The organism is Streptomyces sp. NBC_00322 (assembly GCF_036147535.1).
Lineage (GTDB): Bacteria > Actinomycetota > Actinomycetes > Streptomycetales > Streptomycetaceae > Streptomyces.
The window spans coordinates 2,649,521-2,764,863 of record NZ_CP108019.1 but is presented as its reverse complement, the minus strand read 5'-3'; the positions used below and the strand labels follow the sequence as shown (position 1 = coordinate 2,764,863).

The following is a 115,343-nucleotide window of genomic DNA, read 5'->3' as shown; positions in this document are numbered from 1 at the left end:
CCGCCGGGGCGGCGACGTCCAGGATGTCGAAGGCGCGGCCGACCGGCAGCAGCAGCGCCGCGCCCGGTACCTGGGCCCATGCCCTGGTGACCTCGTCCAGCGTGGCGCCTGCGGGGACCTCGGGGGCGAAGCGGAGTGGATGAGCCCCCGGGGACGCGCAGTCGCCCGCCCCGCAGGAACACTCGCCCGAAGCCGCTCGCGCCCCCGGCGCCACGTCCCAGCCCCAAAGCCCCGTGTACTCCGCCACCACGGTGCACTCCGCGGTGCGCGCACGGCGCCGTGAGCCGGGCCTGATCTGACTGATCCCCCGGCTGCCGCCGATTGTGAAGCCCATGCCCCCTCCAACGGGTCGAATCGCCGGTGGTTACGACCCGAAGTCCGCTCGTGACACTGCGTCGCAATCGGTGAAGGTCCGGCGGCGCACAGTGGCGAGAGGGGTGGTGCGGCCCGGGTCGCGCGCCTGCGCGTGCACCGCTCCGCTGACTCCTGATCGTCGTGTGTCAAGTGAATCGTGCCTGACGGCAGGGGAGTTCATTCGAAGGGGTGGCGAATGGTGGCGTTTCTGGAATCGCCCTCGCTGGAGGGGTGATCGTGGGACTACTTTCAGTACACGAGCCCTGGAGTTCTGCGCATCCGCGGGTATGCCGGAGGCAACTCGGTTTCCTGTTCGATGGGGCGCAACCTCCCTACGGAGAGCTTCAGTTCACGGCATTCTGGTAAGGGTTCGGGCGACAGAGCTTTTCGGCGGATGGGGGCAATCCAGTGGGCGGCACCGGCGCAGGCGGTACGAATACCGGCAAGCGCCCGAACGAGCAGTTGGGCTCGTGGTTCGTGCGCAGCGGTTGGTCGAAGGGCGAGCTGGCGCGCCAAGTGAACCGCAGGGCGCGCCAGATGGGCGCACACCACATCAGCACCGACACCTCGCGGGTGCGCCGCTGGCTCGACGGCGAGCAGCCGCGCGAGCCGATCCCGCGCATCCTCTCCGAGCTGTTCTCCGAGCGCTTCGGGTGTGTTGTCGCCATCGAGGACATCGGTCTGCGCTCGGCGCACCAGTCACCGTCGGTGTCCGGGGTCGACCTGCCGTGGGCCGGCTCGCAGACCGTCACCCTCCTTAGCGAGTTCTCGCGCAGCGATCTGATGCTGGCGCGGCGCGGCTTCCTCGGCACCTCGCTCGCCCTGGCCGCGGGCCCCGCGCTCGTCGAGCCGATGCAGCGCTGGCTGGTGCCCTCCCCGGTCGGCGAGCCGGGAGCGCCGCCGGCCGCCGCGCGCAGGTCCTCGCGGCTCTCCAGGCCCGAGCTCGATCTGCTGGAGTCCACCACCGCGATGTTCCGCCAGTGGGACGCCCAGTGCGGCGGCGGACTGCGCCGCAAGGCCGTGGTGGGCCAACTGCACGAGGTCACCGACCTGTTGCAGGAGCCGCAGCCCGAAGCCACCGCGCAGCGGCTGTTCAAGTGCGCGGCCGAGCTCGCCGAGCTCGCCGGCTGGATGAGTTACGACGTCGGCCTGCAGCCCACCGCGCAGAAGTACTTCGTGCTCGCGCTGCACGCCGCCAAGGAGGCGGCCGACAAGCCTCTCGGCTCGTACATCCTGTCCTCCATGAGCCGCCAGATGATCCACCTGGGGCGGCCGGACGACGCCCTGGAGCTCGTCCATCTCGCGCAGTACGGCAGCCGCGACTGTGCGACCCCGCGCACCCAGGCGATGCTGTATGCGATGGAGGCCCGGTCGTACGCCAATATGGGCCAGCCCAGCAAGTGCAAGCGAGCCGTCCGGATGGCCGAGGACACCTTCGCCGACGCCGGTCTCGACGGCGAGCCGGAGCCCGACTGGATCCGCTTCTTCTCCGAGGCCGAGCTCAATGCCGAGAACGCGCACTCCTACCGCGATCTGGCCTATGTGGCGGGCCGCAGCCCCACGTATGCCTCGCTCGCCGAGCCGATAATGCAGCGCGCCGTGGAGCTTTTCGGCAAGGACGAGGAGCACCAGCGGTCGTACGCACTGAATCTGATCGGCATGGCCACCGTTCATCTGCTCAAGAGGGAGCCCGAACAGTCGACGGCCCTGGCCGGGCAGGCGCTGAAGGTCGCCAAGCGGGTCCGCTCCGAGCGGGTCAACACCCGGCTGCGCAAGACCGTCGACACCGCGGCCCGCGACTTCGGTGACGTGGCCGAGGTCGCCCACTTCACCGACCAGCTCACATCCCAGCTGCCCGAGACCGCAGAAGCGGTCTGAGAGGGCTGCGCCCAGCAGGCCCCGGCCGCGACGTTCACCTCGAAACAGCCCGACTCGGCTCCCCCATCGCCAGGTCAGCCGGGTGACGTCGCGGCCGGTTCTGCGGGGCGGATGACGGGGCACTTTTTCCGGGGCCCCGTGACGTGCGGAGAGGGTACTCCCGTTACGTACTCGTGACCCCGCTGTTCATGGCGGTGTAACACGCCGGACCTCTTCGTCACTGCGGCGAAACATCGTGCGGCATCGACGGAAACGGCATTGGGCCAATCTCAGGGCGCATAACCGGCCCGCCCTTCCGCTCAGGCTTCGCCCGCACGCGGCCGCACCGACGACGAGGAGACGCCGATGCCAACAGGCATCTCGACGCTTGCAGCAGACACCCCGACGCTGTCAGCAGCCAACACCGGCTTCATGCTCATCTGTTCCGCCCTGGTGATGATCATGACACCGGGCCTGGCCTTCTTCTACGGAGGCATGGTCCGGGTCAAGTCCACCCTGAACATGCTGATGATGAGCTTCATCAGCCTCGGGATCGTCACGATCCTGTGGGTGCTGTACGGATTCAGCGCCGCCTTCGGCACCGACAAGGGTGGCCTCATCGGCTGGACCTCCGACTACGTCGGACTGAGCGGCCTCGGCCTCACCCAGCTGTGGGACGGCTACACCATCCCGGTGTACGTCTTCGCCGTCTTCCAGCTCATGTTCGCGATCATCACGCCCGCGCTGATAAGCGGTGCGCTCGCCGACCGCGTCAAGTTCACCGCCTGGGCGCTGTTCATCACGCTGTGGGTCACCGTCGTGTACTTCCCGGTCGCGCACTGGGTGTGGGGCGCGGGAGGCTGGCTCTTCGAGCTCGGTGTCATCGACTTCGCCGGTGGTACCGCCGTCCACATCAACGCCGGAGCCGCGGCCCTCGGCGTGATCCTGGTCATCGGAAAGCGTGTCGGCTTCAAGAAGGACCCGATGCGGCCGCACAGCCTGCCGCTGGTGATGCTCGGCGCCGGTCTGCTGTGGTTCGGCTGGTTCGGCTTCAACGCCGGATCGTGGCTGGGCAACGACGACGGCGTCGGTGCGGTGATGTTCGTCAACACGCAGGTCGCCACGGCCGCCGCGATGCTCGCCTGGCTCGCCTACGAGAAGATCCGCCACGGTGCGTTCACCACGCTCGGTGCCGCCTCCGGCGCGGTGGCCGGTCTGGTCGCCATCACCCCGTCCGGCGGCTCCTGCTCGCCGCTCGGCGCGATCGCGATCGGTGTCATCGCCGGTGTGCTGTGCGCCATGGCAGTCGGCCTGAAGTTCAAGCTCGGCTACGACGACTCCCTGGACGTCGTCGGCGTCCACCTCGTCGGCGGTGTCGTCGGCTCCCTGCTCATCGGCTTCTTCGCCACCGGTGGCGTCCAGTCCGACGCCAAGGGCCTCTTCTACGGCGGCGGCCTCGACCAGCTCGGCAAGCAGGCCGTCGGTGTCGGAGCGGTGCTGGCCTACTCTCTGGTGGCATCGGCGATCCTCGCCTTCATCCTCGACAAGACCATCGGTATGCGGGTGGACGAGGACGTCGAGGTCTCCGGAATCGACCAGGACGAGCACGCCGAGACGGCGTACGACTTCAGCGGTGCGGGCGGCGGCGCCGGTTCCCGCAAGGCCGTGCCCACGCCGGCCGACTCCGTGGCAGCTGCAGAGAACAAGAAGGTGGACGCATGAAGCTCATCACCGCAGTCGTGAAGCCACACCGGCTGGACGAGATCAAGGAGGCCCTGCAGGCCTTCGGCGTCCAGGGCCTCACGGTCACGGAGGCCAGTGGATATGGCCGCCAGCGTGGTCACACCGAGGTCTACCGGGGCGCGGAGTACACCGTCGACCTGGTGCCGAAGATCCGTATCGAGGTACTGGTCGAGGACGACGACGCCGAACAGCTCATCGATGTGGTCGTCAAGGCGGCCCGCACCGGCAAGATCGGCGACGGCAAGGTCTGGAGCGTCCCGGTCGACACGGCCGTACGGGTGCGGACCGGCGAGCGCGGCCCCGACGCGCTCTGAGTCGCGGACCGCTCTACAGAACAGGAGCTACTGGGTGACGAGCCTCGAAGTGACCACCGAAGCGGAAGACTCGGGACCCAGCGGCTATGCGGCGGCCCGGCTGCGCCTTCTCAACGAGAAGGAGCAGTCCGGGCCGCCGCGCCGTGCGGCCCTTGCCAGGCTGACCGACGAGTGGCTGTCCGCGCTCTTCACCACCGCCTGTCTGGAGGCGAAGGTGCGCGGCGCTGCGCTCGTCGCCGTCGGCGGCTACGGACGCGGGGAGCTGTCCCCGCGCAGCGACCTCGATCTGCTCCTGCTGCACGACGGGAGCGCCGGAGCGGGCGCGCTCGCCGCACTCGCGGACCGGATCTGGTACCCGGTGTGGGACCTGGGGCTCGCCCTCGACCACTCCGTACGCACCCCGGGCGAGGCCCGCAAGACCGCGGGCGAGGACCTGAAGGTGCAGCTGGGGCTGCTGGACGCGCGCCCGGTCGCGGGCGATCTGGGCCTGGTCGCCGGGCTGCGCACCGCTGTACTGGCCGACTGGCGCAACCAGGCCCCCAAGCGGCTGCCCCAGCTCGACGAGCTCTGCCGCGAACGGGCCGAGCGCCAGGGCGAGCTGCAGTTCCTTCTGGAGCCCGACCTGAAAGAGGCGCGCGGCGGCCTGCGCGACGCCACCGCACTGCGCGCCGTCGCCGCCTCCTGGCTCGCCGACGCGCCGCGCGAAGGGCTCGCCGAGGCGCGCCGGACGCTGCTGGACACCCGCGACGCGCTGCATCTGACGACCGGGCGGGCCACCGACCGCCTCGCCCTCCAGGAGCAGGACCAGGTCGCCGCCGAGCTGGGCCTGCTGGACGCCGACGCGCTGCTGCGCCAGGTCTACGAGGCGGCGCGCACCGTCTCGTACGCCACCGATGTCACCTGGCGCGAGGTGAACCGGGTGCTCAGGTCACGGGCCGTACGGCCCCGGCTGCGCGCCATGCTCGGCGGTGGCCGTGGACAGCAGCCCGAGCGCAGTCCGCTCGCCGAAGGCGTTGTCGAGCAGGACGGCGAGGTGGTGCTCGCCCGCACCGCCAAGCCCGAGCGCGACCCCGTGCTCCCGCTGCGAGCCGCTGCCGCGGCCGCCCAGTCGGGTCTGCCGATCTCCCTTCACGCGGTAAGGCGACTCGCCGCGACCACCCGGCCGCTGCCCGTGCCCTGGCCCGCCGAGGCGCGCGAGGAGCTCGTCACCCTGCTCGGCGCGGGGGAGTCGACGATCGGTGTGTGGGAGGCGCTGGAGGCCGAGGGCCTGATCACCCGGCTGCTGCCCGACTGGGAGCGCGTACGGTGCCGCCCGCAGCGCAATGCCGTGCACACCTGGACCGTCGACCGGCATCTCGTCGAGGCCGCGGTCAAGGCCTCGGCGCTGACCCGCCGTGTCGGCCGCCCCGACCTGCTGCTGATCGCCGCCCTGCTGCACGACATCGGCAAGGGCTGGCCCGGCGACCACTCGGTGGCCGGCGAGACCATCGCGCGGGACGTCGCCACCCGGATCGGATTCGACCGCGCCGACGTGGCCGTCATCGCCACCCTCGTACGCCACCATCTGCTGCTGATCGAAACAGCCACCCGGCGCGATCTGGACGATCCGGCGACGGTCGCCTCCGTCGCCGAGGTCGTGGGATCGGTGAGCACCCTGGAGCTGCTGCACGCCCTCACCGAGGCCGACGCACTCGCCACCGGGCCCGCGGCCTGGTCGTCCTGGCGCGGCTCGCTCGTGACCGACCTGGTCAAACGCGTCGCGGCCGTTCTCGCGGGCAACGCCCCGGCCGAGCCGGAGCTCGCGGCGCCCAGCGCCGAACAGGAACGGCTCGCCATCGAGGCGCTGCGGACCGGCGAACCCGTACTCGCGCTGCACGCCCAGACCGAGGCGCCCGCGGGGGAGGAACCCGAACCGGTCGGCGTCGAGCTGCTGATCGCGCTGCCCGACCAGCCGGGCGTACTGCCCGCCGCGGCCGGAGTGCTCGCCCTGCACCGGCTGACCGTACGCGCCGCCGATCTGCGCACCATCGACCTGCCCAGCGAACTGGGCGGACCCTCCGGCGTACTGCTGCTGAGCTGGCGCGTCGCCGCCGAGTACGGTTCCCTCCCGCAGGCCGCCCGCCTGCGCAGCGATCTCGTCCGGGCCCTGGACGGCTCGCTCGACATCCCGGCCAGACTCGCCGAGCGGGAGTCCGCCTACCCGCGCCGCCGCGGGGTGCAGGCCCCGCCACCGCGGGTCACGGTCGCCGCTGCGGGTTCGAGCCTGGCCACGGTCATCGAGGTCCGCGCCCAGGACGCGCCGGGCCTGCTGCACCGGATCGGCCGGGCACTGGAGGACGAGGCGGTACGGGTGCGCAGCGCCCATGTCTCCACTCTCGGCTCGAATGCCGTCGACGCCTTCTATGTGACCGATCCCGAGGGCGCGCCACTGCCCGCCGAGGAGGCGGCCAGGACCGCCCGTGCCCTGGAGGCCGTACTGCGCGGCTGATGTGAGACCCCCCACGGGGCAGACCCCACCTCGCGCGGCCGGATACCCTGGGGGACACTGTCCGCCCGCTCCCGACATCTGAGGATCCGCGACCACCGTGTTCGACACCCTCTCCGACCGCCTTGCCGCGACATTCAAGAACCTCCGGGGCAAGGGCCGCCTGTCCGAGGCGGACATCGACGCCACGGCGCGCGAGATCCGTATCGCGCTGCTCGAGGCGGACGTGGCGCTGCCCGTCGTCCGCGCCTTCATCAAGCAGATCAAGGAACGCGCGACCGGCGCCGAGGTCTCCCAGGCACTGAACCCGGCCCAGCAGGTCATCAAGATCGTCAACGAGGAGCTCATCGGCATCCTCGGTGGCGAGACGCGCCGCCTGCGCTTCGCCAAGCAGCCGCCGACCGTGATCATGCTCGCGGGCCTCCAGGGTGCCGGTAAGACCACGCTCGCCGGAAAGCTGGGCCTCTGGCTCAAGGGCCAGGGTCATGCGCCGCTGCTCGTCGCCTGTGACCTGCAGCGCCCCAACGCGGTCAACCAGCTCGCCGTCGTCGCCGAGCGCGCGGGCGTCGCGGTGTACGCGCCGGAGCCGGGCAACGGAGTCGGCGACCCGGTCAAGGTCGCCAAGGACTCCATCGAGCACGCCCGGGCCAAGCAGTACGACGTCGTCATCGTCGACACCGCCGGCCGCCTCGGCATCGACCAGGAGCTGATGCAGCAGGCCGCGGACATCCGCGACGCCGTCAGCCCCGACGAGGTCCTCTTCGTCGTCGACGCGATGATCGGTCAGGACGCGGTCAACACCGCGGAGGCCTTCCGTGACGGCGTCGGCTTCGACGGCGTGGTGCTCTCCAAGCTCGACGGCGACGCCCGCGGTGGTGCGGCGCTCTCCATCGCGCACGTCACCGGCCGCCAGATCATGTTCGCCTCCAACGGCGAGAAGCTGGACGACTTCGACGCGTTCCACCCGGACCGCATGGCGTCCCGCATCCTCGGCATGGGCGACATGCTCAGCCTGATCGAGAAGGCCGAGCAGACCTTCAGCCAGGAAGAGGCCGCCAAGATGGCCTCCAAGCTGGCGAGCAGCAAGGGCAAGGACTTCACGCTCGACGACTTCCTGGCCCAGATGGAGCAGGTCAGGAAGATGGGCTCCATCTCCAAGCTGCTCGGGATGCTGCCCGGTATGGGGCAGATCAAGGACCAGATCAACAACATCGACGAGCGCGACGTGGACCGTATGGCCGCGATCATCAAGTCGATGACCCCGGCTGAGCGCCATGACCCGACGATCATCAACGGCTCGCGCCGGGCCCGTGTCGCCAAGGGCTCGGGTGTCGAGGTCAGCGCGGTGAAGGGCCTGGTGGAGCGGTTCTTCGAGGCTCGCAAGATGATGTCGAGGATGGCGCAGGGCGGCGGGATGCCGGGAATGCCAGGGATGCCGGGCATGGGCGGCGGCCCCGGCCGGCAGAAGAAGCAGATCAAGCAGGCCAAGGGCAAGCGCAAGAGCGGCAACCCGATGAAGCGCAAGGCCGAGGAGCAGGCGGCAGCGGCGCGCCGCGAGCAGGCGGCGCAGGGCGGGGCGTTCGGACTGCCGGCGGGTGAGCCGGGCAAGGACTTCGAACTGCCCGACGAGTTCAAGAAGTTCATGGGCTGACAGCAGTTCTGAAGGGCCCGCGGCCGGAGCGGCCGCGGGCCCTTTTGCCGTCCTGCCCCGGGTAGGTGCCCCCGGATACGTCTTCGGCTGGCGATGCCAAGGGATCCATGCGGTCATGGGCACAGGGGCCGAGGCAGGGCGGAGGAGAACAGGCGTGGCCAACCCCGTACCCCCACGCGACCGGACGGACCAGCCGTGGCGCTCGGAAGGCGCGCCCCCACCGCCTCCGCCAAGGAAGAGGATGCCCGGCGGCTGGATCGGACTGATCCTCGCCGCGCTCGTCGTCTATCTGATCGCCAACCTTCTGCTGTCCTTCTTCAACGGCGTCGGCGAGCCCACCATCCCGTACACGGAGTTCAGCAAGCAGGTCGCGGCCGGCAATGTCTCGAAGATCCACTCCGAGGGCGACGCGATCCAGGGCCGGCTCAAGCAGAAGGCCCCGGCCCCCGACGGCGAGGGCGACTACACCGCGTTCAAGACCCAGCGTCCGGCCTTCGCCGACGACAAGCTGTGGGACGAGCTGAGCAGGCGGCAGGTCACCGTGACGGCCGAGCCGGTCGTCCAGGAGCGCAGCATTCCGGCCAATCTGCTGATCTCCCTCGCACCGATGGCGCTTCTCGTACTGCTGTGGGTGTTCATCGCCCGTCGCATGGGCGCCGCGCCGGGCGGCGGCGTGCTCGCCCCCAAGCCGCCGGCCGGACCGGTCGAACTCGAGCCGGGCAAACGCACCACGTTCGAGGACATCGCCGGGATCGACGAGGTCGAGGCAGAGCTCAACGACGTCGTCGACTTCCTCAAGAACCCGCAGGCGTACCGGAAGATGGGCGCCAGGATGCCCGGCGGCGTGCTGCTCGCGGGGCCGCCCGGGACCGGGAAGACGCTGCTCGCGCGGGCGGTGGCGGGGGAGGCGGGCGTGCCGTTCTTCTCGGCCTCGGCGTCGGAGTTCATCGAGATGATCGTCGGCGTCGGCGCGAGCCGGGTCCGTGAATTCTTCGCCGAGGCCCGCAAGGCGGCTCCCTCCGTCGTCTTCATCGACGAGATCGACACCATCGGGCGGACGCGCGGCGGCGGGGCGGGCCTGGGCGGTCACGACGAGCGCGAGCAGACGCTCAACCAGATCCTCAACGAAATGGACGGCTTCACCGGCTCGGAGGGCGTGGTCGTCATCGCCGCCACCAACCGGCCGGACGTGCTCGATCCCGCGTTGACCCGGCCAGGCCGCTTCGACCGGGTCGTCCAGGTCTCACCGCCGGACAGGGGCGGCCGGGAGGCGATCCTGGGGATCCACACGCGGGAGATCCCGCTCGCCGATGACGTCGACCTGGGCCGGATCGCCGGTGCGACACCGGGGATGACGGGCGCGGAACTCGCCAACCTCGCCAACGAGGCGGCGCTCCTCGCGGTCAAGCGCCAGGAGCCCGCGATTACCCAGTCCGACCTCTTCGCCGCACTGGAGAAGGTCCAGCTCGGCGCGGAACGCGCACTGGTGATGCCGGAGGAGGAACGCCGTCGCACCGCCTACCACGAGAGCGGCCACGCCCTGCTCGGCATGCTCCAGCCGGGCGCCGACCCGGTCCGCAAGGTGACCATCGTGCCGCGCGGCCAGGCGCTTGGCGTGACGATCTCCACCCCGGACGCCGACAGGTACGCGTACACGGAGGAGTATCTGCGCGGCCGCATCGTCGGCTCGCTGGGCGGCATGGCGGCCGAGCATGTCGTCTTCGACGTGATCACGACGGGCTCGGAAAGCGACCTCGAACAGGTCACCCAGCTGGCCCGGGGCATGGTCGGCCGCTGGGGCATGAGCCAGCGCGTCGGCAGGCTGACCGCGATCCCCGGGGATGCCCAGCAGCCGTACGGCCTCACGGCGGCGCCCGCGACGCTGGACGCGGTGGATCACGAGATGCGCCGCATCGTCGACGAGTGCTACGAGAGCGCCTGCCGCCAACTCCGTGAGAACCGCGACCGCCTGGACGCCCTGGCCGAGGCGGTCCTGACCCACGAGACACTCGACGAGGAATCGGCCTACCGCGCGGCGGGCATCGCACGCCTCACCAAGGACGCGTAGGCGGGCCGACGATCGGCCGTGGCGGCGCGAACTGCGCCGCGCGCTGTGCTGCCCTGCGAATGAGCCCCCGCCCCAAGCCGCGAACGGGTGTCACCGGGCGGCGCCTGCGCCGCGAAGCTGCCACCCTCGTGGGGCCGGGGCCAGCCCCCGATGGTCGGCTCTGCACCGCACATCCGCCCGCAGAGTGCCGGGCGAAGCTGCCGCCCGTGGGATTCCGGGGGCCTGCCCGGGTAGTGGGCCGTGTTGGCGCGAACCGGCCTGCAAGCTGCGCTACGCACGCGCCCGCACAGTGCGGTGCGACGCTGCCACCCGCCGGGCTCCGGGCCTACCCCCGACGGTCGGCCGTAGCGGCGCGAACCGGCGCGCGCCCAGCGGTGCGAAGCAACCGCTCCGTGGGGAGCAGGGGCCTGGCCCGGGCGTCGGGCCCGGGGCCGCACCGTGCGTCGCGCACGGGCCCCGCACCCCGCGGCGCGAAGCTGCCGCCCCCGTGGGGTCCGGGGCCTGCCCCGGTTGTGGGAAGGGGCGGGTAGGGGAAAGCCCCGCACAGCGGCCCACCCCACCCCGGCCACCCGAATCGCACCACCCCCGTCAGCGCGTCCGCGCAATCAGGTACCGGAACACATTCGGCATCCACACCGTCCCGTCCCGCCGCCGATGCGGATGCAGCGCCTCCGTAATCTCCTTCTCCACCTGCGACACATCCGTCGCCCGAACCGCCGCCCCGTAAAGCCCCGTCGACAGCAGCCCCCGCACCGCGCTCTCCATGTCCGCGTAGCCGAAGGGGCATGCCACCCGCCCCGAGCCGTCGGGCTTCAGGCCGGCCCGGGACGCGACGTCCTCCAGGTCGTCCCGACGGGCCGTGCGCCAGCCGCCCGTGCGCAGGGGGTCCGTCAGCCGTCCCGCCACCCGCAGGACGCCCGACGTGGCGCACCGCTCCGGCGGGCCCCAGCCGCTCAGGACAACCGCGCTGCCGCGTTCGGCAAGTTCCACGGCCGCCGTCAGCGCCGGAACGAGACCCTCAGAGTCACCCGCCATACAGCCGATCGGCTGAAACGCGGTGATCAGGTTGTACGCAGGCCGCGCCGGATCCGCCGCCGCTTCGCCTTCCACGAGTTCGACATCACGGCGCACACCCGGGTCCGGAGCCATCCGTTCCCGCGCCAGCGCCAGCCGTTCGCGGTCCGTGTCGCAGCCGGTCACGCTCGCACCGCGCGCTGATGCGATCAGCAGTGCCAGACCGGACCCGCAGCCGAGACCGAGCAGCCGCGTCCCCGGACCGACCTCCAGGCGCTCGTACACCGCCTCGTAGAGCGGCACCAGCATCCGTTCCTGGATCTCGGCCCAGTCCCGGGCCCGCGCGCACGCCTCCGCCGGGGACGGAGCCGCGGACGCCGCATGGGGTCGGTGCTGGACGAGAGTCGGTGTCATCAGAAAGCGCCCCAATCCGCCAAGAGGTCAGCCGAGCCCTGAAGGACAGCCCCCCGTGTGCGTACGCCTGCGCTCCCCCGTATGCCAGAGAACTCCGCATGCGTCCGCAAGTCCAGGGGTTGAATGGCAATGCTTGCGTGCCACCGGCGTGCGCCCCCAGGACGCAGGCCGATTCACGTTCGGCACCGGTGTCGCCGTACGATGCGCGCCATGGCAAAGGCACCCGTTCTCACGCCCCAGTCGGAAGACTTCCCACGCTGGTACCAGGACCTGATCAACAAGGCCGAGCTGGCGGACAACGGCCCGGTGCGCGGCACCATGGTCATCCGACCGTACGGATACGGCCTGTGGGAGCGGATGCAGCAGGAGATGGACGCCCGCATCAAGGACGCGGGCGCCCAGAACGCCTACTTCCCGCTCTTCATCCCACAGTCTTACCTGACTCGGGAAGCTGAGCACGTCGAGGGCTTCGCGCCAGAGCTCGCGGTCGTCACCCACGGGGGCGGCAAGGAGCTCGAGGAGCCCGTCGTCGTACGCCCCACCTCCGAGACGATCATCAACGACTACTTCTCGAAGTGGATCCAGAGCTACCGCGACCTGCCGCTCCTGATCAACCAGTGGGCCAACGTGGTCCGTTGGGAGATGCGTCCGCGCGTCTTCCTCCGTACGACGGAATTCCTCTGGCAGGAGGGCCACACCGCCCACGCCACCTACGAGGACGCCCGCGATTACGCCGCGTACATCCACAAGGAGGTCTACGCGGACTTCATGGTCAACGTCCTCGGCATCGACGTGGTGCTCGGCCGCAAGACGCCCAGGGAGCGCTTCGCCGGCGCCATCAACACCCTCACGCTCGAAGCCATGATGGGCGACGGCAAGGCCCTGCAGATGGGTACGAGCCATGAGCTCGGCACCAACTTCTCCAAGGCCTTCAACACCACGTATCTGTCGAAGGACGGCAAGCAGGAGCTCGCCTGGCAGACCTCCTGGGGCAGCTCCACCCGGATGGTCGGCGGCCTGATCATGTCGCACGGCGACGACAACGGGCTGCGCGTCCCGCCCCGACTCGCCGCCGTCCAGGTCGTCGTCATGGCCATCAAGGGCGACGAGGCGGTCGCCAAGGTCCGCGAGATCGGCGACCGGCTCAAGGCCGCGGGCCTGCGTGTACAGGTCGACGACCGCACCGACACCCCCTTCGGCCGCCGCGCGGTCGACTGGGAGCTCAAGGGCGTGCCGGTACGGATCGAGATCGGACCGCGGGACCTGGAGGCGGGCACCGCGATGCTGGCCCGCCGTATCCCGGGAGGCAAGGAGCCGGTGCGCCTCGACGCCCTGGCCGAGCTGCTGCCCGCGGTACTGGAGGAGGACCAGGCGCAGTTGCTGCGGGAGTCGCGGGAGCGCCGTGAGTCCCGTACGACCGAGGTGCGGACGATCGACGAGGCCGCCGAGGCCGCGGTCGCGGGCGGCTGGGCGCGAATCGCGTGGTCGACGCTGGGCCAGGACGGCGAGGCCCGGCTCGCCGAACAGGCGGTGTCGGTACGGTGTCTGGTAGCCGAGGACGGGTCGGTGCCGGAGGCCGACGACGCCCCCGGTACTGTCGCGATCGTGGCCCGCGCCTACTGAGGCTTGAGCTACCCGCAAGCGGGTAGCCGCCCCGGCGCGCGGAGCTTGCCTACGCGCTGGGGCGTACGCGTCGCTACGTACCACCTTGTTGTGAGCTGCGAGGCTTCTCCGCAGATCAGCGCACCCGCCCTCGTCAGGACGCATCAACGGCAACTGACGGGTACGTGCAAAATATTTGGGATGCCCCGGAATGGAACCCGCAAGGGCTTCGGCTCGTTATCACGACGTGAGCACGACACCACCTGTTCTCGCCGCAGAGCTGGCACAGGCGTGGGCCGATATTCAGCGGCACCACCCCGAGCTGCCGGATCTTGCCGCGCCAGAGTCCCTGATCGGAGAGTCCTCGTCCGCCTGTGGCGCCGAGCTCTCCTTCGAGCGACTGCTCCATGAGGCAGTCCATGGCATCGCCGCCGCCCGAGGTGTCCGCGACACCTCACGCGCCGGCCGCTATCACAACCGCCGATTCCTGGCGATCGCCGAGGAGATGGGCCTGGACCATGTCGACGAGCCGCATCCGAGCAGCGGCTTCTCTCTGGTCATGCTCAATCCCGAGGCGAAGAGGCGGTACCGACCCACGATCGAGAGACTTCAGCGCGCTCTCAAGGCGCACACGGTCGCGACGGCCTCCGACACCAAGCGCTCCTTCCGCGGGCCGGCCGCCCGGCACGGCTCGTCCGGCGGCGGTGTGCGCGTGAAGGCGGTCTGCGACTGCGGGCGCAATGTCCGGGTCGTTCCGTCCGTTCTCGCCCAGGCGCCCATTGTCTGCGGCGGCTGCGGCAAGCCCTTCCGGATCCCGGAAGTGGCCGCCGCGGCGAGCTGACCGCCACGCCCGCCGGGTCGGGCCGCCCGACGGGGGCGGTGCGACTCCGGTCGGGTGCGAGGCTGCCGCAGGTGTGTGGCACAATGGCTAGCTGTACTCGACAGCCGCACAGGAACCCTCTCGCCTCCGGCTGACGCGTCCATCGGGCACCCGAGTACCGCAACCCCACGTGGCATCTCGTTGTGCCCAACCACGTCAAGACCAGGAGACACCACTTCCGTGGCAGTCAAGATCAAGCTGAAGCGTCTGGGCAAGATCCGTTCGCCTCACTACCGCATCGTCGTTGCCGACTCCCGTACCCGCCGTGACGGCCGGGCCATCGAGGAGATCGGCCTGTACCACCCGGTGCAGAACCCCTCGCGCATCGAGGTCGACTCCGAGCGCGCGCAGTACTGGCTGTCCGTCGGCGCCCAGCCGACCGAGCCGGTCCTCGCCATCCTGAAGCTCACCGGTGACTGGCAGAAGCACAAGGGCCTGCCGGCCCCGGCGCCCCTGCTCGTCGCGGAGCCGAAGGACAAGCGCGCCGCGTTCGAGGCCTTCACCAAGGGCCTCGAGGGCGACGAGCCGAAGGGTGAGGCCATCACCCCGAAGGCGAAGAAGGCCGACAAGAAGGCGGACGAGGCCGAGGCTGCCTCGTCGGCGTCCGCCGCTGAGTCGACCGAGGCCTGAGCATGCTCGAGGAGGCTCTCGAGCACCTCGTGAAGGGCATCGTCGACAACCCGGACGACGTGCAGGTCGCCTCGCGCAACCTGCGCCGCGGGCGTGTGCTCGAGGTCCGGGTCCACCCCGACGACCTCGGTAAGGTGATCGGCCGCAACGGCCGCACCGCACGCGCCCTGCGCACCGTCGTGGGCGCCATCGGCGGCCGTGGCATCCGCGTCGACCTCGTCGACGTGGACCAGGTTCGCTGACACGTTGTTGAACACCGGCTCGGGCCGGGGAGGGCTTACGAGCCCGCCCCGGCCCGTAGTCGTATCGAAGGAGAAGCATGTGCAGCTGGTAGTCGCGCGGATCGGCCGCGCCCACGGCATCAAGGGCGAGGTCACCGTCGAGGTGCGTACGGACGAGCCGGAACTGCGGCTCGCCCCCGGCGCCGTGCTGGCCACCGACCCGGCCTCGGTGGGGCCGCTGACGATCGAGACCGGCCGGGTGCACAGCGGCAGGCTGCTGCTGCGCTTCGAGGGCGTACGGGACCGAAACGCGGCCGAGGCTCTGCGCAACACCCTGCTGATCGCGGACGTGGACCCACAAGAGCTGCCCGAGGAACCGGACGAGTACTACGACCACCAGCTGATGGACCTCGATGTCGTCCTCGCCGACGGCACCGAGATCGGCCGGATCACCGAGATCAGCCATCTGCCCTCGCAGGACCTTTTCATCGTCGAGCGGCCGGACGGCAGCGAGGTGATGATCCCCTTCGTCGGCGACATTGTGAGCGAGATCGACCTGGAGAAGCAGCGGGCCGTCATCACACCGCCGCCCGGGCTGATCGACGACAGTGAGGCCGAGATCGCGTCGTCGAGGGACGAGAACTGATGCGGCTCGACGTCGTCACGATCTTCCCCGAGTACCTCGAACCGCTGAACGTCTCGCTCGTCGGCAAGGCACGCGCGCGTGGACAGCTCGATGTCCATGTGCACGACCTGCGCCGGTGGACGTACGACCGGCACAACACCGTCGACGACACTCCGTACGGTGGCGGTCCCGGCATGGTCATGAAGACCGAGCCCTGGGGCGACGCCCTCGACGACGCGCTCGCGAGCGGCTACGAGGCGGGCGCGCACGGCCCGGTGATGGTCGTGCCCACCCCCAGCGGCCGCCCCTTCACCCAGGAACTCGCCGTCGAGTTCTCCGAGCGGCCGTGGCTGATCTTCACCCCCGCCCGCTACGAGGGCATCGACCGCCGGGTCATCGACGAGTACGCGACCCGGATACCGGTCTACGAGGTGTCCATCGGGGACTACGTCCTGGCCGGCGGCGAGGCTGCCGTCCTGGTGATCACCGAGGCCGTGGCCCGGCTGCTGCCGGGCGTCCTGGGCAATGCCGAGTCGCACCGGGACGACTCCTTCGCACCCGGCGCGATGGCCAATCTGCTCGAAGGCCCCGTGTACACCAAGCCGCCCGAGTGGCGAGGTCGCGCCATTCCGGACGTGCTGGTCAGCGGGCACCACGGGAAGATCGCACGCTGGCGGCGGGACGAGGCGCTACGGCGCACGGCCGCCAACAGGCCCGATCTGATTGAGCGTTGCGATCCCTCCGTCTTCGACAAGAAGGACCGCGAGATCCTGTCCATCCTGGGCTGGGCGCCGGAGCCCGGCGGCCGATTTTGGCGCAGGCCCGAGGCCGTGGAAGAATAGGCCGCTGCTGTGCGTCCGGTCGGCGCCCCTGCCACAGGGGGAACGACGCCCGCCCGACGTGGCCAGCACCCTGATTCTCATCTCGATCGTTCCGCTGATGACCTGTGGCATCGGCGAGGAAGCAGACCAACATGGCTCACCTGCTCGACAACGTCAACGCGGCTTCGCTGCGCAGCGACGTCCCCGCCTTCCGTCCCGGCGACACCGTGAACGTCCACGTGCGCGTCATCGAGGGCAACCGCTCGCGTATTCAGCAGTTCAAGGGCGTTGTCATCCGCCGCCAGGGCTCGGGCGTCAGCGAGACCTTCACGGTCCGCAAGGTCTCCTTCTCCGTCGGCGTCGAGCGCACCTTCCCGGTGCACAGCCCGATCTTCGAGAAGATCGAGCTCGTCACCCGCGGTGACGTCCGTCGCGCGAAGCTGTACTACCTCCGCGACCTGCGCGGCAAGGCCGCCAAGATCAAGGAGAAGCGCGACAACTGAGCCCCGGCTCGCCTCTCGCGCCTGAGCTTCGGCTCACACTCACGCCGGGTTCACATAGGGGCCGGATAGGCTCTGGCCCCGATGGACACCGAAGCGAAGCACACGGAGCGCGACCGCTCTTCCGCCCCCGACACCGGGGAAGAGGGAGAGGGGTCGCGCTCTGTGCGTTCATCGCGCTCCTCCGGGCACCTGGGTAAACGTCTCTCCGGGATGTCCTGGCGCAGGGCCGGGCTGCTCGGCCTCGCCTGCACCGTCGTTGTGCTGCTGTTCAGTCATTTCGTGGTGCAGCCGTTCCAGATCCCCAGCAGCTCGATGGAACCCACCCTTCAGGTCGGGGACCGGGTTCTGGTGAACAAGCTGGCGTACCGTTTCGGTTCGGGGCCCGAGCGCGGGGACGTCGTCGTCTTCGACGGCACCGGATCCTTCGTACAGGAGGGTCTGCAGGAGAACCCGGTCAGCGCGGCGACGCGGGGCGTGCTCGCGGCACTGGGGCTGGCCGAGCCCGCCGAGACCGACTTCGTGAAGCGCGTGGTCGGTGTGGGCGGTGACCGCGTGGTGTGTTGCGACAAGGGGGGAAGACTCGAGGTGAACGGCGTACCTGTCGACGAGGGGTATCTGTACCCCGGTGACGTCCCGTCAGAGCTCCCCTTCGACATCGTCGTCCCGCAGGGCACTCTGTGGGTCATGGGGGACCACCGGAGCAATTCGCGCGACTCCCGCGACCATTTGGGGGAGCCGGGCGGTGGCATGGTGCCCGTCGACAAGGTGATCGGACGGGCGGACTGGATCGGCTGGCCGGTCGGCCGCTGGACCTCGCTGGAGCCGTCGGGTGCCTTTGCGCGCGTCGGGGAGGCGGAACGAATGCCGGGCGGCGCCCATGGGTAACCGCGGGCGTCGAGCGAGCCACCGGGCCGACACCAGGCTGCCCACCGGGACCCGGCCGACGAACGGTTCCCGGACGCTGCCCGGCCGTGCGGAACGGCGCAGGCTCGCTCAGAAAGTGAAGCGCAAGCGCCGCCGTTCGGCCGTGAAGGAGATACCCCTCCTGATCACCGTGGCGCTGATGATCGCGCTGGTTCTCAAGACGTTCCTGGTGCAGGCCTTTGTGATCCCGTCGGGCTCGATGGAGCAGACGATACGGATCCAGGACCGCGTGCTCGTGGACAAGCTCACCCCCTGGTTCGGCTCGAAGCCCCAGCGCGGCGACGTCGTCGTCTTCAGGGACCCGGGTGGCTGGCTCCGGCAGGAGCAGAAGCCGAGGAAGGACGACCCGATCGTCGTCAAGCAGGTCAAACAGGGCCTGACCTTCATCGGACTGTTGCCCTCGGACGACGAGCAGGATCTGATCAAGCGCGTGGTCGCGGTCGGCGGGGACACCGTCAAGTGCTGCGACAAGGACGGGCGGGTCACCGTCAACGGCGTACCGCTCATCGAGCCGTACCTGAACCCCGGAAACGTTCCCTCGACACTGAAGTTCGAGGTCAAGGTGCCGGCCGGGCGGATCTTCGTCATGGGCGACCACCGGGCCAACTCGGCGGACTCGCGCTTCCATCTCGACGAGAAGGACCGCGGCACGGTCTCGGAGGACCAGGTCGTCGGACGTGCCGTGGTCATCGCCTGGCCGCTCGGGCACTGGCGGAAGCTGGAGGAGCCCGAGACGTACGCATCCGTGCCGAACGCGCGTGCCGGGTCGACATCTGCACTCGCCCCGTCGAATAGGGTGTCACCTCAGGATCTGAACGGAATGGTCCTGCTCCCGAGCCCTGCGGAACTCCCGCTCGTTATGGGAGTAGTGGGCCTGCTCCGGATCCGGGGCAGGCGGTTCGCACGGACTGAGGAGTGGATGTGGGGGACGTGGCGGTCGGCGCACGATCCGGGCACGAGGGGCCGGAGGAGAGGCCGGGGAAACCCGCCGAGTCACCCGCAGCCGTGACGGACGAATCGGCGGCGCGTACGCCGGGGACGGCGGGCGGCGTGGAAGACGAGAGCGTCCAGGACGCTGAGGGCGGATCCTCCGAGGGCAGTGGTACGGGACAGAAGAAGCAGCGATCCTTCTGGAAGGAACTGCCGCTCCTGATCGGTATCGCGCTGCTTCTCGCCCTGCTCATCAAGACCTTCCTGGTACAGGCGTTCTCGATCCCCTCGGACTCGATGCAGAACACCCTCCAGCGGGGCGACCGGGTGCTGGTCGACAAGCTCACCCCGTGGTTCGGCTCGGAGCCGGAGCGCGGCGAGGTCGTTGTCTTCCACGACCCGGGCGGCTGGCTGGACGGTGAGCCCACCCCCAAGGCGAACGCCGTGCAGAACTTCCTCAGCTTCATCGGCCTGATGCCGTCGTCCGAGGAGAAGGACCTGATCAAGCGGACGATCGCGGTCGCCGGCGACACCGTGGAGTGCAAGAAGGGCGGCCCGGTCAAGGTCAACGGCAAGGCGCTCGACGAGCCGTACATCTTCCCGGGCAGCACCGCCTGCGACGACCAGCCCTTCGGCCCCTTCAAGGTGCCGAAGGACCGGATCTGGGTGATGGGCGACAACCGCCAGAACTCCCGTGACTCCCGCTACCACATGGAAGACGTGAACGGCGGCTTCGTGCCGGTCGACAAGGTCGTGGGACGTGCCGTGGTGGTGGCCTGGCCGCTGGACCGCTGGGCGACGCTGCCGGTGCCCGAGACCTTCGACCAGCCGGGGATCAACTCCGCTGCCGCGGCTGCCGCCTCGGCCGCGCCCCTGGCGCTCGGCACGATCGGCGCCCTGCCGATCGTGCTCCTGCGCCGGAGGAGGCTGCCCTCCGGGCGTACCGCCGGGTAGGGTGCCGTCCCAGATCGCCGATCCCCGGGGCACGATGTCCGGGGACCGAATCTCCGAAGTGGGAGCGCTGGGATGAGCGGAACAGTACGTACGGACGACGGCCGCGGCCGGCTCGGCAATGCACTGTCGGGCCTGGCCGTGGCCGTCGGCTCTGTGCTCTTCCTCGGAGGCTTCATCTGGGGGGCCGTGGTCTACCAGCCGTACACCGTGCCGACCGATTCGATGACGCCGACCGTGCACGCCGGAGACCGGGTGCTTGCGGAGCGGATAGACGGCGACCAGGTGCGGCGCGGGGACATCGTGGTCTTCCGCGACAAGCAGTGGGGCGACATGCCGATGGTGAAGCGGGTGGTCGGCGTGGGCGGCGACACGATCGCCTGCTGCGGCGACGGCGGCAAGCTGACCGTCAACGGCAAGGCCATCGAGGAACCGTATCTGCGCACCAAGGGCCCCGCGTCGAACAAATTCACGGCTACCGTGCCCAAGGGGCAGCTGTTCCTGCTGGGAGACGAGCGCATGGGCTCGCTGGACTCCCGCGTACACCTTCAGGACCCTGGCCAGGGGTCGGTGCCGCGCTCGGCCGTGGAGGCACGGTTGGACGCCGTGGCATGGCCCCTGGACGGCGGCCTGCTGGAGCGGCCCGAGGGCTTCGCCGCGCTGCCGGGCGGGGTGTCCCGGCCGGGACCGGTGAAGCTGGTGGTCGGATCGGTGGCGATCGGGGCCGCGCTGATCGTGGCCGGGGGTCTGTACGGTCCCATCGCGCGCAGGCTGTCGGGGAGGCGGCGCGGCGCCGATCGCGGCGCCGGGCGCAGGAAGGCGACTGCCGGTGTCTGAGGAACCGGCGCACAGCGAGCCGGTGTCGGATGAGGAGCCGGCGCTCGGCGAGCTGCGGAAGGTGGCCCGGGTCGTCCTGCTCGATCCCGATGACCGCATTCTGCTGATGCAGGGGTACGAGCCGCACGATCCGGCCGACCGCTGGTGGTTCACGCCGGGCGGCGGTCTGGAGGGCGAGGAGACCCGGGAGGAGGCCGCGCTGCGCGAGCTGGCCGAGGAGACGGGGATCACAGAGGTCGAGCTGGGGCCGGTGCTGTGGCGGCGGACCTGCTCATTTCCGTTCGACGGACGCCGCTGGGACCAGGACGAGTGGTACTTCCTGGCGCGTACGGCACAGACGGCGACGGCCCCGGGCGGACTGACGGAGCTTGAGCGGCGCAGTGTCGGGGGTCTGAGGTGGTGGACCTCCGCCGAACTGTCGGCGGCCCGTGAGACGGTGTACCCGACCAGGCTCGCCGAGCTGCTGCGAACGCTGCTCGACGAGGGTCCTCCGAGTGCGCCGATTGTCCTGGCCCCCGAAATCGTCTAGGGGCCCGTGGGGCTGGCGCACAATAGGGGGACGCACGGCTGAAGGGGAACATGCCATGAGCGCCGAGGACCTCGAGAAGTACGAGACCGAGATGGAGCTGAAGCTCTACCGGGAGTACCGAGACGTCGTCGGGCTGTTCAAATATGTGATCGAGACCGAGCGTCGCTTCTACCTCACCAATGACTACGAGATGCAGGTGCACTCGGTACAGGGCGAGGTCTTCTTCGAAGTCTCGATGGCGGACGCGTGGGTCTGGGACATGTACCGACCGGCCAGGTTCGTCAAGCAGGTGCGGGTGCTCACGTTCAAGGACGTGAATATCGAAGAGCTCAACAAGAGCGATCTGGAACTGCCGAGCAGCTGAACTCCCGGTGAGTCCACTCCTACGTGAGTGCACTCCTGGGTGACTGAGTTATCCACAATCGACGGGCTGTCCACCAAGATCCACCAGTGGAAGCCCGACGCGTCACAGTCGGTGCCGGAGGTGGTGCCGATATGAACGCGACGGGGGCACTGGGGCGGTACGGCGAGGACCTGGCGGCGCGGCTGCTGGCCGAGGCCGGAATGACGGTTCTGGCGAGGAACTGGCGCTGCGGGCGGGCCGGTGAGATCGACATCGTGGCCCGGGACGGCGACACGGTGGTCGTCTGCGAGGTCAAGACCCGCAGGGCGGGCCCGTTCGAGCATCCGATGGCGGCGGTCACGCCGACGAAGGCGGAGCGGCTGAGACGGCTCGCCGAGTGCTGGCTGGAGCGCACCGGGGGGCCGCCGCCCGGTGGCGTGCGCATCGACCTGGTGGGTGTGGTGCTGCCCAGGCGCGGCGCGCCCACCATCGAGCACGCGCGGGGGGTGGCCTGATGGGGTTCGCACGTGCGTGTTCCGTGGCGCTGGTCGGCGTCGAGGGCGTGGTGGTCGAGGTCCAGGCGGACCTGGAGCCGGGCGTGGCCGCCTTCACGCTGGTGGGGCTGCCCGACAAGAGCCTGTCGGAGAGCCGGGACCGGGTGAGGGCAGCGGTGGTGAACTCCGGCGCGGAGTGGCCGCAGAAGAAGCTGACCGTAGGGCTCAGCCCGGCTTCCGTCCCCAAAGGTGGCAGCGGATTCGATCTGGCGGTGGCCTGCGCGGTGCTCGGTGCGGCGGAACGCATCGACGCCAAGGACATCGCCGATCTGGTCATGATCGGCGAACTCGGCCTGGACGGCAGGGTGAGACCGGTACGCGGAGTGCTGCCGGCCGTCCTCGCGGCTGCCGAGGCGGGCTACCGGCAGGTGGTCGTCCCGGAGCAGACCGCGGGGGAAGCCTCGCTGGTGCCGGGGGTTTCGGTGCTGGGCGTCCGCAGTCTGCGCCAGCTCATCGCCGTACTGACCAATGAACCGGTGCCCGAGGAGGAACCGGTCCCGGAAGGCAGCCCGGATCCCATGCTGGCCGGGCTAATGGTGCCGGGCACGGGGGTTGGCACGGGGCTGGCGAGGGAGCCCGGCGAAGGGCCGGACCTGGCCGATGTCGCCGGGCAGCGCGCGGCACGGACGGCGCTGGAGGTCGCGGCGGCCGGTATTGGTAGGGACGGATATCAGAACCTGCGCAATGGCGCCGCTTGGTGTTCCCGGGCCAGGAGATCTTCAGCCGATCTCGCCCAAGCAAACGGCGGGCCGTAGCCCGCCGTAGCTCTCTTCCTGTGGGAGCTAGGTGATCGCTCCGAAGCCGCTGGAGACCAGCTCAAGGACCTCTGCAGCGACCTTGATGCCGTAGTAGACCATGGCCGAGATCGCCGCCCCGGTGGGGGCATGACCGCGAATCCAGACACGCCATCCGCTGCGATGCGGCTCGGCCGGTCTCGGGCAGTGACATGACCCATGCGGGCACTTGCGCCCAGTGATACGTTCGAACATTGGGGACCCCTCTTGACAGGCGGGACTCCATTACTGGGGCAGGTGGCTTAGCCGAGCGACCTGCCCCTCTTGATTGCCCAATCGGGCGACCGATGCGTGCCCCTCACGCGGGGACTCACTCTTGACTCTACGAACTTGGACCGCTTTCGAACCGGTCAAAAACTGAAAATCACAGCTGCCTGCGAATGCTAGGTATGCAGGTAATTTGATCTAGCTTCCACTGGCGAGTGAGGTCGTGTTTCCGTGCAGTGGAAGGGTTTCAGTCTTGAGGGTAAACGGTAGTTCGGGGAGGTGTCCGATCAACGGCGCGCGACATTCGCCGCGTAGGCGCCGTACTGCCCTCCGGCTCGCCAGCGGTCCACGGACGTGATGCTGATGCCGAGGAGCCGGTTGATGACTGCTTCTGGCAGGTCTGAGCTGAGCTCGCGCATCGCTGAGTGCTGGTTCGGCCGCGCGTAGATGCCCAGGTCCTTGAGCCGGTCGAGGAGAGACGCGGAATTTCGGTGCTGGGCGGGAAAGCGACCGGGGAAGAGCCAGGGGCTCGGGTTGCCGCGACCAATGTGGGCGGAGGGACGGCGGGACTCGGCGAGTCGTCCCACGAGGATTCCCAGCTCTCCCGGAAGACAGACAGGCTCTCGGCCCAGGGCGAGATGGACCCCGGTGTCTGTGCGGATGACTTGATGACTGCGGATCTGGACGATGTTCGCGGCTGCCTGGGCGAAGAGCACGATCAACAAGCCTGCGACGCGGAGATCGAGCGCGATGGTGGTGTCGCCCATCAACCTATTCGCGATCTCGATGCGCTTCTCGTTGTCCAGGGGCGGGGTGGGGTTCATGCGTGCGGGCGGGGGGATCTCCAGGCCCGAGGCGTGATGGTGCTTGACCGCCCACTTCACGAAGGCGCGTGCGTGAACATGGACAGACCGGCCGTCCGAAAGCCACAGATCGATTTCGTGCTGGGTGCAGTTGCTCAGGTCCGTGCCGAGCGCACGGAGCCATGTGATCAGCCGAGCGGCCTCCTTGACCTGGACCCGAACGGTGTCGACCTGGTTGTAAGTGGCCATCTGACCTGCAAGCCGGTGCCGGAGCCGACTGAGCTGATCCCACTGGGTGAAGGCCTGGAGCAACTTGCGGTCGTCAGCATGTTCGACGCTGCTGCAGATCTCTTCGAGGGACCGGGTGAGACCGGTCATCTGTTCATCCCGCCGAGGCAGGGCGCCGGCCATCACCAGCACGTTCCGCAGGTGGTCCACCGCCGGACTCCTGCCGTGCTGGTCGAGCGTTGTGTGTTCGACGGGGAAGCCGTCGGTTCCGAGTTGAGCCAAGATCGCGGTGGCCTTCCTCCTCGGCGTCAGCCAGGTCAAGACGGCCTTCGGGTCATCAACGGTGGTCAGGGTGTCGAAGACCGTCTCAAGTCCGGGGCGGATGGTGTCGTCGGGGCCGTGGAGGAGTTCTTCAACTCGGCGGTGGACGGCGCAACGGGAGCAAAGTCCGCGGTGCCAAAGCACCGTGACTTCCTCGCAGTTCGAGCAGGTGCGCAAGGCGACAGGGCTCTTGCGGAAACAGGTCTGGCAGAGGTAGCCCTCGGGGATGCGGGCCCGCGGTCGGTGTGTCTTCCCGCAGTGGTGGCACTGATGTTTTTGCTGGTAGCAGCTTTCGCAGCGGGGTGTCGGCGTGCTGGCTCCGAGGCAGGGGCGACGTCGACCGCAGAGGGAACAGAGATCGACAGGGAGGCGGTAGCAGGCCTTGCAGAGGGTGCCGCCCGAAGTTCGTCGCCCGACGGCTCGGACGTTGTGGCAGCGGACGCACTCCTCGAAGTTCTTTGGATCGCGGGCGGTGCAGGAGCCGCAGCGTGCAGCCCCGCCTTCCGTGCGGGAGACCACGGTCCGGGTCTTTCCGCAGGTGGTGCAGGGTTCGGTCCGTTGTTCGGAGTCGTAGCAGCGGCGGCAGATCCGGATGCCGTTCTTTGCACGAAACAGCAGCGGCCGCGTGTGGGAGCACGATGGGCAGTCAGGGACCACGATGCCGCTGGCGCCGATCTTCTGGAGCTCGACGAGGAGTCGCATCAGGTGAGGTGTGCCATGGGCGCCTTCACCGGTGAGGAGGGCGGGCCGGTCCTCGATCTCCCAGGAGACCTTGAGCAGGGCATAGGACTGCTTGTTGGAGGCCCCGATCGCGGTTTGGAGTTGCTCGGCCGTCAGGCCGGGGGCAAGCGGTTGGACCTGGTCGACCAGGCGGCCCACGGGATCCTCTCCGTCGCCGGGGCGGCAACTGCGGCAGACGGGCCGCCCCTGCCGGTCCCGGCAGTTGACGTTGAGGGCGGAGCCGCAGCTGGAACAGGGCCGGGTGTTCGCCCGGAAGGACGTCTTGCAGGTCTGGCAGATGCGCTTGCCGTCCAGCCTCTCCGTGAGCATGGCCTCCTGGTTGCCGCAGATGGGGCACTGCGGGGCAACCAGCCGACGGGCGCCTGCGGCGATCAGGGCATGGATCAGCTGGTCGACGGCGACCGGCCCTTCAGCGCGGCCGCAGGTCAGTAGGCCGGGGTCGGATTCGAGGGCGCGGGCGAGACGTCGGCGTTTGGCCCGGGAGACGCAGGAGGTGGCCAGGGCATTGCGGATCACCGACTCCTGTAACCGTGGCTCGACTCCGCGGACGATGACCACGATGGCGTCCGCATCCTCCTGGCTGGAGGGCAACGGTGCGGGCGAAGTCATCAGGAATCCGCCCCTCGGATCCGGGCCCGCTTCGGACGGAAGCTGCCGACCCCTGCTTCGCTGACGGACTCGGCGCCGGCCGCCTTGCGCGGCCGTGCGGCCGCGCTGACCGGCTCGATGAGCTCATCCATCGTGCAGCCGAGGATGTCGAGCAGGGCCATGAGGACCTTCAGGCTCAGCCTCTCCGGCTTCTCGGTGACCAGCCGATAGACCTGGCTTGTGGACAGGTTGACCCCGCGTTCTGCGAGGTGAGGCTGAAGGGCAGTAGTGGAGAACATGCCCTGCGTGGCCATGAGCTCGCGCAGGTGCCACCGGTAGTCGAGTTTCGCGGGCATCGTCATCCCATCGGGGCGAGTGTCTGGTCCAGGTGCTGACGCATCATCGTGTTCATGAAGTCACCGCTGACCGATGTGTAGATCGCCAGCGTGGACTTGTAGCGGTGCCCGACCTGCTGCTGGACGAATGTCTCGTCGGCGCCGTCTTCGATCAGGTGGGTCACGTAGCTATGGCGGAGGCAGTGGGGGACGAGCGCTTCGTCGAGCCCGAGCTCGTTGCGGTAGTCGGCGAACCGGTCGTCGATCTCGCGCGGCCGGACGCGTCCGCCCCGCTCGGTCACCCAGAGAGCTGGGTGACCAGGGAAGCCAAAGCGTGGACGAATGTTGGTGACGTAGTCCTCGACGGCCTCGACTGCCCAGTCCATCAGCGACAGGACCTCCCGACGGCGGTAAGCCGAACCGCGGGAGCGCTTGCCGTAGCGGACCTGAAGACCGCCGTAGCGGCCGAACTCCGGGGCCTTCGGGTTGCGGTGCAAGTCCGACAGGTCCAGGCGTGATGCTTCTGTGCGGCGCAGACCCCAGGCGTAGATCACCTTGAAGAGGGTGGCGTCGCGGTAGGCGTGCAGTGCACCCTTGCGTCCCTTGCGGATGGCCTGGTCAACACGATCGTCGCAGTAGTCGAAGAAGGTCTGCAATTCGGTGCGGGTGAAGGGCCTCCGTTCCTCGTCTCCCTCGTAGTCCACCAGGTGGGCCAGCGTGTTCCACTCGTGGCAGATCTGCACTGGGTGTGTGCCGAAGCGGCGTTCGCACTCCTCCGCCCACCGATAGTGGGGGTTGATCAGGAAGTCGCAGAACAGCCTGATCGAGCCCTGGTAGTTGCGGACGGTCGAGGGCCTCCGGCGCAGCTCAGAGACCAAGTGGCTGGACCAGTCGTCCATGTGCGCGGCGTTCCAGTGCCACGGATATTCGCCTGCGAACTCCATGAAGTTCCGTACGCGGGCCTGACGGTCGGTCACGGTCTTGTGCTCAAGGTGCCGGCCGCCGCGCTGCTGTCGGTACCAGCCGTCCAGCATCGCCTCGAAGACCGCGTCTTCCGGATGCAGGAGCGTCACATCCGAAACGAGCTGTAGCCGGGCGGATCCCTCCGGCTCGAACTGGTCGGCCACACAGCCTCCTTACCGCGGACTGACCGAATCGTGCAGTCATTGCATGATCGTCGGCAAAGCGGCTGGTGACGGCCTTGGCGGTTTGTTCCTCGGTGCCCTAGCATCACCGCAGATCACGCAGGTGAGCCGCACGGCGCTCGTGCATCAGATGCAATTCCGCCCGGTTCGGCCACCATCTGCTGCTGCACGGACCGCCCGGCGCGGGCAAGACCATGCTGGCCGAGCGGCTGCCCGGGTTGCTGCCGCCGCTGACCAGACGGGAGTCCTTGGAGGTCACCGCCGTTCACTCGGTGGCGGGCATCCTGCAGCCGGGCGAGCCTTTGGTACGAACGGCTCCGTACTGCGCGCCGCACCATTCGGCGACGATGCAGTCGCTCGTCGGGGGAGGAAACGGCGTGCCGAGACCGGGAGCGGTCTCCCTCGCCCACAGGGGCGTGCTGTTCCTCGATGAGACGCCCGAGTTCTCGGGCAAGGCGCTCGATGCTTTGAGGCAGCCGCTGGAATCCGGGCATGTGGTGGTGGCGCGGAGCGCGGGAGTGGTGCGGTTGCCGGCCCGCTTCCTGATGGTCCTGGCGGCCAATCCATGCCCGTGTGGGCGGCACACCCTGCAGGGGGCGGGATGTGAGTGCCCGCCGTCGGTGATCCGGCGGTATCAGGCGCGGCTGTCCGGGCCCTTGCTCGACCGGGTCGATCTGCGGGTCGGGGTCGAGCCCGTCAACCGCGGAGACCTGATGTGCCAGGGCGGCCGGGGCGAGCCGTCGTCGGTCGTCGCGGTCCGGGTGCGGGAGGCCAGGGAGCGTGCCGCGGCCCGGCTGCAGGGCACGCCGTGGGCGGTCAACAGCGAGGTGCCGGGGCATGAGTTGCGTACGCGCTGGCTCGTCGCGCCCGGGGCGCTGGCCGCGGCCGAGCGGGACATGGAACGGGGACTGCTCACGGCGCGGGGCATCGACCGGGTGCTGCGGGTGGCGTGGACAATCGCGGACCTCGCGGGACGGGACCGGCCGCAGGCCTGCGACGTCGACCTTGCTCTGGAGCTGCGTACGGGCATCGCGCGCGGTGCGCCCATGCCCGTCGGCGCGGGAGGGCGGTGATGCCGGACGCGGGGGGAGAGCTCCGGGCGGTCGCCGGGGAGCGTGAGCGCTTCGCGCGGGCCGCGCTGACGCGGGTGATCGAGCCGGGGGACGAGCATGGCGGGCGATGGCTGCGCGAGTTCGGCGCCCAAGGGCTCATCGCGCGGCTGACCGCAGCTGAGCACGAGGAGGCAGGGCTGACCGGAGCCACGGCCAGGCGGCTCGCGGGCTACCGGATACGGGCTGCGGGGGCCGACCCCGACCGCGACCTGGCGGCGGTCGCCGCGGTCGGTGGCCGCTTCATCTGCCCGGGCGACCAGGAATGGCCGACCCAGCTCGACGACCTCGGTGACGCCAGACCGATCGGACTCTGGGTGCGGGGACGGGCCGACCTGCGGAAATGGGCACTGCGCTCGGTCGCCGTCGTCGGAGCCCGGGCCTGCACCCCGTACGGGGCGCACATGGCGGCCACCCTCGGCTCGGGGCTTGCCGAACGCGGCTGGGTCGTGGTGTCGGGGGCGGCCTACGGGGTCGACGGCTCGGCGCACCGGGGTGCACTCGCCGCGGGCGGGGCAACCGTCGCCGTACTCGCCTGCGGGGTCGATGTCGTCTATCCGCGCGGACATGCCGAATTGATCGGACGCATCGCCGAACAGGGGCTGGTCATCGGAGAGTTGCCGCCCGGCGACCATCCCACGCCCAGCAGATTCGTCCTGCGCAACCGGGTCATCGCAGCCCTCACCAGGGGCACCGTGGTCGTCGAGGCCGAATACCGCAGCGGTTCGCTGGTCACCGCGCGCAGCGCACAGAAGCTCGGTCGCTACACGATGGGAGTCCCGGGGCCGGCCACCAGCGGGCTCTCCGCGGGCGTGCACGAACTCCTGCGCGGGGAGGGTGTGCTGGTCACCGATGCCGCCGAAGTGGCCGAGCTGGTCGGGGACATCGGTGATCTTGCCCCTGACCGGCGGGGGCCGGTGCTCCCGAGGGATCTGCTGGATCCCGTCAGCGCGCGGGTTCTTGAGGCCATGCCGGCGCGCGGCGCGGTCGACGGCGGCCGGCTGGCGCGGGCTGCCGGGACGACGACCGACGAGACGCTCGGCAGGCTGTACGAACTGCACTCGCTGGGGTTCGTCGAACGGCACGGAGACGGCTGGCACTTGACGCGCAGCGCGATCCGCGGTTCGAACGCGCGGCGAGGCGGTCCTTGACCTGGAGCATTCGGGTGAAAAGGTGATGCCGATGAGCTTTGCAGGCCTGTCGGCGAGATCTGAGAGCCCGGCGCGCGCGGTGGCCGCCCCGGTTCGAAGGTGTGGGCGACAGCAGATACCCGCACAGGTTCGTTCCCTCCTCCTTCGCCCACCGCAACGCCGCAGTCACGCTACGCTCACCAAGGTTCCGGCCCAGACGCTCGTCCCCCTCCCCCTCCCCCCTCACAGCAGAACGGCTCAAGGCAACGCATGCCCCAGCACACCTCCGGGTCTGACCGCGCGGCAGTGCCCCCCGCTGCCCGTGGCACCGTGCGGCCCCCCGCTCCTTCGTCGCTCGACGAGTTGTGGCGGTCGTACAAGGCCACGGGTGACGAGCGGCTGCGCGAGCAGTTGATCCTGCACTACTCACCTCTGGTGAAGTACGTCGCGGGACGGGTGAGCGTGGGGCTGCCGTCCAATGTTGAACAAGCGGATTTCGTCTCCTCCGGAGTCTTCGGACTCATCGATGCCATCGAGAAGTTCGACATCGACCGGTCGATCAAGTTCGAGACGTACGCGATCACCCGGATCCGTGGCGCGATGATCGACGAGCTGCGGGCCCTGGACTGGATTCCGCGCTCCGTACGGCAGAAGGCCAGGGCCGTGGAGCGGGCCTACGGCACGCTTGAGGCGCAGCTGCGGCGTACGCCGACGGAGTGCGAGGTCGCTGCCGAGATGGGGATCGCGGTGGACGAACTGCACGCGGTTTTCAGCCAGTTGTCGCTCGCGAACGTCGTGGCGCTGGAGGAGCTGCTGCATGTGGGCGGCGAGGGCGGCGACCGGCTCAGCCTGATGGACACCCTTGAGGACACGGCCGCCGACAACCCGGTCGAGGTGGCCGAGGACCGGGAGTTGCGCCGGCTGCTCGCCCGCGCGATCAACACCCTGCCCGAGCGCGAGAAGACCGTCGTCACCCTCTACTACTACGAGGGCCTCACCCTCGCCGAGATCGGCAATGTCCTCGGTGTCACCGAGAGCCGGGTCAGCCAGATCCACACGAAGTCGGTCCTGCAACTGCGCGCGAAGCTGGCCGACGTCGGGCGCTGACGCCGAATCGTCCCTGCCTCATCCGTCGGCATCCGTACAGTGGAGGCGTGCCCAGGATTCGAGCGGCCTCCGTGGCCGAGCACCGGACCATGCAGCGCGGCGCCCTGCTGGACGCCGCGCGCTCCTTGCTGTCCGAGGGCGGCACGGAGGCGCTGACCTTCCCCGCCCTCGCCGAGCGCACGGGCCTGGCCAGGTCCTCCGTCTATGAGTACTTCCGCTCTCGGGCCGCGGTCGTCGAAGAGCTGTGCGCGGTCGACTTCCCCGTCTGGGCGGCGGAGGTCGAGACCGCGATGCAGCAGGCGGACACGGCGGATGGCAAGGTCGAGGCGTACGTACGCAAGCAGCTGGACCTCGTGGGCGACCGGCGTCACCGGGCGGTTGTCGCGATCTCCGCGAGCGAGTTGGACGCCGGGGCACGGGAGAAGATCCGTGCCGCGCACGGCGGGCTGATCGCGATGATCGTCGAGGCGCTGGGCGAGCTGGGGCAGGAGCAGCCCCGGCTGGCGGCGATGCTGCTGCAGGGTGTCGTGGACGCAGCGGTGCGCCGTATCGAGGTCGGTGCGGCTGAGGACCCGGAGGCGATCGCCGACGCGGCCGTGGCGATGGCCCTGCGAGGCGTACGGGGCTGAGCCGGCGCGGGCCTGTTTCCGGCCACGGGCCTCGCGCACCCGGCCCGCACGGACCTGTCGCCCGGCCATGCCGCAGCACCCACCGGGACACCGCGGCCGTGACCGCGAGCATCACAGCGTGCAGCGCCCCGCCGGCCCCTGCCAGAACCGGCGCTGGCACCGGCGCGCGCACCGGAGGGACATCCGCAGCAGCGGTCGACTCCAGAGCAGGGACGCCGAACACCGGCAGCAGCCGGGACGGGGGACGGCGCAGCAGCCAGGGCGGCAGCAGGGACAGCGGATCCAGATACTCCCTCCCGCGCAGCAGCCCCCAGTGCAGGCACCCCGAAGCGCAGTGCGACGGCCCCGCCTCCATGGTCGCCACCACCTGGCCGGCGCTCACCTCCGCGCCCTCGGGCAGCAGCGGGCGCACCGGTTCATAGGTCGTGCGCAGCGGCGGGTCACCCGTACCGGTGAGGGTCACGGACAGCACGCCGCGGCCCGCGACCCGGCCCGCGAACGAGACCCGGCCGGGCGCGGCCGCCCGCACCTCTGTGCCGGGCGGCGCGGCCAGATCCACCCCGCGGTGCCCAGCCCCGTACGCCGAGGCCGGCGGTTCCCACCCGCGCACGACGATGGGGCGTGGCGGACCCAGCGGCCAGCTCCGGCCGCCGGAATCGTCGGCCCGAGCCGGGCCGGTGCCCGCCCAGGCCAGGGAAAGCACCTGAACGAGCAGGACGAGCAGACTGCGAAACAGGGCGCGGTTCATGGCACAGACCGTCCCGCGAATCCCGCCACCGAGTGGATCATGGTCCCGATCTGTGGAGTACCGACCGGTTGTGGACAGCGCCGTCACCCGGCACTGCGCGGGTCCCGTACACTTCTTCTGGCGATCCGGGTCACCGGGTCGACTTCGCACGCCCCGCCACCACACCTCTTCAGGTCGGTGGCCGCGCTCCTCGGTCCCTTGTGGCACGGCGCGTCGGGGCGTCAGGACATAACCGAGAACCCAAGGAGATACGGCCATGGCCGTCGTCACGATGCGGGAGCTGCTGGAAAGCGGCGTCCACTTCGGTCACCAGACCCGTCGTTGGAACCCGAAGATGAAGCGATTCATCTTCACGGAGCGCAACGGCATCTACATCATCGACCTGCTCCAGTCGCTGTCGTACATCGACCGCGCCTACGAGTTCGTCAAGGAGACCGTCGCCCACGGCGGCTCCATCATGTTCGTCGGCACCAAGAAGCAGGCCCAGGAGGCCATCGCCGAGCAGGCGACGCGCGTTGGCATGCCGTACGTCAACCAGCGTTGGCTGGGCGGCATGCTCACCAACTTCTCCACCGTCTACAAGCGCCTTCAGCGTCTGAAGGAGCTCGAGCAGATCGACTTCGAGGATGTGGCCGCGTCCGGCCTCACCAAGAAGGAGCTCCTGGTCCTCTCCCGCGAGAAGGCCAAGCTGGAGAAGACCCTTGGTGGTATCCGCGAGATGCAGAAGGTGCCCAGCGCCGTCTGGATCGTCGACACCAAGAAGGAGCACATCGCCGTCGGTGAGGCGCGCAAGCTCCACATCCCGGTCGTCGCGATCCTGGACACCAACTGCGACCCGGACGAGGTCGACTACAAGATCCCGGGCAACGACGACGCCATCCGCTCCGTCACCCTGCTCACCCGCGTGATCGCCGACGCCGTCGCCGAGGGCCTCATCGCCCGTTCCGGCGTGGCCACCGGTGACTCCAAGCCGGGCGAGAAGGCCGCCGGTGAGCCGCTGGCCGAGTGGGAGCGCGACCTCCTCGAGGGCGAGAAGAAGGCAGACGACGCCGAGGCTCCGGCCGCCGCCGAGGCCGAGAAGCCGGCCGAGGCCGCTGCTGAGGCTCCTGCTGCTGAGGCTCCTGCTGCTGAGGCTCCGGCCGCCGAGGCTGAGAAGCCGGCCGCGGACGCCGAGCAGGCCTGACCACACAGGTTCGGTAGTTGACGGCGGGGGACGGTGCCACAAGCGCCGGCCCCCGCCGCTCACCCGTAGATCTTCGACTTTCGACTTTCGAGAGAGAATTCAAGGACATGGCGAACTACACCGCCGCTGACGTCAAGAAGCTCCGCGAGCTCACCGGCGCCGGCATGATGGACTGCAAGAAGGCCCTGGACGAGGCCGAGGGCAACGTCGACAAGGCCGTCGAGGCACTGCGCATCAAGGGCCAGAAGGGCGTCGCCAAGCGCGAGGGCCGCTCCGCCGAGAACGGTGCCGTCGTCTCCCTGATCGCCGACGACAACACCTCCGGTGTCCTCGTCGAGCTGAAGTGCGAGACGGACTTCGTCGCCAAGGGTGAGAAGTTCCAGGCCGTCGCCAACGCCCTGGCCGTCCACGTCGCCGCGACCTCTCCGGCCGACCTCGACGCGCTGCTCGCCTCCGAGATCGAGGCCGGCAAGACCGTCCAGGCGTTCGTCGACGAGGCCAACGCCAACCTCGGCGAGAAGATCGTCCTCGACCGCTTCGCGCAGTTCTCCGGTGCCTACGTCACGGCGTACATGCACCGCACCATGCCCGACCTCCCGCCGCAGATCGGTGTCCTTGTCGAGCTCGACAAGGAGAACGCCGAGGTCGCCAAGGGTGTCGCGCAGCACATCGCCGCCTTCGCGCCGAAGTACCTCTCCCGCGAGGACGTCCCGGCGGAGGTCGTCGAGACCGAGCGCCGCGTCGCCGAGGAGACCACCCGCGCCGAGGGCAAGCCCGAGGCTGCCCTCCCGAAGATCGTCGAGGGTCGCGTCAACGGCTTCTTCAAGGAGGCCACTCTCCTTGGTCAGCCCTACGCGCTCGACAACAAGAAGTCCGTCCAGAAGGTCCTGGACGAGGCCGGTGTCACGCTGAAGCGCTTCTCGCGCATCAAGGTCGGCATCTGACCCGTTAAGCGATCGACACGGGAGCCCGCTAGGGTTTCTTACGCAGTCGCCGGTCGCGCTCGCGCCGGACGACCGCAGATCTGACGAGGAGGCCATTGCCGACAGGGACACCAGCACCCCAAGGCAATGGCCTTCTTCGTATGTGCACGAGGAGATCTCCATGAACAAGGGCGCGGACGCCAATCAGGCAGCCGACGACAAGAGCGACCACGAAGTCAACAAGGCCGGGCGCTTCATGCTGAAGCTGTCCGGTGAGGCCTTCGCCGGCGGCGGCGGACTCGGCGTCGACCCCGACGTCGTACACGCCATCGCGCGTGAGATCGCCGCGGTCGTCCGCGACGGTGCGCAGATCGCGGTCGTCCTCGGTGGCGGCAACTTCTTCCGCGGGGCCGAGCTGCAGCAGCGCGGCATGGACCGGGCCCGCTCCGACTACATGGGCATGCTCGGCACGGTGATGAACTGCCTCGCCCTCCAGGACTTCCTGGAGAAGGAGGGCATCGACTCCCGTGTCCAGACCGCCATCACCATGGGGCAGGTCGCGGAGCCGTACATCCCGCTGCGCGCGGTGCGCCACCTGGAGAAGGGGCGCGTCGTCATCTTCGGCGCCGGTATGGGCATGCCGTATTTCTCCACCGACACCACCGCCGCGCAGCGCGCCCTGGAGATCGACGCCGAAGCCCTGCTGATGGGCAAGAACGGTGTCGACGGGGTCTACGACTCCGACCCCAAGACCAACCCCGACGCGGTGAAGTTCGACGCGCTGGAGTACGGCGAGGTGCTCTCCCGCAACCTCAAGGTCGCCGACGCCACAGCCATCACTCTCTGCCGCGACAACGCCCTTCCGATCCTTGTCTTCGAACTGCTCGCAGAAGGCAATATCGCTCGGGCCGTCAAGGGTGAGAAGATCGGCACGCTCGTGAGCGACCAGGGCACCAGGGCCTGACCCGGGGGCTTCCCTCGAGGGATGGACAAAGTCCTGCCGGTCGGACACCGTGCAGGGAAAAGACGCGACGCAGGTTCCGCCGGCCCAGTCGAACGCCGGGCCCACTCAAGACACGCAGGAGCAAGTGGTGATCGAAGAGACCCTCCTCGAGGCCGAGGAGAAGATGGAGAAGGCCGTCCTGGTCGCCAAGGATGACTTCGCCGCGATCCGCACCGGACGTGCGCACCCGGCGATGTTCAACAAGATCGTGGCGGACTACTACGGTGCGCTGACCCCGATCAACCAGCTGGCCTCGTTCTCGGTTCCCGAGGCGCGGATGGCCGTGGTGACCCCGTTCGACAAGAGCGCGCTGCGCAATATCGAGCAGGCCATCCGCGACTCCGACCTCGGCGTCAACCCGAGCAACGACGGCAATATCATCCGGGTGGTGTTCCCGGAGCTGACGCAGGACCGCCGCAAGGAGTACATCAAGGTCGCCAAGACCAAGGCCGAGGACTCCAAGATCTCGATCCGTTCCGTGCGCCGCAAGGCCAAGGAGACCATCGACAAGTTCATCAAGGACGGCGAGGTCGGCGAGGACGAGGGCCGCCGTGCGGAGAAGGAGCTCGACGACACCACCGCGAAGTACGTCTCGCAGGTGGACGAGCTGCTCAAGCACAAGGAAGCCGAGCTGCTCGAGGTCTGATGAACGACTCTTCCTGGGGGGGCCCGCCGAGAGCCGGTTTCTGGGGACCGCCCGACCAGGGGCCTGCCCCGGCGGGTCCCGCATACGATGAGCATGACGCACAGCAGACTCGGCCCATGCCCATCGTGCCGGACTTTCCCGACGCAGGTAGAGACGCCGAAGACCGTAACGACCGCGACCAGAACGACGACCGCGACCGGGGTGCCGCTCGGCTGAGCGGCCCTCTGTTCCGGGACGAGATTCCGCAGGAGCCCATGCCCATCCCTCCGCCTGCGTCCGAGCCGCCGCAGAAGAAGCGGGCCGGCCGTGATCTGCGGGCGGCCATAGGGGTCGGTATCGGGCTCGGCGCTGTGATCGTGGCATCGCTCTTCATCGTCAAGGCCGTGTTCGTCGGCGTGATAGCGGTCGCCGTCGTCGTCGGGCTGTGGGAGCTCACCTCGCGTCTCGAGGAGCGCAAGCAGATCAAGGCGCCGCTGGTACCGCTCGCGGTGGGCGGCGCGGCGATGGTCGTGGCCGGTTATGTCCGCGGTGCGGAGGGCGCCTGGGTCGCGATGGCGCTCACGGCGCTCGCGGTCCTGGTCTGGCGGATGACAGAGCCGCCCGAGGGTTATCTGAAGGACGTCACGGCGGGTGTCTTCGCCGCGTTCTACGTGCCGTTCCTGGCGACGTTCGTCGCGATGATGCTCACGGCGGACGACGGGCCGCAGCGGGTGCTCACCTTCCTGGTGCTGACCGTGGTCAGCGACACGGGTGCGTACGCCGTCGGCTGGCGCTTCGGCAAGCACAAGCTCGCGCCGCGCATCAGCCCCGGGAAGACCCGCGAGGGCCTGGTGGGCGCGGTGACGTTCGCGATGGTGGCGGGCGCGCTGCTCATGGAGTTCGTGATCGACGACGGCACCTGGTGGCAGGGCCTGCTGCTCGGCTTCGCGGTCGCGGCCAGTGCCACGCTCGGTGACCTGGGCGAGTCGATGATCAAGCGGGACCTCGGCATCAAGGACATGGGCACGCTGCTGCCTGGACACGGCGGCATCATGGACCGGCTCGACTCGCTGCTGCCGACAGCTCCCGTGGTGTGGCTGCTGATGGTGATCTTCGTCGGATCCGGCTGACGGGCTGACCTGCACGTTTGGGTCGAGGGGTTCGTTGTCCACACGACGGCGAACCCCTCTTGGTATCTCTGCGACACTGGTGGGACCATGCCCAAGCCCGGAGAACTCACTTTCGTCGCGCCCCGCGGAGCCAAGAAGCCCCCGCGGCATCTCGCCGACCTCACGCCCGCCGAGCGCAAGGACGCCGTCGCCGCGATCGGCGAGAAGCCGTTTCGTGCCAAGCAGCTCTCGCAGCACTACTTCGCGCGGTACGCCCACGACCCCGCCCAGTGGACCGACATCCCCGCGTCCGCGCGCGAGAAGCTCGCCGCCGAGCTGCTGCCGGATCTGATGTCCGTCGTACGGCACATCTCGTGCGACGACGACACCACCCGTAAGACTCTGTGGCGGCTTCACGACGGCACGCTCGTCGAGTCCGTGCTCATGCGCTACCCGGACCGGGTGACCATGTGCATCTCGTCGCAGGCCGGCTGCGGAATGAACTGCCCCTTCTGCGCCACCGGGCAGGCGGGACTCGACCGCAATCTGTCGACCGCCGAGATCGTGCACCAGATCGTCGACGGCATGCGCGCCCTGCGCGACGGCGAGGTGCCCGGGGGCCCGGCGCGGCTGTCCAACATCGTCTTCATGGGCATGGGCGAGCCGCTCGCCAACTACAAGCGGGTCGTCGGCTCCATCCGCCGTCTCACCGACCCCGAGCCGGACGGTCTCGGTCTCTCGCAGCGCGGGATCACCGTCTCCACCGTCGGTCTGGTCCCCGCGATGCTGCGCTTCGCCGACGAGGGCTTCAAGTGCCGTCTCGCCGTCTCGCTGCACGCCCCGGACGACGAGCTGCGCGACACCCTGGTCCCGGTCAACACGCGATGGAAGGTCCGCGAGGTCCTGGACGCGGCATGGGAGTACGCGGAGAAGTCCGGCCGCCGTATCTCCATCGAGTACGCGCTGATCAGGGACATCAATGACCAGGCGTGGCGGGGCGATCTGCTGGGCCGCCTGCTCAAGGGCAAGCGCGTTCACGTGAATCTGATCCCGCTCAACCCGACGCCGGGCTCGAAGTGGACGGCATCGCGTCCCGAGGACGAGAAGGCCTTCGTGGAGGCGATCGCGGCCCACGGTGTGCCCGTGACCGTACGGGACACCCGTGGCCAGGAGATCGACGGAGCGTGCGGACAGCTCGCGGCGACCGAGCGGTAGTCTGGGCTTCGAACATTTGCATATTCCGACAGGGGAGCGCCACAGCGCTGAGAGTGCGGCACATGCTTGGAAACAAGCACGTGGTCGCAGACCCTCTGAACCTTGCCCAGGTCATTCTGGGTAGGAAGTTCGGTCATCACTCAAGCTGTTGCGCCCTGCTCACGCCATGTGAGCAGGGCCGCGTCTCTTCCTGGTCACTCCAGGAGGAATTCAGTGAGCACTACCAAGAAGGTGGCGGTTTCCGCCATCGCCGTCGCGCTCGGCATCTCGACGCTCGCCGCGTGCGGGGAGTCCAAGGACTCCGCCACGGACAGCGGTCCGAAGTCCAAGACCGTGACGCTCGTCAGCCATGACTCGTTCGTCGCCTCGCCCGCCGTACTGAAGCAGTTCACCAAGGAGACCGGCTACACGGTCAAGGTGCTCCAGAGCGGCGACGCGGGCGCTGCCCTCAACAAGGAGATCCTCACCAAGGGCTCCCCGCAGGGCGATGTCTTCTTCGGCGTCGACAACACCCTCCTCTCGCGCGCCCTGGACAACGATCTGTTCACGCCGTACGAGGCCAAGGGCCTGGACCAGGTGCCCGACGAGGTGCAGCTGGACAAGGACAAGCACCGCGTCACGCCCGTCGACACCGGCGACATCTGCATCAACTACGACAAGAAGTACTTCGCGGACAAAAAGCTGGCTCCGCCGCAGTCCTTCGACGACCTGATCAAGCCCGAGTACAAGAACCTGCTGGTCACGGAGAACGCGGCGACCTCGTCGCCCGGCCTCGGCTTCCTCCTCGGCAGCATAGGCAAGTACGGCGAGGACGGCTGGCAGGACTACTGGAAGAAGCTGAAGAGCAACGGCGTCAAGATCGTCGACGGCTGGGAGCAGGCGTACAACAACGAGTTCTCCGGTTCCGCCGGTGGCAAGAAGGCCAAGGCGGACCGCCCGCTGGTCGTCTCGTACGCCTCCAGCCCGCCGGCCGAGGTGGTCTTCGCCAAGCCGCAGCCGACCGAGGCGCCCACCGGCGTCGCGACCGGAACCTGCTTCCGTCAGACGGAGTTCGCGGGACTCCTGAGCGGCGCGAAGAACGAGGAGGGCGGCAAGGCCCTGCTGGACTTCCTGATCTCCAAGCAGTTCCAGGAGGACATGCCGCTCAACATGTTCGTCTACCCGGTGGTCAAGGGCGCGAAGCTGCCCGAGGCGTTCACCAAGTTCGGCGCTGTCGTCGCCAAGCCGGAGACCGTCGCTCCCGACAAGATCGCCAAGAACCGTGAGCAGTGGGTCCAGTCATGGTCCTCGCTCGTACTGAAGTAACGAAGTCCGTCCGGGGTTCCGTCCGCGGTTCCGTCAGGGGGAATGCGGCGCGGCTCGGGCTGATGGCCGGGCCCGCCGTGTTCTTCGCGGTCTTCTTCGCCTACCCCGTCGTCTCGATCGTCGGCCGCGGCCTCCAGGTCGACGGGGTATGGCAGTTCGGGCGGTTCGGCGAGGTGCTGAGCCGCGCCGACATCCAGCGCGTGCTGTGGTTCACCGCCTGGCAGGCGCTCGCCTCCACCGCGCTCACGCTGCTGATCGCGCTGCCCGCCGCGTATGTCTTCGCCCGCTTCGACTTCCCGGGCAAGCAGCTGCTGCGGGCCGTGGTGACCGTTCCGTTCGTGCTGCCGACCGTTGTCGTCGGGACCGCGTTCCTGGCCCTCCTCGGCCGTGGCGGACTGCTCGACGAGCTGTGGGGCGTCCGGTTGGACACCACCGTGTGGGCGATTCTGCTCGCGCATGTCTTCTTCAACTACGCCGTGGTCGTACGGACCGTGGGCGGCCTGTGGTCCCAGCTCGACCCGCGTCAGGAGGAGGCGGCCCGGGTGCTGGGTGCCGGGCGGTTCGCGGCCTGGCGGCGGGTGACGCTGCCTGCGCTCGGGCCCGCCGTGGCCGCCGCCGCCCTGATGGTCTTCCTCTTCACCTTCACCTCGTTCGGCGTCGTACAGATCCTCGGCGGACCGACCTTCTCGACGCTCGAAGTGGAGATCTACCGGCAGACCGCCCAGCTGCTCGATCTGCCCACGGCCGCCGTACTCACGCTGATTCAGTTCGCCGCGGTCGGCGCGATCCTGGCGGTGCACGCGTCGACGGTCCGGCGGCGGGAGACCGCGCTCAAGCTGGTCGACCCGGCTCAGACCGCGCGCCGGCCGCGCGGCCTCCGGCAGTGGGCGCTGCTCGGCGGGGTCCTGCTCACCGTGCTGCTGCTGATCCTGGTGCCGCTCGGAGTGCTCGTCGAACGCTCGCTGGACGGGCCGGGCGGTTACGGCTTCGACTTCTACCGGGCCCTGCAGTCGACCGGCGACGCAGGCAGCAGCTTCCTCGTCCCGCCGATCGAGGCGATCTGGAACTCGATGCGGTACGCGCTGGCGGCGACCGGCATCGCACTGCTCATCGGCGGGCTCGCGGCCGCCGCGCTCACCCGGCGCGCGGGACGGCTCGTGCGCGGTTTCGACGCGCTGCTGATGCTTCCGCTCGGGGTCTCCGCGGTGACCGTCGGCTTCGGTTTTCTGATCACCCTCGACAAGCCGCCGCTGGATCTGCGTACCTCGTGGATTCTCGTACCACTGGCGCAGGCACTGGTCGGTGTCCCCTTCGTCGTACGGACCATGCTGCCCGTCCTCCGAGCGGTCGACGACCGGCTGCGCGAGGCCGCGGCCGTGCTCGGGGCCTCGCCGGTGCGAGTCTGGCGTGAGGTCGATCTGCCGATCGTGCGGCGTGCGGTGCTGATCGCGGCGGGGTTCGCCTTCGCCGTGTCGCTCGGTGAGTTCGGGGCGACCGTCTTCATCGCCAGGCCCGACCGGCCGACCCTGCCGGTCGCCGTGGCACGCCTGCTCGGGAGGCCCGGCGAGCTCAACTACGGCCAGGCGATGGCTCTTTCGACGATCCTGATGATGGTGTGCGCGGCGGCGCTGCTGCTCCTCGAACGCATCCGTACCGACAAAACCTCGGGGGAGTTCTGATGGCCTTGCTGCGACTGGAGGATGTGACCGTACGGTTCGGGGCGCGCGCGGCGCTCGACGCGGTGGACCTGGAGGTCGCCGAGCACGAGATCGTCTGCGTGCTCGGGCCGAGCGGCAGCGGCAAGTCCACCCTGCTGAGGATCGTCGCCGGCCTCCAGTCCGCGGACACCGGGCGGGTGCTGCTGTCCGGCGCCGACCAGGCAGGGGTGCCGGTGCACCGGCGCGGAGTCGGGCTGATGTTCCAGGACCACCAGCTCTTCCCGCAGCGCGACGTGGGCGGCAATGTCGCCTTCGGGCTGCGGATGCGCGGTGTCGGCCGGGCCGAACAGGCCCGCCGCGTCGATGAGTTGCTGACGCTCGTCGGGCTGCCCGCCGCACAGCGCCGGGCGGTGGCCTCGCTGTCCGGCGGCGAGCAGCAGCGGGTGGCGCTGGCCCGGGCGCTCGCGCCGGAGCCCCGGCTGCTGATGCTGGACGAGCCGCTCGGCCAGCTGGACCGGGGGCTGCGCGAGCGGCTTGTCGTCGAACTGCGGGAGCTGTTCGGACGGTTGGGCACCACCGTGCTCGCGGTCACTCACGACCAGGGCGAGGCCTTCTCGCTCGCCGACCGTGTCGTGGTCATGCGGGAGGGCCGGATCGCCCAGGTGGGCACTCCGCCGGAGGTCTGGCAGCGGCCCGCGTCCGAGTTCGTCGCACGCTTCCTCGGCTTCGACAACGTGGTGGCGGCGACGGTGAGCGGGACGGCCGCCGACACGGTGTGGGGCAAGATCCCGGTGCCGGACGGCTCGCCGCAGGGCGAGTGCAAGGTCCTGGTCCGGCCCGCGGGCGTACGGCTGGACGATGCATCGTCCGGGCTGCCGTGCAGGGTCGAGGGGCTTACGTTCCGGGGCAACCATGTCGCCGTACGGCTGAGGCCCGCCGACGCGCCGCCGCTGGAGGCGGAGTGCTCCCTGCGGGACGCGCCGGAGGAAGGGGCCGAAGTGGGTGTGGTCTTCGGCGCCGAGGATGTAGTCGTGCTCAGCGAACGGTGACGACGTCTTCCGGACGCAGCGCGCCGGCGCCGGGCTCCTGCGGCTGTGGCTCCGTGCCATGAGCCTCCGGCGCGCCGAACCAGGCGACCGCGACGGCGCCCGCCACCGCCAGTACGAACCCGAGGATCGCCATCCAGGCGAAGCCCTGGCGCGAGGAGTCACCCAGCCACAGCACGCCGATCATGCCCGGCAGTACGGTCTCGCCCACCACCAGAGCCGCCGTCGCACCGTTCACCGAGCCGATCTGAAGGGCAATCGTGTGCAGATACATGCCACCGATCCCGGCCACGAGGATCGCGTACAGCGCCGGGTCCGCGAGCAGAGCACCCAGGTCGAAGGGGTCGATGCCGTTCAGTACGCGTACGCCGACACCCAGCGCGCCGAAGCCGAGCCCCGACAGCAGACCGGCCAGGATCGCGGCGCGGGCGCCGAGGAGGCGTACGACGACGGTGCCACCGGCCATCAGCAGCAGCGAGATCGCCAGCAGCCACCAGTGCGTCGCGATCGGGGTGTCTCCGCTGCCCTCCGGGCCCGCGGCCGAGGCCAGCAGCACCAGCGCCGAGCAGACGACGGCGATCGAGGTCCACTCGGCGCGGTTCAGGCGGATGCCCAGCAGCTTGACGCTCAGCACGGCCGTGATCACCAGGTTCGCGCTGATCACGGTCTGCGAGAGGAACAGCGGGAGCAGCCGGGCCGCCAGCGCGCCCAGGCCGAAGCCGACGAAGTCCAGGACGGTGCCGACGATGAACTCCCAGGTCATCGCGGCCTTCGCGGTGGACGAAAGGCTTGGCCCGCCGTGCTGCGTGACGCCCGACGCGGCCGCCTCACGGCGCGCGGACCTGCGCGATCCCACGGCCTGGAGCACCGACCCCGTGCCGTAACAGGTCGAGGCCGCGACCGCGGTCAGTAGGCCAATCAGCACCAGGGGCTCCGTTCACGTGGGGTCAGTCCAACTCCGGCTGGACTGCCAGACGTGTCTTCGGCCTCCGAAGTTGCTTTTCGGTGACTAATCGCCGCTGGTCAGGCTGATCAGCGCGGCCGGAGCCTCGTCGACCGAGTCGACGAGTGCGATACGGGACGCCATCGGGCGGCCCGCCGCGAGGGACTGGAGCAGCGGCCAGGTGGGGAGCGTCCGCGTCCAGTGCACGCGGTTGACGAGGACCATGGGGGTCGGTTCGCCGCGGGACTCGTAGTAGTTCGGGGTCGCGTTGTCGAAGATCTCCTGGACCGTGCCGGCGGCGCCGGGCAGGAAGATCACGCCCGCGCTGGAGCGGGCGAGGAGGCCGTCCTCGCGGGTGGCGTTGGCGAAGTACTTGGCGATGTGGCCCGCGAAGGCGTTCGGCGGCTCGTGGCCGTAGAACCAGGTGGGGATGCCGATCGAGTCGCCGCCGCCCGGCCAGCGGTCGCGCACCTCGAAGGCGGCGCCGGCCCAGTCGGAGACGGACGGGGTGAACGAGGGGGTCTTGGCGAGGAGTTCGAGCGCCTCGTCCAGCATCTCGTCGGGGTGCGGCGCGGCGTACGCGCCGAGGTTGGCGGCCTCCATCGCGCCGGGGCCGCCGCCGGTCGCGACGGTGAGCCCGCTCCGGGCGAGGACCCGGCCGAGGCGGGCGGCGCCTGCGTAGGCGTCCGTGCCGCGAGCCATGGCGTGCCCGCCCATCACGCCGACGACGCGCGCGCCGACGAGGTGTTCGTCCAGGGCGTCGGAGATGGCGTCGTCGTGGATCGAGCGGAGCATGGAGGCGAATATGTCGCCGTCGGCCTTGGTCTCCTGGAACCAGGCGTAGGCCCGGGCGTCGGGAGTGGTCTCGTAGCCGTTGGTGGCCAAGCCCTCGAACAGCTCGTCGGGGGAGTAGAGAAGCCCGCGGTACGGATCGAAATGCAGATCGGGAACCGGCGGGAAGACGAGCGCGCCGTCGGCCCGGACCTTGGCGGCGGCGTCGGGCTGCATGGGGCAGCCGAGGAAGACGGCGCCGGTGGTGTCGGCGGTGAGCAGCGCGAAGGTTCGGTCGGTGAGGTCGACGGACTGGACGCGGTGTCCGGCGAGGGTGCCTTGAGCGACGACGAGATCGAACTCTTCGAGGGATTCGATCTCGCGGTCGGGGTGGGGTTCGGGGCGAGGCGGCATGCGGCCACGATAGGGGTGGGGGTGGGTTGTCCCCCACCCCGCCCCTTCCCTGAACTGGTTGCGGGCCCCCGGGCGTTGGGTGGGGGTCCGTGGTCGGGCGGGCGGTTCTTTCCCCTACCCCGCCCCTTCCCGAATACCGGGGGTGACTCCCGGGCCCCTGCGCCGGTTGCGCGGCGCCTTGCACGGACCCGGCGCCGGGCGCCGGGCCAGGATGCGTGGAGGCTGAGGCCCCCCGGCCCCCGAGCGCCGGCTTCGCCGCGCCCTCCAGGGTCCGGCACCGCCCGTGCCGGGCAGGGAAATGCGGGGGCCGACGCCCCCGTTGGCCCCGTGGGCCAGCTTCGCGACGTCCTGCGGGACTGGCCCTGGGGCCTTGTCCGGCACCCCCGTGCCGGGGCGATGCGGGGCGGGCGCCCCCGGCCCAGAACGTCGGCTACGCAGCCCTTTGCGGACCCCGGGACCCGCGCCGGCTCCGCCGCGCCTTGCAGGGATCTGGCACCCGCCGGGGCCGGGGGGAAAAGCGGGGGCTGGCGACAGGGCCCCGCGCCGGCTCCGCGGCGCTTGACGGGACCGGCCACCCGCGAGACCGACGTCCGCGGCCCGAGCGGCGGCTTCGCGGCCTGCACGAACCGCGCACCTCCGGCCGAGGGACGCGGGGGCGCGGCGCCTTGCGCGACCGTCGGCCAAGTGCCCGGGTGCCGGTCTCGCGGCGCTCGTGGTACCTGTGCACCCCGCACCCCGGCGCCCGGCCTCAGCCCGTGAGGGGGAACGCCGCCAGCGCGCCCACCCCGTACGTCAGGGGGGCGAAGACCAGCAGGAGCGCTACCGCTCGCAGGGCCGCCGCCTGGCGGAGGAGGGGGGCCGGAGCGCCCAGGCGGCGGAGGGATTCCGTCGTTGTGGCGCGGGCGTGTTTGGCCTCCAGGGCCGAGACCAGGAGCGTCGCCGTCGTGCAGGTGATCACCAGGGTCGCGCCCAGGCTGGTGAGGGGGCCGACGGGGCGGGGGGCCGAGTCGTCGTAGAGCATGGCGGCGGCGAGCGCCGCCGCGGCGACCGCGCAGACCACGCCCAGCGGGCGGCCGATGCGGCTCGACTCCTCCATGAGGGTGCGGCCCGCCAGCAGGCGGGTCGGGCCCGGGCGGAGGGACTGGAGGAGGCGGCCGCAGAAACGGGTGATGCCCGGGCCCGCCAGGGCGAGGCCGAGGGCTGCGAGGGTCCAGCCCACGAGGACTCCGGCCGGGTTGCCCTCGAAGTGGCCGTCGAATTCGCCCGGCAGAGGCAGAGGTGAACCCGACCCGCCGCGGCTCGCGTACGTCTCGACGGCCAGGCCCGCCGCCATCAGCGCGACCCCCCACGGCAGCCCGCTCGGAGCGGGAGAAGGTACCGGGGAGGATGAAGACACCGCGGACGGCGGCGGAGACTGGCGCGGGCGCAGCGTCAGCGCGGCCGCCACCGAGGACAGCAGCGGCACCAGTGTGAGCAGCGTCAGCGCCGCTCCCAGCGGCAATGGCCGGTCCGCCGCGAGCAGTTCGGCCGCAGCCCCGTCGAACGGCAGCCCCGTCAGATCGCCCCGCAGGTGGAGGAAGAACAGCAGGGCGACCATGCTGCCGAGCGTGCCGGAGACGGCCGTCGACACCGCGGCCAGCGCGCTGAGCCGTGCGGGCCCGAGGCCGATCGCCGAGAGCCCGGACCTCGGACGCGTACTCGGATCCGTACGCGCCACCGCCACCGCGAAGTGCACGGTCGCCGCGAGGGGGATCAGGCACCACAGAAGCCGTACCGCGGACGTGCCGGAGTCGGTGGGGTGGGACAGCGCGTACGTCAGCGTGCACAGCAGCATGAATCCGACGCCCGCGGACGCCGCCGCCACCATCAGGCGGCGCAGCAGGACCAGTGGGTGCGCGCCTCGGGCTAGACGGAGAGCGAGCACTCGGCTCGGCCTTCCGCGTCCGCGGTCGCGAGGGAGTTGACGCGCCGGCCGTCGACGAGTGCGATCGAACGGTCGGCGAGCGCCGCCACCTCCGCGTCGTGCGTGGCGAGCACGACGGTGATGCGGTGCGAACGGGCCGCGGCCGTGACCATACGCAGCAGGTGCGCCCGGTCCGCCCGGTGCAGGGTCGCCGTCGGCTCGTCCGCGAACAGCACCGACGGCGTGGCTGCCAGGGCCCGCGCGGTGGCGACCCGTTGCCGCTGTGCCTGCAGCAGCGCATGGGGCCGCTTGCGCGCGCATGCGTCGATGTCGAGCCGCTCCAGCCACTCCATCGCCGCGGTCTTCGCCGCGCGGTGCGAGATGCCGCGCAGCAGCAGCGGCAGGGCGGCGTTCTCCCACGCCGTCAGCTCCGGGACCAGCGTCGGCTCGGAGTCGATCCACCCGAAGCGGTCCCTGCGCAGCCGCTCGCGCTGCGGCGGGCTCAGCGTGTGCACGGGGGAGCTGTTGAACCAGACCTCGCCCTCCTGCGCGACCAGTTGACCGGAGAGGCATCGCAGGAGCGTGGTCTTGCCGCTGCCGCGGGGCCCGCACACGGCGAGGATCTCGCCCTCCCGTACGCCCAGCGATACGCCCACGAGCGCGGGCGAGCCGTTGTGGGATTGGTGCAGGGAACGCGCCCAGAGCACATCGTTGTCCGGCGGAGCCACCATGGCGTACACCTCGGTTCTGATCAGATTTCCTCTCCCCCGTCCGGGGGAACGAAGGCAGGGCCGATCGGTCACTCGGCACGCTAAGGATTCAGAACCGGGGTGGCGGGAAGCACACGGCCCGGGTGCACCCCATCTCACTCGGATGGCCGAATGAGTGAGGGGTGCCCCGGGCCGATAGCCGTAAGCAGCCAGCCGTGAGAGGTGGGGCTAGAGCTTCGTCCAGGCCTCCGCGAGAACGCTGCGCAGGATGCCCTCGATCTCGTCGAAGGTCTCCTGCGTGGAGATCAGCGGCGGTGCGAGCTGCACGACCGGGTCGCCACGGTCGTCGGCGCGGCAGTACAGGCCGGCGTCGTAGAGCGCCTTCGAGAGGAAGCCGTAGAGCACACGCTCGGTCTCCTCGTCGGTGAAGGTCTCCTTGGTGGCCTTGTCCTTCACCAGCTCGATGCCGTAGAAGAAGCCGTTTCCGCGGACGTCGCCGACGATCGGCAGGTCGTGCAGCTTCTGCAGTGTGGAGAGGAACGCGCCCTCGTTGTCGAGGACGTGCTGGTTGAGGCCTTCCTTCTCGAAGATGTCGAGGTTGGCCAGGCCCACCGCGGCGGAAACCGGGTGGCCGCCGAAGGTGTAGCCGTGCAGGAAGGTGTTGTCGCCCTTGTAGAACGGCTCGGCGAGGCGGTCGGAGATGATGCACGCGCCGATCGGGGAGTAGCCCGAGGTCATGCCCTTGGCACAGGTGATCATGTCCGGCACGTAGCCGAACTTGTCGCAGGCGAACATTGTGCCGAGGCGGCCGAAGGCACAGATGACCTCGTCCGAGACGAGCAGCACGTCGTACTGGTCGCAGATCTCGCGGACCCGCTGGAAGTACCCGGGCGGCGGCGGGAAGCAGCCACCGGCGTTCTGCACCGGCTCCAGGAACACGGCCGCGACCGTGTCCGCGCCCTCGAAGAGGATCTGCTGCTCGATCTGGTCGGCGGCCCAGCGGCCGAAGGCCTCGGGGTCGTCGCCGTAGATCGGAGCACGGTAGATGTTGGTGTTCGGCACCTTGTGCGCGCCGGGGACCAGCGGCTCGAAGGGGGCCTTGAGGGCGGGGAGGCCGGTGATGGACAGGGCGCCCTGCGGGGTGCCGTGGTAGGCGACCGCACGCGAGATGACCTTGTACTTGGTCGGCTTGCCCTTGAGCTTGAAGTACTGCTTGGCCAGCTTCCAGGCGGTCTCGACCGCCTCACCGCCACCAGTGGTGAAGAAGACCTTGTTCAGGTCGCCCGGGGCGTGCTGCGCCAGCCGCTCGGCCAGCTCGACGGCCTTGGGGTGGGCGTAGGACCATACGGGGAAGAAGGCGAGCTCCTGAGCCTGCTTGTACGCGGTCTCGGCGAGCTCGTGACGGCCGTGGCCGGCGTTGACCACGAACAGGCCGGAGAGGCCGTCGAGGTAGCGCTTGCCCTTGTCGTCGTAGATGTAGGTGCCCTCGCCACGCACGATGGTGGGCACGGGTGCGTTCTCGTACGACGACATCCGGGTGAAGTGCATCCACAGGTGGTCGTACGCGGTCTTGGAGAGGTCCTTGCTCACGGCTATCGGGTTCCCCACATGTAGGTCTGCTTCTTGAGCTTGAGGTAGACGAAGCTCTCGGTGGAGCGCACGCCGGGGAGCGCGCGGATCCGCTTGTTGATCACTTCGAGCATGTGGTCGTCGTCCTCGCAGACGATCTCCACCATGAGGTCGAAGGAGCCCGCGGTCATGACCACGTACTCGCACTCGGCCATGGCGGTGAGCGCGTCGGCCACCGGGTCGAGGTCTCCCTCCACCTTGATGCCGACCATCGCCTGGCGTCGCAGGCCCACGGTGAGTGGGTCGGTGACGGCGACGATCTGCATCACGCCCTGGTCGAGCAGCTTTTGGACGCGCTGGCGTACGGCCGCTTCGGAGAGGCCGACGGCCTTGCCGATCGCGGCGTACGGGCGGCGCCCGTCTTCCTGGAGCTGTTCGATGATCGCGAGGGAGACGGCGTCGATCGTCGGGGACGATCCGTTGCTGTTCCTGGAGTCTGCGTTACGACTGGCCACGGGCTCACTTTGCACTGCGACTCGTCTGTGCCGCAACCCCTGAGCGATGAAATTCGTTGTTCGAGAGGTCGAATATCACTGAATCCGAAGTTGTGGAGGGTCGGGGCTGTCGAAAGCGTTACCCGAGAGATTAGGGTGGGTGTCTCACCCATCGGACATCTGACAGGAGGGGTGGCAACAGTGACCACCGAGCTGCGTCGTCTGCGCAACTACATCAACGGGGAGTTCCGGGACGCCGCCGACGGGCGGACCATCGAGGTCGTCAATCCGGCCACGGCTGAGGTGTACGCCACGTCGCCGCTCTCCGGACAGGCTGACGTCGATGCCGCGATGGACGCCGCCGCGGCCGCCTTCCCCGCCTGGCGCGACAGCACGCCGGCCGAGCGCCAGAAGGTGCTGCTGAAGATCGCGGACGCCTTCGAGGAGCGGGCCGAGGACCTGATCGCCGCCGAGTCGGAGAACACGGGCAAGCCGCTGGGCCTGACCCGCACCGAAGAGATCCCGCCGATGGTGGACCAGATCCGCTTCTTCGCGGGTGCGGCGCGGATGCTGGAGGGCCGCTCGGCCGGCGAGTACATGGAGGGCATGACCTCCATCGTCCGGCGTGAGCCGGTCGGCGTCTGCGCGCAGGTCGCGCCGTGGAACTACCCGATGATGATGGCCGTCTGGAAGTTCGCGCCCGCGCTGGCGGCGGGCAACACGGTCGTCATCAAGCCCTCGGACACCACCCCCGCGTCGACCGTGCTGATCGCCGAGATCATCGGCGCGATCGTGCCGAAGGGTGTCTTCAACGTCCTGTGCGGCGACCGGGACACCGGCCGCGCGATGGTCGAGCACCCGATTCCGGCGATGGCGTCGATCACCGGTTCCGTACGGGCGGGCATGCAGGTCGCCGAGTCGGCGGCCAAGGACGTCAAGCGCGTACACCTGGAGCTGGGCGGCAAGGCGCCGGTCGTCGTCTTCGAGGACACGGACATCCCCAAGGCCGTCGAGGACATCGCGGTGGCGGGCTACTTCAACGCGGGCCAGGACTGTACGGCCGCGACGCGCGTGCTCGTGCACGAGTCGATCCACGACGAGTTCGTCGCGGCGCTGGCCAAGGCGGCGACCGACACGAAGACGGGCGCGGCGGACGACGAGGACGTGCTCTACGGCCCGCTCAACAACGCCAACCAGCTCAAGCAGGTCAGCGGCTTCATCGAGCGGCTCCCGGCACACGCCAAGGTCGAGGCCGGTGGCCACCAGGTCGGCGAGAAGGGCTACTTCTACGCCGCCACCGTCGTCTCCGGACTCAAGCAGGACGACGAGATCATCCAGAAAGAGGTCTTCGGACCGGTCATCACCGTTCAGTCCTTCCGCGACGAGGCGCAGGCCCTGGAGTGGGCGAACGGCGTCGAGTACGCCCTTGCCTCGTCCGTGTGGACCAAGGACCACGCGCGCGCGATGCGCATGTCCAAGAACCTCGACTTCGGCTGTGTGTGGATCAACACGCACATTCCGCTGGTCGCTGAGATGCCGCACGGTGGCTTCAAGAAGTCCGGTTACGGCAAGGACCTTTCGTCGTACGGCTTCGACGACTACACGCGCATCAAGCACGTGATGACGTCGCTCGACGCGTAAGCCTTGCTGACGGGGCGCGGGGACGGTTTCCCGCGCCCCGTTCTCATGCCGTCTGTGCCACCGGCGTGCGGTGCAACGCCAGCAGCAGGCGCCAGATCTGAGCCGCCATCAGCTCGGGCGTCGCCTCGATCGCCCCGTGCAGCCAGTCCGCCAGCACGCCCGCGAAGGTCGCCGCCACCGCCGAGGCGATCAGGGGCGCGGACGGGGCTCCGGCCAGCTCGCGCTCCCTGCGGCTGCGCTCGCGCAGTTCGCGGTGGAGCAGATCGCCCAGGGGGCCGCTGCCGCCCTCATGGAGCAGGGTGCGGTAGAGCGCGGCGTGCGGGGCCAGGTCCCTGAAGAAGTCCGTCAGCGCCGGCGGGGGAGCGGCCGGATCCGGGGTGCCTCGCCAGGCGTGGAGGGCGTCCACCGCGTCCCGTACGACCTCGGCGCAGGCGTCGACCGCCAGGGCGTCGAGGTCCGGGTAGTGCAGGTAGAACGTGGCCCGGCCCAGGCCTGCCCTTCGGACGAGCGCCGCGACGCTGGCCTCCGCGAGCGGACGCTCGGCGCACTCCTCCAGCAGGGCCTCGCGCAGCCTGGCCCGGGTGCGTTCGGCGCGCGGGTCTCCCGCGGGGGCACTCATCCCGCCACCAGCACGGCCGCCAGCGCGAGCGCGCCCGGCAGCGCCTGCGCCACCAGGATGCGCCGGTTCGCGGTGAAGCCGCCGTACAGGCCCGCGACGAGCACACAACTGAGGAAGAAGACCTGGACGCGGTATCCCGTCGGGTCGGCGGCTATCAGGCCCCAGATCAGGCCCGCGGCGAGGAAGCCGTTGTAGAGCCCCTGGTTCGCGGCGAGCGGGGCGGTCGCGCGGGCCATGTCCGCGTCGAAGCCGGAGAGTTCGCGGCCGGGCCTGCGCTCCCAGAGGAACATCTCCAGGACCAGGATGTAGATGTGCAGCGCGGCCACCAGGCCGACCAGGACGTTTGCCGTTGTGTTCATCGGGGATCCTCAGTTCATGGACAGGTGTCCAGTAAGTATAGACAGATGTCCATTGGGCGCAGAGGTCGACTGCGACGCAGGGAGCGCTCGACCCCGCATGGGCCCGTGGCGCGGCAACAGGCCTGGTGCTGGCCGCAGGCGCCGCGGTCGTCTCGCACGCGATGGCGTGCCGGATCACGGGACCCCCCGTTTTTGAACGCGTTCACAATGGGCGTACGCTGCGGTCATGAGCGAGCGAGCCCTGTTGCGGCGCATACGCGTGTGGTTGATCGTCTTCATCGTCTGCCTGCTGCTGAGCGGGCTGACGGCCTTCCCCTTGGTGCACGAACTGCACTGGCTGGAAGACCTGTTGAACTCGCTGGGGACCGGCGGCCGGTTCCCGGCGCTGATGGAGTGGATCGAGCGGGTACGGGCCGGGCTGGACGCCACCGACGAGAAGTACCCCTTCGTGCTGTACGGAACGGACTGGCTCGCTTTCGCACACCTGGTGATCGCGGTCGCCTTCTACGGCCCGTACCGCGATCCCGTACGGAACATCTGGGTCGTCGAGTTCGGGATGATCGCCTGCGCCGGGATCATCCCGCTCGCCCTGATCTGCGGTCCGATCCGCGGGATTCCCGTCTGGTGGTCGGTCGTCGACATGTCGTTCGGGGTGTTCGGAGTGATCCCGCTGTACGTCCTGCGCCGGAAGATCAAGCAGTTGGAGGCCTTGACGGGACAGGCGCCCGGTCCCGAACCGGCCGCCGTCGCGGCCTGGTTCAGGCCTACGGCTTGCGGTCCACCGCGCCGAACTGGGCCACAAGAGAGTTCGGCCGCGGGGTGACAACGCCGTGCAGCGCATCGACGCGGTTGGTGGTGATCGAGTCGACGCCGTACCGCACCAGCCGTCGCATGCTTCGCCGGGTGTCCGCCACCCAGGCCGAGACCAGCATGCCGTCCCGATGGATACGGTCCGTCAGCTCCTGGCCGATCAGGCTGAACCGGTAGTTGAGCCAGCGCGGACCCACAGCGGCCAGCAGCGCGGGCCGCGGCGGGGCCAGGGACGTCCACGTCATCGCGATCTCGGCCGACGGGTCGGCCGCGCGCACCGCGAGCATGGTGACCGGGCCCGCGCAGTAGTACACCCGCTCGCCCGCGCCGCAATCGCGGACCGTGCCCACCACGGTCCGCACCGACTCCTTCGAGGCGCCGGGCAGATCGATCATCACGCGGTGCGTTCCGAGGGCGTTCAGAGCCTCGCTCAGCGTGGGCACCCCGCCGCCGGTGAGCTCGTGCAGCTCGTCCCGGGTGAGTCCGGCGAGGGGCCGGTCGTGGCCCCACAGCCGTTTCAGGGACTCGTCGTGCAGCAGCACCGGCACGTCGTCACGGGTGAGGCGTACGTCGATCTCCACCGCGTCCGCGCCCTGTTCGAGAGCGGAGCGGAGCGAGGGAAGGGTGTTCTCACGGACGCGGTACGGATCGCCGCGATGGCCCACAACACTGACTCTGCGCATGGGCCCCATTGTCAGGTTCGCTCAGCGCGCGAGCCAGGCGGTGGTGTACACGTCGATCTCGGCCGCGATCCGCGCCTTGCCCGCCGGGTCGAGGAAGGACGCCTCCACGGCGTTCTTGGCGAGGCCGGCGAGTCCGCGCTCGTCCAGCCCCAGCAGCCGGGCGGCGACCGCGTACTCGTTGTTCAGGTCGCTGCCGAACATCGGCGGGTCGTCGCTGTTGATCGTCACCAGCACACCGGCGGCGACCATCTCCTTGATGGGGTGCTGGTCGAGGTCGACGACGGCGCGGGTGGCGATGTTCGAGGTCGGGCAGACCTCCAGCGCGATCCGGTTCTCCGCCAGGTGGGCGAGCAGCTTCGGGTCCTGGGTCGCGCTGGTGCCGTGGCCGATGCGCTCGGCGCGCAGGTCGTTCAGCGCGTCCCAGATGGTCCCCGGTCCCGTCGTCTCCCCGGCGTGCGGCACGGAGTGCAGTCCCGCCGCGATCGCTCGGTCGAAGTACGGCTTGAACTGGGGCCGCGGCACACCGATCTCCGGGCCGCCGAGTCCGAAGGAGACCAGGCCCTCGGGTCGCAGGTCCACAGCGAGCCGTGCGGTCTCCTCGGCCGCTTCGAGCCCGGCCTCGCCGGGGATGTCGAAGCACCAGCGCAGTACGACACCGAGCTCGGCCTCGGCCGCCCGGCGGGCGTCCTCGATCGCCGCCATGAAGGCCTTCTCGTCGATGCCGCGGCGGGTCGAGCTGAAGGGCGTGATGGTCAGCTCGGCGTAGCGGATGTTCTGGCGGGCCATGTCACGGGCCACCTCGAAGGTCAGCAGCCGTACGTCCTCGGGGGTGCGGATCAGGTCCACGACCGAGAGATAGACCTCGATGAAGTGCGCGAAGTCGGTGAACGTGAAGTAGTCCGCGAGCGCCTCGGGGTCGGTGGGGACCTTCGAGTCGGGGTGGCGGGCGGCCAGTTCGGCGACGATGCGCGGCGAAGCCGAGCCGACGTGGTGCACATGCAGTTCGGCCTTGGGGAGCCCCGCGATGAAGGGGTGCAGATCGGTCATCGGGGTCCTCCGTGTTCAATGCGCCGCTCGGGTCAGGGATCATCGTAGGGGGCCCGGCCGAGGACAGGGTGAGGGGCCGTAGCATGACGGCGAACCACGATGGGGGAGAACCATGTCAGACAACCAGGCCCAGCCGGCGGGCGGGTCCGAGCCCCGCGACCGCGATCCGTGGGCTCCGCCACAGGGCAGTGCGGCACAGAACAGGGTGCCGCTGGACAAGCCCGCCGCGCAGCGCCCGCCGACGTCGCCGGTGCACGACCAGCTGACCGTCACGTCGATGCCGGGTGTCGGTCCGGTTCCCGACGCGGGTGCCGTGCCGCCGCCCCCGATAGCCCCGGGAGGACCTGCCCAGCCCGCCGCGGGTCCCTACGGCTACCCCGCAGCCCCGAGCCTCCCGCAGCTCGGCGTCGGCGCCGGTGATCCGTACGGCGGCTACCCCGGATACCCGGGCTACCAGAGCTACAGCCAGCCGGGCTGGCAGGCCCAGCCGGCGAACGGCATGGGCATCACCGCGATGGTGCTCGGCATCCTGTCCGTCTGCCTGTTCTGTCTGTACGGAGTCGTGTCGATCGTCCTCGGCGTGCTCGGCCTGATCTTCGGCATCCTGGGCCGCAAGCGCGCCCAGCGGGGCGAGGCGACCAACGGCGGCATGGCGCTCGCGGGTATCATCACAGGCTCCATCGGCATCGTGCTCGGCCTGGTCGTCGTGGGCCTGATGATCTGGGGCATCACCAAGGCGGTCAACGACGACCGGAACAGGGACGACGGCTACGACGACTACTCGAACACGCTCGTGCTCGAGGACGTCGCCCGCTAGGGCGTGTTTTAGAAGTCGCGCCTGCCCCGCGACGCCTGGCACGCGCACTCGCGGTGTTGTCGGAGTCGCCCAAGTACGTCCAGTACGAGGACGATCCTCCGCCTTGCGATTGCACGCACCAGACGCCGCAGGGCCCGCCCTTCGGGCGGACGGCGCTACTTCTAAAACACGCCCTAGCCGATCGCACATCGCGGAGCGGGATGCCGGGGCGCGGCCCCGGTCACCCTGTCACCCGCGCTTCCGCAGCTCCTCCCGCGCCTCCATCAGCGCGAACCCCAGCAGATTGAGCCCGCGCCAGCGCGCGGGATCCTGCGCCAGCTCGTCGTCCGCGGCCAGCCCGATGCCCCACACCCGGTCGAGCGGGCTGGCCTCGACAAGCACCCGGTCCCCCGTGCCCAGCAGATAGTCGCGCAGCTCGGCATGCTGTCCGAACTTGTGCACACTGCCCGAGCGCACGATCGCGAACCGCTCGCGCTCCCATATCGCGTCGTCGAAACCGCGCACCAGCCGCCCGGCCCGCTTGGCCGCGGCAGGGCTGGTCGCCGCGAGCGCCTGCCGCTCGGCCTCCGCGTCGCTGAAGAGCCGTGCCTTGCCCGCCATCATCCAGTGCTCCGCCGTGGCGTACCGCACGCCGTCGACCACGAACGGTGACGGCCACCACTGGCTGAGACAGCTCGGGCCGATACTCCCGTCCCGGCGCGGCGCGTGCCCCCAGAAGTGCAGAAACTTGACTCGCTTGTCGCTGCTGACCTGCTGGATCAGCTCTTCCATCCCCATGCACGCGAGTCTGGCATCCAGCACTGACACTCCGTACGCCTTTAGTCGCCCTGCCCCGACACATGGTCGACCGATTCCGTCGCGTAATCAAAAGGCAACAACGGAATCCCTTGTTGGAGACGGGTTGCTCTGTCAGGATCGGCACTCAATTCGAGCTGGAACAACGGAGAGCTTCATGAGCAACCGCTTCCAGGCGCGGGACCGCTACGCGGACGGCGCGCAGTACATCGGCGGGCGGCTGCGGCCCGGCACTTCAGGACGTACGCAGGACATCGTCAACCCGGCCACCGGGGAGACGGTCCACAGCTACGAACTGGCAGCCACCGCCGATGTCGACGCGGCCGTCGCCGCTGCCCGCGATGCCTTCCCCGGCTGGGCGGGCGCCACCCCGGGCGAGCGCTCCGACGCCCTGCACCGCTTCGCCTCCGTCCTCGCGGAGCAGTCCGCCGACTTCGCGTACGCCGAGTCCCTCCAGTGCGGCAAGCCGATCCGGCTCACCACCGAGTTCGACGTCCCGGGCACCGTCGACAACACGGCCTTCTTCGCGGGCGCCGCGCGCCATCTCCAGGGACAGTCGGCCGGTGAGTACAGCGGTGACCACACCTCGTACGTCCGCCGGGAGCCGATCGGAGTCGTCGGCTCCATCGCCCCCTGGAACTACCCGCTCCAGATGGCTGCCTGGAAGGTCCTCCCGGCCATCGCCGCGGGCAACACCATCGTCCTCAAGCCCGCCGAGATCACCCCGCTGACCTCGCTGATGTTCGCCGAGGCCGCCAAGGCGGCCGGGATCCCCGACGGCGTGGTCAACATCGTCAACGGCGCGGGCAAGGAGGCGGGCGAGCAGCTCGTCGGGCACCCCGATGTCGCCATGACCTCCTTCACCGGTTCCACCCCCGTCGGCAAGCGCGTCGCCGAGATCGCGACCGCCACCGTCAAGCGCCTGCACCTGGAGCTCGGCGGCAAGGCCCCCTTCGTGGTCTTCGACGACGCCGACCTGGAGGCCGCGATCCACGGCGCCGTCGCCGGCTCGCTGATCAACTCCGGCCAGGACTGCACGGCCGCCACCCGCGCCTATGTACAGCGGCCGCTGTACGACGCCTTCGTCAGCGGTGTCGCCGATCTGATGGCGGACGTCCGCCTCGGTGACCCCCTCGACCCCGCCACCGACCTCGGCCCGCTCGTCTCGCACCTCCAGCGCGACCGCGTCGCGGGCTTCGTCGACCGGGCCCGCGCCTACGCCAGGGTCGTCACCGGCGGCGAAGCCCCGGGCGGTGACCTGGAGAAGGGCGCCTACTACCGGCCCACACTCGTCGCCGGGGCCGCCCAGGACAGTGAGATCGTCCAGTCCGAGATCTTCGGTCCGGTCCTCGTCGTCCTCCCCTTCGACTCCGACGACGAAGGCATCGCGCTGGCCAACGACACCCCCTACGGCCTCGCCGCCTCCGCCTGGAGCCGCGACGTGTTCCGCGCGAACCGCGCCACCCGCGAGATCAAGGCGGGGTGCGTCTGGGTCAACGACCACATTCCGATCATCAGCGAGATGCCTCATGGCGGATACAAGGCCTCTGGCTTCGGAAAGGACATGTCGGTCTACTCCTTCGAGGAGTACACGCAGGTCAAGCACGTGATGTACGACAACACCGCGGTAGCCCGGAAGGACTGGCACCGCACCATCTTCGGGGACCGTTAGCCAGCCCACCCCAGCCCAGCGCCGCTCGACCCGCGGCACCATCCCGAAAGGGCACAGCGCATGGATCAGCACGAGCCGGACGTCCTGTCCGCAGCCCAACTGGCGGCGATGCGACGCAGCATCACCAGCGGCCGGGGCGCCCTCACCCGCCGTTCGATGCTGCGCGCCGGCGGTATAGGCGCGCTCACCGTCGGCGGCCTCGCCTCCCTGAGCGCCTGCGGCATCCCGCCCGCGAAGCGTGAAGGAGAGGCAGCGGCCTCGGACGACCACTCCACTGCGGAGAAGCGGATCAGCTTCTCCAACTGGACCGAGTACATGGACGTCAGCGAGGACGAGAAGCACCGTCCCACGCTGGAGCAGTTCACCAAGCGGACCGGGATCAAGGTCAAGTACACCGAGGACATCAACGACAACGTCGAGTTCTTCGGGAAGATCCAGCCGCAGCTCGCCGCCGGCCAGGACACCGGCCGCGACCTGATATGCGTCACCGACTGGCTGGCCGCGCGGATGATCCGGCTCGGCTGGGTGCAGAAGCTCGACTCCTCGCTGCTGCCGCACGCGTACGCCAATCTCTCCGCCCAGTTCCGCAGCCCCGACTGGGACCCGGGTCGCGCCTACTCCTACCCGTGGACCGGCATTTCGACCGTCATCGCCTACAACGTCAAGGCGACCGGCGGCAAGAAGGTCGACTCCGTCACGCAGCTCCTCGACGACCCCACGCTCAAGGGCCGGGTGGGCTTCCTCACCGAGATGCGTGACTCGGTCGGCATGACCCTGCTCGACATGGGCAAGGACCCGGCCAAGGTCAACGACGCCGACTACGACGCGGCGATCGGCCGGCTCCAGAAGGGCGTCGACAAGAAGCAGATCCGGCGCTTCACGGGCAACGACTACACCTCGGACCTGGACAAGGGCGATATCGCCGCCTGTCTCGCCTGGGCCGGTGACCTCATTCAGCTCCAGGCCGACAACCCCGACATCAAGTTCTCGATCCCGGCGGCCGGTTACATGACCTCCTCCGACAATCTGCTGGTCCCGGCCAACGCCAGGCACCAGAAGAACGCCACCCGGCTGATCGACTACTACTACGAGCTCCCCGTCGCCGCCCAACTCGCCGCGTACATCAACTATGTGTGCCCGGTCGAGGGCGTCGCCGCCGAACTCACCAAGATCGACAAGTCGCTTGCCGAGAACACGCTGATCCTCCCGGACAAGGCCATGGCCGCCAAGTCCCACGCCTTCCGTTCGCTCAGCAGCGCGGAGGAGAAGGCGTACGAAGAGAAGTTCGCCAAGCTCATCGGCGCCTGATCTGCCCCCCTGCTCCCCTCGACACCACTGGGACCGCGACCCATGACTGAAAAGACAGAGGGCGGCGACGTCCGCCTCTCCGGGATCAGCAAGACCTTCGGCAACTTCACGGCCGTCCAACCGCTCGACCTGACCATCCCGCAGGGCTCGTTCTTCGCCCTGCTCGGCGCTTCCGGCTGCGGAAAGACCACCACCCTGCGGATGATCGCCGGTCTTGAGGACCCGAGCACCGGAACGGTGTTCCTCGGCGACAAGGACGTCACCGGCCTGCCGCCGTACAAACGCCCCGTCAACACCGTCTTCCAGAGCTATGCGCTCTTCCCGCACCTCGACATCTACGAGAACGTCGCCTTCGGACTGCGCAGGCGCGGCATCAAGTCGGTGAAGAAGCAGGTCGGCGACATGCTCGACCTCGTCGAGCTCGGCGACTTCGCCAAGCGCAAGCCGCACCAGCTCTCCGGCGGCCAGCAGCAGCGCGTCGCCGTGGCCCGCGCGCTCATCAACCACCCCCAGGTGCTGCTCCTCGACGAGCCCCTCGGTGCCCTCGACCTCAAGCTGCGCCGCCAGATGCAACTGGAGCTCAAGCGCATCCAGACCGAGGTCGGCATCACCTTCGTGCATGTCACCCACGACCAGGAGGAGGCCATGACCATGGCCGACACGGTCGCGGTCATGAGCGGCGGACGGGTCGAGCAGCTCGGCGCCCCCGCCGAGCTCTACGAGAACCCGCAGACCACCTTTGTCGCCAACTTCCTGGGCACCTCCAACCTCATCGAGGCCGAGGTCGCGTCCAACAACGGCGGCGAGGTCATCGTCACGGCCGCCGACGCCAAGCTGCGGCTGCCCGCCGAGCGCTGCGCCACCCAGCCCCGCACCGGCGGGAAGCTGCTGGTCGGGGTGCGCCCGGAGAAGATGTCGCTGGCGCACGCGGACGACGCGGGCACGATCAACGACGGCCGCAACCGCATCAGCGGCAAGATCGCCGACTCCAGCTTCATCGGCGTCTCCACGCAGTTCGTCATCGACAGCCCGGTCTGTCCGGAGCTGGAGGTGTACGTACAGAACATCGAGCGGGACCCGCGCCTGGTGCCCGGCGCCGAGGTGGTCCTGCACTGGAACCCGGAGCACACCTTCGGTCTCGACGCCGCCCAGGACATCGACGCCGGTGTGGAGACGGTGGTGGAGACGCCATGACCGTCACCGAGGCACCGCCCGCCTCGCCCGCCGTCGAGCCGGTCGTCCACAAACAGTCCGTACGCCGCAAGCTCGTGCCGTACTGGCTGCTGCTGCCCGGCATACTCTGGCTGATCGTCTTCTTCGCGCTGCCGCTGGTCTATCAGGCCTCGACATCCGTGCAGACGGGCTCCCTCGAAGGGGGCTTCAAGGTCACCTGGCACTTCCAGACCTACTGGGACGCGCTGACCGAGTACTACCCGCAGTTCCTGCGCTCGGTGCTCTACGCCGGCACGGCCACGATCCTGTGTCTGCTGCTCGGCTACCCGCTCGCGTATCTGATCGCGTTCAAGGCGGGCCGCTGGCGCAACCTGCTGCTGGTGCTGGTCATCGCACCGTTCTTCACCAGCTTCCTGATCCGCACGCTCGCCTGGAAGACGATCCTCGCGGACGGCGGCCCGGTGGTGAACGTGCTGGACAGCGTCGGCTTCCTCGACGTCACCGGCTGGCTCGGCATGACCGAGGGCAACCGGCTGCTCGCCACCCCGCTCGCGGTGGTCTGCGGTCTGACGTACAACTTCCTGCCGTTCATGATCCTGCCGCTGTACACCTCGCTGGAGCGGATCGACCCGCGGCTCCACGAGGCGGCCGGGGACCTGTACGCCAAGGGCTCCACCACCTTCCGGAAGGTGACCTTCCCGCTGTCCATGCCCGGTGTCGTCTCCGGCACCCTGCTGACCTTCATCCCGGCCAGCGGTGACTACGTGAATGCCGAACTGCTGGGCTCCACCGACACCAAGATGGTCGGCAACGTCATCCAGTCGCAGTTCCTTAGGGTGCTCGACTACCCGACCGCGGCCGCGCTGTCGTTCATTCTCATGGCGGTCGTGCTGATCATGGTCACCGTCTACATCCGCCGGGCCGGAACGGAGGACCTGGTCTGATGCGCTGGATACGGAACAACCTTGTGGTCATCGCGGGGCTGATCACGCTCGCGTACCTGATCCTGCCGAACATCGTCGTGATGGTGTTCTCGTTCAACAAGCCCGCCGGGCGGTTCAACTACTCCTGGCAGGAGTTCTCCACCGACGCCTGGAAGGACCCGTGCGGAGTCGCCGACATGTGCGGCTCGCTCTCCCTGTCCCTCCAGATCGCACTGTGGGCCACCATCGGCGCGACCGTCCTCGGCTCGATGATCGCCTTCGCGCTGGTCCGCTACCGCTTCCGGGCGCGTGGCGCGGTCAACTCGCTGATCTTCCTGCCGATGGCGATGCCCGAGGTCGTCATGGCCGCATCCCTGCTCACCCTGTTCCTCAACCTGGGCGCGGAGCTGGGCTTCTGGACCATCCTCATAGCGCACACCATGTTCTGCCTCAGCTTCGTGGTGGTCGCGGTCAAGGCGCGTGTGCTGTCGATGGACCCGCGCCTCGAGGAGGCCGCGCGCGACCTGTACGCGGGACCTGTGCAGACCTTCGTACGGGTCACGCTGCCCATCGCCGCTCCCGGCATCGCGGCCGGCGCGATGCTCGCGTTCGCGCTCTCGTTCGACGACTTCATCATCACCAACTTCAACTCGGGCAACACCGTCACCTTCCCCATGTTCGTGTGGGGCTCGGCCCAGCGCGGCACGCCCGTCCAGATCAATGTCATCGGCACGGCGATGTTCGCCATCGCCGTGCTGATCGTGGCCGGGGGCCAGATCATCAGCGGCCGGCGGAAGAACAGCGCCTTGTCCAAGTAGCTCCGAAGGAGTGGAAACCATGGCCCCAGCTGCCATGACCTTTGCCTCATCACTCTCCGACGCCCAGCCCGTCTCCTATTGGCTGGACGACCCCGCGAAGCCCGGCGCACTGCCGGCACTGACCGGCGACGAGCACTGCGACCTCCTCGTCGTCGGCGGCGGATACAGCGGACTGTGGACCGCGCTGCTCGCCAAGGAGCGCGACCCAGGGCGGGACGTCGTACTGATCGAGGGGCGCGAGGTGGGCTGGGCCGCCTCGGGCCGCAACGGCGGCTTCTGCGCCGCATCGCTCACCCATGGCCTCGGCAACGGACTCGCCCGCTGGCCCGGGGACATGGCGAAGCTGGAGGAGCTCGGCGGCCGCAATCTCGACGCCATCGAGGCGGCGGTCGCCACGTACTCCATCGACTGCGACTTCGAGCGCACCGGTGAGATCGACGTCGCCACCGAGCCCCACCAGGCCGAAGAGCTCCGGGAGATGTACGAGGAGGCGACACAGCTCGGCTTCACCGGGCTCGAACTCCTCGACCAGGACGCGGTACGGGCCGAGGTGAACTCCCCGACCTTCCTCGGCGGCCTGTGGGACCGGCGCGGCGTCGCGATGCTGCATCCGGCCAAGCTCGCCTGGGGTCTCAAGCAGGCCTGCCTGGACCTCGGCGTACGGATCTACGAGAACACCAGCGGGCAGCAACTCGCCGCATCCGGCACGGGGATGGCGGTCCGCACCCCCTACGGCCGGGTCTTCGCACGCCAGGTCGCGCTCGGCACGAACGTCTTCCCGTCCCTGGTCAAGCGGGTACGCGCGTACACCGTCCCGGTCTACGACTACGCCCTGATGACCGAACCGCTCAGCCCGGAACAGCTCGCCGCGATCGGCTGGAAGCGCCGGCAGGGGCTGGGCGACAGCGCGAACCAGTTCCACTACTTCCGGATCACCGCCGACCACCGCATCCTCTGGGGCGGCTACGACGCGATCTATCCGTACGGCGGCAAGGTCAGCGCCGAGATGGACCACCGGCCCGAGACCTATCTGAAGCTCGCCGGCCACTTCTTCCGCTGCTTCCCACGGCTGGAGGGGCTGCGCTTCAGCCATGCCTGGGGCGGTGCGATCGACACCTGTTCGCGCTTCTCGGCCTTCTTCGGAACCGCGCACGGCGGCAAGGTCGCCTACGCGGCCGGGTACACGGGTCTGGGCGTCGGCGCGACCCGCTTCGGCGCGGACGTCATGCTCGATCTGCTCTCCGGGCAGCCGACCGAGCGCACGGAGCTGGAGATGGTGCGCAGCAAGCCGCTGCCCTTCCCGCCGGAGCCCGTCGCCTGGGCCGGTATCGGTCTCACCAAATGGGCGCTGGCCAGGGCGGACGCCAACGGCGGCCGCCGCAATGTGTGGCTGAAGGCGATGGACAGGCTCGGCCTCGGCTTCGACAGCTAGCGAGGTCGCACGTTTTCGCCACGCCCCGGGACGGGGGGAGTGAGGGGAGCCGGGCGCTGTCAGAGGTCTTGACAACCTCGATTGGTCTGGACCATGTTGTGCGCGCTCCCACTCAATCCCCCCATGTCCGGAGGCAGTTGTGGACCGCACCAGACTTCCGGCCGCCCTTTCGGCGGCCGCCCTCGCCATCAGCGGACTCGTTGCCATAGCGGCCCCGGCCGGAGCGGCCGACACCGAACTCGCGCGCAACGGCGGCTTCGAGACGGGTCTCGACGGCTGGAGCTGTACGGCGGGCAGCGGCGTCGTCGTCAACTCGCCGGTACGCGGCGGCAGTTCCGCACTCAAGGCCACACCCGTGGGCAGCGACAACGCCAAGTGCAGCCAGACCGTCACCGTCAAGCCCAACGCCGACTACACGCTCAGCGGCTGGGTCCAGGGCAGCTATGTCTACCTCGGCGCATCCGGCACCGGCACGAGTGACGTCTCCACCTGGACGGCGTCGGCGCCGAGCTGGCAGAAGCTCTCGACGACCTTCCGCACCGGCGCCTCGACCACCTCGGTGACCATCTACACCCATGGCTGGTACGGCACCCCCGCCTACGGCGCCGACGACCTCTCCCTGCTCGGCCCGGGCGGCGACCCGGTCCAGACACCGGCCGCCCCCACCGGCCTGACCGCCGGATCCCCCGGCTCCACCTCGGTCCCGCTGGGCTGGTCCCCGGTCTCCGGCGCCACCGGCTACAACGTCTACCGCGGCGGCACCAAGGTCCTTTCCGTCAGCGGGACTTCGGCCACCGTCACCGGGCTCGCCCCCTCCACCTCGTACAGCTTCCAGGTCACCGCGACGAACAGTGCGGGAGAGTCCCCGAAGTCGGCCGCCGTGAGCGCGACGACCACCAGCGGCGGCGGCAACCCGGGCACCGGCCTTCCCGCCCACGCCCTCGTCGGCTATCTGCACGCCAGCTTCGCCAACGGCTCCGGCTACACACGCATGGCGGACGTGCCCGACTCCTGGGACGTCATCAACCTCGCCTTCGGCGAACCGACCTCCGTCACATCGGGCGACATCCGCTTCAGCCCCTGCCCGGCCTCCGAGTGCCCGAACGTCGAGTCCCTCGCCGACTTCAAGGCCGCCATCAAGGCCAAGCAGGCCGCGGGCAAGAAGGTCCTGATCTCCATCGGCGGCGCCAACGGCCAGGTGCAGCTCAGCACCACGGCCGCCCGCGACACCTTCGTCTCCTCGGTCTCGAAGATCATCGACGAGTACGGACTCGACGGCCTGGACATCGACTTCGAGGGCCACTCGCTGTCGCTGAACACCGGTGACACAGACTTCCGTGCCCCGACCTCGCCGGTGATCGTCAATCTGATCTCGGCGGTCAAGACCCTCAAGGCGAAGTACGGCTCCGGCTTCGTGCTCACCATGGCCCCGGAGACCTTCTTCGTACAGCTGGGCTACCAGTACTACGGCTCGGGCCCCTGGGGCGGCCAGGACCCGAGGGCGGGGGCCTACCTCCCGGTCATCCATGCCCTGCGCGACGACCTCACGCTGCTGCACGTCCAGGACTACAACTCGGGCTCGATCATGGGCCTGGACAACCAGTACCACTCGATGGGCGGCGCGGACTTCCACATCGCCATGACCGACATGCTGCTGACCGGCTTCCCGGTCGCCGGCGACACTGCCAAGGTCTTCCCGGCCCTGCGCCCCGAGCAGGTGGCGATCGGACTGCCCGCCTCCACCCAGGCGGGCAACGGCCACACCGCGCCCGCCGAGGTGAACAAGGCGCTGGACTGCCTGACGAAGAAGGTGAGTTGCGGCTCGTACCAGACCCATGGCACCTGGCCGTCCCTTCGCGGCCTGATGACCTGGTCGGTCAACTGGGACCGCTACAACCAGTGGGAGTTCTCGAAGAACTTCGACGCCTACCCATGGAGCTGATCAGCAGCAGCACCCCGCTCAGGCAGCAACTGGCCAGCACATCAAGGGGCCAGTGGTAGCCGCGCAGCACCAGGCCGATGCCCGTCGCCACCGTCAGCAGGACGGCGACGGGCATCAGCCGCACCGATACGAGCAACGCAGCGCCGAAGTACGCCACCATCGCGGTCGCCGTGTGGCCCGACGGGTAGAAGCCGCCCGCCTCGGTGAGTGGGCCCTGACGGTCGATCAGCGCCTTCAGCGGAGCGACGAGCGCGGGCACGGCGGCCATGGTGAGCGCGGCGTACAGGGCTTCGATCCCGCGGCCCCGCCGCAGTGCGTACCCGATCGCCACGGCCAGGACCGGAAGGGCGACCTGCATGCTGCCAAGGCCTGCGAGCCGATCGGCCAGCGCCTGGGGGCCGTGGCCGGCGATCTTGAGTTCGACGCGTTCGTCCAGGGACCGCAGTGGCCCGTTGGTGGCCACCTGCCAGGTGATCAGCGCGAAGAGAGCGACGCACAGCGTCAGAAGCGTCGGAAAAAGAGAAGCCGGCCGCCTCGGAACAGGGGGGGTGGTTCCGAGGTGGCCGGCCGGACCGGTGTGCCGCACGCCCCGGGGGGTTTGGGGCGGGCGGCCATCCGATCGGTGAGGAGTTCCGGAGCCAGAGGCTCCAGTGGTGTGCGCGAGGGCACGACCAAGACGGGGCTGGGGAGGCTCCGCCCTGGAGTCGCCCGCAGTCCCCTGCGAGCGGGGTGTTTCTCTCATCTGCCGAAACCGTACGGCAGGCGCAGGGGGACCGACAGGCGGATCTCCATCCCGCCATCGGCCCCCCACAGAGTCTTCACAGGCCCCGACCGTTACCGCGGGTCAGGGGACCGTCACACGCCGGCGAAGGTCTGCTCGATGATGTCCAGACCCTCGTTGAGCAGGTCCTCGCCGATCACCAGCGGGGGCAGGAAGCGCAGCACGTTGCCGTACGTGCCACAGGTGAGGACGAGCAGACCCTCGGCGTGGCAGGCCTTGGCGAGCGCGGCGGTCGCTTCCGGGTTCGGCTCCTTGGTGTCCCGGTCCTTGACCAGCTCGATCGCGATCATCGCGCCGCGGCCGCGGATGTCACCGATGATGTCGAACTTCTCGGCCATCGCGACCAGGCGGCCCTTCATAACCTGCTCGATGTGCTTGGCCCTGCCGTTGAGGTCGAGCTCCTTCATGGTCTCGATGGCACCGAGCGCACCGGCACAGGCGACCGGGTTGCCGCCGTACGTACCACCGAGGCCGCCCGCGTGCGGAGCGTCCATGATCTCGGCGCGGCCCGTGACGGCGGCGAGCGGCAGACCGCCCGCGATGCCCTTGGCCGTGGTGATCAGGTCGGGGACGATGCCCTCGTCCTCACAGGCGAACCACTGGCCGGTGCGGCAGAAGCCGGACTGGATCTCGTCCGCGACGAAGACGATCCCGTTGTCCTTCGCGAACTGCGCGATCGCGGGCAGGAAGCCCTTGGCCGGCTCGATGAAGCCGCCCTCGCCGAGGACCGGCTCGATGATGATCGCGGCGACGTTGTCGGCGCCGACCTGCTTGTTGATCATGTCGATGGCCTGGGCGGACGCCTCGGCACCGGCGTTCTCGGCACCCGTCGGCCAGCGGTAGCCGTACGCCACGGGCACCCGGTAGACCTCGGGCGCGAACGGCCCGAAGCCCTGCTTGTACGGCATGTTCTTGGCGGTCAGCGCCATCGTGAGGTTCGTGCGGCCGTGGTAGCCGTGGTCGAAGACGACGACCGCCTGGCGCTTGGTGTGGGCGCGGGCGATCTTGACGGCGTTCTCGACGGCCTCGGCGCCGGAGTTGAACAGCGCGGACTTCTTCGCGTGGTCACCCGGGGTCAGCTCGGCGAGGGCCTCGGCGACCTCCACGTACCCCTCGTAGGGCGTGACCATGAAACAGGTGTGGGTGAAGTCCGCGAGCTGCGCGGAGGCACGGCGTACGACGGCCTCGGCGGAGGCGCCGACCGAGGTCACGGCGATACCGGAACCGAAGTCGATGAGGCGGTTGCCGTCCACGTCCTCGATGACACCGCCGCCGGCGCGCGCGGTGAAGACGGGCAGCACGGACCCCACACCGCCGGCGACCGCGGCGGTACGGCGGGCCTGCAGCTCGATCGACTTCGGCCCGGGAATGGCGGTGACGACGCGGCGCTCCTGCGGGATTGCGGTCATGAGGGGCTCCTGGGGGTGCTTTGGGCGCTACTTGTTCTCTTTACTCCGCAGGCTAGGCGCGGGGGAGGGGGGCGGGCATGCGCCGTTCGGGAGTGTTGGGGGCGTGTCGTTGTCCTCGCCGGACATAGGCGGAGTCCGCCCCGGACCCTCGGCGCGGACCGTACGGGGCGGGGCGAACCGGTGCTGTGTCTTCCCGGGGGGCGACCCCCGGACCCCCGGCGCAGACCGCATGGTGCGGGGCGAACCGGTGCTGTGTCTTCCCGGGGGGCGACCCCCGGACCCCCGGCACAGACCGCATCGTGCGGGGCGAACCGGTGAACTACCCCCGGTGGGGCACTAGATTGACGGGTGCACAGAGCGGGCCTGGCTGGTCAGGGGGCAGCAGTTCATGGATTCCGAAGGCACATTCGACGCACGCGGCACACGGTCCAACCCGGTGCCACGGCCCGCGAGGCCACCCGTCGCGCCCGGGATCCCTGCCAGACCGGCGCACGCGCCGGTAACCCGCCCGGCGGTCGTGGAATGGTTGCGCACACCGCGGCCCGACGCCGCCCCCGGCGTCTGGCGCCTTGGCCACCGCGAGCGGCCGGAGGAGGAGCCGGAGCGCGTCCCCGCGCGCCAGCTGTTCAGCGGCGCCTTCATCGCCTACCTCTGCGGCTGGCTGCTCTGGTCACTGCTGTGGAACGGTTACCTCGAGGGGTGGTGGATCTTCGTCGACAGTTGGTGGCTGCTGCCGATGCTCTGGCTCGTGCCCGACGGGTGGAGGACTGCCGCCAGCCCCAACTTCGAGCTGTACGTCGCCGCGACCTATTTCTGGGACGCCCTCGTCCTGAGCCTGCTGGCCACCGGCTTCGGCCGGATCGGCAACTGGCGCGAGGTGTGGCTGCGGTACGGGGTGCCGCTGTGGCCGCTGTTCGTGCTGCTGCCGGGGGTGTGGCGCGAGATGCCTCGGACAGTCACCTGGCTCACCTGGGTGTCCAACATCTACTACCTATTGCTCGTCGCCGCGATCGTCGCCGCCGTCGGCCGCGTCGGCGCCTGGCCGTCGGTCCGCCGACGCCTCGGGACCCAGGCGCCCACGACCTCGGCGCGCCCCGATGCCGACCCCGCCGACTGGCCCGACCTGCGCTCCGCGGGCCTCGTCGACGCGGCGCAGAGTCTTTCCGAGGCGACCCGCTCGGGCGCGCTCGGCGATGTCGACTACGCGCGGATCCGGCGCGCCTGGCAGGGCGTCCATGCCCGCCCGGACCGGCTCGCCGCCTTCACCGACACCGTGCGCAAGCACGGCGCCGCCGCCTGCGCCCACCCCTCGGGGCTACGCGACCTGTCCGTACGCACCGCCACTCACGACCTGGCCACCGCCCAGGTCAAGATCGGCACCGCCGTCGACGACGAGCGCAACACCTACGCCCGCCGCACGACCGGCGTCGCCCTCGAACCCGCGCTCCTCGGAACCTCGCTGCTCGCCGTCGGCCCCTCCGGATCCGGCAAGAGCGTGCGGCTCGTGCGGCCCGTCGTCGAGTCCATGTGTCTGCTCGCGCTCGCCAACCGCGCCGCCGTCGTCGCCGTCACGGCCCACGGCACCGGGCTCGCCCCCGACGACGCCTTCGACCTCGTCATCGGTGTCGGACGGCCCGACTCCACCCATGACCTCGACCTCTACGGCGGCGCCGAGGACCCCGACGAGGCTGCCCGGGTGCTCGCCGAGGCACTGGTCGGGGATCTCGCCGCCACGCTGCCCGGCGGCGACAGCAGGCGCGCCGCCACCGCGCTGGCGCAGCTGATCGGGCCCTACCAGTGCGTCCACGGCCACTTCCCGGCCGTACCCGAACTGCGTGAGCTGCTCGGCGGCGCGCCCGCTTCCGTGGGCGCGCTGCGCACCGCGCTGGAGGCGGCCGGGGAGGCGGCCCAACTGCGTGAACTGGACGCCCGCGAACGGCAGTCGACCCGCGCCGACGACATCGGCGTCCTGCTCGCCGAGCGCATCGCCTTCCTCGACCGGCCCGCGTTCGCGCAGTTCTTCCGCACCGACGGCGTCGGCCGGCAGTTCTCGCTGCGCGCCATCGAGCACCCGCTGCGCGTCCGCATCGACCTGCCCGAGCGGGGCCACGCCGAGGCTTCGCGGATCGTCGCGCGCCTGGTGCTCGCCCAGTTCAACGAGGCCGCGCTGACCCGCTCGGACCGCTCGCTCTTCGCCTGTCTCGTCCTCGACGACGCGACGTACACCGTGACCGCAGACTCGGTGCGCGCGGTCCAGCGGCTGCGCTCCGCCAACGCCGGTGTGGTGTTCGCGCTGCGCACGCTGGAGGACGTGCCGGAGCCGCTGCGCGGCCCGCTGCTCGGCGCGGTCGGCTGCCGGATGGCGTTCGCCGGGCTCGCGCCCTGGGACGGCGGCAGGTTCGCCGAGGCCTGGGGCACCGAGTGGGTGCAGACCCGGGACGTCACCAACCGGCAGATCATCTCCGACGAGCCCCTCACCAAGGCGCTGCACATGATGCGCCGCCTGGTTACCGGCAAGGCCGCCACGGCCGAGGCGGTCACGGTCCGCGAGGTCGAGCGGGCCCGCTGGTCCGCGTCCGACCTGGCGCACGCCGTTCCGGCCGGGCATGCGGTGCTCTCGCTGACGACCGTACGGGGCGAGCACGCGCCGCCGCTTCTGGTGGATCTGCGGACCTAGGGGGTGTCTTTCGGATCTTGCCAGGGCACGCGAGCCCGGCAAGATCCGAAAGACACCCCCTGAGTAGATCCCCGTACTGCTACGCCCTGGCAGAATCGAGGTAGCCCGTTCATACGGGACGGCGAAATCACCCGCATGTCTGCCTCTGCACCTCTGCTCGAAGGGCCCCCGGTCCCCATGCCGCCCACGCTCGCCTCGCTCGTCCAGCACTCGGCGCTCAAACTCACCGTGCGCGCCGGGGAGGACCGGCTGGAGACGCCGGTGCGCTGGGCGCATGTCAGTGAGCTCGCCGACCCCGTGCCGTACATGGAGGGCGGCGAGCTGCTGCTGGTGACGGCGATGACCCTGGACGCCGAGGACCGCGAGGCCATGCGGCGCTATGTGCGCAGGCTGGTGGGCGCGGGTGTCGTCGGGCTCGGCTTCGCGGTCGGCGTGTACTACGACGACATCCCGGACGCGCTGGTCGAGGCCGCGAAGGAGGAGGACCTTCCGCTGCTCGCCGTACCGCGTCGCACGCCCTTCCTCGCCATCAGCAAGGCGGTCTCGGCGGCGATCGCGGCCGACCAGTACCGCGCGGTGACGGCCGGTTTCGAGGCCCAGCGGGAGCTGACGCGGGCCGCGCTCGCCGAAGGCCCGGGGGCCGTCGTGGCCCGGCTCGCCGCGACCGTGGACGGCTGGGCCGCGCTGTACGACGCGTCCGGCGCGGTCGTCGCCGCGGCCCCCGAATGGGCCGCCCGCCGGGCCGCGCGGCTCACCGCCGACGTGGAGCGGCTGCGCGAGCGGCCCGCACCCGCCAGCGCGGTGGTCGGCGACACCGACGACGACCGGGTCGAACTGCAGTCGCTGGGCAGCGGACGGCGGGTCCGCGGCGCGCTGGCCGTCGGCACGGGAGCCCCGCTCGGCACCGCCGAGCGCTATGCCGTGCACTCCGCCGTCGCCCTGCTGACCCTCACCACCGAGCGCTCGCGCTCGCTCCAGGCCGCCGAACAGCGCCTCGGCGCCGCGGTGCTGCGCATGCTGCTCTCCGGCCAGCAGGACCATGCCCGCGCGGTCGCCGGTGATCTGTACGGCGGACTGCTCGACGCGCCCTTCCGGCTGCTGATCGCCGAGCTCGCGGGCGAGCCGGACCCGGCCGCCGAGGACCCGCTGCCGGCCTTCGCCGAATCGCTGGAGGCCGCGGCGTCCCGGGCCCCCGAGCCCCTGCTCGTCGTCCCCGACATCGACGGCCGTCTCGTGGTGCTGGCCACGGACGGCGGCGCGGTCGTCGCGGCCTGCGCCGCGGCGTACGCCGACAAGGAGTCAGAGGACGCCGAGGTGGTCGTCGGGCTCTCGGCGCCGACCGGACCGATTGCCGCCGCAGGCGCGTACAAACAGGCCGAACAGGCGCTCTCGGTGGCCCGGCGCCGCGGCCGCGCCCTCGTCGAGCACGAGGAGCTGGCCGCCGGATCCGTCCTGCCGCTGCTCGCGGACGACGCGGTGCGTGCCTTCGCCGACGGCATGCTGCGCGCGCTGTACGAGCACGACGCGACCGGCAGGGGCGATCTGGTCGCCTCGCTGCGCGCCTGGCTCTCGCGCCACGGCCAGTGGGACGCGGCAGCCGCCGATCTCGGAGTCCACCGCCATACGCTGCGCTACCGGATGCGCCGGGTAGAGGAGATCCTGGGCCGCTCGCTGGACGACCCGGATGTACGTATGGAGCTGTGGCTGGCGCTGAAGACGACGGCGGGTCCGGCGACCGAATAATCGGGGGGCTCCAGAGATTCTTCCGTTTTCGTGCCCGAAGTCGGGCAAAATCATTGGAACTTGCCGACCGAAGTGCCTAAGGTCCTGCCTCGTGGCCACCAACTCCAGCACCCCCGAGACCGGCACTTCCCCCTCGGACACCCCCGCGCCCGACATCTCCGACGCCCTCGTGGCGGCCGAACCCCGCCGCCGGATATCCGGAGCCGTCTGGGGCGCGCTCGCCATCGTGTACGTCGTCTGGGGCTCCACCTACCTCGGTATCCGGGTCGTCGTGGAGACCATGCCGCCCTTCCTCTCAGCCGGAGCCCGCTTCATCGTCGCGGGGCTGATCCTCGCCGGGCTCGTGGCCTGGCGGCAGGGGACATCGGCACTCAAGGTCACCTGGGTCCAGCTCGCGTCCGCGGCCGTGGTCGGCCTGATGCTCCTGCTCGGCGGCAACGGCATGGTCGTACTCGCCGAGACCTCGGTGCCCTCCGGGCTCGCCGCCCTGCTGATCGCCGTGGTGCCCGCCTGGGTGGTCGTGCTGCGCAGGGCCTTCGGCGAGCGGCCCGGCCTCGGGGCCTATCTGGGCGTGCTGCTCGGGCTGGCGGGCCTGGCCGTGCTGACCCTTCCCGGCCTGAGCGGTGACGTGCGCCTGTGGGGCGTCCTCACCGTGATCGTGGCGACCGTCATGTGGTCGGTGGGCTCCTTCTCCTCCTCACGCATCCCGATGCCCGCCAATCCCTTCGCGGCCAGTGCGTACGAGATGGTCGCGGGCGGCATCGGCTGTCTGCTGGTGGGCCTCGGCCGGGGCGAGCAGTACGGCTTCGCCCTCGACGAGGTCTCCGGCCGCTCCTGGACGGCGCTCGGGTATCTCGTCGTCTTCGGCTCGGTCGTCGCGTTCACGGCGTACGCCTGGCTGCTGCACTCCGCGCCGCTGTCCCTGGTCGCGACGTATGCGTACGTCAACCCGGTGGTCGCCGTCCTCCTCGGCGCGCTGATCCTGAACGAGCAGCTCACCTGGCCGATCGCCCTCGGCGGTGCGGTCGTCGTGGCGGGGGTCTGCCTGATCGTGTCGACGGAACGCCGCCGCTAGGTCCTGTCCGGCCGATCAGGCCGGACCCCGTCGCGGTTCGCCCGCGAAGCCACACACCGGACAGCAACCGCCAACGCCCCTGGTCCACCCTCACCACGAACCCGGTGACTAGCCAAACCGTCGGACACGCCGCGCCCACCACTCCACCCCGGACAAACGCCGACGCGCCCTCCCGCCCCTACCGTGGGGCAGAGACACCCCATCTATCTCGGAAGGGCCGGGACATGACCTCCACCCACGCCTTCTGGCTCGCCGGCCGCGAGGCCACCGGCGAGACCGCCCTCGACGTCACCTCCCCCTGGGACGGACGCCTCGTCGGCCAGGTCTCGGTCCCGACCGAGGCCCAGATCGAGGAGGCCGTGGCCGCCGCGCACGCCGTGCGGGACGAGTTCGCGGCCACCCCGGCCCATGTACGCGCCGCCGCACTCGACCACGTGTCGCGCCGGCTCGTCGAGCGCACCGAGGAGATCGCCCAGCTGATCTCCGCCGAGAACGGCAAGCCGGTCAAGTGGGCCCGCGGTGAGGTCGGCCGTGCCGTCTCCGTCTTCCGCTTCGCCGCCGAAGAGGCCCGCCGTTTCAACGGCGGCGAGGCCCAGCGCCTCGACACCGACGCCGGTGGCCAGGGCCGTCTCGCGCTCACCCGCCGCTTCCCCAAGGGCGCCGTCCTCGGCATCGCACCGTTCAACTTCCCGCTGAACCTCTGCGCCCACAAGATCGCTCCCGCCATCGCGGTCGGCGTGCCGATCATCCTCAAGCCCGCCCCGGCGACCCCGCTCTCCGGCCTGATCATCGGCGAGCTGCTCGCCGAGACCGAGCTGCCCGCGGGCTCCTGGTCCGTGCTCCCGGTCCCGAACGACCAGATGCCCGCCCTCGTCCAGGACGAGCGCCTTCCGGTCATCTCCTTCACCGGCTCCGACAAGGTCGGTTACGCGATCATGGACTCGGTGCCGCGCAAGCACTGCACCCTGGAACTGGGCGGCAACGGCGCGGCCGTCGTCCTCGGCGACTTCGCGTCCGAGCAGGACCTGGACTGGGCGGCGACCCGTATCGCCACCTTCTCCAACTACCAGGGTGGCCAGTCCTGCATCTCCGTGCAGCGCGTGATCGCCGACGCCACGGTGTACGACCGGCTGCTGCCGAAGATCGTCGCGGCCGTCGAGGCCCAGGTCACCGGCGACCCGTCCGACAGCGCCACCGACGTCGGCCCGCTGGTCAGCGAGGACGCCGCCAAGCGCGTCGAGTCCTGGGTGGACGAGGCGGTGCAGGCGGGCGCGAAGCTGCTCGCGGGCGGCAAGCGCGACGGCGCCTCCTACGCGCCGACCGTCCTCACCGACGTCCCCGAGGACACCACGCTGGCCTGCGAGGAGGTCTTCGGACCGGTCCTGACGGTCCGGAAGGTCGACGGGGAGGCCGAGGCCTTCGCCGCGGTCAACGACTCCAAGTACGGCCTGCAGGCGGGTGTGTTCACGCACGACGTGCAGACGGCCTTCCGCGCCCACCGTGCCCTCGAGGTCGGCGGCGTGATCATCGGCGACGTCCCCTCGTACCGCGCGGACCAGATGCCGTACGGCGGCGCCAAGCAGTCCGGCGTGGGCCGCGAGGGCGTGCGCTACGCGATGGACGACTACACCTACGAGCGGGTGCTGGTCCTCACCGGCCTCGCGCTGTAAACCGCGCGCTGTAACCCCTGCGCGTCAAGACAGCCGGTACGCGCAAGACCGACGGCCGGAGCCCACTGTGCGGGGGCTCCGGCCGTTGCCGTCCCCCGAGTGCGTACGCAGACTGGTGGAGAGGGCAGGAATCGGGTAGTACGGACGAGTAGCACCGGTCGGTAAAGGCGATCAGCGCCCCGGCCGACGCCCCCGGACTTCCCGACTCGCGGCGAGGTGAGCCTCATGTCCGCACCACTCGACAAGACCCAGTCCCAGCCCCACTCCGATCCTCCGAAGGTCAGTGAGCGCGAAGCACGACAGGTCGCCGAGGCCGCACGCGAACAGGACTGGCGCAAGCCAAGTTTCGCCAAGGAACTCTTCCTGGGCCGCTTCCGGCTCGATCTGATCCATCCGCATCCGCTGCCCGCTGACGAGGACACCCGGCGGGGCGAGGCCTTTCTCGCGAAACTGCGTGACTTCTGCGAGACGAAGATCGACGGGGCGCTGATCGAGCGTGAGGCGCGGATCCCCGACGAGGTGATCAACGGGCTCAGGGAGCTCGGCGCGCTCGGCATGAAGATCGACACGAAGTACGGCGGCCTCGGCCTCGGCCAGGTGTACTACAACAAGGCGCTGGCCCTTGCCGGGTCCGCCAGCCCCGCCATCGGCGTGCTGCTCTCCGCGCACCAGTCGATCGGCGTACCGCAGCCGCTGAAGATGTTCGGCACCCCGGAACAGAAGGAGCGGTTCCTCCCGCGCTGCGCCCGGACCGACATCTCCGCCTTCCTGCTCACCGAGCCCGACGTCGGCTCCGACCCGGCACGCCTGGCGACAACGGCCGTGCCCGACGGGGACTCGTACGTACTCGACGGGGTCAAGCTCTGGACCACCAACGGCGTCGTCGCCGACCTGCTGGTCGTCATGGCCCGGGTGCCGAAGAGCGAGGGACACAAGGGCGGCATCACCGCCTTCGTCGTCGAGGCCGGCTCGGAGGGCATCACCGTCGAGAACCGCAACTCCTTCATGGGGCTGCGCGGCATCGAGAACGGCCTGACCCGCTTCCACCAGGTCCGGGTCCCCGCCGAGAACCGCATCGGCCCCGAGGGTGCCGGCCTGAAGATCGCCCTCACCACGCTCAACACCGGCCGCCTCTCGCTGCCCGCCTCCTGTGTCGCGACCGGCAAATGGGCCCTGAAAATCGCCCGAGAGTGGTCCGTGGCGCGAGAGCAGTGGGGCAAGCCGATCGCCAAGCACGAGGCCGTCGGCTCGAAGATCTCCTTCATCGCGGCGACCACCTTCGCCCTGGAAGCGGTGCTCGACCTGTCCAGCCAGATGGCCGACGAGGACCGCAACGACATCCGTATCGAGGGCGCGCTGGCCAAGCTCTTCGCCTCTGAGATGGGCTGGGTCATCGCCGACGAACTGGTCCAGATCCGCGGCGGCCGCGGCTTCGAGACGGCCGACTCGCTGGCGGCACGCGGCGAACGCGCCGTACCGGCCGAGCAGATCCTGCGCGATATGCGCATCAACCGCATCTTCGAGGGCTCGACCGAGATCATGCATCTGCTGATCGCCCGCGAGGCGGTCGATGCCCACCTGGCCGTGGCCGGGGACATCATCGACCCCGACAAGCCCCTGTCCGCCAAGGCGAAGGCGGGCGCGCGCGCCGGTTCCTTCTACGCCCGCTGGTTGCCCAAGCTGGTCGCAGGACCGGGCCAACTCCCACGGTCGTACTCCGAGTTCGGTGACCTCGCGACCCATCTGCGCTATGTCGAGCGCTCGTCCCGCAAGCTGGCACGCTCCACCTTCTACGCCATGTCGCGCTGGCAGGGCCGGATGGAGACCAAGCAGGCCTTCCTCGGCCGGATCGTCGACATCGGCGCGGAGCTGTTCGCGATGAGCGCGGCCTGCGTACGCGCGGAGCTGCTCAGCACCACCGGGGACCACGGCCGCGAGGCGCACCAACTGGCCGACGCCTTCTGCCGCCAGGCCCGCATCCGCGTCGAGGAGCTCTTCACGCGCCTGTGGTCCAACACCGACGACCTGGACCGCAAGGTCGTGGACGGCGTGCTGTCCGGCACGTACACCTGGCTGGAACAGGGCATCATCGACCCCAGCGGCGAGGGCCCCTGGATTGCCGACGCGACGCCCGGCCCGTCCGAGCGCACCAACGTTCACCGCCCGATCCGCTGAGCACTCGACGGCTCCGGCACCCCTGCCCCACAATCGACCTCTGATCACGGATCACGGTCAACACGGAAACGGGGCAGGGATGTTCGGGGCGGGGAATCGGCGTGACCGACTACGGACGGTCGCCCTTGTGGCGGTCGTCCTCGGCGCTATCGGCGCCTGCGACGGCGCCCAGGAAAAGAAGTCCGACGACAAGCCCACTGCCGCCGCCCCCGCTGCCCTGACCGAGGGGCGGCTCAAGGCCGTCTCCTTCACCGAGGGCGAAAAGGTCGGCGCGTACACCGCCTCCGAGTACACCCTCGGCGGGCCGCTCGGGGAGGACTACACCGCCGATCCCGCCGTCTGCCAGCCCCTCGTCAGCCTCGCCAAGGGCGCCACCGCCCATGACCCCGCCGCCGAGGTCAACCGTGAGGTCGACGTACCCGGACAGATGGCCGGACTCAGCGTTGCCGTACAGCTGCGGTCGTACGAGAAGGGTCAGGCCGCGGCCGTCATGAAGGCCCTGGCCATCGCGGGAACCTCGTGTGCCGGGGGCTACATCGAGGAGCGCGCCGTCGCCAGGGCGAAGGTCCTCAGGGTGGAACGCGCCAAGGCGCCCGCCTTCGGGGACGAGGCCAGGGCGTACCGCTTCACCGTCCTCGATGTGAAGGGGAAACTGAAACTGTACGAGTACCTGACCGTCGTCCGCTCCGGCTCGACCACCCTGTCCTTCCGCGCCGAGTTCCTCGGTACCAAGGACATCGGGAAGGTGCCCGAAGAGGTCGTGAACGCCCAGTGGGAGAAGTTCAAGGCGGGCGCGAAGAGCGGCGCATAGGGACGCACTGTCCAGTCGGACAGCAGTTACGGCCACAATGGGGTCATGAGCGACAGCCCATCCCCCCTCGCCGACCCGCATCTCGCCTTCGACGCGACCGAAGGCCGCCGCGACATCGTCGTGCTCGGCTCCACCGGGTCCATCGGCACCCAGGCCATCGACCTGGTTCTGCGCAACCCCGACCGCTTCCGCGTCACCGCGCTCTCCGCCGCCGGCGGGCGGGTCGGACTCCTCGCCGAGCAGGCGCGGCAGTTGCGGGTCGACACGGTCGCGGTGGCCCGCGAGGACGTGGTGCCCGCACTGCGCGAGGCGCTGGCCGAGCAGTACGGCTCCGAACCAGTACCCGAGATCCTGGCGGGCCCCGAAGCCGCCACCCAGCTCGCCGCATCCGCCTGCCACACCGTGCTCAACGGCATCACCGGCTCCATCGGCCTCGCGCCCACCCTGGCGGCCCTCGAAGCGGGCCGCACCCTCGCCCTGGCGAACAAGGAGTCGCTCATCGTGGGCGGGCCGCTGGTCAAGGCGCTCGCCAAGCCCGGCCAGATCATCCCGGTCGACTCCGAGCACGCCGCCCTCTTCCAGGCGCTGGCGGCCGGGACGAGAGCCGATGTGCGCAAGCTCGTGGTGACGGCCTCCGGCGGCCCCTTCCGCGGCCGTACCCGCGCCGAGCTGGCCGATGTCACTCCCAAGAACGCCCTCGCGCATCCCACCTGGGCGATGGGCCCGGTGATCACCGTCAACAGCGCGACGCTGGTCAACAAGGGCCTTGAGGTCATCGAGGCGCATCTCCTCTACGACATCCCCTTCGAGCGCATCGAGGTCGTCGTCCACCCCCAGTCCTATGTCCACTCCATGGTGGAATTCTCGGACGGCTCCACCCTCGCCCAGGCCACTCCGCCCGATATGCGCGGCCCGATCGCCATCGGCATCGGCTGGCCCGAGCGGGTCCCCGACGCCGCGCCCGCCTTCGACTGGACCAAGGCCTCGACCTGGGAGTTCTTCCCGCTCGACACCGAGGCCTTCCCCTCGGTGGGACTCGCCAGGCACGTGGGGGAGCTGGGCGGAACAGCCCCGGCGGTGTTCAATGCCGCGAACGAGGAGTGCGTGGACGCTTTCCTCGCCGGGCGGCTGCCGTTCAACGGAATCATGGATACGGTCACCGAAGTCGTCACCGAGCACGGTGTGCCCGCCAGGGGAACTCCGCTCACGGTGGCGGACGTCCTGGAAGCGGAGACCTGGGCCCGGGCACGGGCACGGGAACTGGCAGTGAAGGCGACAGCGGAGGCTCGCGCATGACGATTCTGTTGACGGTTATCGGCATAGCTCTCTTTGCTGTGGGCCTGCTGATCTCCATCGCCTGGCACGAGCTCGGCCATCTGTCGACGGCGAAGCTCTTCGGCATCCGCGTGCCCCAGTACATGGTCGGCTTCGGCCCCACCATCTGGTCCCGGCACAAGGGCGAGACGGAGTACGGGATCAAGGCCATCCCGGCCGGCGGGTACATCCGCATGATCGGGATGTTCCCGCCCGGCGACGACGGCCGGATCGAGTCGCGGTCCACCTCGCCGTTCCGCAGCATGATCGAGGACGCCCGCTCGGCGGCCTTCGAGGAGCTCAAGCCCGGCGACGAGAACCGTCTCTTCTACACGCGCAAGCCCTGGAAGCGCGTGATCGTGATGTTCGCGGGACCGTTCATGAATCTGGTCCTCGCCGTCGCGATCTTCCTCGGCGTTGCGATGGCGTACGGCTTCGCCACCCAGACCACCGAGGTCGCGGGCGTCCAGAAGTGCGTCATCTCGCAGAGCGAGGACCGTGACACCTGCAAGAAGGGCGACCCCGTCTCGCCCGCCCAGGCCGCGGGACTGAAGGTGGGCGACAAGATCGTCGCCTTCAACGGAGAGCCCGTCGCCGACTGGACCACGCTGTCCAACCACATCCGCGAGACGATCGGCCCGGCCACCATCACCGTCGAGCGGGACGGCAAGCAGCAGGTCCTCAAGGCCACGCTCGCCAAGAACATGGTGGTCAAGAAGGATGCGGACGGAGAGCCCGTTCCCCAGGACTTCGTCGAGGCCGGCTATCTCGGCTTCGCGGCGCGGACCGAGATCCTGCCGCTCTCCTTCGCCGACTCCGTGGACCGCATGGGCAACATGATCGAGAACGGCGTCGAGTCCATCGTCGCGCTTCCGTCCAAGATCCCCGACCTGTGGAACGCGGCTTTCTCGGACGGCGAGCGCAAGGCCGACTCCCCGGTGGGCGTGGTCGGCGCGGCCCGCATCAGCGGTGAGGTGCTGAACCTGGACGTCCCGACGCAGAGCATCATCGCGACCTTCATGATGCTGCTCGCGGGCTTCAACCTCTCCCTGTTCCTGTTCAACATGCTGCCCCTGCTGCCGCTGGACGGCGGGCACATCGCGGGCGCGCTGTGGGAGTCCGTACGCCGCAACATCGCCAAGGTGTTCCGGCGTCCCGATCCGGGCCCCTTCGACGTCGCCAAGTTGATGCCGGTCGCCTATGTGGTGGCGGGGATCTTCATCTGCTTCACCCTGCTCGTGCTGGTCGCCGACATCGTCAACCCGGTCAAAATCAGCTGAGTGATCCCTTTGGTGACGGCCGGACACCCTTTGTGTCCGGCCTTTACCTTTGTGTGGCGTTTCCCCTGCGATGTGCTCGGGTCAACCTCCGTGCCGTAATCTCGGAGCCTGGAGCCCGCCGATCTCGGGACCTCGATCCACACCTTGGGGTTGCACAGCAGATGACTGCAATTTCTCTCGGAATGCCGTCCGTTCCGACGAAGCTCGCCGACCGGAGGGTCAGCCGCAAGATCCAGGTCGGCTCCGTGGCCGTCGGCGGGGACGCGCCCGTGTCGGTGCAGTCGATGACGACGACCCGGACCTCCGACATCGGGGCGACGCTGCAGCAGATCGCCGAGCTCACCGCGTCGGGCTGCCAGATCGTACGAGTCGCGTGCCCCACCCAGGACGACGCGGACGCGCTCGCCACCATCGCGAGGAAGTCCCAGATCCCCGTCATCGCGGACATCCACTTCCAGCCGAAGTACGTCTTCGCCGCGATCGACGCGGGCTGCGCCGCGGTCCGGGTGAACCCGGGCAACATCAAGCAGTTCGACGACAAGGTCAAGGAGATCGCCAGGGCGGCGGGCGAGACCGGCACCCCGATCCGTATCGGCGTCAACGCGGGCTCGCTGGACGCCCGGCTGCTGAAGAAGTACGGCAAGGCCACGCCCGAGGCGCTCGTCGAGTCCGCCCTGTGGGAGGCGTCCCTCTTCGAGGAGCACGGCTTCCGCGACATCAAGATCTCGGTCAAGCACAACGACCCGGTCGTCATGGTCAACGCCTACCGGCAGCTCGCCGCCCAGTGCGACTACCCCCTCCACCTCGGCGTCACCGAGGCCGGACCCGCCTTCCAGGGCACCATCAAGTCCGCCGTCGCCTTCGGCGCACTGCTCTCCGAGGGCATCGGCGACACCATCCGGGTCTCGCTCTCCGCCCCGCCCGCCGAAGAGGTCAAGGTCGGCATCCAGATCCTGGAGTCCCTCAACCTCAAGCAGCGCCGCCTGGAGATCGTCTCCTGCCCGTCCTGCGGCCGCGCCCAGGTCGATGTCTACAAGCTCGCGGACCAGGTCAGCGCCGGTCTGGAGGGCATGGAGGTGCCGCTGCGCGTCGCCGTCATGGGCTGCGTCGTCAACGGCCCGGGCGAGGCCCGCGAGGCCGACCTCGGCGTCGCCTCCGGCAATGGCAAGGGCCAGATCTTCGTCAAGGGCGAGGTCATCAAGACCGTCCCCGAGTCGAAGATCGTCGAGACGCTCATCGAAGAGGCGCTGAAGATCGCCGACCAGATGGAGAAGGACGGCGTCCTCTCGGGCGAGCCCGAGGTCTCCGTCAGCTGACCTGCACGCGGCAAGGGACCGGGCCTCCTCCGGAGTCGAGGCCCGGTCCCTTGCGTGAGCGGTGCTGCCCCGCATCTCCGGGTACAGTTTCGGAGATCAGCAGACCGTGTGACTCCGCCCCAAGGGGCTTCTCGCGGTGAGGCGACGGTCAAGCCCTGACCGGTGCCCAAGGGCACGTGCCGACGCTAGCCGACCGAGCGGCACCTGTCGTTGCCCGCAAGGAGTGATGGAGGGCCCCTCGTGTTGACGCAGACCACCACCCGGGTCCTCGACCCCAGTGACCTCGGCGCAGCGCTCACCATCCTCGAGAGCGAGCCTGTCGCCAACGCCTTCATCACGTCGCGCGTCCAGGTCGCCGGACTCGACCCATGGCGCCTGGGCGGCGAGATGTGGGGCTGGTACGCGGACGGGCGGCTGCGCTCGCTGTGCTACTCCGGCGCCAACCTCGTCCCCATCTGCGCCACCCCCGAGGCCGTGCGCGCCTTCGCCGACCGGGCGCGCAGAACCGGCCGCCGCTGCTCCTCCATCGTCGGCCCCGCCGAGCCCACCTCCCAGCTGTGGCGGCTGCTGGAGCCGAGCTGGGGCCCGGCCAGGGACGTACGCGCCAACCAGCCGCTGATGGTCACCCAGCAGATTCCCGAGGGCATCGAGCCAGACCCGTATGTCCGCCGGATCCGCAAGGACGAGGTGGACGTGATCATGCCGGCCTGCGTGGCGATGTTCACCGAGGAGGTCGGCATCTCGCCGATGGCCGGCGACGGCGGACTGCTCTACCAGGCCCGCGTCGCCGAACTCGTCGGCGCCGGACGGTCGTTCGCCCGCATCGACGACGGCCAGGTCGTCTTCAAGGCCGAGATCGGCGCGGCCACCAACGAGGCCTGCCAGATCCAAGGCGTCTGGGTGGCACCGGAGTTCCGCGGCCGCGGGCTGTCCGAGACCGGCATGGCGGCCGTTCTGCGCTACGCCCTCGCGGACGTCGCCCCGGTCGCCAGCCTCTACGTCAACGACTACAACACCGCAGCCAGAGCGGCATACCGCAGGGTCGGCTTCAGTGAGGTCGGTGCCTTCATGAGCGTGCTGTTCTGACCTCGAGCCGCGCAAAGTAGGGTTCGCGCATGGCAGCACTCTCAGGCGGTGGACCGCAGACCCCCAGCGTCGTCGTGGCCCCGGTCGATCTCTCCGCGCGGATCGACGAAGCCCTCGCGGTGCAGGCCCTCGCTTTCGGGCTCAGTGACGACGAGGTCGAGGTACGCCGCCATATCGTCCACCGGCATCTCCTCCACCCCGGCGCGCGTGCGCTGGGCGCGCTGACGGAGACGGGACGACTCGTCGGCTTCGTGTACGGCATGCCCAACAGCCGCACCCACTGGTGGTCCACCGTCGTCGAGCCGTATCTGCGCCGTAACGGCACCGACAGCTGGCTCGACGACTCCTTCGTGATCACCGAGCTCCATGTCCACCCCGGCTTCCAGGGGCGCGGCATCGGCCGCTCGCTGATCACCACGATCACCGACAGCGTCGAGCAGCCGCGCTCGATCCTCTCCGCGATCGACATCGAGAGCCCGGCCCGCGGCCTGTACCGCGCGCTCGGCTACCAGGACCTCGCGCGCCAGGTGATGTTCCCCAGTGCACCGAGTCCGTACGCGGTGATGGGCGCCCCGCTGCCGCTGCTGCGCGACAACTGATTTCCGCCTGCCGGTGCGGCCCGGCTAACCTCCTGCTCATCACACATTCCGAGCAGGAGTTCACCATGGCCCAGGTCCAGCGCATGTCCCGTCTGATGGTCAAGACACTGCGCGACGACCCGGCGGACGCCGAGACGCTCAGTCACAAGCTGCTGGTGCGCGCCGGTTACGTCAGGCGCAACGCCGCCGGTATCTGGTCCTGGCTGCCGCTGGGCAAGAAGGTCCTGGAGAACGTCACCCGCGTGGTGCGCGAGGAGATGGACGCGATCGGCGCGCAGGAGGTGCTGCTGCCGGCGCTGCTGCCCAAGGAGCCCTACGAGGCGACGGGCCGCTGGGAGGAGTACGGCGCGGAGCTCTTCCGCCTCAACGACCGCAAGGGTGCGGACTACCTCCTCGGCCCGACGCACGAGGAGATCTTCACCCAGCTCGTCAAGGACCAGTGCACGTCCTACAAGGACCTGCCCGTGATCCTCTACCAGATCCAGACGAAGTACCGCGACGAGGCGCGTCCGCGTTCGGGCATCCTGCGCGGCCGCGAGTTCCAGATGAAGGACTCGTACTCCTTCGACACGAGCGACGAGGGCCTGGCCGAGTCGTACGCGCTGCACCGCGAGGCGTACATCAAGACCTTCCGGCGCCTCGGGCTCGAGCACCGCATCGTCTCGGCGGTCTCGGGTGCGATGGGCGGCTCGGCGTCGGAGGAGTTCCTGGCTCCGGCCGCGGCGGGCGAGGACACCTTCGTCTACTGCCCCTCCTGCGACTACGCGGCGAACACCGAGGCCGTGACCTTCGCGGCCGAAGCCGTCGCCGCCGACGGGCACGGTCCCGTCGAGGAGCTGGACACCCCCGACACCCCCACGATCGAGTCCCTCGCCGAGCACCTGGGAGTCCCGGCCTCGGCCACGCTCAAGAACCTCCTGGTCAAGGTCGACGGCGAGATCGTCGCGGTGGGCGTACCCGGCAACCGCGAAGTGGACCTGGGCAAGCTGTCCGACCACCTTGCCCCCGCGGAGGTCGAGCTGGTCACCGCGGAGGACTTCACGGGCCGCCCCGACCTCGTACGCGGCTACGTCGGCCCGCAGGGCCTGGAGAAGGTCCGCTACATCGCCGACCCGCGGGTCGCGCCCGGCACCGCGTGGATCACCGGCGCGAACAAGCCCGACACGCACGCGCGCAATGTCGTCGCCGGCCGGGACTTCACGGTCGACGACTACCTCGACGTGGTCGTCGTCGAGGACGGCGACCCGTGCCCCACGTGCGGGACGGGGCTGAAGCTGGACCGCGCCATCGAGATCGGCCACATCTTCCAGCTGGGCCGCAAGTACGCCGACGCCTTCCAGCTCGACGTCCTCGGCCAGAACGGCAAGCCGGTCCGGGTGACCATGGGCTCGTACGGCATCGGCGTCTCCCGCGCGGTGGCGGCCCTGGCCGAGCAGACGGCCGACGACAAGGGCCTGTGCTGGCCGCGCGAGATCGCCCCGGCGGACGTCCACGTGGTCGCCGCGGGCAAGGCGCTCCAGACGGAACTGGCCCTGGAGGTCGCGGACCAGCTGGCGGCGGCGGGCCTGCGGGTGCTCGTCGACGAGCGGCCGGGTGTCTCGCCGGGCGTGAAGTTCACTGACGCGGAGCTGATCGGCGTCCCGAAGATTGTGGTGGCGGGACGTCGTGCGTCGGAGGGCGTGGTGGAACTGAAGGACCGCCGGACGGGTGAGCGCGAGGAGCTCACGGTGGCGGAGGCGGTGTCGCGGCTGCGGGGGTAGCGCCTGCGGCGGGTTCCGGGGCTCCGCCCCGGACCCCGCGCCTCAAACGCCGGCGGACATTCAGCCCGTCCGGCGTTTGAGGACACTCCCGCTACGCCCTGCGGGCGTGGGGGGACCCCCAGAAGGGCGTACCGGGGTCTGGGGGCTTGCCCCCAGTTCGGGAAGGGGCGGGGTGGGGCACTACAGCCAGCCCGCGAACTCCAGCGCCAGTTCCCCCTCCTGCCGCCGCCCCGCGGCAATCGCCCGCGTGCCCGACTCCACCGCCCGGAACAGCGTCCACCCCCGCAAACGGTCCGCGTCCACCTCCAGCGAGTCCGCGAGCTTGTTCACCCTGCGGCGGGCCGCCGACGCTCCCGCCGCGGAGGCGATCAGGTCCTCGACGCGGTCGCGGACCAGCCGGGCCAGGTCGTAGGCGCGTTCTCCGACCAGCGGCTCGGGGCCGACCGCCAGCCAGGGGGTGCGGTCGGCCGCGAGGACCTTGCCCTGGCGGAAGTTGCCGTGCAGCAACAGGAGTTCGGGGGACAGGGCCGCGAGCTCGTCCCGCGCGGCCAGCGCTGCCGAGACCAGCCCGGCCGGTCCCGCGGCTGCCCGCATCGCCTCCGCCTGACGTGCCGTCCGTTCCGCGACCGTCTCGAAGTCGTGGTCCGCCGGCGGCTCGACCCACAGCCGCCGCACCGTCCCCGCCGCCTCCAGCAGCGCCTTGGCCTCCGGCAGGGACCGCAGCGAGACTTCCGGATGCAGCCGTTCGAGCAGCAGCGCGCCGTCCGCGGCGCCAAGGAGGCGGACCGCGCCGAAGCCTTCCCAGTGCGCGAGCGCCGCCCGCTCCAGGGGCAGGGACGCAGAGGGCGGGGCGACCTTGAGCGCCGCGGCCGTGCCGTCGGGCTGCCGTACGAGAACGACCAGACTGCTCCGGCCGCCGGGTGCCATCACCCGCTCGGCGTCCAGCTCCCAGCGGTCCACCGCCTCCTGGACGGTCTTGGGCAGCTGCCCGAGCCAGTCGTCACTCTCGCCCAGAGCCCGGACGAGCCGCTGCGGCGCTTCGAAAGCCATGCGTTCGTTGATCCCTTTCCCCTTGGGTCCTGCCCGGCCGATCTTGCCGGGCTCGCGTGCCCTGGTACGCACGCTCACTGATCCGGCCTGATCGACCGGACAGGACCTAGCGCGCTCGACTCCCGGTCCGCTCGGCGAGCCCAGGAAAGGCTACGCCGCTGCCGCGCCAGCGCACCGCGCGGACGGCCGCCTCGCGCAGCGCGCCCGCGGCCTCCTTCCGCAGCGGTCCGCCCGCGGCCCGTACGAGGTCGGAGTAGACGCATCCGACCCGGTCCTCCAGCACGGCGGCGAGCCGCAGGGCCGCGGCCGCGTCCGGGACCGGAAAGGGCAGTGCGTACGCGGCGGCCGACACGGCGGGCTCGCCGCCCAGGTCTCGGGCCGTGCGGGCCAGCGCGTCACGGCGGGCCCGGTGTGCGGCGTACGCGGCCATCACCTCGGCCTCGCGGGCCTCGCCGATGCGGCCGCCGACGACCCCGTACCCGTACACCGCCGCGTGCTCGGCCGCGAGCGCGGCCTGTACGGCGTCAAGCGTGCTCATCGCGAGGCCCCCTTCGTCAGCAGGTACTCATGCGCGGCTCCGGCCGCCGCCACCGAGGCGAGCAGCCGTGCCAGCTCGGGCTCCGCGTCGAGGAGCGCGGCGGAGTACACGTCGCAGGTGCGGCGCTCGGCCGCGGCCAGTGATCTGAGCGCGGCCGGGGCATCGGCGGGAACCGGTACCGCTCGCGCCACCCGCGTCGTCCGCCGAGCGCGGTGACATGCTCGGCGACCGCGGCCCGCAGGGCGGCCAACTGCCCTGCCAGGGCCGGATGTTGCGCGATGACCGCGTCGTAGTGGTCACGCAGCGCACCGCTCGCCGCGGCGAGCCGCCGCCGCAGCGCGGTCTGAGCGCGCGCCGGATCGGGAGCCGAGCCGGCGGTGCTCCCGCGCTCCGGCTCCTCGTTCGAACAGCCCGTCAACGCCGTGACCGCGGCCGCACCCGTCGCGATGAGCGCACGCCTGCGTGTCGTCGCCGTGCGCCCCACGCCTGTCTCCCTACGACCAGTGATCATCGCCGCAGGCGAGCGTACCTGCGAGTCCGGCACAGGTGGACGGCAACACCCCTCGGAACCGGATACCCTTTGAGCTGACACGCGACGATCCCACAACAGCACACGCGGCCGAGGAGTCACCCGGATGAGCACCACCCAGAGCGAGAGGCTGCGCGGGCTGCTGGAACCGCTCGTCAGCGCCGCGGACCTGGATCTGGAAGAGATCGAGGTGTCCCGGGCGGGCAAGCGCCGCATGCTGAGGATCATCGTGGACTCCGACGAGGGCGCCACGCTGGACGCCTGTGCCGAGCTGAGCCGCGTCATCTCGCAGAAGCTCGATGAGACGGACGCGATGGGCGAGGGCGAGTACGTACTCGAAGTGAGCTCGCCCGGCGCCGACCGCCCGCTGACCGAGCACCGCCACTACGTTCGCGCGACCGGCCGCCTTGTGAAGCTCCAGCTGCACGAGAGCGGCGAGCTGGTGGCGCGCATCCTCACCGTGGACGACGAGGGACTCGACCTCGAGGTGCCGGGTGTGAAGGGGCGCACGCCCACCGCCCGCCGGGTCACCTTCGCGGAGATCGCCAAGGCCCGCGTGGAGATCGAGTTCAACCGCAAGGACAAGAAGGAAGAGGAGGCGTAGCCGTGGACATCGACGTAAAGCTCCTGAAGGGCTTGGCACAAGAGAAGGAGATCCCCTTCGACCTGCTGGTCGAGGCGATCGAGTCGGCCCTCCTCATCGCGTACCACCGCACCGACGGCAGCCGCCGGCACGCCCGCGTGGTGCTGAGCCGGGACACCGGCCATGTGACGGTGTGGGCCAAGGAGGACGCTGCCGACCTCGAAGAGGGGCAGGAGCCCAAGGAGTTCGACGACACTCCCTCCGACTTCGGGCGGATCGCGGCCACGACCGCCCGCCAGGTCATCCAGCAGCGGCTGCGGGACGCCGAGAACGACGTCACCTTCGGTGAGTACGCCCGCCGTGAGGGCGATGTCGTCGCGGGCATGGTGCAGCAGGGCAAGGACCCCAAGAATGTCCTGGTCAGGCTGGACGACAAGCTCGAGGCCATCCTTCCGGTGCAGGAGCAGGTGCCGGGCGAGGAGTACACCCACGGCCTGCGCCTGCGTACGTACGTCGTGCGCGTCGCCAAGGGTGTGCGCGGCCCGTCCGTGACCCTGTCGCGCACCCACCCGAACCTGGTGAAGAAGCTCTTCGCGCTGGAGGTTCCGGAGATCGCGGACGGCAGTGTGGAGATCGCCGCGATCGCCCGCGAGGCCGGTCACCGCACCAAGATCGCCGTACGGTCGACGCGCTCAGGGCTGAACCCGAAGGGTGCCTGCATCGGCCCGATGGGCAGCCGTGTGCGTAATGTCATGGCCGAGCTGCACGGCGAGAAGATCGACATCGTGGACTGGTCGGACGACCCGGCCGAGATGGTGGCGAACGCCCTCTCGCCGGCCCGCGTCAGCAAAGTGGAGATCGTCGACCTCGGCGCCCGCTCCGCGCGGGTGACCGTCCCCGACTACCAGCTGTCGCTGGCGATCGGCAAGGAGGGGCAGAACGCCCGCCTTGCCGCCCGCCTCACCGGCTGGCGCATCGACATCCGCCCCGACACGGAGCAGAGCGGCGAGCACGGGTCCGACCAGCGCTCCGAACAGGGCTGAGGAATGCTGTGTCCTGCGGGGGACACCCCCGGACCCCCGGCGGTCAGGACGCCGTTGCGCTGACGGTGGGACCTGGCCGCGATCAAGACAACAACCGTTCGATTCTTGCCCCAAAGGGGTGAGGTCGGCGCGGGGAGGTAGACTGAAGGTGTCTGGCCGGACGCGTGCCCGCGCATGCCCTGAGCGAACCTGTGTGGGATGCCGGGAGCGGGCGGCCAAGAGCGATCTGCTGCGCATCGTGGTAACCGGAGACGCCTGCGTCCCCGATGATCGCGGTACGCTGCCCGGCCGGGGTGCATATGTACACCCCGCCTTGGTCTGTCTCGACCTGGCGGTTCGCCGCCGGGCGTTTCCCCGGGCCTTCAGGGCCAAGGGACCGCTCGATACCGCCGATGTACGGCGGTATGTCGAGCAGGCAGCACAGTAAGAAGAGAACGGCACGGGACCCCGTGCGGTCAGGTACCTCGCGAGTTGGAAGTAGGTCGAGATTGCGATGAGCACTCGATGAGTACGCGATGAGTACGCCCATGAAGTAGCGACGGTCCGGCGGTAACCCGGACCTAAAAGGAGCGAAGTGGCTAAGGTCCGGGTATACGAACTCGCCAAGGAGTTCGGTGTGGAGAGCAAGGTCGTCATGGCCAAGCTCCAAGAACTCGGTGAATTCGTCCGTTCGGCGTCCTCGACGATCGAGGCGCCGGTTGTACGTAAATTGACTGACGCTTTGCAGGGACCCGGCGGCACCGCCGGCAAGTCCGCTGCCAAGCCCGGCGCGCCCCGCAAGGCCGCGCCCGCCAAGCCCGCTGCGCCGTCCCCGGCGTCGTCGGCCCGTCCCGCTGCCCCCAAGCCCGGCGTCCCGGCCCCCAAGCCGGCCGCTGCCGAGGCTCCGGCGAGCAGCACCCCCAGCACCCCGTCCGTGGCCCCGGCGTCCGCCGGCCCGCGTCCGGGTCCCAAGCCCGCACCGGCCAAGCCCGCTCCGGCGGCTCCGGTGCCCGCGGCCGAGTTCTCGGCCCCGGCTCCGGCCCAGCCCGCCGCGCCGCAGGCCCCGCGTCCCGCGGGTGCCACTCCCGGCCCGCGTCCCGCCCGTCCGGCTCCGGCCGGCGGTCAGCGTGACGGTGGCCGTGGTGGCGAGCGTCCCGCACGTCCCGCCGGTCAGGGCGCCCAGCGTCCCGGCGGCCGCCCGGCCGGTCCCCGTCCGGGCAACAACCCCTTCACCTCGGGTGGCTCCACCGGTATGGCGCGCCCGCAGGCGCCCCGTCCGGGCGGCGCCCCGCGCCCCGGCGGCGGTCAGGACCGTCCCGGCGCCCCGCGTCCGCAGGGTGGTCCCGGCGGCGCTCCCCGGCCGCAGGGTCAGGGTGGCGCCCGTCCGAGCCCCGGCGGCATGCCGCGTCCGCAGGCTCCCCGTCCCGGCGGTGGCCCCGCGGGTAACCGCCCGAACCCGGGCATGATGCCGCAGCGTCCCGCTGCCAGCCCCCGTCCTGGTGGCGGTCCTGGTGGCGGCGGTGGCCGTGGTCCCGGTGGCGGCGGCGGTCGTCCCGGCGGCGCCGGTGGCGGTCGTCCCGGTGGTGGCGGCGGCGGCTTCGCCGGTCGTCCTGCCGGTCCCGGTGGCGGTCGTCCCGGCGGCGGCGGCGGTTTCGCCGGTCGTCCCGGTGGCGGTGGCCCCGGTGGTGGCGGCGGCTTCGGTGGCGGCGGTGGCCGTCCCGGCTTCGGCGGACGTCCGGGTGGTCCCGGCGGCCGTGGTGGCACGCAGGGCGCCTTCGGCCGTCCCGGCGGTCCGGCGCGTCGTGGCCGCAAGTCGAAGCGGCAGAGGCGCCAGGAGTACGAGGCCATGCAGGCCCCGTCGGTCGGCGGTGTGATGCTGCCTCGCGGCAACGGCGAGACCGTTCGCCTGTCGCGCGGTGCGTCCCTCACCGACTTCGCGGAGAAGATCAACGCCAACCCGGCGTCGCTCGTCGCCGTGATGATGAACCTCGGCGAAATGGTCACGGCCACGCAGTCGGTCTCCGACGAGACGCTGCAGCTGCTGGCCGACGAGATGAACTACACGGTTCAGATCGTCAGCCCCGAGGAGGAGGACCGCGAGCTTCTCGAGTCCTTCGACATCGAGTTCGGAGAGGACGAGGGCGGCGAGGAAATGCTCGTCTCCCGTCCGCCGGTCGTGACCGTCATGGGTCACGTCGACCACGGTAAGACCCGACTGCTGGACGCGATCCGCAAGACGAACGTCGTTGCGGGCGAGGCCGGCGGTATCACGCAGCACATCGGTGCGTACCAGGCCGGCACCGAGGTCAACGGTGAAGAGCGCAAGATCACCTTCATCGACACCCCGGGTCACGAGGCGTTCACCGCCATGCGTGCCCGTGGCGCCAAGTCCACCGACATCGCGATCCTCGTGGTGGCGGCGAACGACGGTGTGATGCCCCAGACGATCGAGGCGCTGAACCACGCCAAGGCGGCAGGCGTGCCGATCGTGGTCGCGGTCAACAAGATCGACGTCGAGGGCGCGGACCCGACCAAGGTGCGCGGTCAGCTGACCGAGTTCGGTCTGGTGGCCGAGGAGTACGGCGGCGACACCATGTTCGTCGACATCTCCGCCAAGCAGGGTCTGCACATCGACAGCCTGCTGGAGGCCGTGGTCCTGACCGCGGACGCCTCGCTCGACCTCCGCGCCAACGCGCAGATGGACGCGCAGGGTATTGCGATCGAGGCTCACCTCGACCGCGGTCGCGGTGCCGTCGCCACTGTGCTCGTTCAGCGCGGAACGCTCCGCGTCGGCGACACGATGGTCGCCGGTGACGCGTACGGCCGTGTCCGGGCGATGCTCGACGACAACGGCAACAACGTCGAGGAAGCGGGTCCGTCGACCCCCGTCCTGGTCCTGGGTCTCACCAACGTCCCCGGCGCCGGCGACAACTTCCTGGTCGTGGACGAGGACCGTACGGCCCGTCAGATCGCCGAGAAGCGTGCTGCGCGTGAGCGCAACGCCGCCTTCGCCAAGCGCACCCGCCGGGTGTCCCTCGAGGACCTCGACAAGGTGCTCAAGGCCGGTCTGGTGCAGGACCTCAACGTCATCATCAAGGGCGACGCGTCCGGTTCGGTGGAGGCTCTCGAGTCCTCGCTGCTCCAGCTCGACGTCGGCGAAGAGGTCGAGATCCGTGTCCTGCACCGCGGTGTGGGTGCGGTCACCGAGTCCGACATCGACCTGGCGATGGGCTCCGACGCCATCGTCATCGGCTTCAACGTCCGTGCGGCCGGCCGTGCCGCGCAGATGGCGGAGCGCGAGGGCGTCGACGTCCGGTACTACTCGGTGATCTACCAGGCCATCGAGGAGATCGAGGCGGCCCTCAAGGGCATGCTCAAGCCGGAGTACGAAGAGGTCGAGCTCGGTACGGCGGAGATCCGCGAGGTCTTCCGCTCGTCCAAGCTGGGCAACATCGCGGGTGTTCTCATCCGTTCCGGCGAGGTCAAGCGCAACACCAAGGCCCGCCTCATCCGCGACGGCAAGGTCATCGCGGAGAGCCTCAACATCGAGGGTCTGCGCCGCTTCAAGGACGACGTCACAGAGATCCGCGAAGGCTTCGAGGGCGGTATCAACCTCGGAAACTTCAACGACATCAAGATCGACGACGTCATCGCGACGTACGAGATGCGCGAGAAGCCTCGCGGCTGATCGACACCTCTGACCGGGGCCGGTCGACGGGACGTATTTCCGTCGATCGGCCCCGGCCGTTGCGTGTACGGTTCTTGTGTCCCTGCCAAGTCGTTGGCGGGGCCGTCGAACCCGTACCGGCGGGACATCCGGACATACATGTATGTGGGGACACTGTCCTTCGATCTGCTTCTCGGCGACGTACGGTCGCTGAAGGAGAAGCGTTCCGTGATCCGCCCGATCGTGGCCGAGCTCCAGCGCAAATACGCGGTGAGCGCGGCGGAGACCGGCGGTCAGGATCTCCATCGCCGGGCCCAGATCGGCCTGGCCGTGGTGTCCGGGGAGACCGGGCACCTCACAGATGTACTCGACCGGTGCGAGCGCCTCGTCGCCGCCCGGCCCGAGGTGGAGCTGCTGTCGGTTCGACGCAGGCTCCACAGCGACGAAGACTGAATGAGCTGGGCACAGCAGGAAAAGGGAGAAGGACCAGTGGCCGACAACGCGCGGGCGAAAAAGCTGGCGGACCTCATCCGGGAGGTGGTCGCCGAGAAGATGCAGCGCGGCATCAAGGACCCGCGTCTGGGTACGCACGTGACCATCACGGACACCCGCGTCACCGGCGACCTGCGGGAGGCCACGGTCTTCTACACGGTCTACGGCGACGACGAGGACCGGGCGAGCGCGGCGGCCGGGCTGGAGAGCGCCAAGGGCGTCCTGCGGTCGGCGGTCGGAGCGGCGGCGGGGACGAAGTTCACGCCCACCCTGACCTTCGTGGCGGACGCTCTCCCGGAGAACGCCAAGACGATCGAGGACCTCCTCGACAAGGCACGGGCCTCCGACGCCAAGGTGCGCGAGGCGTCCTCGGGCGCGGCGTACGCGGGCGAGGCCGACCCGTACCGCAAGCCGGAGGATGATGACATGTCCGCTCCCGCGGGTGGGGACGAAGCCTCCGAATGACGCAGCACAACAAGACGCCGGACGGCCTTGTCATCGTCGACAAGCCGTCCGGCTTCACTTCGCACGACGTCGTCGCCAAGATGCGCGGGATCGCAAGGACCCGCCGCGTCGGGCACGCGGGGACGCTGGACCCCATGGCCACCGGTGTGCTGGTCCTGGGCGTGGAAAAGGCCACCAAACTCCTCGGTCACCTCGCGCTGACCGAGAAGGAATATCTCGGCACCATCAGGCTGGGGCAGAACACCGTCACCGACGACGCGGAGGGCGAGATCACGTCCTCCACGGACGCCTCCAAGGTGACCAGGGACGCGATCGACGCGGGCGTGGCCGCGCTGACCGGCGACATCATGCAGGTGCCGTCGAAGGTCAGCGCCATCAAGATCGACGGCAAGCGGTCGTACGCGCGCGTGCGCGGGGGCGAGGACTTCGAGATCCCCACCCGTCCGGTGACCGTCTCGGCCTTCCGCGTCTACGACGTGCGGGACGCGGAGGCCGAGGACGGGACTCCGGTCGTCGACCTGGTCGTCTCGGTCGTCTGCTCGTCCGGTACGTACATCCGCGCCCTCGCCCGTGACCTCGGCGCCGGTCTCGGTGTCGGCGGGCATCTCACGGCACTGCGGCGCACCCGGGTCGGTCCCTACGGCCTGGACGCGGCGAAGACGCTGGAGCAGCTCCAGGAGGAGCTGACCGTGATGCCGATCGCCGACGCTGCCGCCGCCGCGTTCGCCCGCTGGGAGGTGGACGAGAAGCGCGCCAAGCTGCTCATCAACGGTGTACGGCTGGACATGCCCGCCTACGACACCGCGCCCGTGGCGGTCTTCGGGCCCGACGGCCGCTTCCTGGCACTGGTCGAGGAGCAGAAGGGCAAGGCCAAGAGCCTCGCCGTCTTCGGCTGACCGGGTCCGCCTGTGAGGTCCCATCGTGGAACGGGCAGGGCCACTGCCCGTTCCACGATCCCCCTCGCCCAAGGGTCTATCCGCCGCGCACCCGGGATTCACCCCATCGGGCAGGCGCTCGGAGTGAACGGCGGGTGTACTGGGGGGCGCGTTCAGTACGCGACCTTCTCCCGGTGATCACTGGCGACCTATCGTCGACAGCATGGGACGCGCGGGGACGTACGTAGCAACGCTTCGCGGCCGGTGATCCCCATCTGCCGGCGAGCGCGCTCGCAGCCGCGCTCACCACGCACCCCCAGCCCGTACTCGCGGCGCCCGGGGAGCCCGGCCTCGCGGGCGCTGCGGGCCGAGCTCCTCGACGTACTCCTCGGCCACGAGCAGGACGAGACCCGCGACCTGGCCGTCCTGGACGCCGTGAAGCGGGCCGTCGTGGTCGGCCCCGGTGCGCGCCGGATGGTCGAGACCCTGGGCAGCCAGGTGCCGATGCGAACCGACGGCCGCGGGCATGGCAGTCTTAGACCTGCGTAATCGGCAATGACGTACACAGGTTCGGGCGAGGAGCGGTCACAGTGCAGCGCTGGCGTGGCTTGGAGGACATCCCCCAGGACTGGGGACGCAGCGTCGTCACCATCGGCTCCTACGACGGTGTGCACCGCGGACACCAGCTGATCATCGGCCGGGCCGTCGCCCGCGCCCGCGAACTCGGCGTGCCCTCCGTCGTCGTGACCTTCGACCCGCACCCCAGCGAGGTGGTCCGCCCCGGCAGCCACCCGCCGCTGCTCGCACCGCACCACCGGCGGGCCGAGCTGATGGCCGAGCTGGGCGTCGACGCGGTCCTGATCCTTCCCTTCACGACCGAATTCTCGAAGCTGTCGCCCGCGGACTTCATCGTGAAGGTGCTCGTCGACAAGCTGCACGCGCGGGCGGTCATCGAAGGCCCGAACTTCCGCTTCGGCCACAAGGCGGCGGGGAACGTCGGATTCCTCTCCGAGCTGGGCACGACGTACGACTACGAGGTCGAGGTCGTCGACCTCTACGTCAGCGGCGCGGCGGGGGGCGGCGAGCCGTTCTCCTCGACCCTGACCCGCCGCCTCATCGCCGAGGGCGACGTCGAGGGAGCGGCCGAGATCCTGGGCCGCCCGCACCGCGTCGAGGGCGTGGTGGTGCGGGGCGCGCAGCGCGGCCGCGAGCTGGGCTACCCGACGGCGAACGTGGAAACGCTGCCGCACACGGCGATCCCGGCGGACGGGGTGTACGCGGGCTGGCTGACGGCGGACGGGGAAAGGATGCCGGCGGCGATCTCGGTCGGCACGAACCCGCAGTTCGACGGTACGGAGCGGACGGTGGAGGCGTACGCGATCGACCGGGTGGGGCTGGATCTGTACGGGCTGCATGTGGCGGTGGACTTCCTGGCGTATGTGAGGGGCCAGGAGAAGTTCGTCTCGATCGATGCGCTGCTGGACGCGATTGCGGCGGACGTGAAGAAGTGCCGGGAGTTGACGGGCGCGGCGTAGGTTCCTCTCGGTCGGTCTGCTGCTCGGGCCTACCGGGGGCTGCGGGGGTCCGGGGTGCGGGTTTTGCGCGCTTGCCCGGGTCGCGGGGCGTGGCGGTGCGGTTCTCCGGGCTCGCCCGGGGCGGTGGGCCGCGGGGGTTCGGGGCGCGGGTTGCGGGCGCCCGGCGCGCTGGGGTGCGGGGGTCCGGGCTGTAGGCCTCCGGGCTCGCCCGGTGCCGGGTGCATACCGTCCGGGGCCGCTACGGGGCTCGTGTCCTGGACTGCTTTCCTCACCGCGCTTCGCGCGAGTTGCGCCGCTTTACGTCCAGAACACGACCCCTCCGCGTCCCCCTGCGTGCGGAACGGAACCGGCACACCCCGCGCCGCGAAGCTGCCGCCGGCGGGGCCGTGGGGCGTCAGCCCCAACGCCCCACCCGGACCTACACCTGCGGGCTGCGGCGCGAAGCTGCCGCTTCGGGTGTGGGGCGTCAGCCCCACGTGAACCTCCCCCCGGGGGGCCTGGGGGCGAAGCCCCCAGTTTCGGGAAGGGGCGGGGTGGGGGACACACCCCCCTCACGCCCAGTGGCACGCCACCCCCGCCCCACTCCCCAGCACCCCCACCTCCCCCGTCCTGCATCTCTCCGCCACCCCCGCCCTCTCCGCCTCCCCCGACGCCAGCACCTGGCAGCGTGCGTGGAAGCGGCAGCCGGGCGGGATGCGGGACGGGTCGGGGGGTTCGCCCGTGAGGATGACCGGGGGGACGTCCGATTCCGGGAGGACCGAGAGCAGGGCCTGGGTGTAGGGGTGGCGGGGCGACGTCAGGACCTCCTCGACCGTGCCCGACTCCACGATCCGGCCCAGGTACATCACCGCCACCCGGTCCGCGATGTTCCACGCGAGACCGAGGTCGTGGGTCACCACGAGTGCGGACAGGCCCAGTTCGTCCCGCAGGCGCAGCAGGAGCGCGAGGATTTCGCCGCGTACGGACGCGTCCAGCGAGGCCACCGGCTCGTCCGCGACGATCAGTTCGGGCTCCAGGACCAGCGCGCCCGCGATGACGACGCGCTGGCGCTGGCCGCCGGAGAGCTCGTGCGGGTAGCGGAGGAAGAAGCGTTCGGGCGGCCGCAGGCCCGCGCGCGAGAGGGCCCGGGAGACCGCCGAGTGCTCGTCGCCCGTGTACCCGTGGATCCGCAGGCCCTCGGCCACCGCGTCGTACACCGTGTGCCGCGGGTTGAGCGAGCCGCTCGGGTCCTGGAGGACGAGCTGCACGCGCTTGCGGTATGCCTTGAGCGCGCGCGAGCCGTAGCCGAGCGGGACGCCGCCGAAGGTGACCCGCCCCGACGTCGGCGGCACGAGGCCGAGCAGCGAGCGCGCCAGCGTCGTCTTGCCGCAGCCGGACTCGCCTACCAGGGCCACGATTTCGCCCGCGCCGATGTCGAGGTCGACCCCGTCGACGGCACGGGCGGACGGGCCGCCGCGCCGCCCGGGGAAGGTGACATGCAGACCGGCGGCCGAGAGGAGGGGGGTGGGCAGGGTGGTCACAGGGCCTTCTCCGTCCGTACGGGCGCAACCACATGCACGCATGCCGCCAGATGCCCCTCGCCGGCCGCGACCAGCGTCTGGTCCTGGTGGGCGCAGGCGTCCACCGCGACCGGGCAGCGCGGGTGGAACGTGCAACCGCTCGGCAGCGCGGAGGGATCGGGCGGATCGCCCGGCAGGCCGCGTGGCGCCCGGCGGGACGCGGCGTCGCCGATGCGCGGGAAGGCCGCTGACAGGGCCCGCCCGTACGGGTGTGAGGCCGCGCCGTACACCGCCCGCGCCGGGCCCTCCTCGACGATCCGGCCCGCGTACATCACCGCCAGCCGGTCGCAGGTGTCCGCGAGTACGGCCAGATCGTGGCTGATCATCAGCAGGCTGATGTCCTGCTCGGCGACCAGTTGTTCGATCAGCCGCAGGATCTGCGCCTGGATCATGACGTCGAGGGCGGTCGTCGGCTCGTCGGCCACGATCAGCCGCGGTTCGCAGGCGAGGGCCATCGCGATCATCACGCGCTGGCGCTGGCCGCCGGACAGTTCGTGCGGATACGCGTCCGCGCGGGCGACCGGCAGTCCGACCTGCGCCAGCAGTTCGCGGACGCGTCTCTTCGCCACGGCCTGCGTGGTCCTGTGGTGCAGCAGAATCGGCTCGGCGATCTGGTCGCCGATCCGGTGCACCGCGTTGAGCGAGTGCATCGCGCCCTGGAAGACGATCGACGCACCGGCCCAGCGCACGGCCCGCAGCCGCCCCCACTTCATGGTGAGGACATCCTCCCCGTCGAGGAGGATCTCGCCGCTCAGGTGCGCGGAGGCGGGCAGCAGACGCAGCAGCGCCAGTGCCACGGTGGACTTGCCGCAGCCGGACTCGCCCGCGATGCCCAGCTTCTGCCCGGCGGCCACGCTCAGATCGACACCGCGTACGGCGGGGACCGCCCGCGCCCCCGAACCGTACGTCACCCGAAGGTCTTTGACTTCGAGCAGGCGCTGCGCCGTCACCGGGTCACCCCCAGCTTCGGGTTGAGCACGGCCTCGATCGCCCGCCCGCACAGCGTGAACGCGAGCGCCACCAGCGCGATCGCGATCCCGGGCGGCGCCAGATACCACCAGTGGCCGGACGAGACCGCGCCCGCCTCCCGCGCGTCCTGGAGCATGCCGCCCCACGAGACCACGGCCGGATCGCCGAGCCCGAGGAACGCCAGCGTCGCCTCCGTAAGGATCGCGGTCGAGATACCGAGCGTCGTCTGGGCGAGGACGAGTGGCATGACGTTCGGCAGTACATGGCGGGTCATGACGTGGCTGTGGCCGCCGCCGAGTGCCCTGGCGCGTTCGATGTACGGACGCGATTCGACCGCGATCGTCTGCGCCCGCACCAGCCGGGCGGTGGTCGGCCAGCTGGTGACTCCGATCGCCAGGATCACTGTCCACACGCTCCGGGACATCACGGTCGCCAGGACGATCGCCAGCACCAGCGTCGGCATCACCAGGAACCAGTCCGTGATCCGCATGAGGACCGTCGAGAACCAGCCACCGTAGTGCCCGGCGATGATGCCGACGAGTGTGCCGATGGCCACCGACAGGGATGCCGCGAGCAGTCCGACGGTGAGAGAGATCCGCGCACCCCACACCAGCAGCCCGAGCAGTGAGCGCCCGAACTGGTCGGTGCCGAGCGGGAATTGACGGCTCGGCGGCTCCAGTGCGGTGCCGGGCGCGTTGGTCACGCTCTGCACGTCGCTGCCGACGAGCAGCGGTGCGGCGAGCGCGATCAGGGCGATGACGGCGAGCCCGCCGAGGCCGAAGAGGCCCGCCCGGTGAGTGCGGTACGCGTGCCAGAAGCGGGCCGCCGAATCGCGGCGCCGCGTCCACGTGAGAGCTGTAGCGGTCGTCATCGGCCCACCCGGGGATCGAGCAGCGGATAGAGCAGGTCGGCGAGCAGGTTCATCAGGATCATCGCCCCCGCGAAGACCACGAACAGGCCCTGGACGAGCGGCAGATCGGGCACACTCAGCGCCTGGTAGAACAGCCCGCCGAGCCCCGGCCAGGAGAACACCGTCTCCACCAGGATCGAACCGGCCGCCACATGGCCCAGGTTGATGAAGACCATGGTGACGGTGGGCAGCAGTGCGTTGGGCACCGCATGCCTGCGGCGTACGGCGTCGTCCCGCAGCCCCTTCGCCCGAGCCGTCGTCAGATAGTCGCTGCCCATCTCGTCCAGCAGCGAGGAGCGCATCACCAGCAGCGTCTGCGCGTATCCGACCGCGACCAGGGTGATCACCGGCAGCACCAGGTGGTGGGCCACGTCGACGGCGTACGCGAAGCCGGTCGCGTCGCCCGACTCCATGCCGCCGGTCGGGAACAGACCGGGGATCGGGCCGACACCCACCGAGAAGGTGATGATCAGGAGCAGCCCGAGCCAGAAGGACGGAACGGACCACAGGGTCAGCGCCACCCCCGTGTTGAGCCGGTCGCCGGTGCTGCCGTGCCGCCAGGCCGAGCGGGTGCCGAGCCAGAGCCCGATCGCCGAGTAGATCACCACGGCGACGCCGGTGAGCAGGAGCGTCGCGGGCAGCTTCTGTGTGATCAGCTCCCCGACGGGCGCGTGGAACTGGTACGACCTGCCGAGATCGCCGGTCAGCGCCTTGCCGCAGTAGTCCGTGAACTGCTGCCACACCGGCTGGTCGAGGCCGAACTGGCGGCGCAGCGCGGCCAGTTGCTCGGCTGACGTCGGCGCGCCGTGCGTCATGGCCTTCACCGGGTCGCCCGGGATGATCCGGAAGAGGAAGAAGCTGGTGACGAGGACGGCGAGCAGTGAGACGGCCGCGCCGCCCAGCTTGCCCGCCACATAGCGGATATACGCGCGGGTGCTGCCGCTCGCGGCACGGACCTCGGGGGCCCGGGCCACGGCGGCGGTGCCGGTCGTGCCGGTCGTGCTCGTGGTGCTCATCGGCTACTCACGGTCTTCCGCGGTGGAACGGCGGCGCATCACGACGAGAAACCCGAGTCCGGCGGCGAGGACCACGACCGCACCGATGGCGATCACGACGCCCGTGGAGGAGCCGCTGTCGGAGCCGCCGTCACCGGCGGCCGGCTCGGCCGACCACCAGCTCCAGTAACCGTCCTGGCCCCAGAGATTGCCCGCCGCCTCCGGCATCGTCGTGATGGACTTGATCTGGTCGGTGCGGTACGCCTCGACAGCGTTGGGATACGCGAGGACATTCATGTAGCCCGTGTCGTACAGCCGCGATTCCATCTGCTTGACCAGCGCGGTCCGCTTGGCGCTGTCGTACTCCGCGGTCTGCCGCGCGTACAGCCCGTCGAACTGCTGGTCGCAGATGAAGTTGTCCGTCGCGCCGGTGTCCTTGGGCGTGGCCGGGAGCGCGGAGCAGGTGTGGATGGACAGGACGAAGTCCGGGTCCGGGTTGACCGACCAGCCGTCGAAGGCCAGGTCGTAGTCGCCCTTGATCCAGGGGTCGGAGACATTGTCCAGACAGTCGACCTTGAGCCCGACGCCGAGCTCGCCCCACCACTCCTGCAGATACTTGCCGACCGCCTTGTCGTTGGGATCGGTGGCGTGGCAGAGAATGCGCAGGTCGAGCGGCTTTCCGTCCTTGCCGACGCGCTTGCCGCTGCCGTTCTTCCGGTACCCCGCCTGGTCGAGGAGGGCTGCTGCCTTCGCCGGGTCGTAGGCGATCTTCTGGTTCGCTTCGGGCTTCCAGAAGTACGAGCCGAAGCGCGGCGGGATATAGCCGTCGCCCTCCACGGCATGGCCCTGGAAGACCTTGTCGACAAGCGTCCTGCGGTCGGTGGCATGGAACAGGGCCTTGCGTACGGCCGGTTCGAGCAGCGCCTTGTGGCCGCTGCCGAAGGTCTTGCCGTCCTTGGACCTGGCTCCCGGGTTGGTGGCGAGGGCGAAGAAGCGGCGCCCCGGAGCGTCGTTGACCTTGATGTTCCTGTCGCGACCCAGGGCGGTGGCCTGGGCGGGGGTGAGGCCCTGGACGAAGGAGACCTCGCCCTTCTGCAGCGCGGCGACGGCCGCGTCGCCGTCCTTGTAGTACTTGAGCACCAGCTCGTCGAACTTGGGCGCGCCGCGCCAGAAGTCCTTGTTCGGCTTGAGCTTGACGAACTGGTCGACCTTGAAGTCGGTGATGACGAAGGGGCCGTTGCCGACGATCGGGAACTGCTTGTCGTTGTTGAACTTCGAGAAGTCGCCGACCTTCTCCCAGATGTGCTTGGGCACGATCGGGACATCCAGCGCCAGCATGGTGGCCTGCGGCTTCCTCAGCTCGATGACCAGGGTCTCGGGGTCCGGAGCCGTGACCTTCCTGAAGTTGGCGGTGAAGCTGCCGTTGGCGGTGGCGGCGTTCGGGTCCGTCATCATCTTGTTGAAGGTCCAGGCGGCGTCCTCGGCGGTCGCCTGCTGTCCGTCGGACCACGTGGAGTCCTTGCGGATGGTGTACGTCCACGTCAGCTTGTCCGGGGACGTCTTCCACTCCGTGGCGAGACCGGGGATCGGGTGCGCGTCCTTGACGTCGTAGTTCGTCAGATACTCGTACGCCAGCCGGTGGACGCTGGTGCTGACCAGCTTCTGCGCGAGGAACGGGCTGAGCGAGTCCACGCTCTGCGAGACGGCGACGGTGAGGACCTTCTTGCCACCGTCGTTCTTGCCACCGTCGTTCTTGCCACCGTCGTTCTTGCCGCCGTCGTCGGCGGCCCCGGCCGCAGCGGTCGCGGAACCGGCCAGCAGTATGGCGGCGCCGGAGGCCAGAAGCAGTCGGATGCGGGGCACATTCTTATGGACCATGAGACGGGGACCTCGCGTCGTCACTCGCTCGGAAAGGCGGCTTGATGCCTGGCTCGCCAGCTGGTGAAGCGAAGGTTTATCAGCGGTGGCCGAGTCGAGTCAACGGTCCGTCAGATGTCGTCTGGGCTGCGGGAATGCGCTGAGGGCCCGCACCGTCGGGACGGTGCGGGCCCTCATTGGTCAAGACCTCTGCTGCGCTACTGCTGAGGGGCTGGCGGTGCCTGCGGAGGCTGCTGCTGAGGCCATCCGGCGGGCGGCACGGGCCCCTGGAGATCCTGCTGTCCAGGACCACCCGACTGGCCCTGCTGACCGGGCGGGCCGGGGTGCCCCGGCTGTCCGGGCGGCGGTCCGGCCGGGCTCGCGGGGGACTGGGCCTGGGAGGGGTGCGACTGCTGCCAGCCCTGCGGCGGGTAAGGCTGCTGGGGCGGCTGCTGACCCGGGTACGGCTGCGGCGGCTGAACCTGCGGGTAGGGACCCTGAGGGTAGGGCTGCTGGCCGCCGTACGGAGGCTGCGGTTGCGGCTGGTGGGGCTGCTGAGGGGGGTACGGCTGTCCGGGCATCGGCTGGCCCGGTACCTGCTGCTGGCCCGGCATCGGCGGGGCCAGATGCGGCGGCGGGTTGCCGTCCGCGGTCCACAGCCCTTGCTGCTGCTGGGCGCGTACGAAGTCCTCGGCGATCAGAGCCGAGAGGTTGAAGTACGCCTCACGGGTCTTGGGCCGCATCATGTCGAGGTCGACCTCGGCACCGGCCGCGAGGTGCTCGTCGAAGGGCACCACGATCACGCCGCGGCAGCGCGTCTGGAAGTGCTGCACGATGTCGTCGACCTTGATTGTCTTCCCGGTCTCGCGGACTCCGGAGATGACCGTGAGGGACCGCTGCACCAGGTCCGCGTACCCGTGCGCCGACAGCCAGTCGAGCGTCGTCGACGCACTGCTCGCACCGTCCACGGACGGGGTCGAGATGATGATCAACTGGTCGGCCAGATCCAGCACTCCGCGCATCGCGCTGTAGAGCAGACCGGTGCCGGAGTCGGTGAGGATGATCGGGTACTGCTTGCCCAGCACGTCGATCGCGCGCCGGTAGTCCTCGTCGTTGAAGGTCGTCGAGACGGCCGGGTCCACGTCGTTGGCGATGATCTCCAGACCGGAGGGCGCCTGCGAGGTGAACCGGCGGATGTCCATGTACGAGTTGAGATACGGGATCGCCTGCACCAGGTCCCGGATGGTCGCCCCGGTCTCACGGCGCACGCGACGGCCGAGCGTACCGGCGTCGGGGTTGGCGTCGATCGCCAGGATCTTGTCCTGCCGCTCGGTGGCCAGGGTCGAGCCCAGCGCGGTGGTCGTCGTGGTCTTGCCGACACCGCCCTTGAGGCTGATGACCGCGATCCGGTAGCAGGACAGCACCGGCGTACGGATGAGTTCGAGCTTGCGCTGGCGCTCGGCCTCCTCCTTCTTGCCGCCGATCTTGAACCGGGCGGAGGGGCCGGGGTTACGGCTGCTCTTGGCCTTCTGCTTGTTGTTGCGCAGGAGGCGGTCGGAGGACAGCTCGACGGCCGCGGTGTACCCGAGGGGCGCACCCGGCACGGAACGCTCGCGCTGGTCGTGCGTGACCGGCGTGGGCCAGGCGGCACCGGCACGCGGATCGGAGGGCCCGACCGGCGGCTGGGGCTGGGGCTGGCCCTGGGGGTGAGGCTGGGGCTGCGCCTGCGGGTGGGACTGCGGGTGGGACTGCTGCGCGGGGAGATGGGGCGTGGCGGGCGCGGGCAGATTCGGCGTCTGCGGCGCCTGCGGCATCTGGGCCGGCAGCGGCATTTGGGGCGGCAGCGGTACGGGCGCGTTCGCGCCGGGCTGCTGGCCGGGCTGCGGGAACCCGTAACCGCCCTGCGGGCCCTGGGTGTTGGGGCCGGGAACGGCGGGCGGCAGCGGCGCGGCGGGCGCGGGCTGTGCGGGCTGTGCGGGCTGCCGGGGCTGCGGGAAGCCGTAACCGCTCTGCGGTGCGGGCTGCTGGCCGGGCTGGGGGAAGCCGTAACCACTCTGCGGGGCTGCGGGCGGTCCGGCCTGGCCCGGCTGTCCCGCCTGGCTCGGCTGTCCGGGCTGGGGGAAGCCGTAGCCGCCCTGCGGAGCCGCGGACTGCTCGGCGGTCTGCGGAGAAACGGGCCACTGCGGCGCCGAGGTCGGCGCGGCCGGCTGGAAGGCGGGCGGCAGGGGCAGCGGCGGCTCGCCACCCTGCGCCTGCGCGGGCGGCACGGGCGCCCACGGCTGGGCGGGCGCAGCGGCGGGCGGTGTGTCCTGGGGCTCGTCGGCCACGGCGGGCACGAAGTCCTGCGGCACGGAGTCCTGCGGCCCGGAGTCTTGCGGTACCGAGTCCTGCGGCACGGAGTCGGCCGGCTCCCGGGCCGCACCCTCAGAGGCGTCTTCGTCACGAGGCTCGTCGGCCTCGGCCTCGTCGCCACCGTCGACGACTTCCTCGGCCGGCGCCTCTTCCGCATCCGCATCCGCGACCGTATCCGCGGTCACGGCTGGCACGGCCGTGGCGTCCGCCTCGGGCTCGCCGGAATCCTCCGCGGCGCTTTCCGGGGCCGGTTCGGGAGTGGCCTCGGCCTCCTTGGCCGCGGCCCGCTCCTCCATCTCACGCTTCAGAGCGGCCGGGGAGAACCGCATGGTCGCCCCGCTCTCCAGATCGCCGCCACCGAAGGGCTGCGGCGCGGGCTCGGGAGCGGCCTCGGCGACGGGAGCCGGAGCGGGAGCCGCGGGAGGCGTCTGCTGCACGGGAAGTACGGGCGCAGGCGCAGGAGCTGGTGCCTGCTGTGCGGGCGCGGGCGATGGCGCAGGAGCGGGTGCCGGGACCTGCGCCGGAGGGGGCGTAGGCGTCTGCGCCCAGTTCGGCTCGAAGCCACTGCCCGCCGGCAGCCCGGGCACGGCCACCGGCGCACCGTTCGGCGGCGGGGGAGGCGGCGTCTGCCCCGCGCCCCCGCCCGATGTGTCGCCCGCGTTCTGCGTGTACCAGGCCGGCGGGGTGTAGTCGATGGTGAACTCACCCGTCAGCTCGGCGGGCTCCGCGTCGGACTGATCATCGACGGGAATGTTCCAGCCCCCGTGGATCTCGTCCCGATCGCCGTTCACTTTGCCTCCTGGTGTGGTCGAGCACCCTTGTGCCGTCGTGGGTGGGGGGCGACCTCTTCGTCCGATCGGCCCGGCTCTCCCCCTGAAGACGCGGCCACCATGCCCGCAGGTTCTACTGCCGCGTCATGTCCCACCCTAATCGTCAACAACGCCCGACCGGCAGGCCCGACCGCCCGTCGTCCACTGTCCCGTACGTCACGCCGCGCCCCCAAGTGAGCCGGGTGCGGCGGAGCGCCAGGAAGCCGACAGGTCAAATCGGTACAACTGCCTACGGACTTCCGGCCGTCAGTCCGCCGGCAGTCCATCCGTCGGGCGCTGCCCAACAATCCGGTCTCGGCGTCCGTGGCCTGCGTCATGACGAACCGCCGGTCCCGAGCAGTGCACCAGAGTGTGACGCCGTCAGCGAGGGTGGACAGCGCCTGTGTCCCGCACCACGACCATCGGCCGACCGAGGCACCCAGCCGCGCCGCCCGTCCGCATTACGCAGCGACAGGTGTGGACGCAGCGAGAGGTGTGGCTGTCCGCCGCCGGGGCCCCTTCCCGTCCGCCCGGCCTCTCAGCGCAGGTCGAATTCCCCGTCGCGTGCCCCGAGCACGAACGCCCTCCACTCGGCCTCGGTGTACCGGAGCACTGTCTCGGGATCCAGAGACGATCGCATGGCGACTGCGCCGCCCGGCAGATGCGCGATCTCCACCCGCTCCTCGTCCTCACTCGTGCCGGGGGCGCTGAGCCACTCGACGCCAGAGATGTCGAGGGCGTACAGCTCTTCCTTCTCCTGTGCGCTCCCCATCAGTGATGCTCTCCTTCGAAACTGCCGAGATGGATGTGCCTGCCCCATGCGCCAAGAAACCTCGCGTAGTTGGATGCAACTCAGCGTCACTACGGGCAATCTTAGGGCAGCTCTTTCCCGGCCGACGGCGGAAACTCAGTCCATCCGCCGGGCCACACCCAGCAGACCCGACTCGGCATCCGTGGCAGTCGTCATCACCCAGTGCCGCTCACGTCCGGCGCACCAGAGCGTCACGCCGTCCGCGAGGGTCGGCAGGGCGTCGATCTCGACCCGGGTGAGCCCCAGGATCCGGCCCGTCTGCTTCGCCTCCTGCGGCGAGACCCGCTGGATACCCACCAGCGTGGAGTCCCGCATCAACCGGGGTGCAACCGGGCTCAGATACGGCAGCAGCGTCAGCACCGACTGCCATGGCGACGACACCACGCGCCCCCGTGGCGGCCGCATGCCGCAGTCCCGGATCACCACTACGGGACTGCCCACCGTCGCGCCCATCGGCGGAACCCGCCCCACGTCATGGAGCGTGATGCATTCCAGACCCGCGCCGGCGGCCTGCGCCAGCAGGGTCCACGCCTGGGCGCGCCCCGTTTCGACCGCGACCCGTGCGCCCGTGCCCGCCGCGCGCAGCGCCAGCACCTGAGCCGTCCACAGACCGCCGATCAGCAGTACGTCGTACGGTGACGAACGGTGGAACCCCACCATCTGGGGGCGCCCCTCCGCGTCGTCGCCGATGACCACACCGTCGTCCCCGACGGGCAGCGAGAGCGCGCCCAGATCGTCCGCCGCCATCGTGTGCCCCGCGTGGCGGGGGCCGAGGAGCCCCCGCAGTCCACGCGCCGCTCCCGTTCCGGTCGTCATCGCGCACCTCCCAGGGGCAGCGTCGCCAGCACGCCGGGCAGCTGCTCGCGATCCAGTCGTACGAGACCGACCTTCGCCGATCGTGCGGCCTGCTCCAACGCCCGCCGCACCCCTACCAGTTCGGTGTCGGAGCCGCCGGTGATGCGGACATGGCCGCTCACGGTCATCGCCCCCTGGCGTGTGCCACGGCGCAGCGTGAGGCTGAAGGTGGTCGCGTAGGCCGGTGCCGAGGTGAGCAACGACACCAGCTTGGGGAGCGGAGACGCTCCACGTCCCAACTCGGGCCAGCGGCCTACCGCGTACGTGGTGTGCCAGCGGTCGTCGCAGCGCCAGACCCGCGGGGTCTCGGCGGTGCGACGCTGCGGCGCGGCGTCCGGCCGGCTCGCGCGCGCGGCCAGCCTGGGGCTGGCGCAGGCCGAAGTCGCCACTGTGGTGTTCAGGTCCTCCTGGTCGAGTACCACGGCCCGGAATCCGGCACCCGTGATCCGGCTTGCCACGTGGTCGGCCACGCGCACCAGGCAGCGCTGGGCGCCTTCGATTCCGCCGCCACGTGCCTCGACAGCCTCCCGGCAGAGCTCCGGGTCCAGCTTCACCGCCACCCAGGTCATCCTCAGTGCCGGCGCCCCGGTCCGCTCCTGCAGCGGCGCGTAGGAGAGCCGCGCCACCGACTGCTGGGGCAGATGCGGCGCGGGCGCCGAACGCACCTGCTGAACCAACTGCACCGACTCCAGCACGATGTCGTCCACTTCGAGGGCGCCGCCCAGGAGGGACAGCGGAAGCGCCCGGGCACCGAACGCGGGCCGCAGGGCGTCACCGCTCGCCTCAACCCTCACCACCGCGGTCAGGAAGGTGCCGTCACCGAGCATCCCCACCGTGCGCCGATCCCGGTCGACGTAGGTGAACGGCCGGAATCCCGGCACGCTTTCGACGACCGGAGCCAGCGACGGGTCCACTTCCCCCGCGGGCAGTCCGGCGGCACGCCTGCGCGCGCGGAGGGCCAGCGCTGTCGACAGCCAGTCCTGCACGGCGTGGCCGCGGCGGCGTATCACGGCGACCACTACCAGCGCGGACGAGACGGCCATGGTGGGGACCATCCAGAGCCCGCCCATGGCGACTCCGACCGCCGTCAGCGCAAGTGCCACCTCGATGAGGACCAGTTGTCGCAACTGGAAGGGACCGACACGATTGGTTCGCGAAAGAGGCCGCAGAGTCGTCGTCGCGGGTATGCGCTGCGGCGTCGAAGTTCCCCGCTCGTTGCTGCGTTGCCGTCGGGAAGTGTCAGGGGCCCGTTCGGTAGTCCGCCCATTTCGCGCGCGCGTCGCCGTACCCATCGCCGCGTTGCCCCCTCGTGTCCGTAATTACCAAATTCCCATGGGCGTTGACCGGGCGATCACCCTACCTGAGCAGTGAGACGGAAGCGCCAGCAGGCATAGTAGGGGGCTGGTACGACGGCGGCCCTGCTCGGTGAGTATGGGAACCTGGTCGCCCGGCGGGGAGAGGGACAGCGGACAGATGGCATCACGACGGGACGAACTCAACGCCTACACCTTCGCGAAGCGAAGGCTGATTGCGCAGTTCGTGCAGCCGAACTCGACCGGTTCGGAAGAAGGTGCGCCGCGCCCGCTGCGTGCGGTGATGCCCGGAGCGATCGTCGGAGTGGTGATCCTCGCCGTCTTCGGGGCGTGGGGCATGTTCAAACCGGTAGCACCCCAAGGGTGGGACAAACCGAAAGAGAACGTGATCATTGCCAGCAAGTCCACCACGCGCTATGTGGTGTTGGAGACCAACGGCAAGCGGCAGCTCCACCCCGTCCTGAACATGGCGTCCGCCAAACTCCTCCTTGACCCGGACAAGGGCAAGATCATCAACGTCTCCGAGTCGGTACTCGACAACGGGAAGATCCCGCACGGGGCAACCCTCGGCATTCCCTATGCCCCCGACCGGCTGCCCGACGCAGGGGAAGCCGGCGGAGCCAAGCGCTGGGCGGTCTGTGAGCGCCCGGGCGAGGGCGGCAGGGCGATTCAGAAGGCGGCATTCGTCCTCGCCGAACGCGAGTACAAGAAGACCGAAGGCGCAAACCGTCTGAGCGGCGGTGAACTGCTGTACGTGGAGGGGCCCGCGCCCGACCAGACCCGCTATGTCGTCGACGCCGAGGGCAAGGCGTATGCCGTGGCGAAGGACGAACTCCTGCTGCGCCAGTTGGTGGGTCAGGGCCGTGCACCTCAGCGGGTGTCGGCCGCCTGGCTGGACACACTGCACAAGGGCGACCCCATCAAGTTCCCGAAGGTGACCGGCACTGTGGGCACTGACGCCAACGTGCCCGGTGACCTGGAGCCCGAGCTCAACAAGGTGGGCATGGTCCTCATGGCGACGGACGGCACAAGGAACCAGCAGTACGTGGTCCTGCCCGGCCGGGTCGCCCCCGTCTCGGACTTCACCGCGAAGCTGCTGCTCAACAGCAAGGAATCGATCCAGCTCGGCCAGGCCGGCCGGGCGAAGCCCGTCAGCGCGGCCACCTTCCAACCGGGCGAGGCCTTCGGGCAGAACAACGACTGGCCGGAGCAAGCCCCGAAGCCCGTCAACTCGGCGAGCATTGCCGACGGCAGTCGCAACACCGTGTGCAACGTTCTGCGCACGGTGGACGGGGCCAACGGCGCCACCACGCTCAGCACTTGGGCCGGCACCGACTTCCCGGCGATCCTGCCGACCGGTTCGAGCAGCGCCTACGTCACTCCCGGATCGGGTCTGCTGTTCCGGCAGTTCAAGGGCTCCACGACCGGCTCGGGCTTCCTCTTCCTGGTCACCGACACGGGACTGCGTTACGCGATGCAGTCCAACGGAGACACTGCGACCGGGGATTCAAGTATCGGCTCCTCCGGCTCGGCGAAGGAGAAGGAGGCGCGGCAGCAAGAGGCCCAGCAGGCCCAGAACCGGCTCGGCTACAAGAGCGTCGATCCGGTGCCGGTTCCCGCAGCGTGGTCCTCGTTCCTGCCGACCGGACCGCGCCTGTCGACCGGAGCCGCCATTCAGCCCCAGGGTTCGTGAGGGCGGTGGCAGACATGACTGACACGTACCGCCGGCTCCTCACCGCTGCGGCCGCCACCGCAATCACCTTCATAGGCCTGCCGGGTGCCCCTGCGGCCGCTGACTCGGGCACTCAGTGCACCTTCCCCGGGAAGAAGTACGAGGGCCGCCCGTGGGCGCTGCAGCGGGTCCTGCTGGACGAGCTGTGGAAGCAGTCCACCGGCAAGGGGGTACGGGTCGCGGTCATCGACACCGGCGTCGACGTCAAGAACCCGCAGCTGAGCCGTGCGGTGGACGTCAAGAGTGGCGTGAACCTGCTGGACAAGAACATCAAGGACCAGAACGGCAACAAGATCGAGCGGGGCAAGGAGGACGGCACCACGGACACGGTGGGCCACGGCACCAAGGTTGCCGGAATCATCGCTGCCCGCCCCGCGAAGGGCACCGGCTTCGTCGGGCTCGCTCCGGATGCCACGATCATCCCGATCCAGCAGAACGATGCCGAGGGACACGGCACCGCCGAATCCCTCGCGAGGGCCATCAACCACGCGGTCCAGGAGAAGGCCGACGTCATCAACATCTCCCAGGACACGGCCAACGCCGTGGAGCCCACCCTCCTGCTGAAGCAGGCGGTCGACAGGGCGCTGGCCAAGGAGATCGTGGTCGTCGCCTCCGCGGGCAACGACGGCCTCGGCGGCAATGTGAAGAAGACCTACCCGGCCTCGTATCCCGGCGTTCTGGCCGTGGCCGCGTCCGATCGCAACAACGAACGTGCGTACTTCTCCCAGTCGGGCGAGTTCGTCGGCATCGCGGCTCCCGGTGTGGACATGGTCACCACCGTCCCCGGGGGCGGCCACTGCGCGGACAACGGCACCAGCTTCTCGGCGCCGTATGTCGCGGGGATCGCCGCACTCGTCAAGAGCAAGCACGACAAGTGGACGCAGAAGCAGATCGTCGCCCAGCTCCAGCAGACGGCCGAACGCTCGATCGCGGGCCACGACCGCCTCGTGGGATGGGGTGTCGTCGACCCGGTGCGCGCCCTGACCGAGGACGACAAGCCCATCGACCAACCGGTCGCCCACGAGGGCGTAACCAGAGGCGAGGCACCGACCCCGGCCGAACTGCACCTCGGCGAGACGGCGGATGAACGCAACGCTCGCCTCGCGACGTATGTGGTGGTGGGCGGAGGCGTCCTGGTCGCGGCAATCGCCGGTGGCGCGGTGGCACTTCGTGACGCGCGACGGCGTACCAGGCGGATCACGGGGGAGGCGCGCGGCTGAGTGATCGACAGCAACAGATCGGACCTGGCGGGGAACGTTGCAACCGCATAGGCCTCTTGGGACGTCACACCTGGAGGCCGGGCGAAGTCGCGTGACGGATAAGACACTTGGGGCTGTCATACCCAGTGGCTAGACTGGTATTTGCGCGATCAGTGATGTGCGAGTGACCACGATCGCAACGTGTGACAGCTGGAGCAAACGGGGAGGAACGGGCATCGTGCTCGATGGCGGTGGTGGCGGCGGGGGCGGCACGTCCGGTGGGAGTGACCTTGAGCGCGGCGTAGGGGCGCTGCAGCGATTCCAGCAGCGGGTGATCCAGCTGCTGGGGGACCTCGAGGAGGGCGCAGCCGGCAAGACAAAGGTTGCCGCCCAGACGGTTCCTCGTGGTTCTTTCAGTGACAGCAGCATGACGTTCCACGAGGCGGACGAGTTCTTCCGCCAGTACAACCGAGTCCATTCCGAGCTGGTCTCGCTCTCCAAGTCACTTGGCGATCAGATCCAGATGTTGCGCATCGCTGTGCACGGCGCGGAGGTTGGCTTCGACAACCTGGAAGAGGACATGCGGCGGCGCTTCCATTCGATCCAGACCCGTGTTCTCCAGGAGCAGCAGGCGCAGCAGGAGAAGCAAGACAAGGCGCACGGGGAGAAGAGCGGCGTGTCCGAGCAGCCGCGTGACGAGCGCAAGAAGACCCGTTCGAAGGACCTGGGGTGATCGCTGATGGGTGAGAAGAAGAAGGAGCCGACCCCCGAGCAGCAGCAGGCTCAGGACACAAAGCAGATCGAGTCTCAGTTCGGCGCAGCTGATGCTCTTGAGCGCGTTGCGACGATGATGGAGCACATCGGCTTCGGCCCCGGCAGTGGACCGGGTGGATTCTTCGGCACGACGGACTTCGAAGAGGCCCAGCTCAATGCGATGCTCGACCTCGTCGAGAAGTCCAACCCGGCGGACCTGGAGAATGCAGGCGACGCTCTCGTGAAGGCGAAGAGTGCCCTCAACAACGCTGCCAAGGAGCTTGCCGACTACGTCAACAAGGTCGAGTGGAAGGGCGAGGCCGCCAAAGAGTTCGAGCGGTTTGGAACGGCGCTTGCCGAGCACGCCTATGCGCTGGGCCGGTTCGCCAATGCTGCCGGCACGCAGATGCAGGTCGCGAGCACGGGCCTGACCTCGGTGAAGAACTCCATGCCGCGGGAGCGTGACACTCGGACGGTCGCGAAGAAGCCCGAGGCGTTCGCGCTGACCCCGGGTAAGGAGACCAACCCGGAGTACACCGAGGCTGTAAAGGTGGAGAAGAACCGCCAGGAGGCCATCAACCAGATGAACCGCCTGGCCTCGTTCTATGCGGTATCCGAGGCGTCTCTGGCGGGGCAGGAAGCGCCGAAGTTTCCCAGGATGCTGAAGGCAGATGTGCCTCCGCCATCGGATGGTGGTAGTTGGCGGGGAGTCGAGTCAGGCGACACTGCATCACGCGTTGACGCTTCAGACTCCACCAGCCATCAAGCGGCGCCTCGGCGAGCGGAGACCAACGCTGCAACCGACACGTCTCGAGCTGAAGCCATCGGCACGGCTACGACCGTTCCGGACCGAAATACGTCGGTAGAGATCGACAGCGTCACGGCACCGCCGCCTCCCACCACGAGTCCTGCTCCTGCTCCCTCTGCCGCCGGACCTACAAGCCCTGGGGGAGGGTCTGTTCCTCCAATGACCAGCGGGTTCGCCAACCCTGTGAAGGGTGGCACACCGCGGTCGACGAGCGCGTCTGGTATGTCGAAAGCAGGTGGACAAGGCACCAGCTCAGTCGGACGACCGGGGGCCGGGGGGAGCCGGAACGGCGCGGCCGGACGTCCCGGTCCCGTCGGGCGGCCGGGGGGCGCCGGTAGCAGCTCCTCAACGACAGGGCGCGCTGGAGCGGCCCGCCCGGTCGGCGCCGCAGGCCAGAATCCCGCAGCCGGTCGGGCCGGTACGGCAGGCTCCCCAGCGGGCCGTGGAGGTACGGGTGCGACAGGTTCCCGCGCAGGTCGTGGGAACGGGATCGTGGGCGGTAACCCGCAGCGTGCCGCTGGAGGCTCTTCAGGATCGCGCCTACCGAGGGGAACGGTCGTCGGTGGTGAGGGAACGACACAGGGACGTACCTCCACAGGAAGGACCAGCCAGCAGGGAGTCGTCGGCGCGAAACCCGCGAACGGCGCAAGTCGGCCTGGAGGGCGGGGAACAGCCAGCTCGAACGGCGTCGTTGGCACGCCCCGTGGCAGCGCCTCTGGGTCACGACCCGGCACAGGAGGCTTCACACAAGGGGGCGCGGGCCTCGTGCGCGGCACGACAGGGAGAAACCAGCCCGAAAACGAGGAGCAGGAGCACACCGGATCAGCGCGCCCTGACTACCTGACGGAAGACGAAGAGACCTGGGAGGCCCGGCGGCGTGGCGCTGTGCCTCCTGTGATCGAGTAAGTATAGGGAAGGTTCGGAAATCAGGATGGCGGCAGGAATGAGCCAGGCCCGGAAGCGTAGTGAGCCTCGCGTTGTGCGGCGTGGACTGCTTTGTACGCTGGCGGCGACGGCCGCTTGGACCGTGGGTATCTCGGGTATGGCGCCGGCCGCCGTTGCCGGGGACGTGCAGTCGAAACAGTGGTACCTGGACGCGATGCACGCCGAGGAAGTGTGGAAGAGCGCTACTGGCGGGGGAATCAAGGTCGCTGTCATTGACTCGGGCGTCAACTCGTCCACGCCTTCGCTGAAGGGGCAGGTCCTGAAGGGGTTTGATGCAACGGACGCGCCTGGGGAGGCAACGGACGACTATAACGGGCATGGGACGACCATGGCCGAACTGATCGCCGGTACGGGTGCGGGCGGCGGTCTGCGCGGACTGGCACCCGGCGCCAAGATCATCCCTGTGCGAGTTGCGGATGGCGGATTCGCGGGCAAGCACAAGGTGAATGCCTGGGATGAAGCGGATGCCATTAGAGCGGCGGCCGACAGTGATGCACGCATCATCAACATGTCGTGGGGTACTGAGTTCATGACTCCTCGCGAGCAGGAGGCGGTCAAGTACGCAGAAACTAAGGGCAAGTTGTTCTTCGCTCCCGTCGGTAATAGCGCCAAGAAGGGCAACAAACCGGAGTACCCTGCCAGCTATCGAGAAGTAGTCGGCGTCGGCGCCTCCGACCGTGATGGCCAGGTAGCCGACTACTCTCAGCACGGGGACTTCGTGGACATCGCCGCGCCCGGTAACGACATCCCGCGCTGGTGCGACGCGAACTTCAAGCGCTACTGCGACGGCGACGGCGGAACCAGCGCCGCCACCGCCATCGCTTCCGCTTCCGCCGCCTTGGTCTGGTCCGCTCACCCTGACTGGACCGCAAACCAGGTCCTCCGCGTCATGTTCGAGAGCGCTGCCCGGCCGGAGGGCTCGAAAGCGGGCACGCTCAGCAACTACCTCGGCCACGGCATCGTCCGCCCAGGTGCTCATATCAACCGAGGCCTGGGCAAGCCCGGTGCCCCGAACCTCAGCCCGCTGACCAACGAGAAGACACCTGTCTCGGCTGCCTCATCCGCCCCCTCTGCACCAGCTTCGTCACAAGCCCCGAAGGGCAAGCCGGGCGCAGACGCAGTCGTGGCAGGCTCTAGCAAGAAGGCTGAAGACGATGGCCAGTTGGGCCTGATCCTCGGCGCCGCGGCAGCCGTAGTCGTCCTCGCGGCCGGAGCCTTCGCCGTACTCCGCAGGCGCCGCAGCGCCTGATTACGGCTTCCTTCAAACCACTCAGCCCACCAAGCCGTCGCGCCGGACGCACGCACCGCCACGACGCAATCCATAGAAAACACAGGGAAGGAAGATCGACACATGGCAGTCCAGAAGGTTGGCGATCAGAGCCTCAAGGATTTCCAGGACGAAATCTCGAGGAACTTCGAGGACGTCAAGGGCCAGCTAAAGACCCTCCAGGGCGTCATCGACGGCGTTGAGGGCCACTGGAAGGGTGTCGGCGCCGGCGCCTTCGACGCCAAGCAGACTGAGATCAACCAGGGCATGGTCCGCATCGCCAAGATGCTGCTCAACTTCCAGGAAGCGATTCAGGTCACCCGTACCACCGCCGGCAACACCGATGACGAGGTCTACCAGGCCCTGCACGGGGTTGACGTGACCGCCGGCTTCTCCGGTGACGCAGGTGCGACCAGGGCGGCGACCTCGAACATCGCCGGCTACTGACAGACCCGTCGGCATCACGCGTTATGTAGCCAACACACCAGTCACAAGCGGAAATTGGAGGACCCGTGGCTCAGCAGAACGACGGCGTCATGGTCGTCACCTACTCGTCCCTGGACGAGGCGGCGAGTCAGATCGAGAAGCAGGCGGCACGCCTGGATCAGAGCCTTGAGGCCATCCAGACGAAGATCCGTGGCGTTTCCAACACCTTCGAAGGTGAAGCCAAGACCGCGGCGGACGCTGCTCACAAGAAGTGGGACACCGAGAC

The 115,343-nt window shown here is 69.8% G+C and carries 99 protein-coding genes and 4 pseudogenes (2 of these 103 running past the window's edge); 72 read left to right on the top strand and 31 right to left on the bottom strand.

The genetic code is table 11. The annotated features are described in order from the left end of the window. On the bottom strand, positions 1–334 hold the 5' portion of the coding sequence (locus OG905_RS12345; RefSeq protein WP_328667778.1) for a bifunctional DNA primase/polymerase. It extends 323 nt beyond the left edge of the window; 334 of the gene's 657 nt are visible here — the first part of the coding sequence; the start codon lies at positions 332–334; its stop codon lies beyond the left edge, outside the window. 428 nt (positions 335–762) lie between these two features. On the opposite strand from OG905_RS12345, the gene nsdA reads away from it, so the two are divergent. The 6 genes from nsdA to ftsH all read left to right on the top strand — a co-directional run bounded on the left by nsdA (position 763) and on the right by ftsH (position 10,472). Beyond that, positions 763–2,232 carry a transcriptional repressor NsdA gene (nsdA, locus tag OG905_RS12340; protein WP_328667777.1) on the top strand — a complete coding sequence of 490 codons (1,470 nt, stop codon included), beginning with the start codon at positions 763–765 and terminating at the stop codon, positions 2,230–2,232. 345 nt (positions 2,233–2,577) lie between these two features. Next, complete coding sequence (locus tag OG905_RS12335; RefSeq protein WP_328667776.1) at positions 2,578–3,933, top strand: ammonium transporter; 1,356 nt, start codon at positions 2,578–2,580, stop codon at positions 3,931–3,933. Next, positions 3,930–4,268, top strand: coding sequence for a P-II family nitrogen regulator (locus OG905_RS12330; RefSeq protein WP_084904268.1), 339 nt, complete (start codon positions 3,930–3,932; stop codon positions 4,266–4,268). The genes OG905_RS12335 and OG905_RS12330 overlap by 4 nt, the downstream gene beginning before the upstream one ends. Before the next feature lie 34 nt (positions 4,269–4,302). Continuing rightward, positions 4,303–6,756: a [protein-PII] uridylyltransferase gene (locus tag OG905_RS12325; protein ID WP_328667770.1), complete on the top strand. Its 2,454-nt coding sequence runs from the start codon at positions 4,303–4,305 to the stop codon at positions 6,754–6,756. Between the two features lie 97 nt (positions 6,757–6,853). Further along, positions 6,854–8,404, top strand: a complete 1,551-nt coding sequence (gene ffh, locus OG905_RS12320) for a signal recognition particle protein (RefSeq protein WP_328667769.1) — start codon at positions 6,854–6,856, stop codon at positions 8,402–8,404. Positions 8,405–8,558: 154 nt separating this feature from the next. After that, entirely contained in the window at positions 8,559–10,472 is a 1,914-nt protein-coding gene (gene ftsH, locus OG905_RS12315) for an ATP-dependent zinc metalloprotease FtsH (RefSeq protein ID WP_328667768.1), read from the top strand. Between the two features lie 588 nt (positions 10,473–11,060). On the opposite strand, the gene OG905_RS12310 is transcribed toward ftsH, so the two are convergent. After that, a complete protein-coding gene (locus OG905_RS12310; protein WP_328667766.1) occupies positions 11,061–11,900 on the bottom strand; it encodes a methyltransferase domain-containing protein in 840 nt (279 codons plus the stop codon). Positions 11,901–12,110: 210 nt separating this feature from the next. Here OG905_RS12310 and proS point away from each other — a divergent pair, with 210 nt between their 5' ends. The 15 genes and pseudogenes from proS to OG905_RS12235 form a co-directional block, all read left to right on the top strand. Next, entirely contained in the window at positions 12,111–13,523 is a 1,413-nt protein-coding gene (gene proS / locus OG905_RS12305; protein ID WP_328667765.1) for a proline--tRNA ligase, read from the top strand. Between the two features lie 226 nt (positions 13,524–13,749). Continuing rightward, the gene (locus OG905_RS12300) at positions 13,750–14,343 is read left to right on the top strand and encodes a hypothetical protein (protein ID WP_266488818.1); all 594 of its coding nucleotides are present in this window, start codon (positions 13,750–13,752) and stop codon (positions 14,341–14,343) included. Positions 14,344–14,562: 219 nt separating this feature from the next. Further along, entirely contained in the window at positions 14,563–15,012 is a 450-nt protein-coding gene (gene rpsP / locus OG905_RS12295) for a 30S ribosomal protein S16 (protein ID WP_266488820.1), read from the top strand. Positions 15,013–15,014: 2 nt separating this feature from the next. Further along, complete coding sequence (locus OG905_RS12290; RefSeq protein WP_005311361.1) at positions 15,015–15,254, top strand: RNA-binding protein; 240 nt, start codon at positions 15,015–15,017, stop codon at positions 15,252–15,254. Between the two features lie 79 nt (positions 15,255–15,333). Next, a complete protein-coding gene (gene rimM, locus OG905_RS12285; RefSeq protein WP_328667764.1) occupies positions 15,334–15,879 on the top strand; it encodes a ribosome maturation factor RimM in 546 nt (181 codons plus the stop codon). Then, positions 15,879–16,700, top strand: a complete 822-nt coding sequence (trmD, locus tag OG905_RS12280) for a tRNA (guanosine(37)-N1)-methyltransferase TrmD (protein ID WP_328667763.1) — start codon at positions 15,879–15,881, stop codon at positions 16,698–16,700. The genes rimM and trmD overlap by 1 nt, the downstream gene beginning before the upstream one ends. A gap of 131 nt (positions 16,701–16,831) precedes the next feature. Next, on the top strand, positions 16,832–17,182 hold the full coding sequence (gene rplS / locus OG905_RS12275; protein ID WP_266488825.1) for a 50S ribosomal protein L19: 351 nt from the start codon (positions 16,832–16,834) through the stop codon (positions 17,180–17,182). Positions 17,183–17,263: 81 nt separating this feature from the next. Next, positions 17,264–18,067 carry a signal peptidase I gene (gene lepB / locus OG905_RS12270; protein WP_328667762.1) on the top strand — a complete coding sequence of 268 codons (804 nt, stop codon included), beginning with the start codon at positions 17,264–17,266 and terminating at the stop codon, positions 18,065–18,067. Beyond that, a pseudogene (gene lepB / locus OG905_RS12265) lies at positions 18,060–19,131 on the top strand (signal peptidase I); the annotation flags it as partial. The gene lepB (OG905_RS12270) and the pseudogene lepB (OG905_RS12265), both read left to right, overlap by 8 nt. After that, positions 19,037–19,990 (top strand): signal peptidase I, encoded by a 954-nt coding sequence (gene lepB / locus OG905_RS12260; protein WP_443044068.1) that lies wholly within the window; start codon positions 19,037–19,039, stop codon positions 19,988–19,990. The pseudogene lepB (OG905_RS12265) and the gene lepB (OG905_RS12260), both read left to right, overlap by 95 nt. A gap of 72 nt (positions 19,991–20,062) precedes the next feature. After that, a complete protein-coding gene (gene lepB, locus OG905_RS12255; protein ID WP_328667760.1) occupies positions 20,063–20,824 on the top strand; it encodes a signal peptidase I in 762 nt (253 codons plus the stop codon). 22 nt (positions 20,825–20,846) lie between these two features. Continuing rightward, on the top strand, positions 20,847–21,353 hold the full coding sequence (locus OG905_RS12250) for an NUDIX hydrolase (RefSeq protein WP_328682190.1): 507 nt from the start codon (positions 20,847–20,849) through the stop codon (positions 21,351–21,353). A gap of 55 nt (positions 21,354–21,408) precedes the next feature. Next, the gene (locus OG905_RS12245; protein ID WP_055510545.1) at positions 21,409–21,717 is read left to right on the top strand and encodes a DUF2469 domain-containing protein; all 309 of its coding nucleotides are present in this window, start codon (positions 21,409–21,411) and stop codon (positions 21,715–21,717) included. A 131-nt stretch (positions 21,718–21,848) separates the two neighbouring features. Then, a complete protein-coding gene (locus OG905_RS12240) occupies positions 21,849–22,211 on the top strand; it encodes a YraN family protein (RefSeq protein WP_328667759.1) in 363 nt (120 codons plus the stop codon). Beyond that, a pseudogene (locus tag OG905_RS12235) lies at positions 22,211–22,903 on the top strand (magnesium chelatase domain-containing protein); the annotation flags it as partial. The gene OG905_RS12240 and the pseudogene OG905_RS12235, both read left to right, overlap by 1 nt. Before the next feature lie 635 nt (positions 22,904–23,538). Here the strand turns inward: OG905_RS12235 and OG905_RS12230 are convergent. From OG905_RS12230 to OG905_RS12220, 3 genes are read right to left on the bottom strand one after another with little or no spacing between them, the layout of a single operon-like run. Then, positions 23,539–25,953 carry a hypothetical protein gene (locus tag OG905_RS12230; RefSeq protein ID WP_328667758.1) on the bottom strand — a complete coding sequence of 805 codons (2,415 nt, stop codon included), beginning with the start codon at positions 25,951–25,953 and terminating at the stop codon, positions 23,539–23,541. Continuing rightward, positions 25,953–26,288 carry a helix-turn-helix domain-containing protein gene (locus tag OG905_RS12225; protein ID WP_328667757.1) on the bottom strand — a complete coding sequence of 112 codons (336 nt, stop codon included), beginning with the start codon at positions 26,286–26,288 and terminating at the stop codon, positions 25,953–25,955. Before OG905_RS12225 ends, OG905_RS12230 begins: the two co-directional genes overlap by 1 nt. 2 nt (positions 26,289–26,290) lie before the next feature. Further along, a complete protein-coding gene (locus tag OG905_RS12220) occupies positions 26,291–27,394 on the bottom strand; it encodes a tyrosine-type recombinase/integrase (RefSeq protein WP_328667756.1) in 1,104 nt (367 codons plus the stop codon). Positions 27,395–27,606: 212 nt separating this feature from the next. Between OG905_RS12220 and OG905_RS12215 the strand changes: the two genes are divergently transcribed. The 4 genes from OG905_RS12215 (at position 27,607) to OG905_RS12200 (ending at position 31,387) form a co-directional block, all read left to right on the top strand. After that, positions 27,607–28,485, top strand: coding sequence for an ATP-binding protein (locus OG905_RS12215; RefSeq protein ID WP_443043928.1), 879 nt, complete (start codon positions 27,607–27,609; stop codon positions 28,483–28,485). After that, entirely contained in the window at positions 28,485–29,672 is a 1,188-nt protein-coding gene (gene dprA / locus OG905_RS12210) for a DNA-processing protein DprA (RefSeq protein WP_328667755.1), read from the top strand. Before OG905_RS12215 ends, dprA begins: the two co-directional genes overlap by 1 nt. Before the next feature lie 249 nt (positions 29,673–29,921). Then, positions 29,922–30,758 (top strand): RNA polymerase sigma factor WhiG, encoded by an 837-nt coding sequence (gene whiG, locus OG905_RS12205; protein WP_266488838.1) that lies wholly within the window; start codon positions 29,922–29,924, stop codon positions 30,756–30,758. A gap of 71 nt (positions 30,759–30,829) precedes the next feature. Then, positions 30,830–31,387: a TetR/AcrR family transcriptional regulator gene (locus OG905_RS12200; protein ID WP_328682188.1), complete on the top strand. Its 558-nt coding sequence runs from the start codon at positions 30,830–30,832 to the stop codon at positions 31,385–31,387. 208 nt (positions 31,388–31,595) lie between these two features. On the opposite strand, the pseudogene OG905_RS12195 reads toward OG905_RS12200, so the two are convergent. After that, positions 31,596–32,135, bottom strand: a pseudogene (locus OG905_RS12195) (M23 family metallopeptidase); the annotation flags it as partial. Between the two features lie 256 nt (positions 32,136–32,391). Between OG905_RS12195 and rpsB the strand changes: the two are divergent. The 9 genes from rpsB to OG905_RS12150 all read left to right on the top strand — a co-directional run bounded on the left by rpsB (position 32,392) and on the right by OG905_RS12150 (position 42,205). After that, complete coding sequence (gene rpsB, locus OG905_RS12190) at positions 32,392–33,318, top strand: 30S ribosomal protein S2 (protein WP_328667754.1); 927 nt, start codon at positions 32,392–32,394, stop codon at positions 33,316–33,318. A gap of 107 nt (positions 33,319–33,425) precedes the next feature. Continuing rightward, positions 33,426–34,262 carry a translation elongation factor Ts gene (tsf, locus tag OG905_RS12185; protein ID WP_328667753.1) on the top strand — a complete coding sequence of 279 codons (837 nt, stop codon included), beginning with the start codon at positions 33,426–33,428 and terminating at the stop codon, positions 34,260–34,262. A gap of 160 nt (positions 34,263–34,422) precedes the next feature. After that, a complete protein-coding gene (gene pyrH, locus OG905_RS12180; RefSeq protein WP_328667752.1) occupies positions 34,423–35,205 on the top strand; it encodes a UMP kinase in 783 nt (260 codons plus the stop codon). Between the two features lie 127 nt (positions 35,206–35,332). Then, positions 35,333–35,890 (top strand): ribosome recycling factor, encoded by a 558-nt coding sequence (gene frr / locus OG905_RS12175; protein WP_324986969.1) that lies wholly within the window; start codon positions 35,333–35,335, stop codon positions 35,888–35,890. Then, positions 35,890–36,999 (top strand): phosphatidate cytidylyltransferase, encoded by a 1,110-nt coding sequence (locus OG905_RS12170; RefSeq protein ID WP_328667751.1) that lies wholly within the window; start codon positions 35,890–35,892, stop codon positions 36,997–36,999. Before frr ends, OG905_RS12170 begins: the two co-directional genes overlap by 1 nt. 87 nt (positions 37,000–37,086) lie before the next feature. Next, positions 37,087–38,193 carry a 23S rRNA (adenine(2503)-C(2))-methyltransferase RlmN gene (gene rlmN / locus OG905_RS12165; protein WP_328667750.1) on the top strand — a complete coding sequence of 369 codons (1,107 nt, stop codon included), beginning with the start codon at positions 37,087–37,089 and terminating at the stop codon, positions 38,191–38,193. 213 nt (positions 38,194–38,406) lie between these two features. After that, on the top strand, positions 38,407–39,498 hold the full coding sequence (locus OG905_RS12160) for a thiamine ABC transporter substrate-binding protein (RefSeq protein ID WP_328667749.1): 1,092 nt from the start codon (positions 38,407–38,409) through the stop codon (positions 39,496–39,498). A 62-nt stretch (positions 39,499–39,560) separates the two neighbouring features. Further along, a complete protein-coding gene (locus tag OG905_RS12155) occupies positions 39,561–41,177 on the top strand; it encodes an ABC transporter permease (protein ID WP_328667748.1) in 1,617 nt (538 codons plus the stop codon). Further along, entirely contained in the window at positions 41,177–42,205 is a 1,029-nt protein-coding gene (locus OG905_RS12150; RefSeq protein WP_328667747.1) for an ABC transporter ATP-binding protein, read from the top strand. The genes OG905_RS12155 and OG905_RS12150 overlap by 1 nt, the downstream gene beginning before the upstream one ends. Here the strand turns inward: OG905_RS12150 and OG905_RS12145 are convergent. From OG905_RS12145 to OG905_RS12120, 6 genes are all read right to left on the bottom strand, one after another. Continuing rightward, positions 42,192–43,127, bottom strand: coding sequence for a hypothetical protein (locus OG905_RS12145; protein ID WP_328667746.1), 936 nt, complete (start codon positions 43,125–43,127; stop codon positions 42,192–42,194). The genes OG905_RS12150 and OG905_RS12145 overlap by 14 nt on opposite strands. Positions 43,128–43,211: 84 nt before the next feature. Then, the gene (locus tag OG905_RS12140; RefSeq protein WP_328667745.1) at positions 43,212–44,330 is read right to left on the bottom strand and encodes an LOG family protein; all 1,119 of its coding nucleotides are present in this window, start codon (positions 44,328–44,330) and stop codon (positions 43,212–43,214) included. 748 nt (positions 44,331–45,078) lie between these two features. Then, on the bottom strand, positions 45,079–46,254 hold the full coding sequence (locus tag OG905_RS12135; RefSeq protein ID WP_328667744.1) for a hypothetical protein: 1,176 nt from the start codon (positions 46,252–46,254) through the stop codon (positions 45,079–45,081). Next, positions 46,236–46,964: an ABC transporter ATP-binding protein gene (locus tag OG905_RS12130; RefSeq protein ID WP_328667743.1), complete on the bottom strand. Its 729-nt coding sequence runs from the start codon at positions 46,962–46,964 to the stop codon at positions 46,236–46,238. Before OG905_RS12130 ends, OG905_RS12135 begins: the two co-directional genes overlap by 19 nt. 207 nt (positions 46,965–47,171) lie before the next feature. Continuing rightward, complete coding sequence (locus OG905_RS12125; protein WP_328667742.1) at positions 47,172–48,551, bottom strand: aspartate aminotransferase family protein; 1,380 nt, start codon at positions 48,549–48,551, stop codon at positions 47,172–47,174. Beyond that, positions 48,536–49,042 carry an Lrp/AsnC family transcriptional regulator gene (locus OG905_RS12120; protein WP_328667741.1) on the bottom strand — a complete coding sequence of 169 codons (507 nt, stop codon included), beginning with the start codon at positions 49,040–49,042 and terminating at the stop codon, positions 48,536–48,538. Before OG905_RS12120 ends, OG905_RS12125 begins: the two co-directional genes overlap by 16 nt. 165 nt (positions 49,043–49,207) lie before the next feature. Between OG905_RS12120 and OG905_RS12115 the strand changes: the two genes are divergently transcribed. After that, a complete protein-coding gene (locus OG905_RS12115; protein ID WP_328682186.1) occupies positions 49,208–50,647 on the top strand; it encodes a gamma-aminobutyraldehyde dehydrogenase in 1,440 nt (479 codons plus the stop codon). A gap of 43 nt (positions 50,648–50,690) precedes the next feature. Here OG905_RS12115 and OG905_RS12110 read toward each other — a convergent pair whose 3' ends face one another. Continuing rightward, on the bottom strand, positions 50,691–51,266 hold the full coding sequence (locus OG905_RS12110) for a TetR/AcrR family transcriptional regulator (RefSeq protein ID WP_328667740.1): 576 nt from the start codon (positions 51,264–51,266) through the stop codon (positions 50,691–50,693). Next, entirely contained in the window at positions 51,263–51,625 is a 363-nt protein-coding gene (locus OG905_RS12105) for a DUF1304 domain-containing protein (protein ID WP_328667739.1), read from the bottom strand. The genes OG905_RS12110 and OG905_RS12105 overlap by 4 nt, the downstream gene beginning before the upstream one ends. Positions 51,626–51,851: 226 nt before the next feature. Here OG905_RS12105 and OG905_RS12100 point away from each other — a divergent pair, with 226 nt between their 5' ends. Further along, complete coding sequence (locus OG905_RS12100; protein WP_328667738.1) at positions 51,852–52,448, top strand: hypothetical protein; 597 nt, start codon at positions 51,852–51,854, stop codon at positions 52,446–52,448. Here the strand turns inward: OG905_RS12100 and OG905_RS12095 are convergent. Next, positions 52,390–53,118 carry a glycerophosphodiester phosphodiesterase gene (locus OG905_RS12095; RefSeq protein WP_328667737.1) on the bottom strand — a complete coding sequence of 243 codons (729 nt, stop codon included), beginning with the start codon at positions 53,116–53,118 and terminating at the stop codon, positions 52,390–52,392. The genes OG905_RS12100 and OG905_RS12095 overlap by 59 nt on opposite strands. Positions 53,119–53,139: 21 nt before the next feature. Further along, on the bottom strand, positions 53,140–54,165 hold the full coding sequence (locus tag OG905_RS12090; protein ID WP_328667736.1) for an adenosine deaminase: 1,026 nt from the start codon (positions 54,163–54,165) through the stop codon (positions 53,140–53,142). Between the two features lie 112 nt (positions 54,166–54,277). Here OG905_RS12090 and OG905_RS12085 point away from each other — a divergent pair, with 112 nt between their 5' ends. Then, positions 54,278–54,982: a DUF4190 domain-containing protein gene (locus OG905_RS12085; RefSeq protein WP_328667735.1), complete on the top strand. Its 705-nt coding sequence runs from the start codon at positions 54,278–54,280 to the stop codon at positions 54,980–54,982. Positions 54,983–55,210: 228 nt separating this feature from the next. Here OG905_RS12085 and OG905_RS12080 read toward each other — a convergent pair whose 3' ends face one another. Beyond that, entirely contained in the window at positions 55,211–55,759 is a 549-nt protein-coding gene (locus OG905_RS12080) for an NADAR family protein (RefSeq protein WP_328667734.1), read from the bottom strand. A gap of 175 nt (positions 55,760–55,934) precedes the next feature. Here OG905_RS12080 and OG905_RS12075 point away from each other — a divergent pair, with 175 nt between their 5' ends. The 7 genes from OG905_RS12075 to OG905_RS12045 all read left to right on the top strand — a co-directional run bounded on the left by OG905_RS12075 (position 55,935) and on the right by OG905_RS12045 (position 65,045). Beyond that, positions 55,935–57,449 (top strand): gamma-aminobutyraldehyde dehydrogenase, encoded by a 1,515-nt coding sequence (locus tag OG905_RS12075; protein ID WP_328667733.1) that lies wholly within the window; start codon positions 55,935–55,937, stop codon positions 57,447–57,449. Positions 57,450–57,509: 60 nt separating this feature from the next. Next, positions 57,510–58,757 (top strand): ABC transporter substrate-binding protein, encoded by a 1,248-nt coding sequence (locus tag OG905_RS12070; protein WP_328667732.1) that lies wholly within the window; start codon positions 57,510–57,512, stop codon positions 58,755–58,757. A gap of 42 nt (positions 58,758–58,799) precedes the next feature. Continuing rightward, a complete protein-coding gene (locus OG905_RS12065; RefSeq protein ID WP_328667731.1) occupies positions 58,800–59,951 on the top strand; it encodes an ABC transporter ATP-binding protein in 1,152 nt (383 codons plus the stop codon). After that, positions 59,948–60,874, top strand: a complete 927-nt coding sequence (locus tag OG905_RS12060; protein ID WP_328667730.1) for an ABC transporter permease — start codon at positions 59,948–59,950, stop codon at positions 60,872–60,874. Before OG905_RS12065 ends, OG905_RS12060 begins: the two co-directional genes overlap by 4 nt. After that, positions 60,874–61,671 carry an ABC transporter permease gene (locus OG905_RS12055; protein WP_328667729.1) on the top strand — a complete coding sequence of 266 codons (798 nt, stop codon included), beginning with the start codon at positions 60,874–60,876 and terminating at the stop codon, positions 61,669–61,671. The genes OG905_RS12060 and OG905_RS12055 overlap by 1 nt, the downstream gene beginning before the upstream one ends. Positions 61,672–61,690: 19 nt before the next feature. Then, positions 61,691–63,103 (top strand): NAD(P)/FAD-dependent oxidoreductase, encoded by a 1,413-nt coding sequence (locus OG905_RS12050; RefSeq protein WP_328667728.1) that lies wholly within the window; start codon positions 61,691–61,693, stop codon positions 63,101–63,103. A gap of 139 nt (positions 63,104–63,242) precedes the next feature. Next, positions 63,243–65,045: a chitinase gene (locus OG905_RS12045; protein ID WP_328667727.1), complete on the top strand. Its 1,803-nt coding sequence runs from the start codon at positions 63,243–63,245 to the stop codon at positions 65,043–65,045. Here the strand turns inward: OG905_RS12045 and OG905_RS12040 are convergent. Together OG905_RS12040 and gabT are read right to left on the bottom strand one after the other, a co-directional pair. Then, positions 64,981–65,787 (bottom strand): phosphatase PAP2 family protein, encoded by an 807-nt coding sequence (locus tag OG905_RS12040; protein WP_443043927.1) that lies wholly within the window; start codon positions 65,785–65,787, stop codon positions 64,981–64,983. The genes OG905_RS12045 and OG905_RS12040 overlap by 65 nt on opposite strands. Before the next feature lie 113 nt (positions 65,788–65,900). Next, positions 65,901–67,235 (bottom strand): 4-aminobutyrate--2-oxoglutarate transaminase, encoded by a 1,335-nt coding sequence (gabT, locus tag OG905_RS12035; RefSeq protein ID WP_328667725.1) that lies wholly within the window; start codon positions 67,233–67,235, stop codon positions 65,901–65,903. 388 nt (positions 67,236–67,623) lie between these two features. On the opposite strand from gabT, the gene OG905_RS12030 reads away from it, so the two are divergent. The 12 genes from OG905_RS12030 (at position 67,624) to OG905_RS11975 (ending at position 84,741) form a co-directional block, all read left to right on the top strand. After that, positions 67,624–69,912: an ATP/GTP-binding protein gene (locus OG905_RS12030; RefSeq protein ID WP_328667724.1), complete on the top strand. Its 2,289-nt coding sequence runs from the start codon at positions 67,624–67,626 to the stop codon at positions 69,910–69,912. Positions 69,913–70,089: 177 nt separating this feature from the next. Beyond that, the gene (locus OG905_RS12025; protein ID WP_328682185.1) at positions 70,090–71,655 is read left to right on the top strand and encodes a PucR family transcriptional regulator; all 1,566 of its coding nucleotides are present in this window, start codon (positions 70,090–70,092) and stop codon (positions 71,653–71,655) included. A 91-nt stretch (positions 71,656–71,746) separates the two neighbouring features. Beyond that, the gene (locus OG905_RS12020) at positions 71,747–72,730 is read left to right on the top strand and encodes an EamA family transporter (RefSeq protein WP_443043926.1); all 984 of its coding nucleotides are present in this window, start codon (positions 71,747–71,749) and stop codon (positions 72,728–72,730) included. Between the two features lie 224 nt (positions 72,731–72,954). Continuing rightward, positions 72,955–74,400, top strand: coding sequence for an aldehyde dehydrogenase family protein (locus OG905_RS12015; RefSeq protein WP_324982237.1), 1,446 nt, complete (start codon positions 72,955–72,957; stop codon positions 74,398–74,400). Positions 74,401–74,625: 225 nt separating this feature from the next. After that, entirely contained in the window at positions 74,626–76,575 is a 1,950-nt protein-coding gene (locus OG905_RS12010; protein ID WP_328667723.1) for an acyl-CoA dehydrogenase family protein, read from the top strand. Positions 76,576–76,702: 127 nt separating this feature from the next. Beyond that, positions 76,703–77,386: a hypothetical protein gene (locus tag OG905_RS12005; protein ID WP_328667722.1), complete on the top strand. Its 684-nt coding sequence runs from the start codon at positions 76,703–76,705 to the stop codon at positions 77,384–77,386. A gap of 45 nt (positions 77,387–77,431) precedes the next feature. After that, positions 77,432–78,682 carry a 1-deoxy-D-xylulose-5-phosphate reductoisomerase gene (dxr, locus tag OG905_RS12000; protein WP_328667721.1) on the top strand — a complete coding sequence of 417 codons (1,251 nt, stop codon included), beginning with the start codon at positions 77,432–77,434 and terminating at the stop codon, positions 78,680–78,682. After that, positions 78,679–79,980, top strand: coding sequence for a M50 family metallopeptidase (locus OG905_RS11995; RefSeq protein WP_328667720.1), 1,302 nt, complete (start codon positions 78,679–78,681; stop codon positions 79,978–79,980). The genes dxr and OG905_RS11995 overlap by 4 nt, the downstream gene beginning before the upstream one ends. A gap of 161 nt (positions 79,981–80,141) precedes the next feature. Beyond that, positions 80,142–81,296, top strand: coding sequence for a flavodoxin-dependent (E)-4-hydroxy-3-methylbut-2-enyl-diphosphate synthase (gene ispG, locus OG905_RS11990; protein ID WP_328667719.1), 1,155 nt, complete (start codon positions 80,142–80,144; stop codon positions 81,294–81,296). 240 nt (positions 81,297–81,536) lie between these two features. Then, the gene (locus OG905_RS11985; RefSeq protein ID WP_328667718.1) at positions 81,537–82,382 is read left to right on the top strand and encodes a GNAT family N-acetyltransferase; all 846 of its coding nucleotides are present in this window, start codon (positions 81,537–81,539) and stop codon (positions 82,380–82,382) included. A gap of 29 nt (positions 82,383–82,411) precedes the next feature. Then, the gene (locus tag OG905_RS11980; protein ID WP_328667717.1) at positions 82,412–82,981 is read left to right on the top strand and encodes a GNAT family N-acetyltransferase; all 570 of its coding nucleotides are present in this window, start codon (positions 82,412–82,414) and stop codon (positions 82,979–82,981) included. A gap of 65 nt (positions 82,982–83,046) precedes the next feature. Beyond that, positions 83,047–84,741: a proline--tRNA ligase gene (locus OG905_RS11975; RefSeq protein WP_328667716.1), complete on the top strand. Its 1,695-nt coding sequence runs from the start codon at positions 83,047–83,049 to the stop codon at positions 84,739–84,741. Between the two features lie 180 nt (positions 84,742–84,921). Here OG905_RS11975 and OG905_RS11970 read toward each other — a convergent pair whose 3' ends face one another. The 3 genes and pseudogenes from OG905_RS11970 to OG905_RS11960 all read right to left on the bottom strand — a co-directional run bounded on the left by OG905_RS11970 (position 84,922) and on the right by OG905_RS11960 (position 86,813). Beyond that, on the bottom strand, positions 84,922–85,791 hold the full coding sequence (locus OG905_RS11970) for an aminoglycoside phosphotransferase family protein (RefSeq protein WP_328667715.1): 870 nt from the start codon (positions 85,789–85,791) through the stop codon (positions 84,922–84,924). 106 nt (positions 85,792–85,897) lie between these two features. Then, the gene (locus tag OG905_RS11965) at positions 85,898–86,329 is read right to left on the bottom strand and encodes a ferritin-like domain-containing protein (protein WP_328667714.1); all 432 of its coding nucleotides are present in this window, start codon (positions 86,327–86,329) and stop codon (positions 85,898–85,900) included. Beyond that, positions 86,326–86,813: pseudogene (locus OG905_RS11960) on the bottom strand (hypothetical protein). Before OG905_RS11960 ends, OG905_RS11965 begins: the two are co-directional and overlap by 4 nt. 151 nt (positions 86,814–86,964) lie before the next feature. Between OG905_RS11960 and rimP the strand changes: the two are divergent. From rimP to OG905_RS11915, 9 genes are all read left to right on the top strand, one after another. After that, entirely contained in the window at positions 86,965–87,462 is a 498-nt protein-coding gene (rimP, locus tag OG905_RS11955; RefSeq protein ID WP_328667713.1) for a ribosome maturation factor RimP, read from the top strand. A 2-nt stretch (positions 87,463–87,464) separates the two neighbouring features. Continuing rightward, positions 87,465–88,484 carry a transcription termination factor NusA gene (nusA, locus tag OG905_RS11950; protein WP_328667712.1) on the top strand — a complete coding sequence of 340 codons (1,020 nt, stop codon included), beginning with the start codon at positions 87,465–87,467 and terminating at the stop codon, positions 88,482–88,484. 148 nt (positions 88,485–88,632) lie between these two features. After that, positions 88,633–88,911 (top strand): YlxR family protein, encoded by a 279-nt coding sequence (locus OG905_RS11945; protein ID WP_324988990.1) that lies wholly within the window; start codon positions 88,633–88,635, stop codon positions 88,909–88,911. A 147-nt stretch (positions 88,912–89,058) separates the two neighbouring features. Next, positions 89,059–92,151, top strand: coding sequence for a translation initiation factor IF-2 (infB, locus tag OG905_RS11940; RefSeq protein WP_328667711.1), 3,093 nt, complete (start codon positions 89,059–89,061; stop codon positions 92,149–92,151). A gap of 138 nt (positions 92,152–92,289) precedes the next feature. Further along, on the top strand, positions 92,290–92,583 hold the full coding sequence (locus tag OG905_RS11935; RefSeq protein WP_266488968.1) for a DUF503 domain-containing protein: 294 nt from the start codon (positions 92,290–92,292) through the stop codon (positions 92,581–92,583). Positions 92,584–92,619: 36 nt separating this feature from the next. Next, positions 92,620–93,087 carry a 30S ribosome-binding factor RbfA gene (gene rbfA / locus OG905_RS11930; RefSeq protein ID WP_328667710.1) on the top strand — a complete coding sequence of 156 codons (468 nt, stop codon included), beginning with the start codon at positions 92,620–92,622 and terminating at the stop codon, positions 93,085–93,087. Continuing rightward, positions 93,084–93,983: a tRNA pseudouridine(55) synthase TruB gene (truB, locus tag OG905_RS11925; protein WP_328667709.1), complete on the top strand. Its 900-nt coding sequence runs from the start codon at positions 93,084–93,086 to the stop codon at positions 93,981–93,983. The genes rbfA and truB overlap by 4 nt, the downstream gene beginning before the upstream one ends. A 243-nt stretch (positions 93,984–94,226) precedes the next feature. Continuing rightward, positions 94,227–94,511 carry a hypothetical protein gene (locus tag OG905_RS11920; protein ID WP_443043925.1) on the top strand — a complete coding sequence of 95 codons (285 nt, stop codon included), beginning with the start codon at positions 94,227–94,229 and terminating at the stop codon, positions 94,509–94,511. A 41-nt stretch (positions 94,512–94,552) separates the two neighbouring features. Then, entirely contained in the window at positions 94,553–95,497 is a 945-nt protein-coding gene (locus OG905_RS11915; protein WP_328667708.1) for a bifunctional riboflavin kinase/FAD synthetase, read from the top strand. 551 nt (positions 95,498–96,048) lie between these two features. Here OG905_RS11915 and OG905_RS11910 read toward each other — a convergent pair. From OG905_RS11910 to eccE, 9 genes are all read right to left on the bottom strand, one after another. Continuing rightward, positions 96,049–97,059: an ABC transporter ATP-binding protein gene (locus OG905_RS11910; RefSeq protein WP_328667707.1), complete on the bottom strand. Its 1,011-nt coding sequence runs from the start codon at positions 97,057–97,059 to the stop codon at positions 96,049–96,051. Then, the gene (locus OG905_RS11905; protein ID WP_328667706.1) at positions 97,014–98,006 is read right to left on the bottom strand and encodes an ABC transporter ATP-binding protein; all 993 of its coding nucleotides are present in this window, start codon (positions 98,004–98,006) and stop codon (positions 97,014–97,016) included. Before OG905_RS11905 ends, OG905_RS11910 begins: the two co-directional genes overlap by 46 nt. Next, positions 98,003–98,896, bottom strand: a complete 894-nt coding sequence (locus OG905_RS11900; protein WP_328667705.1) for an ABC transporter permease — start codon at positions 98,894–98,896, stop codon at positions 98,003–98,005. Before OG905_RS11900 ends, OG905_RS11905 begins: the two co-directional genes overlap by 4 nt. Next, positions 98,893–99,951, bottom strand: coding sequence for an ABC transporter permease (locus tag OG905_RS11895; protein WP_328667704.1), 1,059 nt, complete (start codon positions 99,949–99,951; stop codon positions 98,893–98,895). Before OG905_RS11895 ends, OG905_RS11900 begins: the two co-directional genes overlap by 4 nt. A gap of 3 nt (positions 99,952–99,954) precedes the next feature. Continuing rightward, positions 99,955–101,808, bottom strand: coding sequence for an ABC transporter substrate-binding protein (locus tag OG905_RS11890; protein ID WP_328667703.1), 1,854 nt, complete (start codon positions 101,806–101,808; stop codon positions 99,955–99,957). A gap of 197 nt (positions 101,809–102,005) precedes the next feature. Next, a complete protein-coding gene (locus OG905_RS11885; protein ID WP_328667702.1) occupies positions 102,006–104,930 on the bottom strand; it encodes an SCO5717 family growth-regulating ATPase in 2,925 nt (974 codons plus the stop codon). A 556-nt stretch (positions 104,931–105,486) separates the two neighbouring features. Beyond that, positions 105,487–105,720: a DUF397 domain-containing protein gene (locus OG905_RS11880; RefSeq protein ID WP_108152923.1), complete on the bottom strand. Its 234-nt coding sequence runs from the start codon at positions 105,718–105,720 to the stop codon at positions 105,487–105,489. A 135-nt stretch (positions 105,721–105,855) separates the two neighbouring features. Continuing rightward, the gene (locus OG905_RS11875) at positions 105,856–106,575 is read right to left on the bottom strand and encodes a hypothetical protein (RefSeq protein ID WP_328667701.1); all 720 of its coding nucleotides are present in this window, start codon (positions 106,573–106,575) and stop codon (positions 105,856–105,858) included. Further along, positions 106,572–107,906: a type VII secretion protein EccE gene (gene eccE / locus OG905_RS11870; protein ID WP_328667700.1), complete on the bottom strand. Its 1,335-nt coding sequence runs from the start codon at positions 107,904–107,906 to the stop codon at positions 106,572–106,574. Before eccE ends, OG905_RS11875 begins: the two co-directional genes overlap by 4 nt. A gap of 181 nt (positions 107,907–108,087) precedes the next feature. Here eccE and eccB point away from each other — a divergent pair, with 181 nt between their 5' ends. The 7 genes from eccB to OG905_RS11835 form a co-directional block, all read left to right on the top strand. Beyond that, on the top strand, positions 108,088–109,620 hold the full coding sequence (gene eccB, locus OG905_RS11865) for a type VII secretion protein EccB (RefSeq protein WP_328667699.1): 1,533 nt from the start codon (positions 108,088–108,090) through the stop codon (positions 109,618–109,620). A gap of 14 nt (positions 109,621–109,634) precedes the next feature. Beyond that, on the top strand, positions 109,635–110,879 hold the full coding sequence (mycP, locus tag OG905_RS11860) for a type VII secretion-associated serine protease mycosin (protein ID WP_328667698.1): 1,245 nt from the start codon (positions 109,635–109,637) through the stop codon (positions 110,877–110,879). Between the two features lie 163 nt (positions 110,880–111,042). Beyond that, positions 111,043–111,591, top strand: coding sequence for a hypothetical protein (locus OG905_RS11855; RefSeq protein WP_328667697.1), 549 nt, complete (start codon positions 111,043–111,045; stop codon positions 111,589–111,591). Positions 111,592–111,597: 6 nt separating this feature from the next. Beyond that, entirely contained in the window at positions 111,598–113,325 is a 1,728-nt protein-coding gene (locus tag OG905_RS11850; RefSeq protein ID WP_328667696.1) for a hypothetical protein, read from the top strand. A gap of 25 nt (positions 113,326–113,350) precedes the next feature. Beyond that, positions 113,351–114,613, top strand: a complete 1,263-nt coding sequence (locus tag OG905_RS11845) for a S8 family serine peptidase (protein WP_328667695.1) — start codon at positions 113,351–113,353, stop codon at positions 114,611–114,613. A 102-nt stretch (positions 114,614–114,715) separates the two neighbouring features. After that, on the top strand, positions 114,716–115,078 hold the full coding sequence (locus OG905_RS11840) for a WXG100 family type VII secretion target (RefSeq protein WP_328667694.1): 363 nt from the start codon (positions 114,716–114,718) through the stop codon (positions 115,076–115,078). Positions 115,079–115,143: 65 nt separating this feature from the next. After that, on the top strand, positions 115,144–115,343 hold the 5' portion of the coding sequence (locus OG905_RS11835; protein WP_406274478.1) for a WXG100 family type VII secretion target. It continues 100 nt past the right edge of the window; only the first 200 of its 300 coding nucleotides appear in the window; its start codon is at positions 115,144–115,146; the stop codon falls past the right edge of the window.

Bases quoted from the DNA above. Each gene is read 5' to 3' on its own strand.
- OG905_RS11840 (WP_328667694.1), top strand. From the start codon at position 114,716: ATGGCAGTCCAGAAGGTTGGCGATCAGAGCCTCAAGGATTTCCAGGAC.
- OG905_RS12105 (WP_328667739.1), bottom strand. From the start codon at position 51,625: ATGAACACAACGGCAAACGTCCTGGTCGGCCTGGTGGCCGCGCTGCAC.
- OG905_RS12025 (WP_328682185.1), top strand. From the start codon at position 70,090: ATGCCGCCCACGCTCGCCTCGCTCGTCCAGCACTCGGCGCTCAAACTC.
- OG905_RS12170 (WP_328667751.1), top strand. From the start codon at position 35,890: ATGAACGACTCTTCCTGGGGGGGCCCGCCGAGAGCCGGTTTCTGGGGA.
- OG905_RS11880 (WP_108152923.1), bottom strand. From the start codon at position 105,720: ATGGGGAGCGCACAGGAGAAGGAAGAGCTGTACGCCCTCGACATCTCT.
- lepB (WP_328667762.1), top strand. From the start codon at position 17,264: ATGGACACCGAAGCGAAGCACACGGAGCGCGACCGCTCTTCCGCCCCC.
- lepB (WP_328667760.1), top strand. From the start codon at position 20,063: ATGAGCGGAACAGTACGTACGGACGACGGCCGCGGCCGGCTCGGCAAT.
- OG905_RS12055 (WP_328667729.1), top strand. From the start codon at position 60,874: ATGCGCTGGATACGGAACAACCTTGTGGTCATCGCGGGGCTGATCACG.
- OG905_RS12100 (WP_328667738.1), top strand. From the start codon at position 51,852: ATGAGCGAGCGAGCCCTGTTGCGGCGCATACGCGTGTGGTTGATCGTC.
- OG905_RS12140 (WP_328667745.1), bottom strand. From the start codon at position 44,330: ATGCCGCCTCGCCCCGAACCCCACCCCGACCGCGAGATCGAATCCCTC.
- whiG (WP_266488838.1), top strand. From the start codon at position 29,922: ATGCCCCAGCACACCTCCGGGTCTGACCGCGCGGCAGTGCCCCCCGCT.
- OG905_RS12215 (WP_443043928.1), top strand. From the start codon at position 27,607: ATGCTGGCCGAGCGGCTGCCCGGGTTGCTGCCGCCGCTGACCAGACGG.
- OG905_RS12110 (WP_328667740.1), bottom strand. From the start codon at position 51,266: ATGAGTGCCCCCGCGGGAGACCCGCGCGCCGAACGCACCCGGGCCAGG.
- OG905_RS12330 (WP_084904268.1), top strand. From the start codon at position 3,930: ATGAAGCTCATCACCGCAGTCGTGAAGCCACACCGGCTGGACGAGATC.
- OG905_RS12240 (WP_328667759.1), top strand. From the start codon at position 21,849: ATGAACGCGACGGGGGCACTGGGGCGGTACGGCGAGGACCTGGCGGCG.
- eccE (WP_328667700.1), bottom strand. From the start codon at position 107,906: ATGGGTACGGCGACGCGCGCGCGAAATGGGCGGACTACCGAACGGGCC.
- OG905_RS12290 (WP_005311361.1), top strand. From the start codon at position 15,015: ATGCTCGAGGAGGCTCTCGAGCACCTCGTGAAGGGCATCGTCGACAAC.
- OG905_RS12015 (WP_324982237.1), top strand. From the start codon at position 72,955: ATGACCTCCACCCACGCCTTCTGGCTCGCCGGCCGCGAGGCCACCGGC.
- OG905_RS12150 (WP_328667747.1), top strand. From the start codon at position 41,177: ATGGCCTTGCTGCGACTGGAGGATGTGACCGTACGGTTCGGGGCGCGC.
- OG905_RS12040 (WP_443043927.1), bottom strand. From the start codon at position 65,787: ATGAGAGAAACACCCCGCTCGCAGGGGACTGCGGGCGACTCCAGGGCG.
- OG905_RS11965 (WP_328667714.1), bottom strand. From the start codon at position 86,329: ATGAGCACGCTTGACGCCGTACAGGCCGCGCTCGCGGCCGAGCACGCG.
- OG905_RS12080 (WP_328667734.1), bottom strand. From the start codon at position 55,759: ATGGGGATGGAAGAGCTGATCCAGCAGGTCAGCAGCGACAAGCGAGTC.
- truB (WP_328667709.1), top strand. From the start codon at position 93,084: ATGACGCAGCACAACAAGACGCCGGACGGCCTTGTCATCGTCGACAAG.
- OG905_RS12085 (WP_328667735.1), top strand. From the start codon at position 54,278: ATGTCAGACAACCAGGCCCAGCCGGCGGGCGGGTCCGAGCCCCGCGAC.
- OG905_RS11980 (WP_328667717.1), top strand. From the start codon at position 82,412: ATGGCAGCACTCTCAGGCGGTGGACCGCAGACCCCCAGCGTCGTCGTG.
- OG905_RS11910 (WP_328667707.1), bottom strand. From the start codon at position 97,059: ATGCGTGCATGTGGTTGCGCCCGTACGGACGGAGAAGGCCCTGTGACC.
- OG905_RS11935 (WP_266488968.1), top strand. From the start codon at position 92,290: ATGTATGTGGGGACACTGTCCTTCGATCTGCTTCTCGGCGACGTACGG.
- pyrH (WP_328667752.1), top strand. From the start codon at position 34,423: ATGAACAAGGGCGCGGACGCCAATCAGGCAGCCGACGACAAGAGCGAC.
- gabT (WP_328667725.1), bottom strand. From the start codon at position 67,235: ATGACCGCAATCCCGCAGGAGCGCCGCGTCGTCACCGCCATTCCCGGG.
- dxr (WP_328667721.1), top strand. From the start codon at position 77,432: ATGAGCGACAGCCCATCCCCCCTCGCCGACCCGCATCTCGCCTTCGAC.
- OG905_RS11850 (WP_328667696.1), top strand. From the start codon at position 111,598: ATGGGTGAGAAGAAGAAGGAGCCGACCCCCGAGCAGCAGCAGGCTCAG.
- proS (WP_328667765.1), top strand. From the start codon at position 12,111: ATGGCAAAGGCACCCGTTCTCACGCCCCAGTCGGAAGACTTCCCACGC.
- OG905_RS12230 (WP_328667758.1), bottom strand. From the start codon at position 25,953: ATGACTTCGCCCGCACCGTTGCCCTCCAGCCAGGAGGATGCGGACGCC.
- OG905_RS12090 (WP_328667736.1), bottom strand. From the start codon at position 54,165: ATGACCGATCTGCACCCCTTCATCGCGGGGCTCCCCAAGGCCGAACTG.
- OG905_RS12225 (WP_328667757.1), bottom strand. From the start codon at position 26,288: ATGCCCGCGAAACTCGACTACCGGTGGCACCTGCGCGAGCTCATGGCC.
- OG905_RS11895 (WP_328667704.1), bottom strand. From the start codon at position 99,951: ATGAGCACCACGAGCACGACCGGCACGACCGGCACCGCCGCCGTGGCC.
- OG905_RS12130 (WP_328667743.1), bottom strand. From the start codon at position 46,964: ATGGTGGCTCCGCCGGACAACGATGTGCTCTGGGCGCGTTCCCTGCAC.
- rimP (WP_328667713.1), top strand. From the start codon at position 86,965: ATGAGCACCACCCAGAGCGAGAGGCTGCGCGGGCTGCTGGAACCGCTC.
- OG905_RS12060 (WP_328667730.1), top strand. From the start codon at position 59,948: ATGACCGTCACCGAGGCACCGCCCGCCTCGCCCGCCGTCGAGCCGGTC.
- OG905_RS12075 (WP_328667733.1), top strand. From the start codon at position 55,935: ATGAGCAACCGCTTCCAGGCGCGGGACCGCTACGCGGACGGCGCGCAG.
- OG905_RS11995 (WP_328667720.1), top strand. From the start codon at position 78,679: ATGACGATTCTGTTGACGGTTATCGGCATAGCTCTCTTTGCTGTGGGC.
- mycP (WP_328667698.1), top strand. From the start codon at position 109,635: ATGACTGACACGTACCGCCGGCTCCTCACCGCTGCGGCCGCCACCGCA.
- OG905_RS11970 (WP_328667715.1), bottom strand. From the start codon at position 85,791: ATGGCTTTCGAAGCGCCGCAGCGGCTCGTCCGGGCTCTGGGCGAGAGT.
- OG905_RS12335 (WP_328667776.1), top strand. From the start codon at position 2,578: ATGCCAACAGGCATCTCGACGCTTGCAGCAGACACCCCGACGCTGTCA.
- rlmN (WP_328667750.1), top strand. From the start codon at position 37,087: ATGCCCAAGCCCGGAGAACTCACTTTCGTCGCGCCCCGCGGAGCCAAG.
- OG905_RS12065 (WP_328667731.1), top strand. From the start codon at position 58,800: ATGACTGAAAAGACAGAGGGCGGCGACGTCCGCCTCTCCGGGATCAGC.
- OG905_RS12050 (WP_328667728.1), top strand. From the start codon at position 61,691: ATGGCCCCAGCTGCCATGACCTTTGCCTCATCACTCTCCGACGCCCAG.
- OG905_RS11900 (WP_328667705.1), bottom strand. From the start codon at position 98,896: ATGACGACCGCTACAGCTCTCACGTGGACGCGGCGCCGCGATTCGGCG.
- trmD (WP_328667763.1), top strand. From the start codon at position 15,879: ATGCGGCTCGACGTCGTCACGATCTTCCCCGAGTACCTCGAACCGCTG.
- rpsB (WP_328667754.1), top strand. From the start codon at position 32,392: ATGGCCGTCGTCACGATGCGGGAGCTGCTGGAAAGCGGCGTCCACTTC.
- OG905_RS11890 (WP_328667703.1), bottom strand. From the start codon at position 101,808: ATGGTCCATAAGAATGTGCCCCGCATCCGACTGCTTCTGGCCTCCGGC.
- OG905_RS12030 (WP_328667724.1), top strand. From the start codon at position 67,624: ATGGATTCCGAAGGCACATTCGACGCACGCGGCACACGGTCCAACCCG.
- OG905_RS12095 (WP_328667737.1), bottom strand. From the start codon at position 53,118: ATGCGCAGAGTCAGTGTTGTGGGCCATCGCGGCGATCCGTACCGCGTC.
- OG905_RS11875 (WP_328667701.1), bottom strand. From the start codon at position 106,575: ATGACGACCGGAACGGGAGCGGCGCGTGGACTGCGGGGGCTCCTCGGC.
- OG905_RS11975 (WP_328667716.1), top strand. From the start codon at position 83,047: ATGGCCCAGGTCCAGCGCATGTCCCGTCTGATGGTCAAGACACTGCGC.
- OG905_RS12310 (WP_328667766.1), bottom strand. From the start codon at position 11,900: ATGACACCGACTCTCGTCCAGCACCGACCCCATGCGGCGTCCGCGGCT.
- OG905_RS12010 (WP_328667723.1), top strand. From the start codon at position 74,626: ATGTCCGCACCACTCGACAAGACCCAGTCCCAGCCCCACTCCGATCCT.
- tsf (WP_328667753.1), top strand. From the start codon at position 33,426: ATGGCGAACTACACCGCCGCTGACGTCAAGAAGCTCCGCGAGCTCACC.
- ispG (WP_328667719.1), top strand. From the start codon at position 80,142: ATGACTGCAATTTCTCTCGGAATGCCGTCCGTTCCGACGAAGCTCGCC.
- OG905_RS12245 (WP_055510545.1), top strand. From the start codon at position 21,409: ATGAGCGCCGAGGACCTCGAGAAGTACGAGACCGAGATGGAGCTGAAG.
- rplS (WP_266488825.1), top strand. From the start codon at position 16,832: ATGGCTCACCTGCTCGACAACGTCAACGCGGCTTCGCTGCGCAGCGAC.
- OG905_RS12070 (WP_328667732.1), top strand. From the start codon at position 57,510: ATGGATCAGCACGAGCCGGACGTCCTGTCCGCAGCCCAACTGGCGGCG.
- eccB (WP_328667699.1), top strand. From the start codon at position 108,088: ATGGCATCACGACGGGACGAACTCAACGCCTACACCTTCGCGAAGCGA.
- OG905_RS11845 (WP_328667695.1), top strand. From the start codon at position 113,351: ATGGCGGCAGGAATGAGCCAGGCCCGGAAGCGTAGTGAGCCTCGCGTT.
- dprA (WP_328667755.1), top strand. From the start codon at position 28,485: ATGCCGGACGCGGGGGGAGAGCTCCGGGCGGTCGCCGGGGAGCGTGAG.
- OG905_RS12155 (WP_328667748.1), top strand. From the start codon at position 39,561: ATGGCCGGGCCCGCCGTGTTCTTCGCGGTCTTCTTCGCCTACCCCGTC.